Source organism: Chelatococcus daeguensis, assembly GCF_001887265.1.
GTDB classification, from domain to species: Bacteria; Pseudomonadota; Alphaproteobacteria; order Rhizobiales; family Beijerinckiaceae; genus Chelatococcus_A; species Chelatococcus_A sambhunathii.
In genome coordinates this window covers 1567225-1681234 of record NZ_CP018095.1, presented here as the reverse complement: position 1 = coordinate 1681234, position 114010 = coordinate 1567225, and the positions used below count along the sequence as shown (strand labels likewise).

Annotated in this window: 99 protein-coding genes and 1 tRNA gene (2 of these 100 running past the window's edge); 41 read left to right on the top strand and 59 right to left on the bottom strand. The window is 68.1% G+C overall.

From position 1 onward, the window contains the following. On the top strand, positions 1 to 426 hold the 3' portion of the coding sequence (locus BOQ54_RS07995; RefSeq protein WP_071923666.1) for a CvpA family protein. It extends 216 nt beyond the left edge of the window; 426 of the gene's 642 nt are visible here — the last part of the coding sequence; its start codon lies beyond the left edge, outside the window; it ends in the stop codon at positions 424 to 426. A 136-nt stretch (positions 427 to 562) separates the two neighbouring features. Then, the gene (purF, locus tag BOQ54_RS07990) at positions 563 to 2011 is read left to right on the top strand and encodes an amidophosphoribosyltransferase (RefSeq protein ID WP_055460644.1); all 1449 of its coding nucleotides are present in this window, start codon (positions 563 to 565) and stop codon (positions 2009 to 2011) included. A 227-nt stretch (positions 2012 to 2238) separates the two neighbouring features. Here purF and BOQ54_RS07985 read toward each other — a convergent pair whose 3' ends face one another. Further along, the gene (locus tag BOQ54_RS07985; RefSeq protein ID WP_055460553.1) at positions 2239 to 2847 is read right to left on the bottom strand and encodes a L,D-transpeptidase; all 609 of its coding nucleotides are present in this window, start codon (positions 2845 to 2847) and stop codon (positions 2239 to 2241) included. Positions 2848 to 3006: 159 nt separating this feature from the next. Next, entirely contained in the window at positions 3007 to 3438 is a 432-nt protein-coding gene (locus tag BOQ54_RS07980; protein ID WP_145979743.1) for a hypothetical protein, read from the bottom strand. 176 nt (positions 3439 to 3614) lie between these two features. Here BOQ54_RS07980 and BOQ54_RS07975 point away from each other — a divergent pair, with 176 nt between their 5' ends. Further along, positions 3615 to 4355 (top strand): SDR family NAD(P)-dependent oxidoreductase, encoded by a 741-nt coding sequence (locus BOQ54_RS07975; RefSeq protein WP_055460551.1) that lies wholly within the window; start codon positions 3615 to 3617, stop codon positions 4353 to 4355. Between the two features lie 40 nt (positions 4356 to 4395). On the opposite strand, the gene der is transcribed toward BOQ54_RS07975, so the two are convergent. The 3 genes from der to BOQ54_RS07960 all read right to left on the bottom strand — a co-directional run bounded on the left by der (position 4396) and on the right by BOQ54_RS07960 (position 7472). Continuing rightward, positions 4396 to 5757, bottom strand: coding sequence for a ribosome biogenesis GTPase Der (der, locus tag BOQ54_RS07970; RefSeq protein ID WP_055460550.1), 1362 nt, complete (start codon positions 5755 to 5757; stop codon positions 4396 to 4398). Between the two features lie 19 nt (positions 5758 to 5776). Then, entirely contained in the window at positions 5777 to 6439 is a 663-nt protein-coding gene (locus BOQ54_RS07965) for a tetratricopeptide repeat protein (RefSeq protein WP_055460549.1), read from the bottom strand. A gap of 124 nt (positions 6440 to 6563) precedes the next feature. Then, the gene (locus BOQ54_RS07960; protein WP_071923664.1) at positions 6564 to 7472 is read right to left on the bottom strand and encodes a DMT family transporter; all 909 of its coding nucleotides are present in this window, start codon (positions 7470 to 7472) and stop codon (positions 6564 to 6566) included. 153 nt (positions 7473 to 7625) lie between these two features. Here BOQ54_RS07960 and BOQ54_RS07955 point away from each other — a divergent pair, with 153 nt between their 5' ends. After that, complete coding sequence (locus BOQ54_RS07955) at positions 7626 to 8063, top strand: Lrp/AsnC family transcriptional regulator (RefSeq protein WP_055460547.1); 438 nt, start codon at positions 7626 to 7628, stop codon at positions 8061 to 8063. 70 nt (positions 8064 to 8133) lie between these two features. Here BOQ54_RS07955 and BOQ54_RS07950 read toward each other — a convergent pair whose 3' ends face one another. From BOQ54_RS07950 to BOQ54_RS07935, 4 genes are all read right to left on the bottom strand, one after another. Continuing rightward, entirely contained in the window at positions 8134 to 8763 is a 630-nt protein-coding gene (locus BOQ54_RS07950) for a LysE family translocator (RefSeq protein ID WP_348626519.1), read from the bottom strand. 82 nt (positions 8764 to 8845) lie between these two features. Further along, on the bottom strand, positions 8846 to 9718 hold the full coding sequence (panB, locus tag BOQ54_RS07945) for a 3-methyl-2-oxobutanoate hydroxymethyltransferase (protein ID WP_063185967.1): 873 nt from the start codon (positions 9716 to 9718) through the stop codon (positions 8846 to 8848). 19 nt (positions 9719 to 9737) lie between these two features. After that, complete coding sequence (locus BOQ54_RS07940) at positions 9738 to 10313, bottom strand: NnrU family protein (RefSeq protein ID WP_071923662.1); 576 nt, start codon at positions 10311 to 10313, stop codon at positions 9738 to 9740. A gap of 422 nt (positions 10314 to 10735) precedes the next feature. Beyond that, on the bottom strand, positions 10736 to 12199 hold the full coding sequence (locus tag BOQ54_RS07935; protein ID WP_055460543.1) for a catalase: 1464 nt from the start codon (positions 12197 to 12199) through the stop codon (positions 10736 to 10738). Between the two features lie 100 nt (positions 12200 to 12299). Here BOQ54_RS07935 and BOQ54_RS07930 point away from each other — a divergent pair, with 100 nt between their 5' ends. Continuing rightward, positions 12300 to 13232 (top strand): hydrogen peroxide-inducible genes activator, encoded by a 933-nt coding sequence (locus tag BOQ54_RS07930; protein ID WP_055460542.1) that lies wholly within the window; start codon positions 12300 to 12302, stop codon positions 13230 to 13232. Positions 13233 to 13299: 67 nt separating this feature from the next. Here the strand turns inward: BOQ54_RS07930 and uxuA are convergent, their stop codons facing one another. The 4 genes from uxuA to BOQ54_RS07910 form a co-directional block, all read right to left on the bottom strand. Next, the gene (gene uxuA / locus BOQ54_RS07925) at positions 13300 to 14484 is read right to left on the bottom strand and encodes a mannonate dehydratase (RefSeq protein WP_055460541.1); all 1185 of its coding nucleotides are present in this window, start codon (positions 14482 to 14484) and stop codon (positions 13300 to 13302) included. Between the two features lie 11 nt (positions 14485 to 14495). Continuing rightward, complete coding sequence (locus tag BOQ54_RS07920) at positions 14496 to 15773, bottom strand: TRAP transporter large permease (protein ID WP_055460540.1); 1278 nt, start codon at positions 15771 to 15773, stop codon at positions 14496 to 14498. A gap of 6 nt (positions 15774 to 15779) precedes the next feature. Further along, the gene (locus tag BOQ54_RS07915) at positions 15780 to 16310 is read right to left on the bottom strand and encodes a TRAP transporter small permease (protein WP_055460539.1); all 531 of its coding nucleotides are present in this window, start codon (positions 16308 to 16310) and stop codon (positions 15780 to 15782) included. Positions 16311 to 16387: 77 nt separating this feature from the next. Further along, positions 16388 to 17377, bottom strand: coding sequence for a C4-dicarboxylate TRAP transporter substrate-binding protein (locus BOQ54_RS07910; protein WP_055460538.1), 990 nt, complete (start codon positions 17375 to 17377; stop codon positions 16388 to 16390). Positions 17378 to 17490: 113 nt separating this feature from the next. Between BOQ54_RS07910 and BOQ54_RS07905 the strand changes: the two genes are divergently transcribed. After that, positions 17491 to 18234, top strand: coding sequence for a GntR family transcriptional regulator (locus BOQ54_RS07905; RefSeq protein ID WP_082464889.1), 744 nt, complete (start codon positions 17491 to 17493; stop codon positions 18232 to 18234). Positions 18235 to 18238: 4 nt separating this feature from the next. Here the strand turns inward: BOQ54_RS07905 and BOQ54_RS07900 are convergent, their stop codons facing one another. Beyond that, positions 18239 to 18979: an SDR family oxidoreductase gene (locus BOQ54_RS07900; RefSeq protein WP_055460536.1), complete on the bottom strand. Its 741-nt coding sequence runs from the start codon at positions 18977 to 18979 to the stop codon at positions 18239 to 18241. A 104-nt stretch (positions 18980 to 19083) separates the two neighbouring features. On the opposite strand from BOQ54_RS07900, the gene BOQ54_RS07895 reads away from it, so the two are divergent. After that, on the top strand, positions 19084 to 19686 hold the full coding sequence (locus BOQ54_RS07895) for a TetR/AcrR family transcriptional regulator (protein ID WP_063186121.1): 603 nt from the start codon (positions 19084 to 19086) through the stop codon (positions 19684 to 19686). A 171-nt stretch (positions 19687 to 19857) separates the two neighbouring features. Then, a complete protein-coding gene (locus BOQ54_RS07890; RefSeq protein ID WP_071923661.1) occupies positions 19858 to 21663 on the top strand; it encodes a PAS domain S-box protein in 1806 nt (601 codons plus the stop codon). Between the two features lie 65 nt (positions 21664 to 21728). On the opposite strand, the gene BOQ54_RS07885 is transcribed toward BOQ54_RS07890, so the two are convergent. Beyond that, positions 21729 to 23228 carry a CoA-acylating methylmalonate-semialdehyde dehydrogenase gene (locus tag BOQ54_RS07885; protein WP_063185948.1) on the bottom strand — a complete coding sequence of 500 codons (1500 nt, stop codon included), beginning with the start codon at positions 23226 to 23228 and terminating at the stop codon, positions 21729 to 21731. 128 nt (positions 23229 to 23356) lie between these two features. On the opposite strand from BOQ54_RS07885, the gene BOQ54_RS07880 reads away from it, so the two are divergent. Continuing rightward, positions 23357 to 24277, top strand: coding sequence for a LysR family transcriptional regulator (locus BOQ54_RS07880; RefSeq protein ID WP_055460534.1), 921 nt, complete (start codon positions 23357 to 23359; stop codon positions 24275 to 24277). 252 nt (positions 24278 to 24529) lie between these two features. Here the strand turns inward: BOQ54_RS07880 and BOQ54_RS07875 are convergent, their stop codons facing one another. From BOQ54_RS07875 to BOQ54_RS07850, 6 genes are all read right to left on the bottom strand, one after another. Beyond that, positions 24530 to 25507, bottom strand: a complete 978-nt coding sequence (locus BOQ54_RS07875) for a beta-ketoacyl-ACP synthase III (RefSeq protein WP_063185943.1) — start codon at positions 25505 to 25507, stop codon at positions 24530 to 24532. Continuing rightward, the gene (locus BOQ54_RS07870; RefSeq protein ID WP_071923660.1) at positions 25507 to 26796 is read right to left on the bottom strand and encodes an adenosylmethionine--8-amino-7-oxononanoate transaminase; all 1290 of its coding nucleotides are present in this window, start codon (positions 26794 to 26796) and stop codon (positions 25507 to 25509) included. Before BOQ54_RS07870 ends, BOQ54_RS07875 begins: the two co-directional genes overlap by 1 nt. Further along, positions 26796 to 27539 carry an ATP-dependent dethiobiotin synthetase BioD gene (gene bioD / locus BOQ54_RS07865; RefSeq protein ID WP_063185939.1) on the bottom strand — a complete coding sequence of 248 codons (744 nt, stop codon included), beginning with the start codon at positions 27537 to 27539 and terminating at the stop codon, positions 26796 to 26798. The genes BOQ54_RS07870 and bioD overlap by 1 nt, the downstream gene beginning before the upstream one ends. After that, the gene (locus BOQ54_RS07860) at positions 27536 to 28663 is read right to left on the bottom strand and encodes an 8-amino-7-oxononanoate synthase (protein WP_071923659.1); all 1128 of its coding nucleotides are present in this window, start codon (positions 28661 to 28663) and stop codon (positions 27536 to 27538) included. The genes bioD and BOQ54_RS07860 overlap by 4 nt, the downstream gene beginning before the upstream one ends. Then, the gene (gene bioB / locus BOQ54_RS07855) at positions 28650 to 29672 is read right to left on the bottom strand and encodes a biotin synthase BioB (RefSeq protein ID WP_245280606.1); all 1023 of its coding nucleotides are present in this window, start codon (positions 29670 to 29672) and stop codon (positions 28650 to 28652) included. Before bioB ends, BOQ54_RS07860 begins: the two co-directional genes overlap by 14 nt. Positions 29673 to 29760: 88 nt before the next feature. Further along, the gene (locus tag BOQ54_RS07850) at positions 29761 to 30423 is read right to left on the bottom strand and encodes a GntR family transcriptional regulator (RefSeq protein ID WP_071923658.1); all 663 of its coding nucleotides are present in this window, start codon (positions 30421 to 30423) and stop codon (positions 29761 to 29763) included. A 326-nt stretch (positions 30424 to 30749) separates the two neighbouring features. On the opposite strand from BOQ54_RS07850, the gene BOQ54_RS07845 reads away from it, so the two are divergent. Beyond that, positions 30750 to 32867, top strand: a complete 2118-nt coding sequence (locus BOQ54_RS07845) for a hypothetical protein (RefSeq protein ID WP_071923657.1) — start codon at positions 30750 to 30752, stop codon at positions 32865 to 32867. 281 nt (positions 32868 to 33148) lie between these two features. Here the strand turns inward: BOQ54_RS07845 and BOQ54_RS19715 are convergent, their stop codons facing one another. The 5 genes from BOQ54_RS19715 to guaB form a co-directional block, all read right to left on the bottom strand. Continuing rightward, positions 33149 to 33373: a hypothetical protein gene (locus tag BOQ54_RS19715; RefSeq protein WP_145979742.1), complete on the bottom strand. Its 225-nt coding sequence runs from the start codon at positions 33371 to 33373 to the stop codon at positions 33149 to 33151. A 207-nt stretch (positions 33374 to 33580) separates the two neighbouring features. Next, complete coding sequence (guaA, locus tag BOQ54_RS07840; RefSeq protein ID WP_071924436.1) at positions 33581 to 35167, bottom strand: glutamine-hydrolyzing GMP synthase; 1587 nt, start codon at positions 35165 to 35167, stop codon at positions 33581 to 33583. Between the two features lie 91 nt (positions 35168 to 35258). Beyond that, entirely contained in the window at positions 35259 to 36566 is a 1308-nt protein-coding gene (locus tag BOQ54_RS07835) for an RsmB/NOP family class I SAM-dependent RNA methyltransferase (RefSeq protein WP_071923656.1), read from the bottom strand. Next, positions 36563 to 37228 (bottom strand): 5'-methylthioadenosine/S-adenosylhomocysteine nucleosidase, encoded by a 666-nt coding sequence (locus BOQ54_RS07830; protein WP_071923655.1) that lies wholly within the window; start codon positions 37226 to 37228, stop codon positions 36563 to 36565. Before BOQ54_RS07830 ends, BOQ54_RS07835 begins: the two co-directional genes overlap by 4 nt. A 17-nt stretch (positions 37229 to 37245) precedes the next feature. Continuing rightward, on the bottom strand, positions 37246 to 38739 hold the full coding sequence (gene guaB / locus BOQ54_RS07825) for an IMP dehydrogenase (RefSeq protein ID WP_071923654.1): 1494 nt from the start codon (positions 38737 to 38739) through the stop codon (positions 37246 to 37248). 305 nt (positions 38740 to 39044) lie between these two features. Between guaB and BOQ54_RS07820 the strand changes: the two genes are divergently transcribed. Continuing rightward, entirely contained in the window at positions 39045 to 40493 is a 1449-nt protein-coding gene (locus BOQ54_RS07820; protein ID WP_071923653.1) for a DHA2 family efflux MFS transporter permease subunit, read from the top strand. A gap of 4 nt (positions 40494 to 40497) precedes the next feature. Here BOQ54_RS07820 and BOQ54_RS07815 read toward each other — a convergent pair whose 3' ends face one another. The 6 genes from BOQ54_RS07815 to BOQ54_RS07790 form a co-directional block, all read right to left on the bottom strand. Beyond that, positions 40498 to 41145, bottom strand: a complete 648-nt coding sequence (locus BOQ54_RS07815; protein WP_055459984.1) for an HAD-IA family hydrolase — start codon at positions 41143 to 41145, stop codon at positions 40498 to 40500. Between the two features lie 67 nt (positions 41146 to 41212). Continuing rightward, positions 41213 to 42010 (bottom strand): sterol desaturase family protein, encoded by a 798-nt coding sequence (locus tag BOQ54_RS07810; RefSeq protein ID WP_245316322.1) that lies wholly within the window; start codon positions 42008 to 42010, stop codon positions 41213 to 41215. Positions 42011 to 42392: 382 nt separating this feature from the next. Further along, positions 42393 to 43181 (bottom strand): RlmE family RNA methyltransferase, encoded by a 789-nt coding sequence (locus tag BOQ54_RS07805; protein ID WP_425349147.1) that lies wholly within the window; start codon positions 43179 to 43181, stop codon positions 42393 to 42395. Further along, positions 43178 to 44320, bottom strand: a complete 1143-nt coding sequence (locus tag BOQ54_RS07800; protein ID WP_425349151.1) for a Ppx/GppA phosphatase family protein — start codon at positions 44318 to 44320, stop codon at positions 43178 to 43180. Before BOQ54_RS07800 ends, BOQ54_RS07805 begins: the two co-directional genes overlap by 4 nt. A 135-nt stretch (positions 44321 to 44455) precedes the next feature. Continuing rightward, a complete protein-coding gene (locus BOQ54_RS07795; protein ID WP_071923651.1) occupies positions 44456 to 46711 on the bottom strand; it encodes a lysylphosphatidylglycerol synthase transmembrane domain-containing protein in 2256 nt (751 codons plus the stop codon). Positions 46712 to 46941: 230 nt separating this feature from the next. After that, on the bottom strand, positions 46942 to 47163 hold the full coding sequence (locus tag BOQ54_RS07790; protein ID WP_055459987.1) for a hypothetical protein: 222 nt from the start codon (positions 47161 to 47163) through the stop codon (positions 46942 to 46944). 198 nt (positions 47164 to 47361) lie between these two features. On the opposite strand from BOQ54_RS07790, the gene BOQ54_RS20020 reads away from it, so the two are divergent. After that, positions 47362 to 47502 (top strand): hypothetical protein, encoded by a 141-nt coding sequence (locus tag BOQ54_RS20020; protein WP_157672588.1) that lies wholly within the window; start codon positions 47362 to 47364, stop codon positions 47500 to 47502. Positions 47503 to 47639: 137 nt separating this feature from the next. Here BOQ54_RS20020 and BOQ54_RS07785 read toward each other — a convergent pair. Beyond that, positions 47640 to 47713: transfer RNA gene (locus tag BOQ54_RS07785), tRNA-Gln, on the bottom strand. Positions 47714 to 47972: 259 nt separating this feature from the next. After that, on the bottom strand, positions 47973 to 48362 hold the full coding sequence (locus BOQ54_RS07780; protein WP_082464847.1) for a hypothetical protein: 390 nt from the start codon (positions 48360 to 48362) through the stop codon (positions 47973 to 47975). Positions 48363 to 48719: 357 nt separating this feature from the next. On the opposite strand from BOQ54_RS07780, the gene BOQ54_RS07775 reads away from it, so the two are divergent. Further along, positions 48720 to 49694, top strand: a complete 975-nt coding sequence (locus BOQ54_RS07775) for a Fe(3+) ABC transporter substrate-binding protein (protein ID WP_425349152.1) — start codon at positions 48720 to 48722, stop codon at positions 49692 to 49694. 180 nt (positions 49695 to 49874) lie between these two features. After that, positions 49875 to 51614, top strand: a complete 1740-nt coding sequence (locus BOQ54_RS07770; RefSeq protein WP_071923650.1) for an ABC transporter permease — start codon at positions 49875 to 49877, stop codon at positions 51612 to 51614. Between the two features lie 174 nt (positions 51615 to 51788). Here the strand turns inward: BOQ54_RS07770 and BOQ54_RS07765 are convergent, their stop codons facing one another. Beyond that, positions 51789 to 53747 (bottom strand): acetoacetate--CoA ligase, encoded by a 1959-nt coding sequence (locus tag BOQ54_RS07765; protein WP_055459991.1) that lies wholly within the window; start codon positions 53745 to 53747, stop codon positions 51789 to 51791. A 203-nt stretch (positions 53748 to 53950) separates the two neighbouring features. Here BOQ54_RS07765 and BOQ54_RS07760 point away from each other — a divergent pair, with 203 nt between their 5' ends. After that, positions 53951 to 55813, top strand: coding sequence for an AsmA family protein (locus BOQ54_RS07760; RefSeq protein WP_071923649.1), 1863 nt, complete (start codon positions 53951 to 53953; stop codon positions 55811 to 55813). A gap of 3 nt (positions 55814 to 55816) precedes the next feature. Here BOQ54_RS07760 and BOQ54_RS07755 read toward each other — a convergent pair whose 3' ends face one another. From BOQ54_RS07755 to BOQ54_RS07745, 3 genes are read right to left on the bottom strand one after another with little or no spacing between them, the layout of a single operon-like run. Next, positions 55817 to 56608 carry an ABC transporter permease gene (locus tag BOQ54_RS07755; protein ID WP_071923648.1) on the bottom strand — a complete coding sequence of 264 codons (792 nt, stop codon included), beginning with the start codon at positions 56606 to 56608 and terminating at the stop codon, positions 55817 to 55819. After that, complete coding sequence (locus tag BOQ54_RS07750; protein ID WP_432431523.1) at positions 56605 to 57558, bottom strand: ABC transporter permease; 954 nt, start codon at positions 57556 to 57558, stop codon at positions 56605 to 56607. The genes BOQ54_RS07755 and BOQ54_RS07750 overlap by 4 nt, the downstream gene beginning before the upstream one ends. Positions 57559 to 57563: 5 nt before the next feature. Continuing rightward, on the bottom strand, positions 57564 to 58739 hold the full coding sequence (locus BOQ54_RS07745; RefSeq protein ID WP_071924435.1) for an ABC transporter ATP-binding protein: 1176 nt from the start codon (positions 58737 to 58739) through the stop codon (positions 57564 to 57566). A 162-nt stretch (positions 58740 to 58901) separates the two neighbouring features. Here BOQ54_RS07745 and BOQ54_RS07740 point away from each other — a divergent pair, with 162 nt between their 5' ends. Together BOQ54_RS07740 and BOQ54_RS07735 are read left to right on the top strand one after the other, a co-directional pair. Further along, positions 58902 to 60296, top strand: coding sequence for a glutamine synthetase family protein (locus tag BOQ54_RS07740; protein WP_055459995.1), 1395 nt, complete (start codon positions 58902 to 58904; stop codon positions 60294 to 60296). Between the two features lie 27 nt (positions 60297 to 60323). After that, positions 60324 to 61604, top strand: a complete 1281-nt coding sequence (locus BOQ54_RS07735; protein ID WP_055459996.1) for an NAD(P)/FAD-dependent oxidoreductase — start codon at positions 60324 to 60326, stop codon at positions 61602 to 61604. A 66-nt stretch (positions 61605 to 61670) separates the two neighbouring features. On the opposite strand, the gene BOQ54_RS07730 is transcribed toward BOQ54_RS07735, so the two are convergent. The 3 genes from BOQ54_RS07730 to BOQ54_RS07720 form a co-directional block, all read right to left on the bottom strand. Further along, positions 61671 to 62357, bottom strand: coding sequence for a Crp/Fnr family transcriptional regulator (locus tag BOQ54_RS07730; protein ID WP_063185915.1), 687 nt, complete (start codon positions 62355 to 62357; stop codon positions 61671 to 61673). Between the two features lie 163 nt (positions 62358 to 62520). Further along, positions 62521 to 63213, bottom strand: coding sequence for an aquaporin (locus BOQ54_RS07725; RefSeq protein WP_071923646.1), 693 nt, complete (start codon positions 63211 to 63213; stop codon positions 62521 to 62523). A 262-nt stretch (positions 63214 to 63475) separates the two neighbouring features. After that, positions 63476 to 63697, bottom strand: coding sequence for a hypothetical protein (locus BOQ54_RS07720; protein ID WP_141659690.1), 222 nt, complete (start codon positions 63695 to 63697; stop codon positions 63476 to 63478). Positions 63698 to 63861: 164 nt separating this feature from the next. On the opposite strand from BOQ54_RS07720, the gene BOQ54_RS07715 reads away from it, so the two are divergent. Further along, entirely contained in the window at positions 63862 to 65733 is a 1872-nt protein-coding gene (locus BOQ54_RS07715; RefSeq protein WP_071923645.1) for an ABC-F family ATP-binding cassette domain-containing protein, read from the top strand. A gap of 445 nt (positions 65734 to 66178) precedes the next feature. Here BOQ54_RS07715 and BOQ54_RS07710 read toward each other — a convergent pair whose 3' ends face one another. The 4 genes from BOQ54_RS07710 to BOQ54_RS07695 all read right to left on the bottom strand — a co-directional run bounded on the left by BOQ54_RS07710 (position 66179) and on the right by BOQ54_RS07695 (position 70222). Beyond that, positions 66179 to 66547, bottom strand: coding sequence for a hypothetical protein (locus BOQ54_RS07710; RefSeq protein ID WP_055460001.1), 369 nt, complete (start codon positions 66545 to 66547; stop codon positions 66179 to 66181). A 19-nt stretch (positions 66548 to 66566) separates the two neighbouring features. Then, a complete protein-coding gene (locus tag BOQ54_RS07705) occupies positions 66567 to 68135 on the bottom strand; it encodes a S10 family peptidase (RefSeq protein ID WP_245316321.1) in 1569 nt (522 codons plus the stop codon). Positions 68136 to 68256: 121 nt separating this feature from the next. Beyond that, positions 68257 to 68709 (bottom strand): DNA polymerase III subunit chi, encoded by a 453-nt coding sequence (locus tag BOQ54_RS07700; RefSeq protein WP_071923643.1) that lies wholly within the window; start codon positions 68707 to 68709, stop codon positions 68257 to 68259. Positions 68710 to 68719: 10 nt separating this feature from the next. Beyond that, on the bottom strand, positions 68720 to 70222 hold the full coding sequence (locus tag BOQ54_RS07695) for a leucyl aminopeptidase (protein ID WP_071923642.1): 1503 nt from the start codon (positions 70220 to 70222) through the stop codon (positions 68720 to 68722). Positions 70223 to 70441: 219 nt separating this feature from the next. Here BOQ54_RS07695 and lptF point away from each other — a divergent pair, with 219 nt between their 5' ends. From lptF to BOQ54_RS07665, 6 genes are all read left to right on the top strand, one after another. Further along, a complete protein-coding gene (lptF, locus tag BOQ54_RS07690; protein ID WP_063185907.1) occupies positions 70442 to 71602 on the top strand; it encodes an LPS export ABC transporter permease LptF in 1161 nt (386 codons plus the stop codon). 1 nt (position 71603) lies between these two features. Continuing rightward, a complete protein-coding gene (lptG, locus tag BOQ54_RS07685; RefSeq protein WP_055460006.1) occupies positions 71604 to 72695 on the top strand; it encodes an LPS export ABC transporter permease LptG in 1092 nt (363 codons plus the stop codon). After that, complete coding sequence (locus BOQ54_RS07680) at positions 72695 to 75253, top strand: LPS-assembly protein LptD (RefSeq protein ID WP_245316320.1); 2559 nt, start codon at positions 72695 to 72697, stop codon at positions 75251 to 75253. The genes lptG and BOQ54_RS07680 overlap by 1 nt, the downstream gene beginning before the upstream one ends. A gap of 1 nt (position 75254) precedes the next feature. After that, positions 75255 to 76265 (top strand): 4-hydroxythreonine-4-phosphate dehydrogenase PdxA, encoded by a 1011-nt coding sequence (gene pdxA, locus BOQ54_RS07675; protein WP_071923640.1) that lies wholly within the window; start codon positions 75255 to 75257, stop codon positions 76263 to 76265. Next, positions 76262 to 77119, top strand: coding sequence for a 16S rRNA (adenine(1518)-N(6)/adenine(1519)-N(6))-dimethyltransferase RsmA (rsmA, locus tag BOQ54_RS07670; protein ID WP_055460009.1), 858 nt, complete (start codon positions 76262 to 76264; stop codon positions 77117 to 77119). The genes pdxA and rsmA overlap by 4 nt, the downstream gene beginning before the upstream one ends. Positions 77120 to 77275: 156 nt before the next feature. Beyond that, positions 77276 to 78457 carry an acyltransferase family protein gene (locus tag BOQ54_RS07665; protein WP_083585927.1) on the top strand — a complete coding sequence of 394 codons (1182 nt, stop codon included), beginning with the start codon at positions 77276 to 77278 and terminating at the stop codon, positions 78455 to 78457. Here BOQ54_RS07665 and gmk read toward each other — a convergent pair. From gmk to BOQ54_RS07625, 8 genes are all read right to left on the bottom strand, one after another. Further along, complete coding sequence (gene gmk, locus BOQ54_RS07660; RefSeq protein ID WP_055460011.1) at positions 78426 to 79097, bottom strand: guanylate kinase; 672 nt, start codon at positions 79095 to 79097, stop codon at positions 78426 to 78428. The two genes, BOQ54_RS07665 and gmk, sit on opposite strands and share 32 nt — an antisense overlap. After that, a complete protein-coding gene (locus BOQ54_RS07655; protein WP_063185889.1) occupies positions 79094 to 79981 on the bottom strand; it encodes a YicC/YloC family endoribonuclease in 888 nt (295 codons plus the stop codon). Before BOQ54_RS07655 ends, gmk begins: the two co-directional genes overlap by 4 nt. A gap of 97 nt (positions 79982 to 80078) precedes the next feature. Further along, complete coding sequence (gene mltG / locus BOQ54_RS07650) at positions 80079 to 81428, bottom strand: endolytic transglycosylase MltG (RefSeq protein ID WP_071923639.1); 1350 nt, start codon at positions 81426 to 81428, stop codon at positions 80079 to 80081. 89 nt (positions 81429 to 81517) lie between these two features. Beyond that, complete coding sequence (fabF, locus tag BOQ54_RS07645; protein WP_055460014.1) at positions 81518 to 82777, bottom strand: beta-ketoacyl-ACP synthase II; 1260 nt, start codon at positions 82775 to 82777, stop codon at positions 81518 to 81520. A gap of 72 nt (positions 82778 to 82849) precedes the next feature. After that, positions 82850 to 83089 carry an acyl carrier protein gene (locus BOQ54_RS07640; RefSeq protein ID WP_019401507.1) on the bottom strand — a complete coding sequence of 80 codons (240 nt, stop codon included), beginning with the start codon at positions 83087 to 83089 and terminating at the stop codon, positions 82850 to 82852. A 258-nt stretch (positions 83090 to 83347) separates the two neighbouring features. Continuing rightward, positions 83348 to 84085 carry a 3-oxoacyl-[acyl-carrier-protein] reductase gene (gene fabG, locus BOQ54_RS07635; protein ID WP_055460015.1) on the bottom strand — a complete coding sequence of 246 codons (738 nt, stop codon included), beginning with the start codon at positions 84083 to 84085 and terminating at the stop codon, positions 83348 to 83350. A gap of 14 nt (positions 84086 to 84099) precedes the next feature. Then, positions 84100 to 85047 carry an ACP S-malonyltransferase gene (fabD, locus tag BOQ54_RS07630; protein ID WP_071924433.1) on the bottom strand — a complete coding sequence of 316 codons (948 nt, stop codon included), beginning with the start codon at positions 85045 to 85047 and terminating at the stop codon, positions 84100 to 84102. 52 nt (positions 85048 to 85099) lie between these two features. Then, positions 85100 to 87190: a methyl-accepting chemotaxis protein gene (locus BOQ54_RS07625; RefSeq protein ID WP_145979741.1), complete on the bottom strand. Its 2091-nt coding sequence runs from the start codon at positions 87188 to 87190 to the stop codon at positions 85100 to 85102. 207 nt (positions 87191 to 87397) lie between these two features. Here BOQ54_RS07625 and BOQ54_RS07620 point away from each other — a divergent pair, with 207 nt between their 5' ends. From BOQ54_RS07620 to BOQ54_RS07580, 9 genes are all read left to right on the top strand, one after another. After that, positions 87398 to 89083: an acyl-CoA dehydrogenase family protein gene (locus BOQ54_RS07620; protein ID WP_071923637.1), complete on the top strand. Its 1686-nt coding sequence runs from the start codon at positions 87398 to 87400 to the stop codon at positions 89081 to 89083. Between the two features lie 130 nt (positions 89084 to 89213). Further along, positions 89214 to 91550, top strand: coding sequence for a ribonuclease R (gene rnr, locus BOQ54_RS07615; RefSeq protein WP_071923636.1), 2337 nt, complete (start codon positions 89214 to 89216; stop codon positions 91548 to 91550). After that, positions 91550 to 91969: a DUF983 domain-containing protein gene (locus tag BOQ54_RS07610; protein WP_083585926.1), complete on the top strand. Its 420-nt coding sequence runs from the start codon at positions 91550 to 91552 to the stop codon at positions 91967 to 91969. The genes rnr and BOQ54_RS07610 overlap by 1 nt, the downstream gene beginning before the upstream one ends. A gap of 25 nt (positions 91970 to 91994) precedes the next feature. Further along, complete coding sequence (locus BOQ54_RS07605; RefSeq protein ID WP_071924432.1) at positions 91995 to 92726, top strand: NUDIX hydrolase; 732 nt, start codon at positions 91995 to 91997, stop codon at positions 92724 to 92726. 4 nt (positions 92727 to 92730) lie between these two features. Further along, complete coding sequence (locus tag BOQ54_RS07600; RefSeq protein ID WP_063185879.1) at positions 92731 to 93075, top strand: MmcQ/YjbR family DNA-binding protein; 345 nt, start codon at positions 92731 to 92733, stop codon at positions 93073 to 93075. A gap of 310 nt (positions 93076 to 93385) precedes the next feature. Further along, positions 93386 to 93769 carry a DNA-directed RNA polymerase subunit omega gene (rpoZ, locus tag BOQ54_RS07595; protein ID WP_055460021.1) on the top strand — a complete coding sequence of 128 codons (384 nt, stop codon included), beginning with the start codon at positions 93386 to 93388 and terminating at the stop codon, positions 93767 to 93769. Positions 93770 to 93939: 170 nt separating this feature from the next. Beyond that, entirely contained in the window at positions 93940 to 96147 is a 2208-nt protein-coding gene (locus tag BOQ54_RS07590) for a RelA/SpoT family protein (RefSeq protein ID WP_055460022.1), read from the top strand. 477 nt (positions 96148 to 96624) lie between these two features. Then, positions 96625 to 97275, top strand: a complete 651-nt coding sequence (locus BOQ54_RS07585) for an NYN domain-containing protein (RefSeq protein WP_055460023.1) — start codon at positions 96625 to 96627, stop codon at positions 97273 to 97275. Continuing rightward, a complete protein-coding gene (locus BOQ54_RS07580; RefSeq protein ID WP_055460024.1) occupies positions 97253 to 97921 on the top strand; it encodes a uracil-DNA glycosylase in 669 nt (222 codons plus the stop codon). Before BOQ54_RS07585 ends, BOQ54_RS07580 begins: the two co-directional genes overlap by 23 nt. Positions 97922 to 97927: 6 nt before the next feature. Here the strand turns inward: BOQ54_RS07580 and BOQ54_RS07575 are convergent, their stop codons facing one another. After that, positions 97928 to 98782, bottom strand: a complete 855-nt coding sequence (locus BOQ54_RS07575; RefSeq protein WP_063185877.1) for a LysR substrate-binding domain-containing protein — start codon at positions 98780 to 98782, stop codon at positions 97928 to 97930. 101 nt (positions 98783 to 98883) lie between these two features. Between BOQ54_RS07575 and BOQ54_RS07570 the strand changes: the two genes are divergently transcribed. Next, complete coding sequence (locus BOQ54_RS07570) at positions 98884 to 99879, top strand: bile acid:sodium symporter family protein (protein ID WP_055460092.1); 996 nt, start codon at positions 98884 to 98886, stop codon at positions 99877 to 99879. Between the two features lie 9 nt (positions 99880 to 99888). Here BOQ54_RS07570 and BOQ54_RS07565 read toward each other — a convergent pair whose 3' ends face one another. Genes BOQ54_RS07565 through dapA form a run of 3 tightly spaced genes read right to left on the bottom strand, consistent with a single transcriptional unit; the run spans position 99889 to position 101732 of the window. Further along, on the bottom strand, positions 99889 to 100272 hold the full coding sequence (locus BOQ54_RS07565; protein ID WP_055460026.1) for a VOC family protein: 384 nt from the start codon (positions 100270 to 100272) through the stop codon (positions 99889 to 99891). A 28-nt stretch (positions 100273 to 100300) separates the two neighbouring features. Beyond that, the gene (gene smpB / locus BOQ54_RS07560) at positions 100301 to 100789 is read right to left on the bottom strand and encodes an SsrA-binding protein SmpB (protein ID WP_055460027.1); all 489 of its coding nucleotides are present in this window, start codon (positions 100787 to 100789) and stop codon (positions 100301 to 100303) included. A gap of 49 nt (positions 100790 to 100838) precedes the next feature. After that, a complete protein-coding gene (gene dapA, locus BOQ54_RS07555; protein ID WP_071923634.1) occupies positions 100839 to 101732 on the bottom strand; it encodes a 4-hydroxy-tetrahydrodipicolinate synthase in 894 nt (297 codons plus the stop codon). A 218-nt stretch (positions 101733 to 101950) separates the two neighbouring features. On the opposite strand from dapA, the gene BOQ54_RS07550 reads away from it, so the two are divergent. Together BOQ54_RS07550 and BOQ54_RS07545 are read left to right on the top strand one after the other, a co-directional pair. Then, positions 101951 to 104044: a lytic transglycosylase domain-containing protein gene (locus tag BOQ54_RS07550; RefSeq protein WP_071923633.1), complete on the top strand. Its 2094-nt coding sequence runs from the start codon at positions 101951 to 101953 to the stop codon at positions 104042 to 104044. 64 nt (positions 104045 to 104108) lie between these two features. After that, positions 104109 to 104999, top strand: a complete 891-nt coding sequence (locus BOQ54_RS07545; RefSeq protein ID WP_071923632.1) for an alpha/beta fold hydrolase — start codon at positions 104109 to 104111, stop codon at positions 104997 to 104999. 486 nt (positions 105000 to 105485) lie between these two features. Here the strand turns inward: BOQ54_RS07545 and BOQ54_RS07540 are convergent, their stop codons facing one another. Beyond that, complete coding sequence (locus tag BOQ54_RS07540; RefSeq protein WP_071923631.1) at positions 105486 to 106886, bottom strand: porin; 1401 nt, start codon at positions 106884 to 106886, stop codon at positions 105486 to 105488. Between the two features lie 975 nt (positions 106887 to 107861). Then, positions 107862 to 108620: an SDR family NAD(P)-dependent oxidoreductase gene (locus BOQ54_RS07535; protein WP_071923630.1), complete on the bottom strand. Its 759-nt coding sequence runs from the start codon at positions 108618 to 108620 to the stop codon at positions 107862 to 107864. 265 nt (positions 108621 to 108885) lie between these two features. Here BOQ54_RS07535 and BOQ54_RS07530 point away from each other — a divergent pair, with 265 nt between their 5' ends. The 5 genes from BOQ54_RS07530 to BOQ54_RS07510 form a co-directional block, all read left to right on the top strand. After that, positions 108886 to 109626: an ATP-binding cassette domain-containing protein gene (locus tag BOQ54_RS07530; protein WP_055460034.1), complete on the top strand. Its 741-nt coding sequence runs from the start codon at positions 108886 to 108888 to the stop codon at positions 109624 to 109626. Then, complete coding sequence (locus BOQ54_RS07525; RefSeq protein WP_063185867.1) at positions 109626 to 110681, top strand: ABC transporter permease; 1056 nt, start codon at positions 109626 to 109628, stop codon at positions 110679 to 110681. The genes BOQ54_RS07530 and BOQ54_RS07525 overlap by 1 nt, the downstream gene beginning before the upstream one ends. Positions 110682 to 110853: 172 nt before the next feature. Continuing rightward, on the top strand, positions 110854 to 111786 hold the full coding sequence (locus tag BOQ54_RS07520; RefSeq protein ID WP_055460036.1) for a sugar-binding protein: 933 nt from the start codon (positions 110854 to 110856) through the stop codon (positions 111784 to 111786). Positions 111787 to 111902: 116 nt separating this feature from the next. Then, entirely contained in the window at positions 111903 to 112985 is a 1083-nt protein-coding gene (locus tag BOQ54_RS07515) for a substrate-binding domain-containing protein (RefSeq protein WP_055460093.1), read from the top strand. Positions 112986 to 113138: 153 nt separating this feature from the next. After that, on the top strand, positions 113139 to 114010 hold the beginning of the coding sequence (locus BOQ54_RS07510; RefSeq protein WP_245316318.1) for an ABC transporter permease. 1372 nt of this gene lie beyond the right edge of the window; the window shows 872 of its 2244 coding nt (coding positions 1-872); its start codon is at positions 113139 to 113141; its stop codon lies beyond the right edge, outside the window.

Here is a 114010-nt window from a genome sequence, read left to right as displayed (position 1 = left end):
TTCCTCGTCACGCTGATCATCGTGTCCTTCATCACGGTGCAGCTGTCGGACCTGGTGCTCGATTCGCGTATCGGCGCGCTCGACCGTTCGCTAGGTTTCATCTTCGGCGCGGCCCGCGGCTTCCTGATCTGCGCCGTCGCCTTCCTCTTCTTCAACTGGCTGGTCACACCCGAGATGCAGCCGGAATGGGCGCGGGACGCCAAAACGCGCGGCATCCTGCAATCCACCGGCAACAGCCTGATGGCGCTTCTGCCGGATGATCCGGAAACCGCCATCCTGCAACGTCTCAAGCAGCCGAAGCCCGAAGGCGAGACCGGGGAACCGCCGGCCGAAGCGGTACCGGAGCAGCGCACCCAGCAGATGCCCGGCAGCTACGAACAGGGCGACCGGCAGGGCATTCGCGCCCTCGTGGGGGGAAACAACTGAGGCAACCCGCGCTTTTCGCACATGCGGCATGACGCGAGTGCGGATTGCAACGACAATGGTTTGACACGACATGAGGCGTGACCGCCCGTTTCCATGATCCCATGGTCGGCGGGCTACCGTGCATGCGGTGGACGACATGATGGACAGCGACTTCGACGGGGATACCCTGCACGAGGAGTGCGGGGTGTTTGGCATTTTCGGACATCCTGACGCGGCGGCGGTCACTGCGCTCGGCCTGCACGCACTGCAGCACCGCGGGCAGGAGGCGGTCGGCATCGTCTCCTACGACGGCGCCAAGTTCCATGCGGAGAAGGGCCTCGGTCTCGTCGGCGACAACTTCTCCGACGCGGCGGTGATTGCCCGCCTGCCCGGTGCGGCCGCCATCGGCCACGTGCGCTATGCGACGACGGGCGAGACGGCGCTGCGCAACGTGCAGCCCCTCTTTGCCGAGTTGCACGGCGGCGGCTTCGCCGTGGCACATAACGGCAATCTGACCAACGCGCTCACCCTGCGCCGTCAGCTGGTGCAGGAAGGCGCTATCTGCCAGTCGACCAGCGACACCGAAGTTATCCTGCATCTCGTCGCGCGCAGCCGCCGCGGACGCTTCATCGACCGGTTCATCGACGCGCTGCAGCGCCTAGAGGGAGCCTATTCCTTCGTCGGGCTCACCAACAAGAAGCTCATCGGCGCCCGCGACCCGCTCGGCATTCGACCGCTGGTGCTGGGGCAGCTCGACGGGCGCTACATCCTTGCCTCCGAAACCTGCGCGCTCGACATCATCGGCGCGAGATTCGTGCGCGACATCGAAAACGGCGAGGTCGTCGTCATCTCCGAAGAAGGCATCGAATCGATCAAGCCGTTCCCGGACCAGCCGATGCGCCCCTGCATCTTCGAGTACATCTACTTCGCCCGGCCCGATTCCATCGTGCACGGGCGCAATGTCTACGAGGTTCGCAAGCGCATGGGCGAACAGCTGGCGCGCGAGGCGCCGGCCTCGGCCGACGTCGTCGTGCCGGTGCCCGATTCTGGCGTGCCGGCGGCCATCGGTTATGCCCAGGCCTGCAACATTCCCTACGAGCTCGGCATCATCCGCAACCACTACGTCGGGCGCACCTTCATCCAGCCGACCCAGTCGGTGCGGGAGATCGGTGTGCGCATGAAGCACTCGGCTAACCGCGGCGTGGTGGCGGGCCGGCGCATCGTGCTCGTCGATGATTCCATCGTGCGTGGCACCACGTCAGTGAAGATCGTGCAGATGATGCGTGATGCCGGGGCGACCGAGGTGCACTTCCGCATCGCGAGCCCGCCGATCGCCCATCCGGACTACTATGGCATCGACACGCCGGAGCGCGACAAGCTGCTGGCAGCGACCCATTCGCTGGAGGAAATGCGGGCTTATATCGGTGCCGACTCGCTCGCCTTCCTGTCGGTCGACGGCATCTACCGCGCCGTCGGCTACGAAGGCCGCGACACTGCGCGCCCGCAATTCACCGACCATTGCTTCACCGGCGATTATCCGACGCCGCTCACCGACATCTCCGGTGAAGCGCCGCGTCAGCTCTCGATGCTGGCCGAAGCGGGCTGAATCACCGCGTCCTTCCGATGAAAAACCCGCCTTCGTGAGAAGGCGGGTTTTTTCTTGCCAGCCCTGAAACCTTCAGGCCGGCCCTCTCTGCATCATGCCCGCGCTCGTCGCGGGCATCCACGCCCGCCGGCCTGTGCAACGTCGGGGCGTGGATGGCCGGGACAAGCCCGGCCAGGACGCTCCAAGCCGACCGCGTCTCAGGCAACTGACGACCGCACAACTACAGGTCAGATCACGATCACCCGTGTTCCTGTCGGCACGCGCTGGTGGAGGTCGATGATATCGTCGTTCATCAGCCGCACGCAGCCGGAGGAGACCGCCTGGCCCATGGTCCAGGCTTCGGTCGTGCCGTGGATGCGGTAGAGTGTGTCGACTCCATTCTGGTAGAGGTAGAGTGCGCGGGCGCCGAGCGGGTTCTTGATGCCGCCGGCCATCATCACCGGCAGCTCCGGCTGGCGCTTGCGCATCTCGGGCGGCGGATACCAGGCGGGCCAGACGGCCTTGCGCGCCACGGTCGCCTCGCCCGACCAGGAGAAGCCGTCGCGGCCGATGCCGCAGCCGTAGCGCAGCGCCTCACCATTTGACAGCACGAGATAGACGAAGCGCGTCTTGGTGCGCACGACGATCGTGCCTGGGCGGCCGGGACCCTCGTAGGGCACGATCTGGCGCATGTAGATGGGGTCGATGACGAAATCCTGCGGTGGGCCGGCAAGGTTATCAGGCGCCTGCTGGGCGGAGGCCCCGACGCCGGTCATGGCCGCGGCCGGCAAGCCCGCGAGCGAACAGGCGGCGGCGCTGAGACCGATGGAGAGAAAATTGCGACGATTCATGGACATGTCTTCTTCCTCGGGAGGGGCGGACGCCGCCGGCAGCGGCACGGCCCGAGGCTGGCCTCCAGGCACCCGCCGCGACCGCCGGGACATCGCGTGCCCGGCGGATTAATCCTGCCGTGCGGGCGATGCCCTCGGGGCGTCATGAACGAAAACGGAGATGGTTCAGATGACGAGAAGCCGCGGCGGGCCGAGCGGCGGCGGCATCTCGTGCGTCGGCGGCATGCGGCTCTGCTCGCAGGCAGCAAGCCCCGAAAAGCCTCGCAACGGCACCGCAACCGCGGCTGTCGGCAGGATGCCCGGCTGGCAAGGCGTCTTGGTCTCGCCGGCTGGCACGGCCTGACCGTCGATGGCCGATGCCGCATCAAGCGACAGGACGGCAAGCTCGCTGAGGCTCGACGCCGCGAAGGTGGCGGCGAGGCGCTCGGCCGCATTGCGTGCATGGGCCATCCGCCCGGCAACCATGGCAACTGCCACGGCAACAACGAGCGCCAGACCGGCGCCGCGCACGAAGCGCCGCCACCCGACACGTCCATCGATGCTCGCTGATATCAGCACGATTGCCCCGCCAAAGCTGCGGTTTCCGCCTGCCGCCATGTACACCGGTCAGATGCTGCCGCATTGCGGCAAAACTGGGCAAATCACAGGCCGGCGAGCTGAGAAGGCAACAGTGTTGCACAAACTCCACAACTGCGTTCCCAGCCTCGCCCAGCGGCGCAAATGGTGCTAGGGACGGGCCAGATCAGACTCGCGCCTCAACTGCAGGATCGTCCATGTCCAGCCCCCTCGCCGACCGCATCGCCCTCGTCACCGGCGCCTCGCGCGGCATCGGCCGTGCCGTCGCGCTCGAACTGGCGCGCGCCGGCGCTCATGTGATCGCCCTTGCCCGTACCAGCGGTGCGCTCGAGGACCTCGACGACGAGATCCGCGCCCTCGGCGGCTCGGCAACTCTGGTGCCGGTCGACCTCAAGGATTACGATGCGCTCGACCGGCTCGGCGCCGCCATCCACGAGCGCTGGGGCAAGCTTGATGTGCTCGTCGCCAATGCCGGGCTGCTCGGCGCGCTCTCGCCACTCGGTCATATCGAGCCGAAGGTGTGGGACGACGTGATGGCTGTGAACGTCACCGCCAACTGGCGCCTCATCCGCTCGCTCGATCCGCTGCTGCGTGCCTCCGATGCCGGCCGGGCGGTGTTCGTCTCCTCCGGCGCGGCGCACAAGGGCACCGCCTATTGGGGCGTCTATGCGGTCTCGAAGGCGGCGCTCGAGATGCTGGCGCGGACCTATGCGGCCGAAACCGCCAGCACGCCGGTGAAGGTAATGCTCGCCAATCCGGGCCCGCTGCGCACGGCCATGCGCCGGGCGGCCATGCCGGGCGAGGACCCGCAGACCCTGCGCACGCCGGAGGATTTCGCGCCGCACCTCGTCAAGCTGGTGCTGCCGGAGTGGCAGGAGAGCGGGCTCATCTACGATTTTCGCGAGGATCGGCTGCTGAAGCCGCAGATGCCTGCCTAAGGCGAGGCATTAGGCAGTCGTTGATCCGACTGCCGATTGCCTATTGCCGACTGCCCTTCTCGTACGGGTTCTTGCCCGTGCGTAGTGAGAGGCGGATCGGCACGCCCGGCAGGTCGAAGGCCTCGCGCAGGCCGTTGACAAGATAGCGCGTGTAGGACCTCGGCAGTTCCTGCAGTTGGTTGCCGAAGATGGCAAAGTGCGGCGGGCGCGCCTTCACCTGGGTCATGTAGCGGATCTTGATGCGCCGGCCGGCCACCGCCGGCGGCGGGTGGCTCGCCAGCATGTCGCCGAGCCAGCGGTTGAGCTGAGCGGTCGATACGCGGCGGTTCCACACGTCGTGCGCCGCGAAGACCGCCTTCATCAGCACATCGATACCCTCGCCAGCGAGGCCGGACAGCGGCACGACCGGCACGCCCTTGACCTGGGCGAGCAGGCGCGAGGCCTCTTCCTTCAATTCCTTCAGCAGGCCCGGCCGGTCGGCGACGAGGTCCCACTTGTTGAGGCCGATGACGAGCGCCCTGCCCTCGCGCTCGACGAGGTCGACGATGGTGAGGTCCTGCTTCTCGAAGGGGATGGTCGCATCGAGCAGCACGACGACGACGTCGGCGAAGCGCACGGCGCGCAGGCCGTCGGCCACGGATAGCTTCTCGAGCTTGTCCTCGACGCGGGCGCGCTTGCGCATGCCGGCGGTGTCGAACAGCTTCACCCGCCGGCCGCGCCAGTCCCAGTCGAGCGAGATGGTGTCGCGCGTGATGCCGGCTTCCGGGCCGGTGAGCAGCCGCTCCTCGCCCAGCATGCGGTTGACGAGGGTGGACTTGCCGGCATTGGGGCGGCCGACGATGGCGACGCGGACGGGCCGGTCGGCCTCCTCAACCTCCTCAACCTCGTCCTCATCCTCCTCCGGCTCGCGCGGCAGCAGGGCCTCGAGCGCGTCGTAGAGCTCGCCAAGGCCCTCGCCGTGCTCGGCCGAGATCGGCACGGGATCGCCGAGGCCGAGGCCGAAGGCCTCATAGGCGCCCTCGATTCCCTTGCCACCCTCCGCCTTGTTGGCGAGCAGCACCACGGGCTTGCCGGAGCGGCGCACCACGTCGGCGAAGGCGCGGTCGGTCGGTGTCAAGCCGGCCCGCACGTCAACGACGAAAAGGATGACGTCGGCATCGGCGATCGCCGCTTCGGTCTGCGCACGCATGCGCCCGGCGAGGGAGGCCTCGTCCGCCTCCTCAAGGCCGGCCGTGTCGACGATGTTGAAGGTGAGGTCGCCGAGCCGTGCCTCGCCCTCGCGCCGGTCGCGCGTAACGCCCGGCCGGTCGTCGACCAGCGCGAGCTTCTTGCCGACGAGGCGGTTGAACAACGTCGACTTGCCGACGTTGGGCCGGCCGACGATGGCGACTGTGCCAGCCATGGCTTCGTACCTCGTGAACTCAGCCGGCCTTGCCGACGGGGCCGCTGCGCACGAGTTCGAGATAGATGTTGACGCGCTGGCGCAAGGCCGGCGGCGCCTCGCGGTCGGCGGCAATCTGATCGAACCAGCGGCCCGCCGCCTCGTAGTCGCCGGCCTTGAGCGCCGCGAGGCCGAGGAGTTCGCGCGCGCTGTGGCGCCACACGGCGGCAGGCGTGGCGAGCGGCTCGAGCTTCGCCGTCACGGTCGGGGCGTCCATCTGGTCGAAGCCCGCGACGACGGCGCGCAGGCGCGCGAGATCGCGCAGGCCGGCCGGCACGGTCGCGTCGGCCGCGATCGCCTCGTAGGCCTCGACGCCCCGGGCCGGATCCGAGCGTGCGGTCTCCGCCGCCAGGCGCAGGCGCGCCACGAGGCGGTACCCGGTCGACCCGTCGTTCTCGATCTCGCGCAGCAGCGCCGCGGCCTCGTCGCCCCGGTTCGCACCGAGAAGCTCGAGCGCCTGCTCGTAGCGGGCGCCGGTCGCCTCCGCCTGGCTGCGCTGCTGGTGCTGGTAGAATCGCCAGCCGCCAATGGCCGCGACGAACACGACCGCCAGGACGATGACCTTGGTGCCGTGCTTCTTCCAGAAGGCGAGCGCCTTGTCGCGCCGCAGTTCCTCTTCGATCTCGTGAAAGATATCAGCCATCGAGCCCGTAGACCGCTGGCCCGCGCGAGGCGCGGGCAAATTTCATCCAGCCGGTCGCCTAGCACAGTCACCGGCCAAAGGCGAGCGCCATGGACGAGCGCGCGCCGGCCGAGCCGCCGCGCGTTCAATCGCAGGCTCGCGCCGGCGCGATCCGGCGGAGCGGACGGCCGGGAAGCGACCATCCGAGGTTCATCGCCGCCGCGGCGAAAAGCACGCCGACGGCGCCGGCGATCTGCAGCCCCTGCAGGGGATGGCCGAAGACCAGAAGATCGACCAGCACCGCGGCGATCGGATAGATGAAGGACAGGGCCCCGGCGAGATGAGTCGGCAGCCGCTGAAGAGCGCCGTAGAGCAGGATGTACATGAGCCCAGTGTGCACGATGCCGACGGTCGCGAGCAGCGTCCACTGCCTTGCGCCGGACGGCGGATGCGCCAGATCGGCGAAGGGCGCCAGCATCAGGATGCCGACGCAGACCTGCACGAGGGCGATGAGGTGCGGCGGCGTGCCGGCGAGCCTGCGCGCGACGATGGCGGCGAGCGCATAGAAGAAGGCCGCGGCAAGCGCCAGGAGAATGCCGCCGAGATAATCGCCGCTGGCTGTGGCCGCAGCGGGTTTTCCCTCGACGATCAGCAGCATGCCGGCGAAGGCGAGCGCGAGCCAGACGAGCTGCGCGCCGGTCACCCGCTCGCGCAGAAGGAGCGCCCCGAGCCCCACCAGCATGAAGGGCTGCGTGTTGTAGACCACCGTGGCGACACCTATGGACGCCCGCGAATAGGCGGCGAAGAGCAGCAGCCAGTTGAGCACGATCGCCGCGCCCCCGAGCGCGGCAAGGCCGAGGATGCGAAGCGGCCATGTTCCCCGCAGGAGGCCCATGGCCGCGCAGACGACGAGCAGCGTCGCCGCCCCGAAGACGCAGCGCCAGAACACCACGTCGAGTACAGGCCGGCCGGACATGACGACGAACCAGCCGATGGTGCCGGAGATGACCATCGCCGCCGTCATCTCCGCCGTGCCCCGCAACCTCTCGCTCATGATCCGTCCTCCGCGGCCGCTGCCGCCGGTACCATTGCCATCGCTGACGATGATGATGCGGCGCCCGGGCGCATTCCATGCGTTCTGGAAGGCAGGTTTTCAAATCTTCCTAATTATGCAAGGCTGAAGGCTCAATCTGCCGATGAGGCCGCCATGCTGGACGATATCGACCGACGTCTCCTCGCCGTCCTCGTGGAGGATGCGCGTCTCTCCCTCAAGGAGCTCGCAGCCCGTGTGGGCCTGTCGTCGCCGAGCGTGTCGGAGCGGTTGCGGCGGCTGGAGGAACGGGGCGTGGTGCGCGCCTATACGGTGGATATCGCCCCCCAGGCGCTCGGCTATCAGTTGCAGGCGATCGTCCGCATCCGCCCGATGCCAGGTAGATTGCATGTCGTGCAGAAGCTCATCGAGGAGACCGAGGCCTTCTGCGAATGCGACAAGGTGACGGGCGACGATTGCTTCATCGCCCGTCTCTTCGTGCGCTCCATCGAGGAACTCGACCGCATCCTCGACCGCATCGCCGACAAGGCCGAGACGAGCACCGCCATCGTCAAGTCGCAGCCGATCCGCCGGCGGCCGCCTCCGCTGGCCTGATCTCACCCTTCCGTCGCCCCTGCCTGGAACATCGCGCCGGAAAGGTTGAAGGCGCACCCCGAAGCATCGCTCACAGTAGCGGCGCGATGAGGGAGGCGACAAGCAGCAGGGCAAGCGTGACATTGGTCAGCCGCGCCCCAAGCGGATCATGGAGGAGGCGGGAGAGACCGGTGCCCGCCAGCAACCAGGCGAGATGGATAATGACGATCATGGCCGCGAGGACGGCCGTCTTGATGGCTGCGTCCTTCCAGTCGGCGCTGCTCACGACGCTCGTGCTGGTGAAAACGGCGGTGATGGCGAGCCAGGCCTTGGGATTGGCGAGCGCCAGCAGGAAGCCGCCGATGAAGGAGGGCGCGGCTGCTTCGCCACGACCGCGGCCGCCGCGGTCGAGCGGCGGCGCTGTCGCGATGTCGAAGGCAAGGTAGAGGATATAGAGGCCGGCCGCCGCCGCGAGAACTGGCACAACGCCGGGCAAGGCGCCCAGCAGCGTGGCCATGCCGAGGGCGATGGCGAAGAGCACCGTCGTCGTGCCCGCCACGAGGCCCGCGGCATAGCCGAGAGACCTCCGGAATCCGAAGGCCGCGCCGACCGCGGCGAGGCTGATCGTCGAGGGGCCGGGACTGCCCATGACGACAACCGCCGCGAGCACGAATGGCACGAGTGCACGCCAGTCCTCCAGCCACGACAAGGCCAGCGCCATCATCGGCTTTCCCCACACTTTCGCCAGTCGGTACGAGGATGACCGTGGGGTACGGGCGTGTCTTGGATGCGCGTGCGGATCGCTATTTCGTTGCAGCGCTCGGCTCGTCGTCCGAAGGAGCGATGTCCGGCGCCTCGAAGCCGGGTTCAGCATAGGTGTTCTCGACGCCGGGGAAGGCCCGGTTGCGGACGTCGCGCGCATAGCGGGCGATGGCGTCGGAAGCGATGGCCCCGACCTCCGCATAGCGCCGGACAAACTTCGGCACGCGCGGCATGAGACCGAGCATGTCCTCGGCAACGAGGATCTGACCATCGCAGACGACAGAGGCGCCGATGCCGATGGTCGGCACGGGCATGGCGCGTGTCAGGGCCGCCGCGACACGCACCGGGACGGCCTCCACCACCAGCGCGAAGGCGCCGGCAGAGACGACCGCTTCGGCATCGGCGGCGATCGCCTCGCTCTCCACGTCGTCGCGCCCGCGCGGGCGGAAGGAGCCGAAGCTGTTGATGGACTGCGGCGTCAGGCCGACATGTCCCATCACGGGAATGCCGCGCTCCACGAGATAGCCGACGGTCGCCGCCATGTGGCAGCCGCCCTCCAGCTTCACCGCACCGCAGCCGGTCTCCTTCATGACACGCGAGGCGGCCCGGAAGGCAGCCTGCGGGCCGTCCTCGTAGGAGCCGAAGGGGAGATCGACGACGACGAGGGCATGGCGGGAAGCCCGCACGACGGCGGCACCGTGCGCGATCATCATGTCGAGCGTCACGGGCACGGTCGTGTCGTAGCCGTAGAGGACCATGCCGAGGGAATCGCCGACCAGGAGGAAGTCGCAATGCTCGTCGGCAAGGCGCGCTCCGGGGGCATGGTAGGCAGTGAGCCCGACGACCGGCGCTCCGCCTTTGCGCGCGCGAATGTCCGGCGCCGTCAGCCGGCGTACGCCACCCACAACCGACATGCTTTATTCCTTTCCCCGTTCAGGCCGGCAATACCGGTACCCCGATCAATAGCGGATGCAGCCAGAACAAAAAAGCAACATAGACGATAGTACCAGCGACGACCGCCACCACGTCGTTGCGGGGAGAGCCGACCGGAACGGCCGCATCGCTGCCGGGACGCCGCTTCACGGCGATGCGGTCCACCACCGCCCAGACGAGGAAAGAGCCGAACAGGAGCAGGGAACCGAGATCGCCGTTGGCGAGAAGGTGCGCGAAGGCCCAGATCTTCACCGCCGCCAGCATGGGATGGCGGACCTTGCGCTTGATCGCACCGGGCGCATAGGCCGCGACGAGCAGAACGAAGACGGGCCACATCAACGCCAGCGCCAGGTGCCGCCCCCACAGTGGCGGGTCCCAAAGGGGAATGTAGCCCTCCGCCCGATAGCGCCCGAAGCCCCAGACGATCAGCATGAGACCGATCAGGGACACCAGCGAATAGAGCGTCTTGTAGCCCCCCTCGCCCAGCCTCGCGACAGCGACAGCGCGGAGACCGCGATACATCGTGAAGACATGGGCAGCGAAAAAGATCGCAAGGCCGATGATCAGCAGAGTCATGCCAGCGTCTCGACAGCAACGAGGGCCGCACAGTGCTTCATGCCGCAGGGTGATGCAAGTGCGCTTATTCCATGCAGAGCCGGCACCGCGCGCGCGGCACCAGCCCCGCGCAAGCAGGGCCGGCGGTCGCTGCGCGGCACCGGCACAATGCCCTCTTGCATGCCGGGACCGTTTCTGGTTCTAATCACCTATGGTTGTATATAGCATTATGCATAACTATTGATTGTGGACTTTCCGGATCTGCCGACGTCCGCAACGAACGGGCTGTTCGTGCGTCAAATGCGTCGTCACGCCGCGCAGGATCGTCTGCAGGCGCCACAGAGGAGGTCGTCATGCACATCGTCGGGCGGCGAACGGAGGCCTTCGAGCGGCCCTGCCGCGAGCACGCCCGCGGCAGGTGGATGCCCATCGGCGGCGGCAGCCTATTCCGCGGCCGTCGCAAGCGAGCCGACGTCGACGCCCATGCGGCGGGCGACGCCGGCGCCATAGGCCGGGTCGGCCCGGTGGAAGTGCACGATCTGCCGGCGCACGATCTCCTCGGGTACGCCGTCCATGGCGGCGGCGATGTTGTCCATCAGCCGCTCCTGCGCGTCGGCGGGCATCAGGCGGAAGAGGTTGCCGGGCTGGGTGTAGTCATCGTTGCCCGCGCGATGGTCGTAGCGCGCCGCATCGCCCGAGATCTTCAGCGGCGGCTCCGCATAGTCCGGGTTCTGGGCCGGGCCGCCGAAGCTGTTCGGCTCGTAATAGGCGTTCGCATTGGCGTGGCCTGCGAGGCGCATGGCGCCATCGGCGTGGTAGGTGTGCACCGGGCAACGCGGCTGGTTCACCGGGATCTGGTGGTGGTTGATGCCGAGCCGGTAGCGATGCGCATCCGCGTAGGAGAAGATGCGCGCCTGCAGCATCTTGTCGGGCGAGAAGCCGACGCCCGGCACCACGTTGGCGGGCGTCAGGCCGGCCTGCTCGACCTCCGCGAAGTAGTTCTGCGGGTTGCGGTTGAGCTCGAGGATGCCGACCTCGATGAGCGGATAGTCGGCGTGCGGCCACACCTTGGTGAGGTCGAAGGGATTGTACGGCGTCTTTTCGGCGTCGAGCTCCGGCATCACCTGGATACAGAAGCGCCAGCGTGGATAGTTGCCCTTCTCGATCGACTCAAAGAGGTCCCGCTGGGCCGATTCACGGTCCTTGCCGATCACCTGCTCGGCCTCGGCATTGGTCCAGGTCGCGATGCCTTGCATCGACTTGAAGTGGAACTTCACCCAGAAGCGCTCGCCCGCGGCATTGACGAAGGAATAGGTGTGCGAGCCGAAGCCGTGCATTTGCCGGTAGTTTTGCGGCAGTCCGCGGTCGGACATCAGGATTGTCACCTGGTGCAGACTCTCCGGCGACAGGGACCAGAAGTCCCACATGGCGGTGTTCGAGCGCAGGTTGGTGACGGGGTGGCGCTTCTGGGTATGGATGAAGTCGGGGAACTTCAGCGGGTCGCGCACGAAGAAGACCGGCGTGTTGTTGCCGACGATGTCCCAGTTGCCCTCTTCCGTGTAGAAGCGCAGGGCAAAGCCGCGCACGTCCCGCTCGGCATCGGCGGCGCCGCGCTCGCCCGCCACGGTCGAGAAGCGGAGGAAGGCTTCTGTCTGCTTGCCGATCTGCGAGAAGATCTTTGCGCGGGAGTAGCGGCTGATGTCGTTGGTAATGGTCAGCGTCCCGTAGGCACCCGAGCCCTTGGCGTGGACCGTGCGCTCGGGAATGCGTTCGCGGTTCTGATGCGCCAGCTTCTCGAGAAGATGGAAATCCTGCATCAGGAGCGGGCCGCGGGGTCCGGCGCTAAGGCTGTTCTGGTTGTCCGCCACAGGCGCGCCACTGGCCGTCGTCATCGTCGATTTCGACATCGAACCTCTCCTTTCACGTTTCTGAACGCGACATTGAGGATAGTTCCGTATCAGGTCCAATTGTTTTACCTTACTCAGTTGATAAGAAAGACTGATTGCCATGATCACTCTGCGCCATCTCAGATATTTCGAGGCCCTGTCCCGCCATCGTCATTTCCGCCGCGCGGCGGAAGAATGCTCGGTCACCCAGCCGGCGCTATCGATGCAGATGCAGGAATTCGAGGCCTTGCTCGGCACGGTCCTCATCGAGCGGCGTAGGGGCGACGTCCAGCTGACGGAGATGGGCCACGAGGTGGCCCGGCGCGCCCGGGAGATCCTCGTGGCAGCGCGCGATCTCATGGAATATGCGCGCACCCGTCAGGAGGTGCTGTCCGGGCCGCTGCAGCTCGGCATCATTCCCTCGATCGCGCCCTATGTCCTGCCACGCATCCTGCCCGAGATCACCGAGGCCTATCCCGCGCTGTCGCTCAACATCCGCGAGACGCTCACGGCCCAGCTCCTCGACGAGCTGGTGGCCGGGCGGGTGGACGTCGTCCTGATGTCGCTGCCCATCGACCATCCGGATATCGAGGCCGTGCCGCTGTTCGACGACAATTTCCTGCTCGCCATGCCCGCGGCGGAGGACATGCCGGCCCATCAGCGGCCTCAGCCGGAGACGCTCGATCTCAAGCGTCTCCTCCTCCTCGAGGAGGGGCATTGCCTGCGCGAGCAGGCGTTGACCTTCTGCGGCATGCCGGGAGCGACGCAGCGACAGCAGTTCGGGGCTTCCAGCCTGGCGACGATCGTCCAACTCGTCGCCAACGGCTATGGCCTGACCCTCGTGCCGGAGATCGCCGTGCCCGTGGAGGTCGGACAAGATGCCCGCATCCGGCTCGTGCGCTTCGCCGATCCCGAGCCCTATCGCACCATCGGCCTTGCCTGGCGACGTAGTTCCTCCCGCCGCAGGGATTTCGAGGCGCTCGCCGCCATCGTCCGGCAGGTGGCGGGCCAGATCCTCACGGACGTCAAGCAGCGCGAGCGGGAGGCCGCTTGAAGCGACAACGCGCCGGGACGAAGGCCCCGGCGCGTTGCCGAATTCTGCGAAAGCCGGTCAGGCCCGCTCAGGTGAGCGCGGCCACCGCCTTCATCACGCCGCGCAGTTCGGCGAGTCCCCGCAGCCGGCCGACGAGCGGATAGCCCGGATGCGTCTTGCGCGAACCGTCGTCGAGCAGCACCTGCCCATGGTCGGGGCGCATGGGTATCTGCCGATCCGCCCGGCCCTCGCGCGCGCGGCGCTGCTCTTCCGCATGCAGCGCGACGATGACGGCCACCATGTCGACGTCGCCGTCGAGATGCTCGCTCTCCATGAAGCTGCTGTCCGCGTCGCGCTTCACATTGCGCAGATGTGCAAAATGGATGTGGGCTGCGAAGCGGCGCGCGATCGTCGGAAGATCATTATCGGCCCTGGCGCCGAGCGAGCCTGTGCACAGCGTAATGCCATTCGCGGGCGATGGCGCGGCCGCGACGATATAGGCAAGATCCTCTGCATTCGAGACGATGCGCGGCAGGCCGAAGAGCGGTCGCGGCGGATCGTCCGGATGCACACACAGGCGCACGCCCGCCTCCTCCGCCGTCGGCACCACCTCCTCGAGGAAGCGCTTAAGGTTGGCGCGCAGGTCCGCGACGCCGAAGCCGTCGTAGCGCGCGAGCACGGCCTTCAGGCCCGGCACGTCGTAGCGCGTGTAGGCGCCCGGCAGGCCGGCCATGATCGTGTCGAGCAGGCGCTGTCGGTCGGCCTCGGTCGAGGCGTCGAACCACGCCCTCGCGCGGGCCAGCACCTCCGGCGAAAACTCCGCCGCAGCACCCGGCCGCTCCAGCATAAAGCAGTCGAAGGCCGCATGGAGATGGGCGTCGAAACGAAGCGCGAGCGCGCCGCCAGGCTGGGGATAGGCAAGATCCGTCCGCATCCAGTCGAGCAGCGGCATAAAATTGTAGCAGACGGTGGTGACGCCCGCGGCGGCGAGATTGCGCAGCGAGGTGCGGTAGTTGTCGAAGAGGGGACGCAGATCCCCCTCCCCGAGCTTGATGTTCTCGTGCACCGGCAGGCTCTCGACGACGCTCCAGCGCAGGCCGAGGCTCCGATCGGCCTCGATCAGGCGCCTGCGTTCCATGATCGCCTCGAGGGGCCAGACTTCGCCATAGGGGATGTCGTGCAACGCCGTGACGATGCCACGCGCGCCGGTCTGCCGGATTTCGTTCAGCCGCACTGGGTCCGCCGGACCGAACCATCGGAACGTTTCTTCCATGAGAGAGCGCCTCAGCCGACGATATTGGGAAGGAACAGGACGACGCCCGGCAGCAGGGCGAGCGCGAGGATGACGAGGATGATCGCGGCGAGGAACGGCAGCGATTCCCGGAAATACTCCTCGACCGGGCAGCGCAGGATGCCGCAGACCGTGTACATCGCGACGCCTACCGGCGGGGTCATGCCGCCGAGGGTGATGACCGACATCATCAGGATGCCGAAGTGCACGGGATCGACCCCGAGCCGCGTGACGAGCGGCACGAAGATCGGCGTCAGCATGAGGACGAGCACGGTCGATTCGACGAAGAGCCCGGCGATGAACAGGAAGAGGAGGATGAGCAGGATGACGAGCACCGGCTCCTGCGTCAGCCCGAGCATCGCCGCAGCGATCGTCTGCGGCGCCTGTTCGAAGATGATGGCGTAACCGACCATGCCCGACATCAGGATGATGAGCATGATGACGCCGACGTCGAGCACTGCTTCGCCGAGCGCCTCGACGAGGCCGGACCAGGTCAGCTCCCGGTGCAGCAGCACGCCGACGAGCATGGCATAGACAACCGCGAAGGCCCCGACCTCGGAGGCTGTGAAGATACCGCCGCGAATGGCGACGAGCAGGATGACGGGGAAGAGCAGCGCCCATTTGGCATCGCGGATCGCGCGCCACACGTCGCGCGCCGTCGGCAGTTCGGCGCCCTCCGCCTGGTAGCCGCGCTTGCGGGCGACGAGCCAGGCCGTGAACATCATCGCCGCCATCATGACGAGGCCGGGGATGACGCCGGCGAGGAACAGCTTGCCGATGGAGACGTTGCCGACGAAGCCATAGAGGATGAGGCCGAGGCTCGGCGGGATGGTCGCCGTGATCAGCGAGCCGACGGCGATGACCGCGCCGGTGAAGCCGCGCGAATAGCCGCGCCGGATCATGTCCGGCCCGAGGATGCGCGCCTCCATGGCGGCATCGGCGACGGCCGAGCCGGAGACGCCCCCCATCAGGGTCGACAGCACGATGCAGACCTGGGCGAGGCCGCCGGCCATCCACGAGACGAGCACATTGGAGCAGGCGATGAGCCGGGTCGTGATGCCCGTGCGGTTCATCATGTGGCCGGCGAGCACGAAGAAGGGCACCGCGAGCAGCGGGAAGCTCTGCGAGGCCGTGGCCACCTGCTGCACGCCGATGGACACCGGGATCGAGCCGGCACCGAGAAAGAAGCTGAAGCCCGCGATGCCGATGGCAAAAGCGATCGGCAGGCCGGCGAACATCAGGACGAAGAAGATCGCACCGAGAAGCAGCATCGCCTGTCACTCCGCGGCGTGGCTGGCGCCGGCCATGTCCTCGTCGGGCCGCGCGAAAACGAGGTTCGGGCCGAGGGAGCCGCCGGTGAAGGCGCCGGCGAGGCTGCGCACGAGGTGGACGGTGAGCGTGAGGGCGAGCAGCAGGCAACCGGCCGGTACCGCGCCCGTCACCCAGCCGTAGGAGATGCCGCTGTCGCCATAGACGCGCTCGAGGTTGAGCATCGTCAGACGCGCGCCCTGCCAGGCCATGGTGAGAAGGAAGGCGAGCGTCATGAGCCCCAAGAGGATCTCGAGGCCGTGGCGCAGCCTGACGGGCAGCTTGCGCACGAAGAAATCGACGCCGACATGCGCCTTGATGCGCAGCGCCTTGTTGGCCCCGAGCATGGCGAGCCAGACGAAGAAGAGCTGGGCGAGGTCCACGGACCAGATCAGCGGATGGCCGAAAGTGCGGGCCATGGCCGCCAGAAAGACGAGGAGGACGATCGCGCCGAGCAGGAGCTTGGCGAGCGCATCCTCCAGCGCGAGCAAGAAGCGCATGGAGCGTCTCCGAATGGAAACGGGCCGCCACCAAAGCAGCGGCCCGGGCGGGGGCCTGGCAAGGCGGCCCGTCGTGATTACTTCAACATCTCGTCGATGGTCTTCTTGAGCTCAGCATAGCCGAGCTTGCCGTAGACGTCCGCCGTCGCCTCGCGGAAGGGGGTAACGTCGATCTCGGTGATCGTCACGCCCTTGGCGGCCATGTCCTTCTCGTAGGTACCGATGGCCTCCTCGGTCGTGCGGGAGGCGAAGTCGCCGGCGGCCAGGGCCTCTTCCTTCAGCGCGGTCTGCATGTCGGCGGGCAGGCCGTCGAACCAGCCGGCGCTGGTGACGAGGCCGGTAATGAGATTGATGTGGCCCGTCTTGGTCATGTGCTTGGTGACCTCGTAGAGACGGGCGCCGTAAGCGGCCGGCGTCTGCGCCTCCACGGCGTCGATGGCCTGCTGCTGCAGTGCCGGATAGACCTCAGCCCAGGCCATGGGCGTCGGCGTCGCGCCCATCGCGCGGATGGTCTCGATCCAGACCGGCGCGCCGGGGGTGCGCATGCGGACGCCGGCGAGGTCCGCCGGCTTCGACACCGGCTTGTTGGTGAGCAGATGCCGCTCACCCTGCCACCAGTTGAAGGACAGCACCTCGTGGCCGGAGGCCTTGCGCAGCTTCTGCGCCCATGCGTCGAAGAGCGGCGACGTCACGACCTTGCGCACGCCGTCGTAGCCGCTGGCGAGAAAGGGGCCGCCAAGGACACCGAATTCAGGCACGAAGACGGCGAGACGGCCGCCGTCGACGACGACCGCGACATTGGCGCCGGCGCGCGCCTGCTCGAGCACGTCCTCGTCCTTGCCGAGCTGCGAGCCGGAGAAGATACGGATCTCGAACTCGCCGTTGCTGCGCTCCTTCATACGGTCGCGCAAGCGCTCGAGCCCCTTGTAGATGGGGTCGTCCGTCGTCAGCGCCGTGTTGATGTTCAATTGATACTTGGCCGCAAGCGCGGCGCTCGACATGGTGGTGGCGGCGGCAAGCGCCGCAAGGCCCGCGCAGGCGGACAGGACGACTCGATGGATGAACATCAGCAATCTCCCAGAGGTTTCCCCGGCGAACGAGCCTTATGCCTATCCCGCTCGCTTAACTGGTATGGTAGTATGGTTATAGCAAAATGCAAGACGCCCGGGAGGAAAGCTGCGTGAGAAACGAAGTCGATCCTGCGGCGGCCATCGCGCCGCAGATCTATCGCCTGCTCAGGCAGGCGATCGTGACGCTGGAATATCTGCCGGGGCAGCGTTTGTCGGAGCAGGAGATCGGCGCCCGCTTCGGGGTCAGCCGCCAGCCGGTACGCGAGGCCTTCATCAAGCTGAGCGAGGCGGGGCTCGTGCGCATCCTGCCGCAGCGCGGCACCTTCGTGGTGAGAATCTCCATGAGGGACGTCGCCAATGCGCGATTCGTGCGCGAGGCGGTCGAGGTGGCTGTGGCGACGACAGCCTGCGCGGTGGCGCCCCCCGAGGCACTCGACCGGCTCGGCGAACTCATCGCGCTGCAGAAGGAGGCGGCGGCCAGCGACGACCAGCGCCTCTTCCTGCGCTACGACGAGGCCTTCCACCGCACCCTGGCCGAGGCGGTGGAATGCGCGAGCGCCTGGCCGTTCATCGAGGACGTGAAGGCGCAGATGGACCGGGTACGCTACCTCAGCCTGCCGGCAGCCTCGCCCATGTCGCTGCTGATCGACCAGCACGCGGAGATCGTCCGGGCGATCGCCTGTCGCGACGCGCAGCGGGCGGGCGATGCCATGCGCCTGCACCTGCGCGAGATCCTGAACTCCCTGCCCCGCCTCGCCCGGGCGCATCCGGAGCTGTTCGAGGACGACGAGATGCCTGCCCACGCCCGCGAGGCGGCGAGCGCTACCTTCGGCCGCGACGCGGCGCCGGCCTGAGGCCTCAGGCGTTGGCGCCGCCGTCGATGGTGAATTCGGCGCCCGTGACGGAAGCCGCGGTCGGCCCGACGAGCCAAGCCACGAGATCGGCGACGTCCTCCGGTCGGCCATAGCGCGCGATGGCCATAAGGCCGCGCTGCAGATCGGCGCTCTCGCCGTCGGCCGGGTTCATGTCGGTGTCGGTGGAGCCGGGATGGACGATATTGGCCGTGATGCCCCGCGGGCCGAGATCCCGCGCCATGCCTTTCGTCAAGCCGACGAGCGCCGCCTTCGTCATGGCGTAGAGGCTGATGCCGGGCCACGGAACGCGCACGGCGAGCGTGCTGCCGATGGTGACGATGCGCCCGCCCTCTCCCATCGCCCGGGCCGCCCGGCTCGATGCCAGAAAGACGGCACGCAGGTTGACGTCGACCATGCGGTTGAAGTGCTCGGCCGTCAGGTCCACAATCTCGCCCGTCTCGAAGATGCCGGCGTTGTTGACAAGGATATCGATCCTTCCCTTCGGGGCGGCGACGGCGTCGACGGCCGCCGTTACCGCTCCGGGATCGCGGTTGTCGGCCCGGATTGCCCGCGCCTTGCCGCCGGCCGCTTCAATGTCGGCGACGACGCGTGCCGCCTTGTCCTGCGCATGCGCATAGGTGATCGCAACCTCTGCCCCCCGGGCGGCGAGGCGGCGCGCGATCGCCGCACCGATACCGCGGCTGCCACCGGTGACGAGCGCGACTTTGTCCTGAAGAACGGCCATGGCTGGTCCTTTGTGTAACGAACGATACACAAAAGCTATGCGCTTGCCGCCAGCCGTCAAGGGCTTTATTTTATCAATCGATACATAAAATGGTGACGAGCCCGATGGCCCAGCGTGGACGCCCCCGCAGCTTCGACCGCACGGCGGCCCTTCGCCAGGCGATGGAGGTCTTCTGGCAGAAGGGCTACGACAATGCCTCGATGGCGGATCTGACCGCTGCCATGGGGCTGAACCCGCCCAGCCTCTACGCCGCTTTCGGTAGCAAGGAAGGCCTCTTTCGCGAAGCGGTTGCATTCTATGCCGAGACCGAAGGCAAAGGCATCTGGGAAGAGATCGCTAAGGCGCCGACCGCACGGGAGGCGGTGGCACATCTGCTCGAAGCGACCGCCCTTGCCTATACGAGCGGGCCCGAACCGCGCGGCTGCCTGATCGTGCTCGGGGCGCCCCAACCCGAATGCGCCAGCCCCGCCATCCGCGACGACCTAAAGAAGCGTCGGCTGGACGGTGTCCGCATCCTCGAGGAGCGGCTGGAGCGGGCGGTCACCGACGGCGAGATCCCGAACCATGCCGATTGCGCCGCCATCGCGAATTTCTATGCCACCGTGCAGCACGGCCTGTCCATCAGGGCGCGCGACGGGGCATCGCGCGAGACGCTGCTTTCCGTGGCCGGCTGCGCCATGGCGGCATGGGACAAGCTGACCACCTGAAGCCGGCGAACGACCCTCCCCACCGCCGTCTTCCCCCCGCCGTTCGCAGCGCAGCGACGAATATGCTTGCATTTCCGAGAGTGACCACCAACAACTAGCGGCCATGGCACTTCGACGGAGCAAGATTGTCGGCCGCCGGGCATCACGCAGTGTCTATCGCATAGGTTGCCGATGAGCAGCTCCGACGTTACCTCTTTGCCGCTGTCACAAGTGGAACGCGAGCCCACCGACAGTTGGCTGGACATCGAGCGCCTGCTCGACCTCTTCCCGGGCGCATTCTATATCTGCGACCACGAAGGGCGTATCGTCCGCTACAACCAGGGTGCGGCTGATCTGTGGGGTCGCAGGCCGAGACTCAACGACCCGAGCGAGCGGTTCGGCGGTGCTGTTCGTCTTTATCGTCCGGATGGCTCGCTCCTGCCCCACGGGCAGCACCCCATGGCGGAAACCTTGCGGACAGGCGCGCCTGTTCGCAACGCGGAGATCGTGATCGAGCGGCCGGACAGGACGCGCATTCTGGCTCTCGTCAACATCAACCCGCTGTTCAACGCCGCCGGCGCGATCACGGGGGCGATCAACTGCTTCCGCGACATCACGGAACACCGGCAGCAACAGGAGCAGGTCTATAACGAGGCCCTGCGCTCGCACGAGCTGTTGAGCCTCCTGCCGGCCGCGATCTACATGACGGACGCGCAGGGGCGGATCACTTTCTACAACGAGGCGGCGGTAAACCTCTGGGGCTGCCGCCCGGAACTGGGCAAGAGCGAGTTCTGCGGCTCGTGGAAGCTCTTCTGGCCCGACGGAACGCCATTGCCGCACGACGAATGCCCGATGGCCATGGCGCTCAAGGAAAAGCGACCAATCCGCGGCCTCGACGCGGTGGCCGAACGGCCGGACGGCACCAGGGTGCCGTTTCTCCCCTATCCGACACCGCTCTTCGACGCATCGGGCCATCTCGTCGGCGCCGTCAACGTCCTCGTCGATATGACGGAACGGCTGCACGCCGAAGAAGCTGCCCGCCGGCTCGCCCTGATCGTCGAGTCGAGTGACGATGCCATCATCAGCACCGACCTCGACGGCATCGTGACAAGCTGGAACGGAGGCGCCGAGCGCCTCTATGGCTATACGGCGGCCGAAGCCATCGGCCGACCGGTCATGATCCTGATCCCCGACGACCGGCCGGACGAGGAGCCCTCCATTCTCGAACGCATCCGCCGGGGCGAACGCGTCGACCATTACGAGACCGTGCGTCGCTGCAAGGACGGCAGGCTCGTCGATGTCTCGCTCACCGTCTCGCCCATTCATGACGGCGCGGGACGGATCATCGGGGCCTCGAAGATCGCCCGCAATATCACGGACCGGCGGCAGGCCGAGGAGCAGCAGGCATTGTTGCTGCGGGAGATGAACCACCGGATCAAGAATCTCTTCGCCCTCGCGATCGGCATCGTCAGCCTCAGCGGCCGTGCGGCCGGTGCGGAAACGGTGACCGACGCGATCCGCGAGCGACTCGCCGCACTCGCCCGGGCGCACGAACTGACGCTGCATGCTGCAGCCGGCGACGGCATGCGCAGCACGACGCTCAGGGCGCTCATCGAAGCCATCCTCGAACCGTATCGCGAGGCGTCGGCGCCCGGTCGCCTTGCGCTCGACGGCACCGACCTGCCCATCGGCGGCCCGGCACTCACTGGCATCGCGCTTCTGATGCACGAGTTCGCGACCAACGCCGCCAAGTACGGTGCCCTTTCCAGCCCGACAGGACGGGTCACGATCCGCTGGGCGCTGGATGGCGACCGGGTGACGATCCTCTGGCGGGAGCACGGCGGACCGCCCATCCAGCATCCGCCGGCGGAGGAAGGCTTCGGCAGCTCGCTCGCGCGCTCGACGGTGCGGCAACTGGGCGGCGCGCTGGCGCGCGAGTGGTCACGCGAGGGCCTCGTCATGCGGCTCAGCATCCCGGCCGAGCGCCTCGGCGCCTGACTTCACACGATTGAGGCCGCCCCCGGGATCCGGCGACGGCCTTCGCCACAGCAAGCCGGGACGCGTCAACGCATCGTCGGCATGACGAAGTCGGCCCCGGCACGGATGCCGGTTGGCCAGCGGCTGGTGATGGTCTTCAGCCGCGTATAGAAGCGTACGCCTTCCGGCCCGTGCATGTGGTGGTCGCCGAAGAGCGACGCCTTCCAGCCGCCGAAGGAGTGGAAGGCCATCGGCACCGGGATCGGGACGTTGATGCCGATCATGCCCACCTGGATCTGGTGCGCGAACTCGCGCGCGGCGTCGCCGTCACGCGTGAAGATGGCGGTGCCGTTGCCGAACTCGTGCTCGTTGATCATGCGGGCGGCCGTCTCGTAGGAATCGGCGCGGGCGACGGCGAGCACGGGGCCGAAGATCTCCTCCTTGTAGATCGTCATGTCGGTCGTAACGTTGTCGAACAGCGTGCCGCCGATGAAATAGCCGTTCTCGTAGCCCTGCATCCGGAAGCCACGGCCGTCGACGACGAGCTTTGCGCCTTCCGCCACGCCGGTATCGACATAGCCGCGCACGCGCTCGAGATGCTGCTTGGTGACGAGCGGGCCCATCTCGGCGTCGGGATCGGTGCCGGGGCCGATCTTGAGGGCGCGCACGCGCGGCTCAAGCTTGGCAATGAGCGCATCCGCCGTCTTCTCGCCGATCGGCACCGCGACCGAGATCGCCATGCAGCGCTCGCCGGCCGAGCCGTAGGCGGCGCCCATCAGCGCGTCGACCGCCTGGTCCATGTCGGCGTCGGGCATGATGATCATGTGGTTCTTGGCGCCGCCGAGCGCCTGGCAGCGCTTGCCGGTGCGGGCCGCTGTCTCGTAGATGTAGCGGGCGATCGGGGTGGAGCCGACGAAGCTGACGGCGGAGATGTCGGGGTCGAAGAGGATGGCGTCGACTGCCTCCTTGTCGCCGTGCACGACGTTGAAGACGCCATCCGGCACGCCGGCCTCCTTCAGCCAGGCGGCGAGCAGCAGCGAGGCGGAGGGATCGCGCTCCGACGGCTTCAGAATGAAGCAGTTGCCGCAGGCGAGCGCCACCGGAAACATCCACATCGGCACCATGGCCGGGAAGTTGAAGGGCGTGATGCCGGCGACGATGCCGAGCGGCTGGCGCAGCGAGTGGCTGTCGACGCGCGTGCCGACGTTCTCCGTCACTTCGCCCTTGAGGAGCTGCGGCGCCGCGGTGGCGAATTCCACCACCTCCATGCCGCGCTGGATCTCGCCCCTGGCGTCGGACAGCACCTTGCCGTGCTCGGCGGTGATGACGGCGGCGAGTTCGTCCGTGCGCTCCTCGAGGATGCGCAAGAAGCGGTTGAGGATGCGCGCGCGGCGCAGCGGCGTCGTGCCAGCCCATTCGGGAAGGGCCTTCTTCGCCGCGGCGACGGCCTCGCGCACCTCGTCCGTGCTTGCGAGCGCCACGACGCCCGTCTCTTCGCCCGTGGCCGGATTGAAGACGGCGGCGGTGCGGCCGCTGCGGCCGGCAACGCGGCGACCGCCGATGAAATGGGGAATGTCGGTCGGCATGGCAGATCCTCCCAGAAGACTCGGACCGGAGCGTCGGGCCGATTGAACCGCCCCCCTTATCGTTTCCAGAGATTTGCACATCAATGGCCGATATTGCGGCTCTGATGTGCAAAAACTATAGTCGTCTGATGGACTGGGACCGCATCCGCATCTTTCTCGCCGTGGCCCGTACCGGGCAGATCCTCGGCGCCGCCCGGCGCCTCGGGCTCAACCACGCCACGGTGGGGCGCCAGCTCACGGCCCTCGAGGAGGAACTCGCCACGAAGCTTGTCGAGCGCCAGACCAACGGCTGCGCCCTGACGCCCGCGGGCGAGGCGCTGATGGCCGCGGCAGAGCGGGCCGAATCCGAGTTCCTCAAGGTGGAGGCGCAACTGTCCGGCACCGCCGAGGCGATCGGCGGCACCGTGCGTGTCGGCGCCCCGGACGGGCTCGGCAACTATTTTCTCTCGCGCGCGCTCGGCGCGCTCGCCGCCGAACATCCCGACCTCGTCATCCAGCTCGTGCCTTTGCCGCGCACCTTCTCCCTGTCGCGGCGCGAGGCCGATCTTGTCATCACGCTCGACCGGCCGAAGCAGGGCCGCGTCATCGTGAAGAAGCTCACGGATTATACGCTCAGCGTCTATGCAGCGGAGAGCTACCTCACCCGCAGCGGTGCCATCACGCGCGAGGAGGACCTCGCCGGCCACCTCTTCGTCACCTACGTGGAGGACTTCGTCTACAGCCGCGCGCTCGACTATGCGGCGACCCTCGGCCGGCTGATGCACCGGCGCTTCGAATGCGGCAGCGTCGTCGGCCAGATGGAGGCGGTGCGGGCCGGTCACGGCGTCGGCATCCTGCACGACTATGCCGCCATGCAATATCCCGAGCTCAAGCGGCTCCTGCCTCACATCCGCTTCATGCGGAGCTACTGGCTGATCGCCCATCCCGACACGCACGACACGCGCCGCGTCGCCGCCGTGGCGCGCCGCATCACGGCGAGCGTGCGCGAGGCGCGCGACGCATTCGTCGTCGCAGGTGCGGATGACGCGCTCGGGAATACAGAGCGATAGCGATCCCGGTCCTGCGGACCGGAACCGAAGCGGCGAAGCCTCGTTGGCGGCAGATGATGCCTTCAAGCTCGCAATCAAAGGAAATGAGGAATGGCGCAACCGGCTGTCGGTCGAGCTCGCCGCTCATCTCGGCGCGGAGCTGCCGCTTCTGGTGCGCAGCGCCTGCTGCGATCAGCACTGCTCCGAGAGGCAGCAACCCCGACCGCGACGCGGTCATCGCCGAGCCGACGCAGCACTGACCTGATCCGCCTGCTACAGGCGGTAGATGGCCGCTCCCCCGGCAAGGCCCGCGCCCGCCGCGGCGAGGAGCAGCAGGTCGCCTTGACCGAGCCTGCGCGCGCCTTTTGCCTGGGACAGGGAAAAGGGAATGGTCGCCGCGGACGTGTTGCCGAATTCGGCGAGGGTGGACAGCGTTCGCTCCGGCCCGATCGCCAGCTTGTCGGCCACCGCCGCGATCATGCGGCCATTGGCCTGATGCGGCGCGAAACAGGCGATTTCGTCCGCCGCGATCGCCGCTTCCGCGAACACCTGCCGGCAGGAAGAGACCATCATCTCCACCGCCGCGGCGAAGACGGCGCGCCCGTCACGCATCACCATGCGGCCGTCGCGTGCGGGCGTGTCCGCCGTCAGCGCACGGCGGCTGCCGCCGGCGCGGATCTGGATGAGGTCGTAGCCGGTGCCATCACTCGCGAGCGCCGAGGCGAGAAGCCCGGCCTCGCGGCGCCCATCAGGCGCGAGGACGAGCGCCCCGGCGGCATCGGCGAAGAGCGCCGCCGTCACGCGATCATCCGGATCGATGCGCCGGGACAGGATGTTGGCCGCGATCACGAGCACCGCCCGCCCCGTCGCGCGCACGAACCCCTCCGCCAGCACGAAGGCATAGAGGAAGCCGGCGCAGGCGCCCGTGAGGTCCACCGCCCCGCAGGAGAGGCCGAGCCGCTGCGCGACGAGCGGCGCGGTCGGCGGCAACAGGTGGTCGGGTGTGCTGGTGGCGAGGAGGACGAGGCCGAAGGCATCGGGCGCCATGCCTGCTTCGGCGAGCGCCATCGCCGCCGCCGGCACGGCAAGGTCGCTCACCGCCTCGTCCGCAGCCGCCCAGCGCCGCTCGCGGATGCCGGTGCGCCGGGCGATCCAGCCCTCGTCGAGACCGAGCCTTGCCTCGATCTCGGCATTCGCCACGACGCGCGCCGGGGCATGATGGCCGAGGCCGGCGATGCGGGTCCCGCCCATCAAGCCCGCCCGAACCGCTCCGCCGCCGCAGCGACGGCGGCGTAGATGCGGTCGAGGTCCTCGGCGGTCACGCAATAGGGCGGCATGACGTAGACGGTGTTGCCGAGCGGGCGCAGCAGGAGGCCCCTTTCGCGGAAGAAGGCCGCGAGCTGCGGGCCGATGCCGGCGAGATAACCGGGATCGTCGACGGTGAGGTCGAGCGCCGCGACGGTGCCGAGGCGCCGCACCCAGGCGAAGCGCGCATCGTCGCGGAAGCGCGCCAGCCGCTCCTCTTGCAAGGCGCCCAGAGCGGCGATGCGCTCGCCGACCGGCTCCGCGTCCCAGATGTCGAGATTGGCGTTGGCCGCGGCGCAGGCGATGGGATTGGCCGTGAACGAGCTCGAATGGAAGAAGGTGCGTCGGCGGTCCTCGGAATAATGGGCGTCGAAGATCTCGCGGCGGCAGAGCGTGACGGCAAGCGGTAGCGCGCCGCCGGTGAGGCCCTTGGCGCAGCACAGGATATCCGGCGCGATGGCGGCGTGCTCGCAGGCGAAGAGCCGGCCCGTGCGGCCGAAACCGGTCATCACCTCGTCGGCGATGAGGAGCACGCCGTGGCGCTCGCAGATGCGGCGCATCTCGGCGAGCACCCAGGCCGGATAGACCAGCATGCCGCCGGCGCCGAGGACGAGCGGCTCGACGAGCAGCGCGGCGCAGGGCGCTTCCCGGCACGTGGCCTCGAGCGCGGTGAGCGTCGCCTCCTCGCGGCCCTCAGCCGGGAACGGCAGGCGGGCGACATCGAAGAGCAGTGGCTCGTAGGCAACGTTGTAGATGCCGCGCGCGCCCGCCGACATCGTGCCGATGGTGTCGCCGTGATAGCCGTGCTCAAGTGCGAGGATGCGGCTGCGCGGCTCGCCGATGTTGCGCCAGTAGCCGACCGCCATCTTCAGCGCGACCTCGACGGCGGTGGAGCCGCTGTCGGAGAAGAAGACATGGGCGAGCCCCTCCGGCGCCCGCGCCACCAGCCGGCGCGCCAGCGCCTCGGCCGCCGGATGCGTATGGCCGGCGAAGATGACCTGGTCGAGGTCCCCGGCCTGTTCGCGGATCGCCGCCACGATGCGCGGATGGCAATGGCCGTGGGTGATGACCCACCAGGAGGAGATGGCGTCGAGAATGCGCTCGCCCGTCGCCGTCGTCAGCCACGCGCCCTCACCGCGCAGGACGAGCGGCGGCTCGGGCGCGAGCGCGTGCTGGGTAAAGGGATGCCAGACCGGAGACGGGCCGGCGAAGGTCGTGCGATAATTCATGGTCATCACCGAAAGTCGGCCGGATCGAAACCGGCGGCGAAGGCCGAAGCGAGCGTTTCCCGCGTCAGCAGCGGCAGAAGCGGCAGGCGACCGAGGCGACGCACGACGCCGAACTCGGCGATGATGGCCTCGCTGTCCTCGTTCGGCTCGCCGATGAAGGCGACGCCGTGGACGGGAATGTGCCGCCGCTTCAGGGCCTCGAGGGCGAGCAGCGTGTGGTTGATGGTGCCGAGGCGCGTCGCGGCGCAGAGGATGACCGGCAGGCCCCAGGCAGCGAAGACATCGATGAACAGCGTGCCCCGCGTCAGCGGCACCATCGGCCCGCCGGCGCCCTCGACGACGAGCGGGCCGGCGACGGCGGGCAGGGTGAGCGCGCCCAGATCGCGCAAAGAGGCCACTGAGCCGGGAGCGCCCGGATCCCCCTCCTCCCGCCTGCGGGGGGGCGAGGGAGCGATGGTGCTCTCGCGCCCTATGGTGTGCGTCGGGGGGCGCGATCCCACATCGATCACAACGCCTTCCGCCTCCGCGGCGCGGTGGGGCGAGGCCGGCAAGGCGAGACGGTACGCCTCGAGCAGGACATGGCTATCCTGCAGGCCGGAGAGGCGGCGCACTGTCTCCGAATCCGTCTCTCCGTCAAGGCCGGCCTGCACTGGCTTCCAGTAGAATCCGCCGAGCGCGCCGACGAGCGCGGCGCAGAAGACGGTCTTGCCGATGCCGGTATCGGTGCCGGTGACGATGAAGCCGCTCAAGACGTCCTCCCCTTCATGGCGCGGCCGAGCGCCGCCATGAGCGCGCCGATCGCCGCCTCGTCCACGTGCAGCGTCAGCGCAATGCGCAGGCGCGCCGTGCCGGGCGGTACCGTCGGCGGGCGGATGGCACGCACGTCGAACCCCTCTTCCTGCAAGGCGGCCGCGACGGCGCTCGCCCGGCGGTCCGCACCGAGGATGACGGGCTGGATGTGCGTCGCCGTCGCGGGCAGGCCGCAGCGGGCGAGACCTGCTCGCGCGTGAGCGACGAGCGCTGCGAGGCGCTGCCGGCGGTCGTCGGCCGCAGAAGCGAGGCCGAGCGCCGCGCGCACCATGGCGGCAACGAGGGGCGACGGAGCGGTGGCATAGATGAAGCCGCGCGCGCGGTTGATCATGTAGTCGCGCAAAGAGCGCGGCAGGCAGACGAGCGCGCCCATGACGCCGAGCGCCTTGCCGCAGGTGTGCAGCGTTACGACATTCGCCTGCCCCTCGAGCGCGGCGGCGAGGCCCCGCCCGCCGGGCCCGCAGATGCCGGTGGCATGGGCCTCGTCGAGGAGCAGCATGGCCTCGTGCCGGTCAGCGATCGCCGCAAGATCGGCGAGCGGGGCGACGTCGCCGTCCATGCCATAGAGCGTCTCGGCGGCGATCCACACACGGCCGCGCCCGCCCGCCGCCCTGAAGCGGCGGATCGCATCGGCGACGGCATCGGCATCGTTGTGCGGCACCGCGACGGCCTCGGCCGGCGAGGCAGCGAGCCCCTCGTGCACGCTGGCGTGGATCAGCGCATCGTGGACGACGAGATCGCCGCGGCGCGGCAAGGTGGCGACGAGGGCGGCATTGGCGGCAAAGCCGCCCGCGAAGAAGAGCGTGCTCTCGGCGCCGAAGAAGGCCGCCGCCGCCGCCTCCAGCGCCTCGTGCTCGGCGTGGTTGCCGCGCAGCAGGCGCGAGCCGCCCGCCCCCGCCGGCACGCCGCGGGCGAGCGCGGCGGCCGCAGCCTCGCGCAGCGCCTCGCTCCCGCTGAGGCCGAGATAGTCGTTGGACGTGAAGTCGATGCCGCAGCGCGGCGCCAGCGCGCGCAGCCGCCCGCGTCGGCCGAGCGCCGCAAGGGCCGCCTCATGCGTCGGCATCGACACCCTCGCCGGCCGGCATCGCGGTGAGGCCAAGGCGTGCGAAGAGCGCCGCATCCCGCTCCTCGCTCGCGTTGCGGGTCGTCAGCAGCGTCTCGCCGAGGAAGAGCGAATTGGCCCCTGCGAAGAAGCACAGGGCCTGCGCCTCGTCGCTCATGTACTGCCGGCCGGCCGACAGGCGCAGCACGCTTTGCGGCATCATGATGCGCGCCACCGCGACGAGACGTGCGAAGGCGATGGCGTCCGGCCGCTCCGCCCGCGCGGCGACGGGTACGCCCGCCACCTCGTTCCACAGGTTGAGCGGTACGCTTTCGGGCGCGGGGTCGAGATTGGCGAGCAGGACCAGCATGGCGAGCCGGTCGTCGAGCGTCTCTCCGAGGCCGACAATGCCACCGCAGCACAGCTTGAGGCCCGCCTCGCGCGCGTTGGCCAGTGTCGCGAGCCGGTCTTCCAGGGTGCGCGTCGAAATGATCTCGCCGTAGAAGCCGGGCGAGGTGTCGACATTGTGGTTGTAGTAGTCGAGCCCGGCGGCGCGCAACGCCCCGGCTTCCTCCCCGGTCAGCATGCCGAGCGTGGCGCAGGTTTCGAGTCCAAGGGCCTTCACGGCCTCGACCATGGCGGCGACGCGGGCGAGGTCGCGCGGCTTCGGACTGCGCCAGGCCGCCCCCATGCAGAAGCGCGTCGCGCCCTCCGCCTTCGCGCGGCGGGCGGCGGCGACGACCTCCTCGAGCGCCATCAACCGGGTCGCCTTGACGCCCGTGTCGTAGCGGGCGCTCTGCGAGCAATAGCCGCAATCCTCCGGGCAGCCGCCCGTCTTGATGCTCAGGAGACGGCTGAGCTGGATGGCATTGGGGTCGAAATGGCGCCGGTGCACCGCATGGGCGCCATGGATGAGATCGTTGAACGGCAGCCCGTGGAGCGCCTGCGCCTGCTGCAATGTCCAGAAACCCGCCTGCCCGGTGCCAGCCTGCCCTGTCGCCTCGGCCTCTCCGGTCGGTGTCTCGAGCATCGGCCACTCCATTTTATAGATAAAATAGCGAATCCAGTTACCTATGGATTCCATACGATCTATAAAATGGCAACCCGATCTCTAGCCGTCAGCCGAAGAGCGGATATCCGCCCTGCTCCACCCGCGCCCGCCGCGGCAGGGGACCGATGCGCTTGACGTGGCGGGCGAGCGTCGCGCAGGCAGCATCAGCGTCGCCTCTACGCAGGGCGGCAAGAATGGCCCGATGCTCGACATCGACGCGCGGCTCCCACGCCGCCGCCGAGCCTCCGAAGAGAAAGCGCGCGCTCGCCGCATGCAGGTCGTCAATCGTCCGCAGCAGCCGCGACATGCCGCAAGGCGCAAGGAGGAGCCGGTGAAAGCGACGGTTCGCCGCCTCCCAGGAACGGATATCGCGGCAGCGATCCGCCGCGTCAGCCGCCCGTTCCGCCTCGGCGAGGATGGCCGGCGTCAGATGCGGCACGGCATGGCGCAGCGCCAGCGCCTCGAGGGCCGAGCGCATCTCGGCCACCTCACGCATCTCGGCAGGATCGAAGGCAGCGACGCGCACGCCGCGCCGCGGCTCACTGACGGCGAGCCCCTGCGCCTCCAGCCGGCGGAAGGCTTCCCGCACAGGCACGTGGCTCGCGCCGAACTCGGCAGCGATATGGTCCTGCCGCAGCTTCTCCCCGGGCGCCAACGCCCCCGATACGATCCGCTCGGCGAGGATGCGGGTGATCTTGGACGCAACCGTCTCTTCAGGCTCTCGTGTCATGATTTTATAGATAAAACACTCACGCCCGGCTGTCGACAGAGAGCGGACGGCGTTGCCGGTCCAGCCACAGCGGGCAAGCGCCACACGACGGGCGCGCCCACCCTGACCGCCACGGAAATACAGCATTCATTGAGCGCTATACTTGCGTTTTCCGCCGATCTACCGCTACCTCTATAAACAGATTACAATAACGTGACTACACGCCGCCTATAAAGAAAAATTAAAATACAATATCTAAAATATATTCAACAACATCTCAGAAAAAGCTGTCCGAACCCACCTTCGGACCATCAAGCCTGCAACGAGTCGATTGAAAGGAGGCCGATGTGCCATCCCTCTCACAGCTTCTGCCGTTTTCCTCACGCCCGGCCTTCCGCATCGAAAACGCCAGCGACAGGAATGCGTTCAAGGCCCCCTTCGTCGCCGCCTACGAGAATCTGCGGTCGGTCGACGGGATCGACGATTTCGCCTCGCTGCTCGGCATGTCCCTGCCGCAGCTGCAGCAGGCCATCGCCACGCTTGCCATCCTTGGCGTCGCGACGCCCTTCGTCGCCGTGGGCGCCAAGGGCACCATCGACGAGTGCCTCGAGCGCTTCAGGCAGGATTTCCCCCTGCTGCTGCAGAAGCTGCACGAGCGCGAGGAGGCGATCATCGACCTGCTGGAGCGATCCGGCACGTCACCGGCCGATGTCGAGCGAATCAAGGGAATGTTCAGGGAATCGCAGGGCCTTCTCTCCGCCTGCGCCGGCAGGACCGTGGCGCCCCAGGACATTGCGGAAGCGGTGATGGACCTCGCGCGGAAGACCGCGGCAGCGCGACCGGAAGCCGGCGGAAACGGCGAACAGCCGAACGCGACCCTCGCCTATCAGGCCGCCCGCTATGCACGGGACAGATCGACGGCCACCTCCGAGAAGATCGACCGCAACTTCAGCATCCCAACGGCGGCGGCGATGACGGGCATGACGGCCGGCATGGTGCTGTCGATGGCAGATTCGATAGCCGGCATCGTCGAGGGCGCTGCACCGGCCGGCTCGGCGGCAAGCCAAGGAGCCACGACCGCTGCGGCCGTGCTCGGCACGGCCGCGACGGCCGCGTTCCTGCCCTCGCAGCTCGCCATGGCCGCGGTCGGCGCGTCGAAATGCGTGACGGGCGTGATGCGCCACCGGCAGTTGAAGGGAGACAGGCTGGCACTGCGGGGCGTCCGCGACCTCCTCGACCCCGCAGTCTTCCGGGCGGTCGACCAGGGGCTCAAGCGGCTCGGCTATTACAACAGGCACCATTCCATCGTCCATGGCGCGGGCATGGCGGCCGGGCAGAGCCTGATGGCGGCCGGCAGCATCGCCTCGCTCACCGGCGTCGCCGGCCTCGTCGGCGTCCTGCTCGCGGCCGTCGGCGCGCCGCTGACGGTCGGCGCCGCGGTGGAGAAGATCGTCTACGAGAAGAAGGAGGCGCGCTTCCGCGGAGAGGGCGCATCGGAATTGGCGCATGCCGCCGCCGAGGCGTCCGCGCCGGATGAACTGGTGCGGACCGCCGGCTCCGACGGCGCGCTCGCCGTCCTCGCCGGCCATTATGCAGATGCCCAGCGACGCACCGTCGTAGCCAAGCTGCACGGCCTGATCGATCAGGTGCTCGCGGAGGAAGACCCGGCCGCCCCCGCCGACGCGCTGAGCCGACGGGAGAAGGTCGCGAAACGTGTGGCGGACCTCACGTCGGGCCACCGCACGGGGCTTCTCCCTGCGGATGTGATGCGACTGACGGAACTCTTCCACAAGGATTATCCCCCGCAGTCCTTTGCGGGCACGGCCGGCGATGTGCGCACTCGCCTGAAGGAGAGGATGGACAACGATCCGCGGACGCGGCTCCTCGCCGCCTCCGGCCCGGTTCAAAAGGCCATCTTCGAGAAAACGATGCACCGCGTCATCAAGGACGGGGCAATTGACATCGCAGGCCATCTCAACCTCGCTGGCCGTGGCCCGCATCTCATGAAGCCGGAACACCTCGCCGCGCTCAGGGCCGCCGATCCACGCGCCGAGGATCATTATCTGCGCAGCAGCCTGAAGGTCCTCAGCAAGCAGGAGAAGAAGGACGGCAAGCTGGCGCGCGACAGGGTTGCCCAAGACATCGTCGCCGTCGCCCGTGGGGCGCAGCTCGCCGCCGCCCTCGTGCCGGAAGTCGCATCCCGAACGCCGGCGCCGGCGCAGCCCGAGCGGTCCTCTTTACCCCCACCGCGCCCCGCAACGCCGGAGGTTGCAGCGGCCGCGCCGGCCGCCTCCGTGGAGGAGGCTGCTTTCCTGGCGCGCGCCCGGGCCGGCATCGCGCTCAACCGCTACGGCGAAGACGCCGCCTACATCGCCCATGCGCAGCGGGGCATCGACCTGAGGCAGGAAGCCCTGCAAAAAGCGCCGGACCGCGAAGGGCCGCGCGAGGGTTTGCTCGCAGGCTGACGCAAGGCAGAAGCGGTCCCGGCCGCTCGTGGCGGGGACCGACAGGGCGCGCATGTTTCTCCGCGCCGCGGCGGACGGTTCAGTGGCCCGCGCCCCGCGCGATCATCGTTGCGGGCGTTTCGGGCGACGTTTTCTCGACCGGCTCCGATGCACAACCCGCTCCTGCCGTCGCGCGGAGGACGGCCACGCCGTCGGCAATCACACCACGCAGTCTCGACGGTGTTGAACGGGACCAGCCCGTCGTTTTCCGACCGCCCTGCCGCCAAGCGAACTGTCTTTGATCATGTGGAGCAGTGCTCGGAGCGCTTTGCGTTCAGCGCCACGACAGTTGGCGAATGCCGCTTGTTCCGGTGACAATACGCTGCTCGGCACTCCTCGCCGCACGGGCGGGTAAAATCAATCAACCAATCGAGCAGGCTCCAACGAATATCGCCTTGCTGACAGCCGGCCGTGATCTGGTTTTCCGTCAGGTCACCGGCTAGCTGTCTGTCGACGAGATTGGCCATCTTTCGGAGAGGCCCCTCCCCGTCACGCCGGCCTTTCTACCACGTTCGGCCGCCACTTGATCAAGCGCTTCTCGGCCACGTCGAGAACACTGTCGATCAGGAGCACGAAGGTAGACGCCGGATGTTAATCCGTTCTGTTTATATACTATTTAATTATATCATGACGAAATCGCCGGATACTGCGGGATACCCTGGGCGGGCCCTGAATCATTCCCACTCGATTGTTCCCGGCGGCTTCGAGGTCACGTCGTAGGTGACGCGGTTGATGCCGCGCACCTCGTTGATGATGCGGGTGGCGACGCGGCCGAGGAAGGCCATATCGAAGGGGTAGAAGTCGGCCGTCATGCCGTCGACGGAGGTGACGGCGCGCAGCGCGCAGACGTAGTCGTAGGTGCGGTAGTCGCCCATCACGCCCACGGTGCGCACCGGCAGGAGCACGGCGAAGGCCTGCCAGATGGCGTCGTAGAGGCCGGCGCGGCGGATCTCCTCGAGGTAGATGGCGTCGGCCTGTCGCAGGATCGCGAGCTTCTCCCGCGTGATCTCGCCGGGGCAGCGGATGGCGAGGCCCGGCCCCGGGAAGGGGTGGCGGCCGACGAAGCCTTCGGGCAGGCCGAGCTCGCGGCCGAGCGCCCTCACCTCGTCCTTGAACAATTCGCGCAGCGGCTCCACGAGCTTCATGTTCATGCGCTCGGGCAGGCCGCCGACATTGTGATGGCTCTTGATGGTCACCGACGGGCCGCCGGTGAAGGAAACGCTCTCGATCACATCGGGATAGAGCGTGCCCTGGGCGAGGAAATCGGCCCCGCCGATCTTCTTGGCCTCAGCCTCGAAGACGTCGATGAACAGGCGGCCGATGGTCTTGCGCTTGACCTCCGGGTCGGTGACGCCCTCGAGCTCTTTCAGGAAGAGCTCCTCCGCCTCCACATGCACGAGCGGGATGTTGTAGCTGTCGCGAAAGAGGGTCACCACACGCTCGGCCTCGCCGAGGCGCAGGAGGCCGTGGTCGACGAAGACGCAGGTCAACTGGTCGCCGATCGCCTCGTGGATCAGCACCGCCGCGACGGCGGAATCGACGCCGCCCGAGAGACCGCAGATGACCCGGCCGGAGCCCACCTGGGCGCGGATCTTCGCGATCGCCTCGGCCCGATAGGCGGCCATCGTCCAGTCGGGCGTGCAGCCGCAGATGTCGACGACGAAGTTGCGCAGCAGCCTGCCGCCATCGGGTGTGTGCACCACCTCGGGGTGGAACATCGTCGAATAGAAGCGCCGCGCCTCGTCCGAGGCGACCGCGAAGGGCGCGTTCTCGGACGTCGCCTTGACGGAAAAGCCGGCCGGCAGCTCTGTGACCCGGTCGCCGTGGCTCATCCACACAGGATAGCGGCCGCCCTTGTCCCAGATGCCCTCGAACAGCGCCGAGGGAGCGACGATCTCCACATCGGCACGGCCGAACTCGGCGGCATGGCCGCCCTCGACGCGCCCGCCGAGCTGGTGCGCCATTGTCTGCTGGCCGTAGCAGATGCCGAGCAGCGGAATGCCGGCCGAGAAAACCTCCTGAGGCGCCCGGGGCGAGCCTTCGTCCGGCACGGAAGCCGGCCCGCCGGAGAAGATGATGCCCTTCGGCCGCATGCGAGCGAAGGCCTCCGCTGCGGACTGGAAAGGCGCGATCTCGCAATAGACGCCGATTTCGCGCACGCGGCGCGCGATGAGCTGCGTGACCTGACTGCCGAAATCGATGATCAGGATCTTGTCGTGATCGGCGGTCGGGGCGGAGGAGGTGTCGTGAGGAGCCGTCATGGACATGGCGTTAATGGATCAGGGGGCCGGGCGCAACGGGCGCGGCCGGGAATAACACATGCGCGTGCGGCGGGGCAGTCCCGCAGGAGGGTCACGACCGCCGCAGCACGGTAACGAAGAAGCCGTCCGTCCCGGTCACGCGCGGCGTCAGCAGGATGCCGCCGGTAGCCGTTTCGCGATGCGGCAGCAACGGAAGGCCGGCGGCGGCGAGCACGTCGGCAACCGGGGCGACGGCGAAGCCTGCGTGCCGGCCCATGAAGGCGGTGACGGCGCTGTTGTTCTCCTCCGGCAGCAGCGAACAGGTGATGTAGGCGATGCGCCCGCCCGGGCGGACGAGCCGGGCGGCGCGATCGAGGACGACAGCCTGGTCCTTCACGCGCTCGGCGAGCGCGCCGGGCCTGAGGCGCCACTTGGCGTCCGGGTTGCGCCGCCACGTGCCCGTGCCGGTGCAGGGAGCGTCGACGACGACGCAGTCGATGCTGCCGGCAAGGTCGGCAAGCGGGTCAGGCCGCGCCGGGTCGTAACGTCCCTTGGGCGAGCGCACCTCCACATGGCTCGCGCCGCTGCGGGCGACGCGCCCGTGCAGCGGCACGAGGCGGCGGGTGTCGACATCGGTCGCGAACAGCGCGCCGCCGTTCCGCATCAGGGCCGCAAGGGCCAGCGTCTTGCCGCCGGCACCGGCGCAGAGGTCGACGACGCGCTCGCCGGGCTGCGCCAGGGTGAGGCGCGCGGCGAGCTGCGAGCCCTCGTCCTGGATCTCGAACTGGCCGTCGAGAAAGCTCGGCTCGCTCTGCAGCGAAGGACCACGGCCGTCCTCGCCCACTGTGAAGCGCAGGCCGTCGATGGAATGGGGCGTTCGCAGCGGACTGAAGTGTTCGAGTTCGCCGGCGAGGGCTTCTCGCGTCACCTTGAGCGTGTTGACGCGGATGTCGAGCGGCGCACGCGCCACCATGGCCTGCATCTCATCGACGGCGACCTCGCCGAAGGCAGCGGCGAAAGAGGGCGCGAGCCATTCGGGAAAATCGCCGGCGACATGCGCCGGCGCATCGGCGAGCGAGGGCGGGGCCACAAGGCGTGCCGCCTCCCCCTGCGTCAGCGGCGCGGGCGCGTGACGCTCGCCGGAGAACAGGCCGGCGATGGCCGCGGCATCGAGATTGCGCAGGCGGGCAAGCATGCCGATGACGACAGCACGGGGCGTGTCGGCGCCCATGAGGAAGGCGGCGGAGGCGCGGCAGCGCAGGGCATCGTAGACGAGACTCGCCACGGCCGCCCTGTCCTTCGAGCCGGCGAAGCGGCGGGCGAGGCCCCAGTCCTTCAGCGCGTCGGGGGCCGGGCGGCGGCGCGCCTCGATGTCGGCGAGCACCTCGATGGCGGCGGCGATACGGGCGGCAGGCGTCATGACGCTTTCTTGTCGAGCGTGAAGGTGCCGGCCCGCACGGCCTCGGCGAAAATGTCGAGCGCGGCGGCGAGGCGCTCGTCGATGATATGGAGGTACTCCGTCCAGTCCTCGAATTTCGTCAGTTCGGAGCGGCCATCGCTGATGCCGCGCAGGCCAACGATGGGCAGGCCGAAGCGCCGCGCGGCGCGCAGTACGGCGAAGGTCTCCATCTCGACCATATCGGCCGCGATGGCGTCATAGCCGGCGCCCGAGACGATGTTGCCGCCGGTGGAAACGCTGGCCGCGGGAATGCCGGGGATGCGGTGGGGGATGGGGATGACCGCCGGCTCGTCCACGAAGGGCGTGCGCCCCTTCTCGAAGCCGAGGGGGGACACGTCCATGTCGCGATAGGAGACGCTCGCCACCTGGTAGACGCCGGCATGGTCGAGCGTGCGCGAACCGGCCGAGCCGAGAGTGAAGACGAGGTCGGGCAGCAGCCCGTGGTGCGCGAGCGAGGCGAGCGCCGCCGCCACGGCGACGCCGGCCTCGACCGGGCCGACGCCGGTGACGAGCGGGTCGATCTTCTCCCTGAGGTGCACGCCATATTCCTGCTCCGTCGCCATGACGAAGAGCACCTCGAGCCCGCCGACGGCGGCGATATGGCGACGCGGATCGTCCTGCACGGCCCTGCCCCCGCCGCTCAGCCGCGCGTCGAGTAGTTGGGGCTCTCGCGCGTAATGGTGACGTCGTGCACGTGGCTCTCGCGCAGGCCCGCGCCGGTGATGCGCACGAAGGTCGCCTTCTCGCGGAACTCGGCAAGGTCCTTCGCGCCGACATAGCCCATCGCCGCCCGAAGGCCGCCGGAGAGCTGGTGCAGCACGCTCGAGACCGGGCCCTTGTAGGCCACCTGCCCCTCGACACCCTCGGGCACCAGCTTCAGCGTGTCCTTGATGTCCTGCTGGAAGTAGCGGTCGGCCGAGCCGCGCGCCATGGCGCCGACCGAGCCCATGCCGCGGTAGGCCTTGTAGGAGCGGCCCTGCCAGAGGAAGACCTCGCCCGGCGTCTCGTCCGTGCCGGCGAGGAGCGAGCCCACCATGACGCATTCGGCCCCGGCGGCGAGCGCCTTGGCGAGGTCGCCCGAGGCCTTGATGCCGCCGTCGGCGATGATCGGAACGTCCTGCGCCGCGGCGACGCTCGCCGCGTCCATGATGGCGGTGAGCTGGGGCACGCCGACGCCGGCCACGATGCGTGTGGTGCAGATGGACCCCGGGCCGATGCCGACCTTGATGGCGTCGGCGCCGGCGTCGATCAGTGCCCGGGTGCCGTCCGCGGTCGCGACATTGCCGGCTACCACCTGCACGGCGTTGGAGAGCTTCTTCACGCGGGTGACGGCGTCCAGCACCTTCTGCGAATGGCCGTGCGCGGTGTCGACGACGACGACATCGACGCCGGCGTCGATGAGCATCTCGGCGCGCAGGAAGCCTTCCTCGCCGGTCGTCGTGGCGGCGGCGACACGCAGGCGGCCCTGGTCGTCCTTGGCGGCATTCGGATAGGTGACCTGCTTCTCCATATCCTTGACGGTGATGAGGCCGATGCAGCGGTAGTGATCGTCGACGACGAGCAGCTTCTCGATGCGGAACTGGTGCAGCAGGCGCCGCGCCTCGTCCTGGCTCACGCCCTCGCGGACCGTGATGAGACGGTCCTTGGTCATCAGCTCCGAGACCTTCTGGTTCGGATTGTCGGCAAAGCGCACGTCGCGGTTGGTGAGGATGCCGACGAGCTTGCCGTTGTGGCCGCCCGGCCCGCGCTCGACCACCGGAATGCCGGAGATGCCGTGGTTCTTCATCAGCGCCAGCGCCTCGGCGAGCGTCGCCTCGGGGTGGATGGTGACCGGGTTCACCACCATGCCGGATTCGAACTTCTTGACGAGGCGCACCTCGTCCGCCTGCTGCTCGGGCGTGAGGTTGCGGTGGATGACGCCCATGCCGCCGTTCTGCGCCATGGCGATAGCCATGCGCGCCTCGGTCACCGTGTCCATCGCCGAGGCGAGGATCGGCAGGTTGAGGGAAATGGAGCGCGTCAGCCGCGTGCCGACAGCGACCTGGCTGGGCAGGACATCCGAATGACCCGGCTGCAGCAGGACGTCGTCGAAGGTGAGCGCTTCGCGGAAGGAACCGTCGCGGATGACCGGCATCGCCAACCCTTTCATGGCCGTTTCGGCAGCCCGCTGCGGGACTCATCGGGCTCGGGCTGCGTCGTTGAGTTGGCAGCGGCCTGTAACACGCCTGTGGCCGGCGCGTCGAGTGGCATGTTGCGGTGCCGCGTGAAAAGTGTGCCGTCTGCTCTACCGCTTGCCCGCACCGCGGCGAGCGATCGCTTGCCTGCAGCGGTTGCATAGGTCGCCGGCGACCTGCCCGGTGGTCGCGGTACCGGCGCTGGGGGGCTGTGCTAAGAGGAACCACCCACCGCAACGGGCCGTTGGTCTGCTGCTCCCGCCCGATGGGTCCTGCCGTGTCACGCAACGTCCTCGTCCCGCTGATCGTCGCCTGCGCCCTGTTCATGGAGAACATGGACTCGACGGTGCTGGCGACGAGCCTGCCCGTGATCGCCCGCGACCTCGCCGTCGATCCCATCGCGCTCAAGCTGGCCCTCACCTCCTATCTCGTCAGCCTCGCCGTCTTCATTCCCGTCAGCGGCTGGATGGCCGACCGCTTCGGCGCGCGCACCATCTTCCGCGCCGCCATCCTCATCTTCATGGCTGGCTCGCTGCTCTGCGCGCTCGCCAATTCGCTCGCATGGTTCGTCTTCGCCCGCTTCGTCCAGGGCATGGGCGGGGCGATGATGGTGCCGGTCGGCCGCCTCGTCATCCTGCGTACGGTGCCGAAGGCCGAGATGGTGCAGGCCCTCGCCTATCTCACCATTCCGGCGATGATCGGCCCGGTCGTCGGCCCGCCGCTCGGCGGCTTCATCTCCACCTTCTTCGACTGGCGCTGGATCTTCTTCATCAACATCCCCATCGGCCTCGTCGGCATCGTCCTCGCCAGCGTCTTCATCGAGAACGTGCGCGAGGAGGACGTGCCGCCGCTCGATCTCGCCGGCTTCGCCATGACCGCCATCGGGCTCTCGGCGCTCATGATGGGCTTCGCCACCGGCGGGCGGCATCTCGTCTCGGAGGAGGTGTCGGTGCTGCTCGTCGCCGCCGGCGCGGTCATGCTCTTCTTCTACTGGCGTCACGCCAGGCGCGCGGCGCATCCGGTGCTCGATCTCGCGCTCCTGCGCATTGCGACCTTCCGGGCCGGTGTCGTCGGCGGGTCGCTGTTCCGCATCGGCGTTGGCGCCGTGCCCTTTCTGCTGCCGCTGATGCTGCAGCTCGGGTTCGGGCTCAACGCCTTGCAGTCGGGCCTCCTGACCTTCGCCGCGGCGGCCGGCGCCATGTTCATGAAGACGCTCGCCGCCCGCATTCTGCGCATGTTCGGCTTCCGCCGCACGCTCGTCGTCAATTGCGTGATCGCCTGCGCCTTCCTCGCGGCAACGGGCCTCTTCACGCCCGAGACGCCGCACGTCGTCATCATCACGGTGCTGCTCATCGGCGGGTTCTTCCGCTCGCTGCAGTTCACCAGCATCAATGCCGTCGGCTATGCGGACGTGACGAGCCGCGACATGAGCCTCGCCACGAGCTTCGCCAGCGTGTCGCAGCAGATCTCGCTCTCCATGGGCGTCGCCATCGGGGCGCTGGCGCTGGAGGCGACCGGCTACGTGCGCGGCACCGACGGCCTGACGGCCGGCGATTTCGCGCCGGCCTTCCTCATTGTCACGCTCGTCTCCCTCACCTCGCTCGCCTACTGGCTGCGCCTCGCGCCCGATGCGGGGGCCGAGGTTTCCGGGCACGCGCGCACCTCGCGGCAGATCACGGCCGAGGCGGTGCAGGACAACATGCCGGGCCGCTGAGGCCTCAGGCCGGCGCGAAGAGACCGGCGATGGCGTCCGGCAGCTCGCCGGGCGCCGCGCAGATGTGGCGCGCGCCCGCCTCGGTCAGCTCGGCATGGCTGCCGTAGCCCCAGGCGACACCGATGCAGGGCACGCCATTGCGGGCGGCGCCGAGCACGTCGTGCTCGCGGTCGCCGATCATCAGCGTCTCGGCCGCGGTGAGCCCTTCGGTCGCGAGAATGTAGCTGATGAGTTCGCCCTTGTTATCGTGCGTGCCGTCGAGCTCCGCGCCGTGGATGGTGATGAAGCGGCTGTCGAGGCCGAAGTGGGCGAGCACGCGCCGCGCGTAGAAGTGCGGTTTGGAGGTGGCGACGAAGAGGCGGTAGCCGTCCGTGGCGAGCCTGTCGAGCGTCTCCGGCATGCCGGGAATGACGAGTGCGTCCTTGTAGCCGGTCGCGCCGTATTGCTCGCGGTAAAGGCCGATCGCCGGCTCGACCAGCGCCTCGCCGAGCAAGGTCCGGAACGTGTCGCGCAGCGGCGGGCCGATGACCCAGGCGAGATCGTCCTCGGCCGGCGCGGGCTTGCCGAGCGCCGCGAGCGCATAGCGTACGGCACCTGTGATACCGGGCTTGGGGTCGGTGATGGTGCCGTCGAGGTCGAAAAGCAGGTTCATGAGCGCCCTCCCGTCGAAGCTGCAGCCCGGATAAGGGCTGGAACCGGCAGGAGCAAGGACGCTGCGCTCAACCCTGGTCCCCGTTGCGCAGGGGCTGGGTGACGAGGCGATCGAGCCAGCGCTCGCGCGGGTCGCGGAACTCATCGAGCCCGAGCGTCATGGCCTCGTGCCCCTTTTCCGGCTCGGCGCGATAGGTGCCGAACAGCCTATCCCACCACGGCAGGTTGAAGCCGAAGTTGCTATCCGTCTCGCGGCGCAGGATGGAATGGTGCACCCGGTGCATGTCCGGCGTCACCACGAGCCAGCGCAGCATCGGCTCGAGCCTCGGCGGGATGCGAATGTTGGCGTGGTTGAACATGGAGGTGGCATTGAGCAGCACCTCGAAGGCGAGCACGGCCACCGCCGGCGCGCCGAGGACGAGGATGGCCACACCCTTGATGGCGAGCGACAGGAGGATCTCGCCGGGATGGAAGCGCCCGCCCGACGACACGTCGATCACCGTATCGGCATGGTGCATGCGGTGCAGGCGCCAGAGCAGCGGAACATGATGAAAGACAACATGTTGCGCGTAGATGACGAGATCGAGAATCACGACGCTCAGGAGGACGGCGAGCCAATAGGGCGCGCCGAGAAGCGGCAGCAGCCCCCAGCCCTTCGCCTCGACGGCGAGCGCGATGCCGACCGCTGAGGCTGGCGCGACGAGGCGCACGACGAGCGCGTCAACGAGCAGGATGCCGAGGTTGTTCGTCCAGCGCACCGGCCGGTCGGCGAGATCGTGCCGGCGCGGCGCCAGCACCTCCCACAGCGCCATGGCCGCAAAGACGGCGACAAAGGCGCCGAGCCTGATCGCGACTTCGCCGGTCACAATTCATCACTCCCCTGCGTGCCGTCTCCGTCAGACACCAATGCGGTGCCGGACGCAATCGTCGACGGGTCTGTGATGGCCACGGCAGCGCACAAGTTCTCGCGATCACCGCGCGACCGGCAACCGCGGGTGCAGCCGTCCGCAACGCCATTCGCCCGATAAGCTCGGCCGGAACGTCACGGTCATCAAGGCCGGTCACGTTCCAGGATGGCGTAGCGGTCGAGGAGCGCGGATTATCGCCCGCGACAAAGGATCCGGCCATGTGGCCCTTCGCGCCGGCTTGCCGCGCGCGCGATTGCAGATCGGGCCGCACCTTAAAAACCGATTCAACTTCCTGAGCAATCGATTCAGGCTGTTCAGAAACTGATTCAACCAGCGCCGATCAGCGAGTCTCTTCAGAATCTTGCGGTTCATCCTTCGCGCGTCGCCTGAAGCCGGTCGCGAGCACGTAGAGCTCGGCAGAATCGGCGCGGCTCGCAGCGGGCTTCACATGGCGGACGGTGGCGAAGTCGCGCTTCAGATCCGCAAGGAGGGAACTCTCCGTGCCACCCTGCAGCACCTTGGCGAGGAAGATCCCGCCCGGCGCCAGCACCTGGCGGGCGAAGTCGATCGCCGTCTCGGCGAGGCCCATGATCTTGAGGTGATCGGTCTTCTTGTGGCCGGTGGCGTTGGCCGCCATGTCGGACATGACGACATCGGCCGGCCCGCCGAGCATGGCGACGAGCCGTTCCGGCGCTTCGGGGCTCAGGAAGTCGAGCTGTTCGAAGACGACGCCCGGGATGGGCTCGATGTCGAGCAGATCGATGCCGACGACGCGCCCGCGCCCGGCCTCGACGCCCACCTTGCGCGCCGCAACCTGCGACCAGCCGCCGGGAGCCGCCCCGAGGTCGACCACGCGCTGGCCGGGCTTGAAGAGCTTGTACTTGTCGTCGATCTCGATGAGCTTGTAGGCGGCGCGCGAGCGGTAGCCCTCGCGCTTGGCGCGGGCGACGTAAGGGTCGTTGAGCTGGCGCTCCAGCCAGCGTGTGGAGGCGACGGAGCGCTTGCCGGCCGTCTTGACGCGCACCTTCAGGCCATGCGGGCCCTCGCGCCCGCCGCCGGCCTTCGCGCCGCCCGCCTTTGCGCCCCCTGCCTTGCGCCCGGACTTGCCGCCGGAACCCGCATCACTCACCGTGCCGCACCCTTCTGCCAGACGCCATCCTCGCCCATCAGGCCCATGAGGATGCCTTCCCGCAAACCTCTGTCGGCGATTCGCAGCCGCTCGCAAGGGAAGGCGCGGCGGATGGCCTCGAGAATGGCGCAGCCGGCGAGCACGAGGTCGGCCCGTTCGCGGCCGATGCAGGGATTGGCGGCGCGCTCGCCGTATTCGGCGGCGATGAGCCGCTCGATGACACGGGTAGCATCGACATTGGCCATCCACAGGCCGTCGACGCGGCGCCGGTCGTAACGCGGCAGGTCGAGGTGGACGCCGGCGATCGTTGTGACCGTGCCGGAGGTGCCGAGCAGATGGAAGTGGCGCCCGCGGCTCGCCCCGTGCGCCCGCTCCGCGAAACCGGCGAGCAACCCGGAGACCTCGTCCACCATGGCCTCGAAGATGTCGCGCGTCACGTCGATGCCGCCGTGCCGCTCCGCCAGGGTGACGACGCCGGTCGGCAATGATTCCCACGCTTGCACGTGGCTGCCGGGATCCTCGTCGAGGCCGCCGGCAAAGCCCGATACCCAGACAATCTCAGTCGAGCCGCCGCCAATGTCGAAGACGATGGCACCGTCCGCCTGCGGATCGAGCAGGCTGGCGCAGCCGCGCACGGCGAGGAAGGCCTCGGTCCGCCGGTCGACGACCTCGAGGGTCAGCCCTGTTTCGCGGGCGACACGGGTGACGAAGGCAGGCCCGTTGCTGGCTGAGCGGCAGGCTTCCGTCGCGATGAGACGTGCGCGGGTGACGCCACGCGCCTCCATCTTGGCCCGGCAGATCTTCAGCGCCTCGATGGCGCGGCCGATGGCCGGCTCGCCGAGGACATTGGCCGTGCCGAGCCCCTCCCCCAGGCGCACGATGCGCGAGAAGGCATCGATCACGCGAAAGCCGCCGCGCGTCGGTTCCGCCACGAGGAGGCGGCAGTTGTTGGTGCCGAGATCGAGCGCCGCATAGGCCGGCCCGCGGCCGTCCCGGTTGCGCAAACGGCGGCGCGGCCCGCGCCGATGCGGCCGCCCATGCGAGTCGGTGCCTTCGCGCAGCGCCTCCGCCCCTCGCGTCTGGCGCGTCTCGAAGGGCGGAACCGGCGATGCGCCTTCAAAGGCGCCGAGGTCGTCGATGACCGTCACGGTCGGAATTTCCCGGTCAAGCGCTGCATGCCATGCGGCCGCCTGCGCGATCCATTCGCAATCAGACTACATAGAGGGGCAGCCTGTGCCAAGCGCGCAGGCCGGCCTGATCCCGCAAAGGGTCGGTCAGGTCGGCCTCGGAGCAGGAACGCCGACCGCCGGCTGGCGGGGAGCGCTGCAGGCCAGCGGCACCATCAGCCCGAGCACGAACCAGAACAGGCGCTGGTAGAAAAAATCCTGCGTCAGGCCGCCGAGGCAGAAGGCGGCGAGGCAGATGAGCGCCGCATTGACGGGCAGCGCCGCGCCGGGCGCCGTGCGCTGGAGGACGAGGCCGCGGACGAAGAGCAGCAGGGCCGCGGCGAACATCACGAAGCCGACGAGCCCCATCTCCGCCAGCACCCAGACGGGAACGTTGTGGATGACCTGGCTCGACTTGCCCTGCACGAGACGGTCGTGGATGAAGCCGCCGAGCCCATGGCCGAAGACCGGCGCCTCCCGCCACAGCTCGAGCCCGCGCCAGACGGTCTCCCAGCGCTCGCTGTCGGCGTAGCCGCGCTGCATGCCCTGTGCGAAGGTCTGCACGAGCGCGCCTCCCGCGTCGCCGCCCCCGCCGCCCGCACCGCTTACGCCGCCCGTCGACGCAAGCAGCGACATGGCCGCCGTGACGATCATCTCGACGAGAGGGATGGCCGCGATGAAAGCGAGCCCCGTCACGATCGACAGGGCCAGTTCCCGGCGCACCGCCGGCATCCAGAAGGCGGTGAGAACGACCGCGGTGCCCATCAGGACCCAGCCGGTGCGCGACTGGGCAAGCACGACGGCCGCAACGAGAACGGCGGGTGCGAGGTGAATGCCCATCCTGTGCCCGCTGACGGCGGCCATAGCCCTGAGGCAGAAGAAGGCGATGAAGGCGATGACGCACTGGAAGGCGAAGGCATTGCTGTCCGCCAGATAGCCTTCGAGCCGCACCAGATTGATGCCGGCCGGCACGAGTGCCGTATAGCTGCCGGCGAGATAGAGCACGATCTGAAGTGCGGCGACGATGCTGACCGCGCTCACGGCCAGATGGACGGCGCGCAAGAGACGCGCCCGGCCGCTGTGCGCCCACAGCAGGAAGCCGACGCCGAAATAGGACAGGATGACGAACCAGCCCATGGTGCGATTGACGAAGGCCCACGACAGGAAGCCGTGGTTGACATAGCCGATCGTGAGCGACAGGCCGATGGCGGCGGAGAGAAGCGCGAGCGGTGGCACGACCCAGCGGGCCGGGCTTATCAGCGGGCGCGTCCAGCCCCAGGTCAGCGCCAGCACCGCAGAGGCCGACACGGCAAGGAGATCGGCGAGGTTCACGTTCAGCCAGTGGCTCGGCATCGGCACCCTGAGCTGGAACACCACGGCCACGGGCAGCAGGAAAGCGGCAAGCGCAGCAAAGAGCCGATCGATGTCGTTGCGGCTGGCCACGATCTGTGGCGCCGGCGCGCTGGCCGTCACCGGTTTCGGCCGGATCGTCATGAACGGCACGGCGATCAGGCAGCCGATGACGAGAACGAGCGAAAGGAGCCCGATGGCGACCCCGACCGCGGCGCCCACCGCCGCAGGCACGCCAAGCGCGCCGAGCACATGCGCCGCGCTCAGTTCACGGATGCCCCAGCCCGCAAAGCTGATGGGCAATGCGGCAAGGAACATGACCACCGACAGGGCGGCAAGCGCCGCAACAGTCGGCACGGGCTCGCCATAGGCCGAGAACTGCGCATAGAAGGCACCCAGCATGGCGCAATGGGCAACCACGGAGAGAAGGAAGCAGCCTGCGAGCACTGGCCAAGCCAATTGCCCCGACAGCTGGGCGAGGAGCCGCCTGAGCTGGCGCCGGTTGGCGAGGCCGTACAACAGCACGACGGCGATCAGCGAAAGAACGAAATAGGCAAGGTACCCCCCGCCCCCTTCAACGTCGAACATGATGCGGCCGAGGGTATAGGCGCCCCCGGCCAGCGCGAAGAGGAGGAGAGAGCCGAGCGCGATCATGCGCTCGAGAAAGCTGAGGAAGGTGATCGCCGAAGGAGAGACGCCGGCCCCGGCGAGAACCGCAGAGCGTCCGACCGCCTGGCCAACGACGCTGAAGATGAGTTGGTTGCCGAGATGGCCGAGCACGAAGGCACGCGCTGCCTGGCCTCCCGGCACCCCGATGCCGAGCGCCCTGAAGGAATAGCGAAAGCGCACGAAGGACAGGTAGAAATTCAATAATATACAGAAGAAAGCGAAGATCGTCTCGCGTCCGAAGCCGCGCTCCATCGCAGCCAGCAGGCCCGACAGATCAACCTGCATCGCGACAGCGATCGCCGCAAGCAGTGTAATGACGACCGTCAGCCCCCGGTGAATACGCATGCCATCAGCCCCTCCCTCGAATCGGGCAGCGTCTCTTAGCCATGACAACTTTGGAATATCGCCAATTTGTGGGCAGTCTTGCCGCAATTCGGACTTTTTTGCGGCGAGGCTGGCGGCAGCAACGCCGGCCGCGATGACGGCCCGGGCGCGCCAAAAACGACGCCGCTTCGCTGCCATCGGCTTCGAGACACGTGCCTGGCGTCGGACACTCGCTGGCGCCCTTTGCGGCCTCAACGACCGCGCAGCAACCCTTCGAGAAGCATCCGCATGCGCCGGACGGGCCTTGGCGCGGCACTCGCCTGCACGAGTTGGTCCCGTTCCCGGGCGAGCGCCCGGAGCATCTTGGCGGCGGTCACCATGCGTTCGCGTGACGACAGGCGCGTGGCCGAGGCGCTTTCCTGCATGAGCCGCTGCGCAAGTCGCTCGACTTCCTCGGTTGACGTTCCGACCATGCCCGCTCCGACGCACACAACTGACGGGGAGTTATCACATGTCGGGTCACTCGAACACAAATCGGCCTCGTCAGCGGACCGTTGATGACGTGCGCGATGGCGGCTTTGCCGTCGGCATTCGGCCCGTACCGTGCATAATCCGCAACCGCGGCGCACCTGCGGACGTGTGACGCGCATTCTCGCAGTTGGGAGATGGCCATGGCCAACGGGCCGGAACAGGAGCCGCCGGACGACGTTCGTGAGATGCGACCGAGCGGCTGCCTCATCATCCTTGCCGTGATGCTGCTCGCCGTCTTGCTTGCGCTGGTCATCAACTGGCTGCGCGGCGGCCTGCCCTGAAGCACGCGGCCCGCGCAGCGTGACCTCGTTGGTCACAAGGCGTCCCCGTGGCGGGCCAGACGACGACGCCTGCAAAAAACGTCGGGACGGCCCTGCCGGCCGTTCCTCATCAGGACGAATTGTTCTTGAATTTCAGATGGCTGGGGGACGTGGATTCGAACCACGACTAACGGAGTCAGAGTCCGCTGTTCTACCGTTAAACTATCCCCCAACAGGGCGTTGATTTGCCTAAACCATTCCGATCACGACAGAACCGTGCCGGTCGATTGCGGTCACCGCCGTAGGTGGGCTGCATATAGAGTGCGTTTTGGCCACGGTCAACCACCCTCATGGCCAAGATGCAGTGGAAGAGGGGACGTTACGGTGGATAGTTGCGCCGGGGCCCGTACCACGGCGCCCATGAAGCCGTACCTGCGGGCGGCAAGCCGAATACTGCGGGCCACGGCTGAAGGGCGCGCCCGTTCCGGCCCTCAACCGACATCCTCGACGGTCACGACGCGGAACGTGTGCATCTCGCCTTCATCATCACGGATCGAGACATATTCGCCCGGCACCCAGACATGGTCGCCGAGACGGAAACCGGCCTCGTCATCGTCGCCCGCAGCGGCGTCATAATCGAACACCCAGGTCGAGCCGCCCATGCCGCCGGCGCGATGAACGAGATGACCGAGCTCCGTCCGCTCGCCGGCCCAGAAGCGGCGCACCCGACAGGCCTCCCTGTGCTTGCGCCATACATCCACATCGAGATGGTTCTCCGCATCGAGCGGGGCAACGATCTCATAGCCATGTCGGGCCGACCCCTGTGGGAACTCCCGCGAGCGCGCCAGGTGCAGCGTGATGCGCTTGAAGCCATCGGGCATTGCCATGATCGTCTCCCCCAGCCTTGCGACGCCACCGCGGCATGCCATTGCACGGCCACGCCGGCCGGTAAGCATGATCGCGCCGGCGCCGCGAGGAACGCAAGCGCAACCGATGCCGCAGGGCATCGAGGAGCGGCCGGCGGGAGTCGATTTCTGACCGGTCGCTCTTTAGAGAGATTATAAATTATTGATTTGATTGGTTATTTTGTTGACGCGCCGTGCCCGTGGCGGCATACGCCTCTGCTCATACGCAAGTTGCGATCGAGGCTGGGGCCCCGTCCCGGACCGAGGGAGGCTACAATCATGCAACGCTATGCTCGCACGCTCATCGGCGCCGCTTCTTTCCTTGCTGCTGGGATGGGCGCTGGCGCGGTGCTCGCCCAGGAAGTCAACCTCTACACGACGCGCGAGCCCGGCCTCATCAAGCCGCTGCTCGATGCCTTCACCGAGAAGACTGGCGTCAAGGTCAACACCGTCTTCGTCAAGGACGGGCTCGGCGAGCGTGTAGCCGCCGAGGGCCAGAACTCGCCAGCCGACGTGTTGATGGTCGTCGATTTCGGCAACCTCATCGATCTCGTCGACCGCAACGTCACCCAGCCGGTCCAGTCGAAGGTGCTTGAGGAGGCGATTCCCGCCAACCTGCGCGACAAGGACGGCAACTGGTTCGCCCTGACGCTGCGGGCCCGCGTGCTCTACGCCTCGAAGGAGCGCACCAACATCGATGCCTTCACTTATGAAGAGCTGGCCGATCCCAAGTGGAAGGGCAAGGTCTGCATCCGCTCGGGCCAGCATCCCTACAACACCGCCCTCTTTGCCACCGTCATCGCCAAGGACGGCGCCGAGAAGGCCGAAGCGTGGCTGAAGGGCGTCAAGGCCAATCTCGCCCGCAAGGCCGGCGGCGGTGACCGTGAGGTGGCGCGCGACATCCTCGGCGGCATCTGCGACATCGGCATCGGCAATTCCTACTATGTCGGTCTGATGCGCTCCGGCAAGGGCGGTCCCGACCAGGAGAAGTGGGGCGAGGCCATCAAGGTCGTGCTGCCGACCTTCGCCAATGGCGGCACGCATGTGAACGTCTCCGGCGCGGCCATCGCCAAGAACGCGCCGAATAAGGACGAGGCCGTCAAGCTGCTCGAGTTCCTCGTGTCGGACGAGGGGCAGGAGCTCTACGCGAAGGCGAACTTCGAATATCCGGTGAAGGCCGGCGTGAAGGCCGACCCGATCATCGCGAGCTTCGGCGAGCTGAAGGTCGATCCCGCCCTGCTGACCGACATCGCCGAGCACCGCAAGGCGGCGAGCGAGCTCGCCGACAAGGTCGGCTTCGACAACTGAGCGGCAGCGAGGCAGGCGAAGCTCCTTCGCCTGCCTTCCGCACGAGGTTTCGATGACCAGCCCCAAGCGGACGCTTCCCCGTCCCGGTGCGCTCCTTGAGCGCTCCGGGATTGTTCGTTTCCGTTCCATGCCGGCGGAGGCCGGTCTCCCGTCGGAACGGCGCAACGGGACAGCCGGCCGATGACCATTGCCGCCGCCGGCGAGGGACGCGCCGGAGCACCACGGCGCCTCACCCTGCCTCCGCTCTCCGGCTGGCTCGTCGCTGCGGGCGTGATCGCGCTCGGCGTCGTCGCGCCCATCGCGGCGCTCGCCTGGTTCGCGGCGCAGGGCTCCGGGGATCTCTGGCCGCATCTCGTCGACACGGTGCTGCCGCAGGCGATCCGCGACACGGCGATCCTTCTCTTCGGTGTCGGCGCGCTCGTCATCGTCCTCGGCACGGGAACGGCCTGGCTGGTGACGGCCTACGACTTCCCGGGACGATCGGTGCTCGACTGGGCGCTGCTGCTGCCCCTCGCCATCCCGACCTACATCGTCGCCTATACGTATCTCGACGTGCTGCACCCGATCGGCCCGGTGCAGACGGCCATCCGGGCGCTGTTCGCGATCAGCAACCCGCGCGACCTGCCGTTTCCCGACGTCAGGTCGATGTGGGGCTGCATTCTCCTGCTCAGCCTCGTGCTCTACCCTTACGTCTACCTGTCGACGCGGGCGATGTTCCTGATGCAGGCGGCGAGCCTCGTCGAGGTGGCGCGCACACTCGGCCACGGGCGCCGGCGCGTCTTCTTCCACGTGGCACTGCCGCTCGCCCGTCCCGCCATCGTGGTCGGCACCAGCCTTGCGCTGATGGAAGCGCTCAACGACATCGGCGCCTCCGAGTTCCTCGGCGTGCGCACGCTCACGGTGTCGATCTACGCCACGTGGATCAACCGCTCCAGCCTGCCGGGCGCGGCGCAGATCGCCCTCGTCATGCTGGCGCTCGTCATCTCCCTCATCCTCATCGAGCGCTGGGCGCGGCGCCGCCAGCGCTACGCGGCGGCCGCGCAGCAGGCGCGGCGGCTCGTGCCGCAGCGGCTCGCGGGCGCGCGCGGGCTTGGCGCGCTGGCCGTCGGCTTCCTGCCCGTCCTGTTCGGCTTCTGCGTGCCGGCGCTGCACCTCGCCCACGAGGCCTACAAGCGCGTGTCCTTCGCCGGCATCTCCCCCGGCATTCTCGAGGAGACGATCAACACGGTGACGATGGCGGCCGTCGCCACAGCCGTCACCATCGCGCTCGGTCTCGTCGTCGCCTATACGGCGCGCATCGTGCAGCGGCGGGAGGCCAATGTCCTGGCACGGCTCGCCAGCGTCGGCTATGCCATTCCCGGCACGGTGCTCGCCATCGGCCTGCTGACGCCCCTCGCCGCCTTCGACAATGCGGTCGACGGGGCGATGCGCAGCCTTTTCGGCATTTCGACGGGCCTCATCCTCTCGGGCTCGGGCGTGGCGCTCGTCTATGCCTATGTCGTGCGCTTCCTCGCCATCGCCAATGGCGGCATCGAGGCGGGGCTCTCCAAGGTCCCGCACTCGCTCGACCATGCGGCGCGGGCGCTGGGACAGGGCCGGCTCGGCACCATGTTCGGCGTGCACCTGCCGCTGGTGCGCCCCGCCCTTCTCGGCGCGGCCCTGCTCGTCTTCGTCGATTGCATGAAGGAGCTGCCGGCGACGCTGCTGCTGCGGCCGCTCAACTTCGAGACGCTGGCGACCCACCTCTATGCCGAGGCCTCGCGCGGCACCTACGAGGACGGCGCGGTGGCCGCCCTGCTCATCGTCGTCTTCGGCCTCGTGCCCGTGATCCTGCTCGCCCGCATGAGCCGTGGGCGCTACGCCGTCTCGCTGCGCGCCTCGAGTTCCGAGGTCGACCGGCCGGCCTCGTTCCGGCCGTGAGCGGCACGGAGGCGGCACGGTCCCTTTTCGTCATGGCCGAGCTTGTCCCGGCCATCCACGCCGTCAGGCCTTGCGCAACGCCAAGGCATGGTTGCCTGCGATGAGCGCGGGACGGAAAGGTTGCGTCCCAAGGCCCCGGCGCCGGCGCGCACAGTGCAAGCCGGACAGGCGCAATCACTTCTTGAGCTCGGGCAGATCCCTGTAGAGATCGAGGGCCTCGGGATTGGCCAGCGCCTCCTTGTTCTTGACCTCGCGGCCGTGCACCACGTCGCGCACGGCGAGCTCCGTGATCTTGCCGGATTTGGTGCGCGGAATGTCCGCCACCTGCACGATGCGGGCCGGCACGTGGCGCGGGCTCGCACCCGAGCGCACCTCGCGGCGGATGCGGTCCTGCAGGGCCTCGTCAAGCACCGCGCCCTCCCGCAGCCGGACGAAGAGGATGACGCGCACGTCGTTGTCCCATTCCTGGCCGATGGCGAGCGCCTCCACGACTTCGGGAATGCGCTCGACCTGGGCGTAGATCTCGGCCGTGCCGATGCGCACCCCGCCCGGGTTGAGCGTGGCGTCCGAGCGGCCGTGGATGATGATGCCGCCGTGCTCGGTCCATTCGGCGAAGTCGCCGTGGCACCAGATGCCGTCGAAACGTTCGAAATAGGCGGCGTGGTACTTCTTGCCGCCCGGATCGTTCCAGAACATCACCGGCATGCAGGGAAAGGCGCGGGTGCAGACGAGTTCCCCCTTGCCGGAGCTTATCGGCCTGCCCGCCTCGTCCCACACCTCGACCGCCATGCCGAGGCCGGCGGCCTGGATCTCGCCCTTGTAGACGGGCGAGATCGGGCTGCCGCCGACGAAGCAGGAGACGATGTCGGTGCCGCCGGAGATCGAGGCCAGATGCACATCCTGCTTGATGGCCTCGTAGACATAATCGAAGCTCTCGGGCGCGAGCGGCGAGCCAGTCGACGTGATGAGCCGGACGCTGGAAAGATCGTGCGTGCGGGCGGGCGCGAGTCCGGCCTTCTTGCAGGCGTCGATATATTTCGCCGAGGTCCCGAAAAGCGTGATGCGTTCCCTTTCGGCGAGATCGAAAAGCACCGATGGTTCGGGATGGAAGGGCGAGCCGTCGAAGAGGATGAGCGTCGCGTCGCTGGCAAGGCCCGAAGCCAGCCAGTTCCACATCATCCAGCCGCAGGTGGTGAAGTAGAAGAAGCGGTCGCCGGCCCTGACGTCGCACTGCAGGCGGTGCTCCTTGAGGTGCTGCAGCAGGGTGCCGCCGGCGCCATGGACGATGCACTTGGGCACGCCCGTCGTGCCGGAGGAGAAGAGGATGCACAACGGGTGGTTGAACGGCAGCCGCTCGTAGGTCACCGGCTTGGCTGCATACTCGGCTGTGAGCGCCGGCAGCGCCGTCGCCTTGTCGCCGACGCTCGCCGCCACCTCGTCGGCGATGCCGACATAGGGCACGACGAGCACGGCCGCCAGGCTCGGCAGGCGCGCGACCACATCGCGCACCTTGTCGGTCAGGTCGAGGCGCTTGCCGGCGTAGAAATAGCCGTCGATGGCGATGAAGACCTTCGGCTCGATCTGCCCGAAGCGGTCGATGACGCCCTGCACGCCGAAGTCCGGCGAGCAGGAGGACCAGGTAGCTCCGAGGGAGGCGGTCGCCAGCATGGCGGCGATGGTCTCGGGCCGGTTCGGCATCATGGCCGCGACGCGGTCGCCGACGCCGACGCCCTGGGCGGCAAGCCATTGCTGCAGACGCGAGACGAGGGCATTGAGCTCAGCCCAGGTGAGGCGCAGGGAAGAGCCGTCCTCACCGGCAAAGACCATGGCCTCGCTGCCGTCGTTACGGCGCAGGAGATTCTCGGCGAAGTTGAGGCGCGCATCGGGGAAGAACTTCGCCCCCGGCATGCGGTCGTCAACGAGGATGCGCTCGCCCTTCTCGCCGATCACGCCGCAGAAGTCCCACAGGGCCGACCAGAACGCCTCCCGCTCGGCGATGGAGAAGGCGTGGATGTCGGCGTAATCGGCAAAGCGCCGTCCGGCACGCTCGCCGAGAAAGTCCATGAACCGCCGCAGGGTCGTTCCCGCCACGCGCTCGGGCGAAGGGGTCCACAAAGGTGCGGCAGGGGTCATCGTCACTATCCTCCCTCGATCATCGCCCGCGGTGATAGCGCGGCTCGCAATGTCCATAAAGCGCCAATATCAGGGAGCAAAGGAGGGCAACTGGACGAGAATCCTATGCGAGACGTCTGAATCGGCGTAAACGGATCAGACTGCCTGATGGTTGAGTTGCGCCATTGGCCCGGAGCCAGGGCCAATGCCGGACGCGAGTGGCGATGACAAGGTCCAAGCTCTTTCTCGTGACGGCCGCCGTCCTTGCGGCCTGCGTCATGGCCGTGATGCCGTGGACGCTGGCCACGAAGCCGCTCGCCGAATCCATCGGCGAGGAGATGCGGCGCACGACCGGTCTCGGGCTCGCCACCGAAGGGCGGGCCACCTTCGCGCTCCTGCCCGTGCCGCGCGTCAAGCTGGAGAACGTCAGCCTGCAGACGCCGCAAGGCGAGGAAGTGGCGCGCGCCCGCCAGCTGCGCGGCGAACTGCGGCTGCTGCCCCTTCTGCTCGGCCGCATGGAACTCGTCGAGGTCACGCTCGTGCAGCCGCGGCTTGACCTCAGCCGTGTCGGGACGCTGCGCGAATTGTGGGCCATGCTCAACGCGCATACCGGACGCGAGATCGAGAGCCGGCGGAACGGCACGGCCCGCGGCCGGCATGTCGGGCGGCTCATCATCATCGACGGGCTCGTGCTGACGCGCGCAAAGGACGAGGCCCCCGCGCTCGCCAACCAGGTCAACCTCGTCGTCTACTGGCCCTCGCTCACCGGACCGCTCGCCGTAGCGGGCACCACGCAGTGGCATGGCGAACCGGTAGACATCCGCCTCGATTCCCTCTCACCGGCCGCGATCGTCGACGGGCGCGCCTCTCCCCTCGCCATCCAGCTGCAGAGCCCGTTCGGCGACCTCGCCTTCAAAGGCGATGTGCGCGGGGCCGAAGATCCCCAGCTCAACGGCGACCTGCGCGTCGCGACGCGGTCCCTGCGCTGGGCCGACAGCCAGTTCGGCGGCATCGTGCCGCTCGGTCATCTCGTCGAGACCTTCTCGCTCGCCGGCTCGGTGTCCATGTCGTCGCGCGGACTGTCACTGCCGCAGGCGAGCATCGAGATCGACCGGCGCCGCATCGACGGTGCGCTCACGGCGCGCTTCGAGCAGGCGCGGCTCGCCGTCTCGGGCACTCTGGCAGCCGAAGAGCTGCAGCTCGAGCGTTTCCTGCGCCCCCTCCTGCCGAGGCGCGGCGCCGACGGCGGCTGGAGCCGCGATCAACTGGGCACGCGTGGCCTCGATCAGGCGGACCTCGACCTGCGGCTGTCGATCAACAAGGCCTATTTCGGGCGCATGCCGATCGACAGTCTCGCAGGCTCCATGCAGATCAGGAACGGGCGGCTTGAAATCGCGCTGGGACGGGCCGGCCTTTACGGCGGCACCCTCAAGGGGCGCCTCACGGCCTCGCCCTCGCCCGCCGGCTACGATGTGCGGCTCTCCGGCCAGGCGGACAAGGTGGACCTGCTCGGCCTCCTCAACGACGCCGGCAACATCACCCGTCTCTCTGGAAGCGGCACCGCCCAGTTCCAGATGGAAGCCTCCGGCGCCTCCTTTGCCGAACTCGCGCATGGCCTTCGCGGCCAAGGCCAGTTCGACATTTCGGCGGGATCCATCGCTGGCGTTAACCTGCCTGAGCTCGCCCGGCGCGCGGAAGTGCGCCCGCTCGCCGCTGCGCTCGAATGGCGCGGCGGGCGCACGCCCTTCGAGAGCATCACGGGCCAGGTAACGATCAGCGGCGGCATCGCCGACGTCGGCACGATGGAGATGACGACGCCAGGTGTGCGGGGCCTCATGACCGGGCACGTCCTTGTCGGCGATCGGCGGCTGCTGCTCGACGCGACCGTCACGCCGCCAAAGGCCGCGGCATCGGCCGTGCCATCTGGCTTTCCGCTCAAGATCCGCGGCAGCTGGGACGACCCTGCCGTCCTGCCCGATGTCGATGCGCTCATCCAGCGCTCGAGCGCGGCGGCTCCCTTCTTCATCACTCCGCCACCGCAGGTGCCGCCGGCAGATCTTTCTTCGGCAGGCGGCACGCTGCAGTAGGCACTACTGGCGCGCGACGGCCGAGCGCTTCGTCGCGAGCGAGGCGATGATCACGCCGATGGTGACGAGCGCCACGAGAATGGTGCAGACCGCGTTGATCTCGGGCGTCACGCCGAGGCGCACCTGGCTGTAGATGCGCATGGGCAGGGTTGTGGCGCCCGGCCCCGACGTGAAGCTTGCGATCACGAGGTCGTCGAGCGACAGCGTGAAGGCGAGCAGGAACCCAGCGAGCACCGACGGCGCGATGAGCGGCAGCGTGATGGTGAAGAAGGTCTTCAGCGGCGGGCAGCCGAGATCCATCGCCGCCTCCTCGAGGCTGCGATCGAAATCGACGAGGCGCGCCTGCACCACGACCGTGACGAAGCACATGGTGAAGGTCGTGTGGGCGAGGACCACCGTCCAGAAGCCACGGTCGAAGTCCACGGCGACGAAGAGCAGCAGCAGCGACAGGCCGGTGATCACCTCCGGCATCACGAGCGGAGCATAGACCATGCCCGTGAACAGCGTGCGGCCCGGATAGCGCCCGTAGCGCACGAGCGCGAGCGCCGCGAGCGTGCCGAGCACCGTCGCCGCCGCCGCCGAGAGGAAGGCGACGCGCAGCGAGATCCAGGCCGCCTGCAGCAGTTGCTCGTTCTGCAGCAGCGAAACGTACCATTGCGTGGAGAACCCGCCCCAGACCGTGACCAGCCGCGAGGCGTTGAACGAATAGACGACGAGGATGAGGATGGGCAGGTAGAGGAAGGCGAAGCCCAGCGTCAGCGCCGTCGCGTCGAAAAAGCCGAAACGCCGGTTCATTTCGCCTTCTCCCAGCGCCGCGCCTCGATGTCGCGATAGGCGACGATGGGGCCGACGAGGAGCACGAGCAGCACGACGGCGACCGCCGAGGCGAGCGGCCAGTCGCGGTTGGAGAAGAACTCGCTCCACAACGTGCGCCCGATCATCAGTGTCTCGGAGCCCCCGAGGAGGTCCGGGATGACGAACTCGCCGACGACGGGGATGAAGCACAGGAGGCAGCCGGCGAGAATGCCCGGCATGGCGAGCGGCACGGTGATGCGCCAGAAGGCGCGCAGCGGCGGGCAGCCGAGATCCTCGGCCGCCTCCAGCAGGTTGTAGTCGAACTTCTCCAGCGTCGCGTAGAGCGGCAAGACCATGAAGGGCAGGTAGGAATAGACGATGCCGATGAAGACCGCCGTGTCGGTGTTCATGATCTGCAGCGGCTCGCCGATGAGCCCCAGATTGATGAGAAGCGTGCTGAGCAGCCCTTCGGGCTTCAGGATGCCGATCCAGGCATAGACACGGATGAGGAAGCTCGTCCAGAAGGGCAGGATGACGAGCATGAGCAGCGTCGGCCGCCAGCGCTCCGGCGCCTTTGCCATGGCATAGGCGATGGGGAAGCCGATGGCGAGCAGAAGGACAGTCGAAACCGCCGCAATACGCAGCGAGGAGATGAAGGACGAGAAATAGAGGCTGTCTTCGAAGAGCAGCGAGAAATTGTAGAAGCTGAGCTGCGAGAGGGCTTCGCTGAGGCCCTCGAGACCGAAGGACAGGTCGAAGACCGGCCGGTAGGGCGGCTGCGCGGTCGCGGGCTCCGACAGCGCGATCTTGAAGACGATAACGAAGGGAATGAGGAAGAAGAAGGTCAGCCAGAGGAAGGGCACGGCCGGGACGAGCGCGCCAAGCGCCCGGCCGAAAGCGCCCCGGTCGGGCGGGCGCGGGGCCACATCCATTCTTTCTTGATCGCTCATCGTCTTCACCGCGTCAGGACGACGCCCGCCTCGGGCGCGAAGTGAACGAAGACCTCATCGTCCCAGCTCAGCGGCCGCTCGACGAAGCGGGTGGCATTGGCGCGCGACACCCGCAACGTCCTGCCACTCGCCAGGCGCACCAGGTAGATCGTCCAGTCACCGAGATAGCCGATGTCCCAGACCGTGCCGGCAAAGACGTTCGGCGTCCCCGCAGGCGGTGCCTCGTGGGTCAGCACGAGCTTCTCGGGACGCAGGGCGAGCGCCACCTCCTGGCCGGGCTTTAGCGGCTCGGCGACGCCCGCGACCGAAACCGGGGCCGGCGCGTCGGCGACTGCGAGCGTGCAGCGCCCCTCCCCGGCTTCGCTCACCTTGCCTTCGAGGATGTTCACGTCGCCGATGAACTCCGCCACATAGCGGCTCGCCGGCTGCTCATAGATCTCGCCCGGGGTCGCGACCTGGACGATGCGGCCGTGATCCATGACCGCGATGCGGTCAGCCATGGTCATCGCCTCCTCCTGGTCGTGCGTGACAACGAGGAAGGTCATGCCGAGCTTCACCTGCAGGTCCATCAGCTCGAACTGGGTTTCCTCGCGCAGTTTCTTGTCGAGCGCGCCGAGCGGCTCGTCGAGCAGCAGCACCTTGGGGCGCTTGGCGAGGGCACGGGCGAGCGCCACGCGCTGGCGCTGACCGCCCGAGAGCTGGGCCGGGCGGCGGCGGGCAAAGGGCTCAAGCTGCACGAGGCGCAGCATCTCGACGACCCGCTCCGTGATCTCGGCCTTCGGCAGCCTGTCCTGCTCGAGGCCGAAGGCGATGTTGCGCTCCACGCTCATGTGCGGGAAGAGCGCGTAGGACTGGAACATCATGTTGACCGGGCGCCGGTAGGGCGGCACGCCGGAGAGGTCCTGGCCGGCGAGCACGATGCGCCCCTCGCTCGCCGCCTCGAAGCCCGCCAGCATGCGCATCAGCGTGGTCTTGCCGCAGCCCGAGGGCCCCAGCAGGCAGAAGAACTCGCGCTCGAAGATGTCGAGCGACAGGTCGGCCACCGCTGCGACGTCGCCATAGCGCTTGGTCACCCGCTCGAAGCGGATGAAGGGCGTCGCCGCAGGGTCGGCCCAGGGGGCGAAATCGCGGCGCACGGCGCCGATTGCCAGCGACCCGCGCCTGCGCCCGTCGACAGCCATGGACATTCCGGCACTACCTCCCAAACCGGACCATTGCGGGCGCGCACGTTAGTCGCAGCCGGGCCCGGCGACAACAGCGAGAGCGATGCTCTCGGCGCGGGTGGGCAGTTGACAGGCCGGGGGGCCGCACCGTTACCTCTCCCGGCATATCAGGCGGATGACATGGCGAAGAAAAGAGCGCACCAGAACAAGGTATCCCACACCCGCGGCGCCGCTTCCATCGAGGAGGCCCGCGCCTTCGTCTCCAAGCGCAACATCGAGGAGATCGAGTGCGTGGTGCCGAATCAGGCCGGGGTCGCGCGCGGCAAGGTGATGCCGGCGGAAAAGTTCTTCGGCGGGCCGACCATGAGCCTGCCCGGCGCGATCTTCTACCAGACGATCGCCGGCGACTATCCGCACGAGGTGCTCGACAAGGACGCCCCGGCGGATGGCGATCTCGTGCTGGAGCCCGACTTTTCGACCATCGCTCTCGTGCCATGGGCGAATGACCCTACGGCGCAGATCATCCACGAGGCCTTCTATCGCGACGGCCGCCCCGTTGAGCACGCTCCGCGCCAGGTGCTGAAGCGGGTGATCGAGCTCTATCGCCGTCGTGGCTGGCAGCCCATCGTGGCACCCGAGATCGAATTCTACCTCGTTAAGAAGAACCTTGATCCCGACTATCCGCTGGAGCCTCCGATCGGCCGCTCGGGCCGGGCGGAGATCGGCCGACAGGCCTATTCCATCGCCGCCGTCAACGAGTTCGACGACCTGTTCGAGCTCATCTACGACTACTCGGAGGCGCAGGGGCTGGAGATCGACACCCTGATCCACGAGGAAGGCGCCGGCCAGATGGAGATCAACCTGCGCCACGGCGACCCGCTCGACCTCGCCGATCAAGTCTTCCTCTTCAAGCGCACCATCCGCGAGGCAGCTCTGAAGCACGACATGTATGCGACGTTCATGGCCAAGCCGATCGCGCATCAGCCGGGCTCGGCCATGCACATCCACATGTCCGTGACCGACATCGAGAGCGGCCACAACATCTTCTCAGACAAGGACGGCAAGCCGACGGACGAGTTCTTCTCCTTCCTCGCCGGGCTGCAGACGCACCTGCCGGCGGCCATGTCGATGCTCGCGCCCTATGTCAATTCCTACCGCAGGCTGACACGCTATTCGGTGGCGCCGATCAATGTCGCCTGGGGCTACGACAACCGCACCACGGGCCTGCGCATCCCGCCGTCGGACCCCTCCGGGCGGCGCGTCGAGAACCGGGTGCCCTCCTCCGACGCCAATCCCTATCTCGCCATCGCCGCCTCTCTCGCCTGCGGGCTGCTGGGTCTAGAGGCCGGGCTCAAGCCGAGCGATCCGGTCGTCGGCTCCGCCTATTCGCTCGACTACGACCTGCCGCGCGGCATCCTCGAGGCGGCGGCCGCGCTCGAGGAGAGCGAGGCGCTCACCGGCCTCTTCGGCGACAGCTTCGTGCGCACCTATACGGCCGTGAAGCGGGCCGAGTTCGAGACCTTCATGGAGGTGATCAGCCCGTGGGAGCGCGAGTTCCTGCTGCTGAACGTGTGACCGGCGAGCCCGCCGAAGGACGAGCCCGTGCAGAAACCCTCCGCCGGCGGCAATCTCTACGAAACGACCGCGCCGCCGCTCGCGCCGCAGCCGGCGCTCGACGGGCCCGCGCGGGCAGACGTCGCCATCGTCGGCGCCGGGCTGACCGGTGTCGGCGCGGCGCTGACGCTGGCACGGGCCGGCCATGACGTCATCGTCGTGGAGAGGGGCCGCGTCGGCGCCGGCGCCTCCGGCATCAACGGCGGACAGATCCATCCCGGCCAAAGGCGCGACCAGCGCTGGCTGGAGGAGAAAGTCGGCAAGATGCGCGCCCGCGCCCTGTGGGACTATGCCGCCGAGGCGCACCGCTGGCTGTTTGAAGTCATTGAGCAGGAGGAGATCGCCTGCGCGCTGCAGCGCGGCCTCATCACGCTGGCGCACCGCCCCGCCCTCTTCCGCGATCTCGCCGCCGACGCCGAGCATCTCGCGCGGCATTACGGCGCGAGCCATCTCACGGTGGTCGAACAGGCGGACCTGCCGCGCTACACGGGCGCCGAGGGCTATCACGGCGCCGTCTTCGATGCCGAGGGCGGCCATCTCGACCCGCTGGCGCTGACGCGCGGGCTCGCCGCGGCCGCCCTTGCGGCTGGAGCCCGCATCGCCGAGGACACGCCGGCGACGGCCCTTGCGAGGACGGGGGCGGGATGGCGCCTCGCGACGCCGCGGGGCGACATCGACGCGGCTTCGGTCATCGTCACCGGCGACGGCAACAACGGCCGGCTCGTGCCGACGGTGGCCGACCACGTCATGCCGCTCGTCAATTTCATGATCGCCACCGAGCCGCTCGGGCCATTGGCGGATGCGGTCTTCACCGGGCCCTATGCGGGCGCGGACACGCGCTTCGTGGTCAATTACTTCCGCCGCACGGCGGACGGGCGGCTCGTCTTCGGTGGGGGCGAAAGCTATGGCGCCACGCTGCCACCGAACTTCGCCGAGCGTGTGCGCCGGCGCATGCTGCCCATCTTCCCCATGCTGGCCGACGCCCGCATCACCCATGGCTGGGGCGGCGCGCTCGGCATCACCGCGCCGCGCCTGCCCTTCGTGCGCCAGATCGAGCCCGGCCTCCACGTCGCTTCCGGCTACAGCGGCCAGGGCGTCATGCTCGCCCCCTTCACCGGGCGGGCCATCGCCGAAGCCATCCTCGGCGACGACCGCCGCCTGTCGGTGATGACGGATCTTCCCGTGCCGAAACTGCCCGGCGGGCGCCTGCTGCGCCGGCCGCTGCTGATTGCAGCGATGCTCGGTTTCGGCCTGCTCGACAGATTGTAAGGGTAGCGCGCGGGCCTGCCCCTCTCCTCTTCCCACCGAAGGGTAGCCGCTCGGCCCTTGTCGCGCCTAAAGATCCTCGCGCAGCGCCTCGGCGACACGGGCCTCCAGCACCTCCGGTTTCTTGAGCACGAGGGCGCCGCGCGTGCGCTCCACGAGGTCCTCGCTCGACAAAGCGGTGAACTCGCGCGTGACCTGTTCGCGCCGGCAGCCGATGCGGGCCGCAAGCACATGGTGATAGGGCGGCGGTGTGACCACGCGCTCGCCGGGATGGCCGGCGCGCGGCTGGGACAGGCGCAGCAGCTCCGAATAGAGCCGGTGCCGCAGGTCGAGGACCGAATGTTCCATGAGACGGGCGTTGAGCTCCCGCACGCGGCCGGCGAGCAGGCGCAGAACCTTGTCGCAGACGACCTTGGAGGCGAAGACAATCTCGCGGAACACCGCGGCCGGCATAATGCACACCTCACCGCGCGTCAGCGCCGTCACATTGGCCGAGCGCTTAACCCCGTCGATGGCGGCAAGCTCGCCGAAATACTGGCCGCCGCGCATCTCGCCGAGGATGACCTCCTTGCCCGACTGCGTGCGCACCAGGATGCGGACGTCGCCGGCGACGAGGAAATAGACATCCGTCGAGGCGTCCTCGAAGTCGACGAGCACCTCATCCTCGTCGAAACGGCGCCAGTTGCAGCGTGTTTCAAAGGGGCCGAGATCGATATCGATGTCCTTGAAAAAGGCGACCCGCGCAAGCGATGCCATGGTTCCTCCCCCCTGCGGCCGAAGCACGAAACGGACACGCCGCGACGGCGCCGCGCGTCAGCCCGAACCGGCCGGCACACCGCTCCCTGGCGGCGTGCCAGCGCTGCGCATCGTTCTTTCCCCGGGCCGCAAGGTCAAGACCGCGGCGGGGGCAGCGTCGTCCTCAGGCCTCGAGCGCCCGCGAGCGGAAGGCGAGCCCGGCGCACAGCCCGCCGAGGATGGGCGTGACGATGAACAGCCACAGCTGCGCCAGCGCCTGCCCGCCGACGAAGACGGCCGGGCCGAGCGAACGGGCCGGATTGACCGACACGCCGGTGACGTTGATGAAGACGATGTGGATGACGACCAGTGTCAGGCCGATGGCAAGGCCGGCCGCCGGTGTCGCTCCGGCCCTGGACGTTGCGCCGAGGATGACCGTCGTGAAGAGGAAGGTGGCGACAAACTCCGCCACGGCGGCGGATACGGTGCCGTAGGCGCCGAGATAGCCCTCCCCCCAGCCGTTCTGCCCGAGGCCACCGGTCGCGACGTCATAGCCACCGGCCCGGCCGCTGGCGATGAACAGGAGGACCGCCGCCCCGACGATGCCGCCGAGACACTGGGCGATGATGTAGCCGGGAACGTCGGAAGTCGGCATGCGCCCGGCCGACCAGACGGCGATCGTCACGGCCGGATTGATGTGACAGCCCGACACCGGGCCGATGCCATAGGCCATGGCCGTGACGGCAAGGCCGAAGGCAAACGCGACGGGCAGCATGCCGAGCGGAAACGTAGCCCCATAGCCGCCGAGAACGACAGACCCGCAACCAAACAGCACGAGACAAGCGGTGCCAAGCAATTCAGCCAGATATTTCTTCATGTCTGCCCCCTGAGCCTGTTCGCTCTTCGGACAGCCGGCCATCAGGAATCAGGCCGGCGAACAGACCAAAGTGGACCATCAATCGCCGATCGCATAAATCACAATATCTGCAAATAGATTTGGATTAAGAACAATTGCAGGGACCGCCGGTCGGAAGATTAGGCAGTGGCATTGCAGATCTTCCAATCGGCGATTGCAACGGGCGAAGCGCGCGCCGTCACCTCAAACCGGAAATCTGCCGTCTCGCGCCTCCGCGTCGTGGTCAGGACAGGCGCACCAGCGCCTGCCCCTGCGCCACGTGACGGCCGGGGTCCTCGCCCATCGGCGCATGCGGGTTCTGCCGCACTGGAGCGGCGGCGGGCGCGGGCGGCAGGCGCCGGTCCCAGGCGCTCTCGAGCACCAAGACGATGCCGACGGCCAGCGCGAGGACGGCAAGCACGAGAGCGCCGAAAGAATGCTGGGTATCGGAACGGCGACGCAACATGGCGCGAATCACAAGCTGTTCACAGGTCATCAACAGGCTCTGGGTGACTTATCCACAGGGCGGCTTCGCGGCGGCATTGTGGCATCAGCATGACGGCGCGGCACGAAGTCCGCGGGGCTCGAGCCGGGGCTTGCCCCCCGGGGCGCGGCGCGCGACAAGACGCCATGCTGCACGTCAATGATCTCACCTACCGGCTCGGCGCCCGCGTTATCCTCGACGGCGCCACCGCGGCCTTGCCGCCGAACGCCCGCATCGGCCTCGTCGGCCGCAACGGCGCCGGCAAGACCACGCTGTTCCGCATCCTGCTCGGCGAGATCGCACCGGAGAGCGGCTCCATCTCGATTCCGCGCAACCTGCGCATCGGCGCGGTCGCGCAGGAGGCGCCGGGGGGGCCGGAGCGGCTCATCGACATCGTGCTCGCCGGGGACAAGGAGCGCACGGCCCTCCTCGCCGAGGCCGAGACGACGAGCGATCCCATGCGGCGCGCCGAGATCGAGACCCGGCTCGTCGACATCGACGCTCATTCCGCCCCTGCCCGCGCGGCCGCCATCCTGCACGGCCTCGGCTTCGATGCCGACGCGCAGCAGCGGCCCTGCTCGGACTTCTCCGGCGGCTGGCGCATGCGCGTCGCGCTCGCGGCCATCCTCTTCTCGGAACCGGACCTGCTCCTGCTCGACGAGCCGACCAACTATCTCGACATCGAGGGCACGCTCTGGCTCTACGACTATCTCGGGCGCTATCCGCACACGGTGCTCGTCATCAGCCACGACCGCGAGTTGCTCGACACGGCCGTCGACCACATCCTGCACCTCGACCAGGGCAGGCTGACGCTCTACCGCGGCGGCTACACCTCCTTCGACCGGCAGCAGCGCGAGAAGATGGCCCTGCAGGCGAAGGCGCGCGTGAAGCAGGAGGCCGAGCGCAAGCACCTGATGGCTTTCGTCGACCGCTTCCGCGCCAAGGCGTCGAAGGCGCGGCAGGCGCAATCGCGCCTCAAACGGCTGGAGAAGATGGAGCCGATCGCCCCCGTCGCCGAGGAAGAGGCCCTGCCCTTCGACCTGCCCGGCCCCGCGCGGCCGCTGTCCCCACCCCTCGTCGCCATGGAAGGGGTCGGTGTCGGCTATGACGGGCGCCTCGTGCTTGACCGGCTCAACCTCACCATCCTGCCAGATGATCGCATCGCGTTGCTCGGCCCCAACGGCAATGGCAAGTCGACCTTCGCCAAGCTGCTGTCCGGCCGCCTGAAGCCTGTGAAGGGTAAAGTGCGCCATTCGCCGAAGCTCACGACGGCGTATTTCGCGCAGCACCAGCTCGACGAACTCGTGCCGCAGGAAACGCCTGTCGACCACGTGGCCAGGCTGATGCCGGACGCGCCCGAGCCGCGCCAGCGCTCGCGCGCCGCACGCATGGGCTTTCCCGGCGCCAAGGCGGATACGCCCGTCGCCAATCTCTCGGGCGGCGAGAAGGCGCGGCTGCTGATGGGCCTTGCCGCCTTCGCGGGGCCGCATCTGCTCATCCTCGACGAGCCAACCAACCACCTCGACATCGACAGCCGCCAGATGCTGATGGAGGCCATCAACGACTACGACGGGGCGGTGCTGCTCATCAGCCACGACCGCTTCCTGGTCGAGGCCTGTGCCGACCGGCTATGGCTCGTCGCGAACGGTACGGTAAAGCCCTACGACGGCGATCTCGACGACTACCGCCGCATGGTGCTTTCCGGCCCCGACAACGGCGGACGCGGCGAAGGCACTGGCGGCGAGAAGGCGGAGCGGCGGCGCGAGGCGGCGCAGAAGCGCATCGCGCTCGGGCCGCTCAAGAAGCGCGTAGAGGCGCTGGAGATGCGGATGGAAAAGCTCTCGACCGCCATCGCCAAGGTCGATGCGGCGCTCTCGGAACCGGATACGTTCAAGAAGAACCCGGAGAAGGCGGCCGAGCTGTCGCGCATGCGCGCCGAGGCGGCCGATGCCCTGGCGAAGGCAGAGGAGGAATGGCTCGCGGCCTCCGCCGAGATCGAGGCAGCGACGGCGGCGTGATCTGTTCAGAGGCACCCGTCGCGGGAGGATGGGGGTGGGGTCCCTGAAAAGGGATTTTCTGCCCCACCCATTCCGGTCTTATAGCACCGGAGGCCCTTCCCGAGGGTGGGAAGGGTCTGAAGTGGATCACCCTTCGCAGGCGTCCACTTAATTAAGATTAACGCCATCGGCCGGGAATTAAAAGAGTTTTCCACAGGACGGCAGGACGGCCGGCTGCGCACAAGGGTGCGGCGGCGGAGGGCCTCCCTATGCCTCCCACGCTGCCAGTTACCCGCCAACGACCAGACGCTCCCGCCAGCACCGAGCCTACCACGCGCCGTCATGGCCGGGCTGTCCCGGCCATCCACGCCTTTCAGCCTTGCGCAACGGCCAGGCGTGGATGCCCGCGACGAGCGCGGGCATGACGGCGAGGACGTTTGCCGGCCTAACTTTCCACGATCCGGGCCTATTCGACGACCCGGGTCAGGCGGTTGTCGGTGAAGAGGTAGAGCTTCTTGCCCGACGGCTCCTGATAGAGCACCTGCACCTCACGCTGGCCCTTGCCGCTCTCGCCGATGAGCACGTCGGTGGGCTGGCCCTTGAGGCCGACGAGCGCGCATTCGGTCATGCCGAGCGCGATGCCAGCCGGCCCGCCCGTCGCCGGATTGAGGCTCGCGTCCGCCGTGCAGCGTCCGTCGGGGCCGAGCACCGGCTCGCTGGTGCCGGCATGCACGGTCACGGACCGGTCGTTGACAAATGCCGTGCCGCCCACGTCGGCGCTGCAGGCGCCGAGCAGAAGGGCCGTGGCGCAGGCGAGCGCGTTCTTCACCATCATCGTGCTGTCATCCCATCTTTCACTTGATCTCTTCGTAGAGTGGACGCACGGCGTCCGTCAGGGCGCGGCGCGAGACGTCGCGCGTATAGAACATATGGCCGCCCGGCAGCACCGCGAGCTCGACCCGCCCGCCGTCGCTGCCGAGCGCCGGCAACTGGTCGAGCGCGAGCTTTGAGGCGAAATAGGGCGTCACCAGATCGGTGAAGCCGTGCACGACGAGCGCCCTGGCCCGCCCGTCGAGCGCCAGCGCGTCGGCGAGGTCGCCGAGCGCCTGCGGCTGGCGGCGGCCGGAGCCCCAGTTCCAGCGGCCGCTCACCTGCCGATTGAGCAGGTGATAGCGGCCGTCGACCCGGTAACCCAGTTCTCGCGCCAGATAGTCGACGCTCGCACTGGTGAGGGGCGCGACGGAGCCGTCGAGCACGGGATCGTCGAAATCCGACCGGGCGGCGAAGGGGTCCGGGTCGAGCCCGGTGACGGCGCCGTCGTAATAGCTGCCGACCCGCTCGCGATCCCTGTGCAGTTCGCGTACGAAGCTGCGCATGTCGACCCGGCCGGCGAGCCGGCGCACGAAGGCCTCGTCGAGGCCGGTGAAGCGGGTTACTTCGGCGACGAAACGTTCTGTCGCCTCCCGGTCGCGCGGCCCGCGCAGGAAATCGGCAAGGAACGGCCCTCCGGCATAGCGCTCGGCCTCGGCCAGCTCCGCGCGGCTGGTGATGGTCCGGCCTCCCCTCTCCAGCGCCGTCGCCGCAAAGGACGGCAGCCGCGCCGCCTTGGCGAGCGGCGATACTGCCCCGTCCTCGATAAGGCTGAAATCGAGGACCGGCGAGATCATGACGAGCGTGCCGACACCGATGCCGAAGTGTGTCTGCAGCGCGCGGGCGAGCTTCGGCACGCGGAAGCCGCCGTAGCTCTCGCCGACGAGCCCCTTGGGCGACGCGAGGCGATCGTAGCGGTTGAGGAACTGCCATACGAAGCTGCCGAGCGCCGAGATGTCGCCATCCACGGACCAGTAGCGGCGGCGCACCTCGCCGTCGCTCGTCAGGAAGCGGCTGAAGCCGGTGCCGACCGGATCGACGAAGACGAGATCGGTGAAGGGCAGCCAGCTCTCCGCATTGTCGCTCAGCACGGGCGGGCTCGACGGCACCTCGCCCTCGTTGCCGAAGGACAGGCGCCGCGGACCGAGCGCACCAATGTGCAGATAGGCGGAGGCCGCGCCCGGCCCGCCGTTGAACGCGAAAGTGATCGGCCGCCGCTGCGGATCGGCGCCCTTCCTGAAATAGGCGACGAAAGCGATGTCGGCTTCCTCGCGGCCGTTCGCGCCCTCGAGCACGATGCTGCCGGCGATGGCCTGGTACTCGATCGTCTCGCCGCCGATCGCGATCTGGTGCTCGGTGGCGACGGCCGGCGGCAGGCGCCGGGATTCGGGGCGCTCGCGGCGGGCGTCGCTCCGCGGCTCGCCGCCGTGGTCATCCGCCTGCGCCGCGGCGGCGGGGGCGCCCTCGCCTTCCTCCTGCGCGACGAGTGGAGCGGCGAGGCCGAGCGGAAGAAGCAGCGCAAGCAGAAGCAGGAGAGAGGCGCGTTTCAGCATGGGTCCGTCCGGCTGGCGCATTGGGAAGGCATGTTCCGCGTGCGATGGGGTTGTACCGACAAGAGGCCGGAAACGGCCGAGCGGCAGTGGTGCGTCGGACCCGTGGCAGGAAAAAGGCTGTTCAAGCCTTCTTGATCCAGCGGCCCGCCTCGTCCTGCTGCCAGTAGGTGGCGGCAAGGCCCAGTTGGCGCGCCCGCTTCCACTCTCCACGCGCGGCGGCGAGCGCGTCCTCGTCGTTACCATCGAACATCAGCACGATGCGCTCGTAGCCGTCGACGGCCTCCGGCAGCCGCGCGGCGGCGGCGAGGAAGCGCACCTGCGCGCCATTGGGGTTGTGCGCCCCGGTGGTGAGGAGAACGGGCTGGCTCGCCGCATCCGCCTCCTTCTCGGTGCCATGAGGCAGGAAGCTCTCCTCCGAGAATGTCCAGAGGTGATCGTCGAGCGCGCCGAGACGCTCCTCGTCCGGCACCTCTATGATGACGCGCCAGCCGCGCTCGAGGCTCCTCGTGACGAGCACCGGCAGCACCGCCTCGAGCGGCTGGCGCTGCAGATGGTAGAACAGCACCTCGGCCATGGCGTTCCGGTCAGCTCTCGTAGTGGTCCCTGACCAGCCGGTCGAGCAGCCGCACGCCCCAGCCCGAGCCCCAGCTCTGGTTGATGTCGCTTGCCGGCGAGGACATGCCGGTGCCGGCGATGTCGAGATGCGCCCATGGCGTGTTGTTGACGAAGCGCTGCAGGAACTGCGCGGCCGTAATCGAGCCGCCGTTGCGCCCGCCGGTGTTCTTCATATCGGCGAACTTGGAATCGATGAGCTTGTCGTATTCGGGCGCGAGCGGCAGGCGCCAAACCTTCTCGCCCGTGGCGCTGCCGGCAGCGGCGATCCGCTCGGCGAGTTCGTCGTCGTTGGAGAAGAGGCCGGCGTGCTCGGTGCCGAGCGCCACGAGGATGGCACCGGTCAGCGTGGCGAGATCGACCATGAAGGCAGGACCATACTTGTCCTGCACGTGCCAGAGCACGTCGGCGAGCACGAGGCGCCCCTCGGCGTCAGTGTTGATAATCTCGATCGTCTGGCCCGACATGGACCTGACGATGTCGCCCGGACGCTGGGCCTTGCCGTCCGGCATGTTCTCGACAAGGCCGATGGCGCCGATGGCATTGACCTTCGCCTTGCGGGCGGCGAGCACGTGCATGAGGCCGACGACGCAGGCGGCGCCCGCCATGTCGCCCTTCATGTCCTCCATGTTCTGCGAGGGCTTGATGGAAATGCCCCCCGTGTCGAAGGTGACGCCCTTGCCGACGAAGGCGACGGGCTTCACGTCATCCCGGGTGTCGTTCCAGCGCATGAGGACGACGCGGCTCTCGTTGTGCGAACCTTGGCCAACGCCGAGCAGGGCCCGCATGCCGAGCTTCTTCAGGGCCTTCTCGTCGAGCACCTCGATGTCGACCCCGAGCTTGGCGAGTTCCGCCGCGCGGTCGGCAAAGGCGGCCGGGAAAAGCACATTCGGCGGCTCGTTGACGAGATCGCGGGCGAGGAAGACGCCATCGGCAACCGCCGCGCGAGGCTTCCAGGCGCGCTTGGCGGCCGCCGGATCGGCGACATGCAAGGTGACCCGCGCCGGCGCGCCGCCGTTGTCGTCGTCCTTCTTCTTCGTCTTGTAGCGGTCGAAGCGGTAGGAACGCAGGAGGAGGCCGAGTGCGAAATCGGCCGCGGCCTCGGCCGAAAGGGGCGCTTCGCCCGGCGCCTCGAAGACGACGCGCGCATGGCCACCGGCCGAGAGCTTCGCGCAGACGGCCCCACCCAGGGCAGCCCAGTCGAGCTTGGCCCGCTCCTCGCCCTCGCCGAGCCCGGCGACGATCAGCCGGTCGGCGGCAAGGCCATTCGGCGCCGTCAGAACGAGCAGGCTCTTGGCCTTGCCCTTGAAACGCTCGAGATCGGCGGCGCGCGCGATCGTCTCATCGAGCCCCGCCCCGACGAGGCCGGCAGCGGCGCGCGCGCTCTTGCGATCAGCGCCCACGAAGACGACGACGTCGCCCCCGTCCGTCAGCTTGTCGTAAGGCTTGAACTCGAGCTTCACGTTCTGCGCCATGTCGTCGTCCCCGTTGCCGTTCGGCGCGCGGCCCGGCAGTTGCTGCCGCGAATCCGGCCCGTCGTCCGTGGCACATATAACATGCACGGTTGCCTTGGGCAGGCCGGCCCGGCAATGACAAGACAGCGAGGCGGCACGTCTTGCCTCTTGCCGAAGCCGCTGAGGGGGATTAGCTCCAAACGCACGAGCGACGGGACGGGACGCCACCAGGCGAGATAGATGGGCCAGATCGAGCGATACATCATGCGCAATGCGGCCGTCGCCTTCGTGGCCTGCCTCGTGGCGCTCACGCTCGTCATCTGGGTCACGCAGATCCTCCGGGAGCTCGACCTCGTCACCGGCAAGGGACAGACCTTCGCCATCTTCCTCACGGTGACGATGCTTTCGCTGCCGGCGCTCATCACCATCATCGCGCCGGTCGCCCTGTTCATTGCCACGCTCTATGCGCTCAACAAGCTCAACGGCGATTCGGAGCTCATCGTCATGAGCGCGGCCGGCATGGCGCCGGCGCGGCTGCTTCGGCCATTCGCAGCCATCATGCTCGTGGTGAGCATCGTCGTCGCTGCCATGACGATCCATCTCATGCCGGCGAGCTTTGCCGCCCTGCGCGATCTCATCACCCAGATCCGCGCGGATTTCGTCGCAACGATCGTCAAGGAAGGCCAGTTCACCACGCTCGAATCCGGCCTGACCTTCCATTTCCGCCAGCGCTCCGGCGACGCGCTGCTAGGCATCTTCATGCAGGATCGCCGCGATCCGGAAAGGACGACGATCTACCTCGCCGAGCGCGGCCAGACGGTCGACGTCGACGGCCAGAGCTATCTCATCCTCGAGAAGGGCTCGGTGCAGCGGCAGGAGCCGAACAGCCGCGATTCCGCCATCGTCACCTTCGAGCGCTACGCCATCGACCTGTCGAGCTTCGGCCAGGATGGCGGCGAGATCGTCTACAAACCGCGCGAGCGTTCCACGATGGAGCTTCTCTTCCCCGACAAGGAGGAGAACTACTACAAGATGCAGGAGGGGCGCTTCCGTGCCGAACTGCACGAGCGCTTCGCGGCCCCGCTCTATGCCATCGCCTTTACGCTGATCGCCTTTGCCGCGCTCGGCGAGCCGCGCACCACACGCCAGGGCCGCGGCTCGGCCATGGCGGCGGCGCTCATCGCCGTCGTGTTGGTGCGCATCGCCGGCTTCGCGGCCTCGAGCGCACTGGTGCGGACCCCGGCCGCAGTCGTCGGCGTCTATGGGGCGCCGATCCTGGGCAGTCTCGGCGCGCTCTTCCTCATCTTCGGCGGGCACGGCGTCAAGCGCCGCATATCGCGCCTCGCCGATGCCGCAGCCGCGCAACTTGCTGCCTTCCTGCCGCGGGTGCGGAGGGCTTGACATGCAGCTCATCGGCCCGACGCTGACGCGCTATTTCTCCGCCCGCTTCCTCGTCATGATCGCGGGCGTCTTCGGCACGGTCTTCGCCCTCATCTACACGCTCGATTTCGTCGAGCTGATGCGCCGCGCCGGCGATGCCCAGGGCGCCTCGAGCGGGCTGATGGCCACGCTGTCGCTGCTGCGCACGCCGGCGGTGGCGGAGCAGGTGCTGCCCTTCGCCATGCTTTTCGGAGCCATGGCTGCTCTGCTCAACCTCAGCCGGCGGCTTGAGCTCGTGGTGGCGCGTGCCGCCGGCATCTCGGTCTGGCAGTTCCTGCAACCCGGGCTGCTCGTGGCGCTCGGCATCGGCCTTGCCTCTGTCATGCTCTACAACCCGCTGTCGGCCCTGATGAAACAGCAGGCGAGTGCGATCGAGGGGCGTATTTTCGCGAGCGCCACCCGTTCCTCCGCCGGGCAGGAACTGTGGCTGCGTCAGAGCAGCGTCGACGGTCAGGCCATCATCCGCGCCGATGTCGCGGTGGAGAACTCGACCACGCTCGCCCGCGTCACCGTCTTCCTGTTCGCGCCTGACGGCTCCTTCCGCGAACGCATCGAGGCGAGTCAGGCCGAGCTGAAAGAAGGCTACTGGGACCTGAAGGATGTCCGCATCCTCTCCGTCGATGCGGAGCCGCGCAGCCACGACAGCTATCACCTGGCCACGACGCTGGATCCCGCCCAGGTCAGGCAGAGCTTCACCTCGCCCGACGCCGTGCCGTTCTGGAGCCTGTCCGGCGTCATCGAGCGTACGGAGCGGGCGGGGCTCGACGCCACCCGCTATCGCCTGCAGCGCGACATGCTGCTGGCGCGGCCCTTGCTGTTCATCGCCATGGTGCTCGTGGCCGCATCTTTTTCCTTAAGGTTTTTCCGATTTGGTGGTGTAGCGCGGATGGTTCTTGGTGGCGTCGTCGCAGGCTTCGTGCTTTATGTTGCGACCGAAGTCATGAAGGACCTCGGCGCGTCGGGCCTCGTCAGTCCGCCGGTCGCGGCGTGGTTTCCGGCAGTTGTTGGCAGCTTGCTCGGGGTGCTCGCCCTCCTCTATCAGGAGGATGGCTGATGCGTCTTTGGCCAGGCAGGAACCGGCAGGGTGTGGGTATGCGCTCGAGTTACGGCACGGTCGCAGGGCTGGCGATCGCGGCGGCGCTATGCGTCGGCGCGTCGGAGCCGGCGAGCGCGCAGGGCACGCTCAACGACCGCCTTGCCGCGACCGCGCAGCAGAGTGGCAACCAGGACCAGCGGCTTGTCGTCGAGGCGCGCGAGATCGTCTACAACAACGACAAGAACACGGTTTCGGCCGTCGGCGACGTGCACCTCTACTACCAGGGGCGCGTGCTCGAGGCCGACAGAGTCACCTATGACCGCAATACCCGCCGCGTGCATGCCGAGGGCAATGCCCGGCTGACCGAGACCGATGGAACCGTCGCCACCGGCGAGCGCTTCGAACTCACGGACGACTTCCGCGACGGCTTCATCGATTCGCTGCGCGTCGAGACAACCGACAAGACCCGCTTCTCCGCGCCGCGCGCCGAGCGTACCAGCGGCGAATCCACCGTCTTCGAGAAGGGCACCTACACTGCCTGCGAGGCCTGCAAGAAGGATCCTACGCGCCCGCCGCTGTGGCAGGTCAAGGCCGCCAAGATCATCCACAACAACAGCGAGCAGATGATCTATTACGAGGACGCCACCATCGAGTTCTGGGGCGTGCCTCTCCTCTATGTGCCGTATTTTTCGACGCCCGACCCGACGGTGAAGCGCAAGACGGGCTTCCTCGCCCCGCGTTTCGTGAACTCCACGTCCCTCGGCTACGGCGCTTCGCTGCCGTTCTTCTGGAATCTGGCGCCCAACTACGACCTCACCATCACGCCGACCATTCTCAGCCGCCAGGGCCTCCTCGGCCAGGTGGAATGGCGGCACCGGCTGATGAACGGCTCTTACAACATTCGTGCGGCCGGCATCTTCCAGCAGGATCAGGACGCCTTTCTTCAGCCACCGTTCGGAGCGGGTGACAAGACGTTCCGCGGCTCGGTCGAATCGACCGGCCGCTTCGACATCAACCAGCAATGGAAGTGGGGCTGGGATGTCGCCGTCCTCTCGGACAAGTGGTTCCTGCAGAACTACAAGATCAAGAGCGAGAGCGTCACCTCAACCTACTTCAGGGAATCGACATCGACGGTCTACTTGACGGGCCGCAGCGACACCGGCTTCTTCGACCTGCGCGGCTACTACTTCCGCACGCTGACCTACGAGGACTGGCAGAAGCAGCAGCCGATCGTGCATCCGGTGCTCGACTACAACAAGCGCCTGCCGGGCCCGGGCTTCCTCGGCGGCGAGGTCACGATCGACGCCAACGTCACCAGCCTGACGCGCGACGCGGCCCAGTACGCGGGCGTGCCCAACGCGCTGTCGACGCCGCTGTTCAGCTTCTCGAACGGATCGATCTACTACACCTGCTCCACCTTCACCTCGGCAGACTGCCTGGTGCGCGGCGTCGGCGGCACGACGACGCGCGCCTCCGTCGGCCTGTCCTGGCGGCGCAGCTTCATCGACCCGCTCGGCCAGGTGTGGACGCCGTTTGCCGGCGTCCGCGTCGACGCCTATGCGCTCGATATCAATACGACACGCTACCAGAATAGCGAGATCTCGAACTTCCTCGACCCGAGCGAGAACTTCCTTGCGCGGGCCATGCCTACCGTCGGCCTCGAATACCGCTACCCGCTCATCGCCGCCACCAATGGCCTCGGTACGCACACCATCGAGCCGATTGGCCAGATCGTGGTCCGGCCGCGGGAAACGAGGATCGGGCAATTGCCGAACGAGGATGCGCAAAGCCTCGTCTTCGACGACACCAACCTCTTCGAGTGGAACAAATTCTCGGGCTACGACCGGGTCGAGGGCGGCGTCAGGGCCAATGTCGGCCTGAAATACGCGCTGGCCATGGACAATGGCGGCTATGCCGACGTACTCTTCGGCCAGTCCTACCAGCTCGCCGGCACGAACTCCTTTGCCGCGGGCGACATCGCCCACGTGGGCCTCAATTCAGGCCTCGAGACGAAGCGCTCGGACTATGTCGGCCGCGTCCATCTCGCGCCGAGCTCGAAGCTCTCCTTCACCGGCCGCGGGCGCTTCGACGAGGAGGATTTCGGGCTGCGCCGCCTCGAGCTGCAGGCCAATGCGGTCCTCGGCCCGGTCACGACCAGCGTGATGTATGCGCGCTACGCCGCCCAGCCCGAGCTCGGCTATCCCACGCGGCGCGAGGGCCTGCTGACGAGCGCCAACCTCAAGCTGTCCGAGAACTGGTCACTGAACGGCTCGATCCTGCTCGACCTCGACCGCTATCTGCAGGATCGCCAGCGCTACATCGAGAACCCGAGCCTGCCCTACAACAAGTCCAATCCCTGGACCGTGGCGGGCGTCTCGCTCGGCGCCGTCTATCAGGACGAATGCACGCTGTTCGGCATCACCTATTCGTCGAGCTACAAGGACGCGGCGACAGGCACGAAAGACCGCGACCAGACGGTCATGTTCCGGCTCGAGCTCAGGACGATCGGCGAGGTCAGCTACCAGTACCAAATCGACAGCGGTTCCTCGGTCACGGACGGGGTGAGCAGCAACTGACATGGCTCGCGGCAAGGTCTTTGCGCTGACACAGGGCGATCCCGCAGGCATCGGCCCCGAGATCGCACTCAGGGCTTGGCTGCGGCGCCGCGAGGAGGCCCTGCCGCCCTTCGCGCTCATCGGCTCCGCCTCGTTCATGACCGGCCTGGCTGAACGCCTGTCTCTCGACGTCGCGATAGCGAAGACGACGCCGGACACCGCCGCCGCGCTGTTCGATACGGCCCTGCCCGTCATCGACATCGGGCACGCCGTCGATGCCGTTCCGGGCGTCCCCTCGTCGCGCTGGGCGGCCGGCACCATCGCCGCCATCGACCTTGCCGTGCGCCTGATCCAGGAGGGCCGCTGCACGGCCGTCGTCACCAATCCGATCGCCAAGCACGTCCTCTACGAGGCGGGCTTTGCCCATCCGGGCCACACGGAATATCTCGCCGTGCTCGCCGCCGGCCCCGGCGAGCCCGCGCCACATCCGGTCATGATGCTGTGGAGCGAGGAGCTCGCGGTCGTGCCGGTCACCGTCCACATCCCCCTCGCCGCCGTTCCGGCGGCGCTGACGCGCGAGCTGATCGTGGAGACCGGGCGCATCGTGGCGCGCGACCTCAAGGAGCGCTTCGGCATTGCCCGGCCGCGGCTCGCGGTCGCCGGCCTCAATCCGCATGCCGGCGAGAAGGGGGCGCTCGGATCGGAGGACGAGGCCGTCATCGCCCCGGCGGTCGCGGCCCTGCGCGCGGAGGGCGTCGAGGCCGGCGGCCCCTACCCTGCCGACACCATGTTCCATGCCCGGGCGCGGCGCAGCTATGATGCGGCGCTGTGCATGTATCACGACCAGGCGCTCATTCCGATCAAGGCACTCGCCTTCGACGAGGCGGTCAACGTAACGCTCGGCCTGCCCTTCATCCGCACGTCGCCGGACCACGGCACCGCCTTCGACATTGCCGGCAAGGGCGTGGCGCGGGCGGACAGCCTGTGCGCGGCGATCAGGCTCGCAGGCCGGCTCGCGGCGGCCGAGGCATGAGCGCCATCGACGACCTTCCGCCGCTGCGCGAGGTGGTACAGCGGCATGGGCTGATGCCGAAGAAGTCACTCGGCCAGAACTTCCTGTTCGATCTCAACCTGACCATGCGCATCGCGCGCGCTTCCGGCCCGCTCGACGGCGTCAACGTGGTCGAGGTCGGACCGGGACCGGGAGGGCTGACGCGCGCCCTTCTTGCCGGCGGCGCCCGGCACGTACTCGCCATCGAGCGCGACGAGCGCTGCCTGCCGGCGCTTGCCGAGATCGCCGAGCGCTATCCCGGCCGCCTCACGGTGATCAATGCGGATGCGCTTGAGCTCGACCCCACGGCCCATTTGCCGCCCGGGCCGGCGCGCATCGTCGCCAACCTGCCCTACAATGTCGGTACCGCACTGCTCATCGGCTGGCTCACGGCCGAGCCGTGGCCGCCGTGGTGGGAATCGCTCACGCTGATGTTCCAGCGCGAGGTCGCCGAACGCATCGTCGCCGACGAACGGCACCCAAAGGACTACGGCCGCCTCGGCGTACTGACGGGCTGGCGCGCACAGGCCTCCATCGCCTTCGACGTCTCCCCCTCCGCCTTCGTGCCGCCGCCGAAGGTCGTCTCTTCGGTGGTGCGCATCCTGCCACGGGCGGTGCCCGATCCGTGCCGACTCGGCGCCCTCGAGGCTGTCAGCCAGGCCGCCTTCGGACAGAGGCGCAAGATGCTGCGGCAGAGCCTGAAGGGAATCGCCGGCGGCGATGCCACGCGCCTCATCGAGGCTGCCGGCCTTGCCCCCACCGCGCGCGCGGAGGAGATTCCCGTGGCGGGCTACCTCGCGCTGGCACGGGCGCTCGATCGGCAACTACACCTTTGAGCCATTGGTCCCCTCTCTGGCGGCGTGGTAAAAATCCATAAAATTGTTCGCATCAGCGGAAGCTGACATGAGGGAAGCTGCCGAGGCCATTCTGCGTTGCGGCGTGCGGGTCCTTCACGGTTCGCACCGGCAGCGCCTACCATCCAGCGATCAGCGATGACGGCCGCGGCGCCTCCCTCCAAGGAGGGGTGGAGCAAGCGTGCGGCCGCCACAGGCCAACGAAGCGGCGCGCACCTCCTCGCCGTTCAGGTGCTGCGCGCCTTTGCGGCCTTGGCCGTCGTGATCTACCACGCCGAGTATGATGCGGAAGCCGTCGCGGCACGGGCGGGGCTGACGTTCGAGCACAGCGAACTGCTGCCGTGGATGGCCGGGGTCGATGTCTTCTTCGTCATCTCCGGCTTCATCATGGTGCATGCGAGCGAAGAGCTCTTCGGCATGTCCGGTGCGGCAGGGCTCTTCCTGACCCGGCGCCTGATCCGCATCGTGCCGCTGTACTGGGCAGCCACCCTCCTGTTCCTCGCCAGTCTCGTGCTCCTGCCGAACGCGCTCAACAAGGCAGCGCCGAATCTCTGGCAGATCGTGGCATCCTTCCTCTTCGTTCCGGTCGCACGCAGCGATGGGCTCATTCGCCCGGTCTTCTCGCTCGGCTGGACGCTGAACTACGAGATGTTCTTCTACGCGCTGTTCGCCACGGCGCTCGTGCTGCGGCGTGCCGCGGCGGTAGCGACGGTCACGGCGACCCTCGTCCTTCTCGTCATCATGGGCGAAGCCGTGCACAGGACCGGCATTGCGGCACCGGCCGTCCTCGCGTTCTGGAGCGATCCCATCGTGCTCGAATTCGCCTTGGGCATGGGCCTTGCCCTGTTACGGGCCGAAGGCATTCGGCTGACCTTGCTGGCGCGCACCAGCCTCGCCGCCGCGGGCGTGCTGCTGCTGCACCTCGACCTCGCACAGCCGGATAGGGTCGTCGTCCTGCCGCCGCTCGTGGCCTACGGCGGACCGGCGGCACTCCTTGTCGCGGCAGCCGCCCTTGGACACGGCGCAACGGCCGGACAGCGCCTCGAGCGCCTGATGGCAGCGCTGGGCGACGCCTCGTACGCGCTCTATCTGGTGCACCCTTTCATCATCCGCCCCCTACGCCTTGCCGTCATCGCGGCCGGCTTTGCGGGCATCGGCGCAGCCTGGGGCTACGTGGCGCTGGTCCTCGTCGCGTCCGTGCTCGCCGCGCTCCTCGTCCATCGCCGATTCGAGCGGCCGATGATGCGCCGGCTGCGCCGATGGGCCGTGCGCGCCGCTCCGGCAACGATCAGCGGGGCGACCGGCCCTTCTCCTCGCTGAGCAGCTTGTCGACGAAGGCCTGAAGCCCGATGCGACGCTCGCGCTTCAGCCGCTCGGCCGTGAGGATCGCGACGAGCTCGTTGAAGGCCCGGCCGAGGTCATCATTGATGAGGACATAATCGTAGAGCGGCCAGCGGGCGATCTCGTCGCGGGCGTTCTGCAATCGCTTGGCGATGACGTCCTCGGCATCCTCGGCGCGGCGATCCAGCCGCGCCTTCAGCTCTGCCATCGACGGCGGCAGGATGAAGCAGGTGACCACGTCCGCGCGCATCCTGTCGACGATCTGCTGCGTGCCCTGCCAGTCGATGTCGAAGACCATGTCCTGGCCGGCGGCCAGCGCCTCCTCCACCGGTCGACGCGGCGTACCATAGAAATTCCCGTGCACCTCCGCCCATTCGATCAGGTCGCCCCGGTCGCGCATGAAAAGGAATTGATCCTTCTCGATGAAATGGTAGTGCACGCCGTCGATCTCGGACGGGCGGCGCTGGCGCGTAGTGACAGAGATGGAGAGGCGCAGCCCGAGCTCCGCCTTCTCGATCATGTTGCGCGTGAGCGTCGTCTTGCCTGCTCCGGAGGGAGAGGACAGGATGAGGACGAGCCCGCGACGCTCAATCGCCGGGCCGGAAGAAGGCTTGCTCATTCGACGTTCTGGACCTGCTCGCGGAACTGCTCCACCACCGTCTTGAGGTCAAGACCGATGGCCGTCAAGGAGGCATCGCCGGCCTTGGCGCACAGCGTGTTCGCCTCGCGCGACAGCTCCTGGGCAAGGAAGTCGAGCCGCCGGCCGATGACGCCGCCCTCGGCGAGCAGCGCGCGCACGCTCTCCACGTGACTCTTCAGGCGGTCGATCTCCTCCCGGATATCGGCCTTGGCCGCGATGAGCACCGCCTCCTGATGCAGCCGCGTCTCGTCGAGGCGCCGGTCACTGTCGATGAGGGCCGCCACCTGCGCGGCAAGGCGGGCCTTGATCGCCTCCGGCTGGCGCGCCGGGCACGTCTCGGCGGCGGCGGCGAGTTCCGCGATGCGGTCGATCTGGGCCGACAGGATGGCGGCGAGCGCCTCGCCTTCCGCGGTCCGCGTGCCGACGAGCGCTGCGAGCGCCCGGGTCAGGCCGGCCTCGACATCGGCCGCAAGGCGCGCCAAGAGCGCCTCGTCGTCGGCCTCGTCGATGATCTCGACGACGCCACGCACCGAGAGGAGCCCGTCGAGCGTCGCCGGCGCGATACCTGGCGGCAGGGCGAGGCCTTTGACGGTGTCAATGAGCCCGTTCAGCATCGCCGTGTTGATGCGGGCGACCGGCGTCTGCTCGGCGCGGGCGAGCGTGAGATTGGCGTGACACGTGCCGCGGCCCAACATCTTGCCGATCAATTGCCGGGCCGTCTCACCCATCCCTTCGTGGCCGGGCGGCAGGCGCAGGCGCAGGTCGAGCCCACGGCCGTTGACGGTCTTGATCTCCCAGGCCCAGCGATAGGGGCCCGTGTCGCCCGCCTCGCGGGCGAAGCCGGTCATGCTGCGAAGGGTCATGTTGCCTCGTGCATTGAGAAAGCGGGCCGCCCCCACGGCCCGTGAACGCCGGCGCCCTCCCTTCGGCCGTGACGGCAAAGACGCGGGCCGACGGCACCTATTCCGTCAGTGTACTGACGTCCGGCACCACCTTGGGCGAGGTAAGATCGAAGGTCTTGTTTCGCAGCGGATCTTTCGGCGTCCCTTCCGAGGCGTCGTAGATCTTGGGCCCGCGGGAGCCTGCCGCGCCCTGCCGCTGCGGCTCGTCGACAGGTTTTGCGCCGTCGGCTCCATCGTCCTCGGGATCGACCCGATCCACCTCGGGGGCGGCACCGGCCGGCGCGCGCTCAGCCTCGATCCGGCGCCACTGCCGCACATTGCGGTTGTGCTGGTCGAGGGTTTCCGAAAAGGCGTGGCCACCGCTGCCGTCAGCGACGAAATAGAGATCGTTCGTATTGCTCGGCCGCGCCGCTGCCTGCAGCGCATCCCGGCCGGGGTTAGCGATCGGCCCCGGCGGGAGGCCGGGGATGACATAGGTGTTGTACGGCGTCGCCTGGTTGATCTCGCTACGCCGGATGCCGCGGCCGAGCGTGCCCTTGCCGCCGACGAGGCCGTAGACGATCGTCGGGTCGGACTGCAGCTTCATGCCCTTGCGCAAGCGATTGACGAACACGGCCGCGACCCGCGGCCGCTCCTCCGCCACCCCCGTCTCCTTCTCGACGATGGAGGCGAGCACGATGAGTTCCTCAGGGCTCTTCAGCGGCAAGTCCGGATCGCGGTTGGCCCAGATCTCCTGCACCATGCGCTTGTGGTCCGCCTTCATGCGGTCGATCAGGACCTGGCGCGGCGTGCCGCGCGCGACCTTGTAGGTCTCGGGCAGCAGCGTGCCTTCGGCCGGCACCTCGGCGATCTGTCCGGTGAGCAGGTCATTCTCCATCAACCGCGCGACGATCTGCTCGCTCGTCAGGCCCTCCGGCAGGGTGATGGGGTGCAGGAGCGTCCGGCCCGAGGCGATGAGGTCCATGACCTCGCGCAGGCTGGCCTCGCGCTTGAAGAGATACTCGCCTGCCTTGAGCTCATCGTTCTTGCCCGTGGCATAGAGGCCGAGCACGAAGAGCAGCGGATAATCGATGACGCCTTCGCGGCGCAGCGTCTCGGCAACCGTCTGCCCGCCGCCGCGCACGACCACCGCCTTATCCTCCGTGAGCGGCCCGGGCGCATCGAACTGCCGCTGGCCCAGATAGACGGCCGCGCCGAAGGCCAAGACCGCGATCATGATGAAGGTGAAGAAGGCGCTGAGCGCGGACAGCAGACCGCCACGACGGCGGCGGCGGGACTCACGCGGCGGTGGGGGTGGTGCTACCATTGGCTTGATCGCCTCGCTCGGACTGCGTGGGGCGACGCGCGGCGCCGGGTCCACATTGCGCGCCGGATCCTGCGCCGACGATGCGTGCTCGTTGTCGCCCATCGGAATCAGGCTGGCCCTCCCCGCGAAGAACTTGCCTTCGCCTCCAACACTAGGATCGATTATGGCGAAAGCACGCCGCCCGACACAACTCAGGCGTCCACCCTGCGAAAGGCAAGTGATGCGTTCGTCCCTCCGAAGCCGAAGGAATTCGACAGCACCACGTCGATCTCGCGCTGCCGCGCCTTGTGCGGCACGAGGTCGATCGGCGTGTCCACCGACGGGTTGTCGAGGTTCAGCGTCGGCGGTGCCACCTGGTCGCGGATCGCGAGGATGGAGAAGATCGCCTCAACCGCGCCGGCCGCGCCGAGCAGATGCCCTATGGCCGACTTCGTCGATGACATGCTGATGTTGGCCGCGGCGTTGCCGACGAGCCGCTCGACGGCGCGCAACTCGATCTCGTCGGCCATGGTCGAAGTGCCATGGGCGTTGACGTAGTCGAGATCCGCAGCAGTGATCCCCGCCCGCTTGAGGGCGGCCTGCATGCAGCGGAACGCTCCGTCGCCATCCTCTGACGGAGCGGTGATGTGATAGGCATCGCCCGACATGCCATAGCCGACAACCTCGGCATAGATGCGCGCGCCACGGGCCCTGGCGTGCTCATATTCCTCCAATACGACGATGCCCGCTCCCTCGCCCATGACGAAGCCGTCACGGTCGCGATCATAGGGCCGCGAGCCCCGGGTCGGATCCTCGTTGAAGGCGGTACACAGCGCCCGGCAGGCCGCAAATCCGGCCAGCGACAGGCGGTTGATGGGCGATTCGGTACCACCGGCAACCATGACGTCGGCATCGCCCAGCGCAATGATGCGGGCCGCATCGCCGATGGCGTGCGCCCCTGTCGAGCAGGCGGTGACGACGGAATGGTTCGGGCCCTTGAGCCCATGCTCGATCGACACATAGCCCGAGGCGAGATTGATCAGCCGCCCGGGAATGAAGAAGGGAGAGATGCGACGGGGCCCGCGCTCGTCCAGCAGCAGGGAGGCGTCATGGATGCCACCAATGCCGCCAATGCCGGAGCCGATGAGCACGCCGCTGACGATCTGATCCTCGTAGGACGAGGGATGCCAGTCGGCGTCATCGAGCGCCTGCTTGGCCGCCGCCATCGCATAGACGATGAACGGGTCGACCTTGCGCTGCTCCTTCGGCTCCATCCAGGCGTCGGCGTCAAACTCGCCCTCGCCGGTGCCACGCGGAATGGAGCAGGCGATCTGGCAGGGCAGGTCCGACACCTCGAATGCCTCGACGCGCGACGCACCGCTCTCGCCGGCCAGCAGCCGACGCCAGGTCACGTCCACGCCGCTGCCGAGCGGCGTAACCATCCCGAGGCCGGTGACGACGACACGTCTCATGCAATCACTCTGTCAGCAAGCCACAAGGCCGGCGCGGCGCAGAGGCGCCGCACGCCGGTCGACAAGGCCTGTTCAGGCCGCGACGTTCTTCTCGAGGAACTTGATGGCGTCGCCGACGGTGACGATCGTCTCGGCGGCATCGTCCGGGATCTCGACGCTGAACTCTTCCTCGAACGCCATGACGAGCTCGACCGTGTCGAGGCTGTCGGCACCGAGATCGTCAATGAAATTGGCGCTGTCCGTCACCTTCTCGGCGTCGACGCCAAGGTGCTCGACGACGATCTTCTTCACGCGCTCGGCGATATCACTCATCGGTTTGTCCTCAGTTCCACTTGTCGAAGGCCCGGGAGCATCACTCTCACTCGCGGACCCGGGAAAACACAACTTCCAGCTTGAGGCCAAGGCGGAGCGGGCTCTCCTGCCCCCTCCCGCACCCGGCCAGCCAGCACGAAACCCATGGGTATCGGCGGGCACGGACAGGGTTAGAACGGCTTGTTAACACACTCGGATCGTGAAGGCGAGAGGCCTTGCCGGCCCGGTGAAACGATTCCGGATTCCGCCCTAACTCATTCAGAACATTGCCATTCCGCCGTTCACATGCAAGGTCTGTCCGGTGACGTAAGCGGCTTCGTCGGAGGCGAGATAGACGACCGCCGCGGCCACTTCCTCACCCGTTCCGAGCCGGCCGGCCGGCACGTTGCCGAGGATCGATTCCCGCTGCTTGTCGTTGAGCGCATCGGTCATCGGCGTCTCGATGAAGCCGGGGGCGACGCAATTGACGGTGATGCCGCGGCTCGCGACCTCGGCCGCGAGGGCCTTGGTCATGCCGACGAGGCCGGCCTTGGCGGCGGCGTAGTTGCCCTGGCCCGGATTGCCCGTGGCGCCGACGATGGAGCCGATGCCGACGATGCGGCCGAAGCGACGGCGCATCATGCCCTTCACCGCCGCGCGTGACAGGCGGAAGGCGGAGGTCAGGTTGACGGCGATGACCGCGTCCCACTCCTCGTCCTTCATGCGCATGAAGAGGTTGTCGCGCGTGATGCCGGCGTTGTTGACGAGGACGTCGAGCCCGCCGAGGGCCTGCTCGGCCGCCGGCACCAGCGCCTCCACTTCGGCCGTGTCGGCGAGGTTGGCGGGCACCACGTGCACCCGCTCGCCGAGCTCGCCGGCGAGCTTTTCCAAAGCCTCGCGGCGCGTGCCGGAGAGCGCCACCTCGGCACCGCGCGCGTGCAGCGCCCGCGCGATGGCGCCACCGATGCCGCCTGTCGCGCCCGTGACGAGCGCCTTGCGACCCTTGAGTTCGAACATGCGACCCTCCGCTGTCAGAGCCCGCGCGACGCCTTGTAGGCGGCGACGTCTTCGGGCGCGCCCACGGCCTGGGCCGAGGCCCCGGCGACGATGCGTTTGGCAAGGCCCGTCAACACCTTGCCGGAGCCAAGCTCATAGAATGAATCAACCCCTTCGCCGGCCATGAAGGCGACGCACTCGCGCCAGCGCACAGTTCCGGTTACCTGACGCACGAGACCATCGCGGATCACCTGCGGATCGGTCACGGCGCGCGCATGGACGTTGGCGACGAGCGGCGCCTTTGGCGCCGCGATCGCGACCGTCGACAGCGCCTCCGCCATCACGTCGGCCGCTGGCTGCATCAACGAACAATGGAACGGGGCGGACACCGGGAGCAGCATGGCGCGCTTGGCACCGCGCTGCGGGGCGAGCGCGACCGCCCGCTCGACCGCCGCCCTGTGGCCGGACACGACCACCTGCCCGCCGCCGTTGTCGTTGGCGGCCTCGCAGACCTCTCCCTCGGCCGCCTCAGCCGCGACCCTGGCTGCGTCCTCGAAATCCATGCCGAGGATGGCGGCCATGGCGCCCTCGCCAGCCGGTACAGCCTTCTGCATGGCGTCGCCACGGATGCGCAGCAGTCGCGCCGTATCCGCCACGGAGAGGCTGCCCGCCGCGGCGAGGGCCGAATATTCGCCGAGCGAGTGGCCAGCGACGAAGGCGACATCGCGCGCGATGTCGAGGTCGGCCTCGCTCTCCAGCACGCGCACCACGGCGAGGCTGGCGGCCATGAGAGCGGGCTGGGCGTTTGCAGTCAGCGTCAGCATATCCTGCGGCCCCTCCCACATCACCTGCGAGAGCTTCTGGCCGAGGGCCTCGTCGACCTCCTCGAAGACGGCGCGGGCGACCGGAAAGGCCTCGGCGAGAGCCTTGCCCATCCCGACGGCCTGGCTGCCCTGGCCCGGAAAGGTGAAAGCGACTGGCATGCGGCACTCCAAGAAAACGTCGGCGGGCAGTGCCATTGGTTTTGCCGCGCTGTCAAGCCGCGCCAGCTTCTCCTTGTGGACCGGAGGCCGTGTCGTCCTCCGCTTCCGCCGCCTCGACGCCCGCGAGAAAGGCGCGGACGCTCGCCTCCAGGGCATCGGCCTGCTGCGACAGCCGTGACGACCATTCGCTGACGGCGGCGGCGGCGGCGCCGGCGCGCACCACCTCGTTCTCGACGCTGCGCATGGACAGCGCGCCGGCGCGCGCCTCGGCCGCGACGGCCTGGGTCTTGGCCGCCATGCGGGCGACGATGCCGTGCTGCTCGCGCGCCGCTTCCGCAACGCCGGTCGCCACGCCCGACACTTCCGCCACGAGGCCGTCCATGGCGCCGACGGAGTGCTCCGCCGCTGCAGACGCCTCCTGGATCTCCTTGATCTTGGCCGCGATCTCGCTGGCGAACGCGGCCGTCTGGCCGGCGAGCCCCTTCACCTCCTGCGCCACGACCGCAAAGCCGCGGCCGGCATCCCCGGCCCGGGCCGCCTCGATGGCGGCATTGAGCGAAAGGAGGTTCACCTGGTCGGCGATGGCGTGGATGATGTCCGTCACCTCCTCGATGCGGGCCGCGCGCTCTGCCAGGCTGCGGATCGTCTCCACGGTGTGGCCAATGGCGACGACCGCCTGTTCGGCGACGGCATCGGATTGGGCCGCGCGGTTAGCGATGCCTTCCGTCGATGACGTGAGATGATCCACGCCGGCCGCGACCGAAGCCACGTTGTCCGACACGCCCGTGACGGCAACCTCGGCCTCTCTAGCCTTGTGCGACACGCCGGCCGACATGTTCATGAGGTCCGCAGCCATGCCGTCGAGCAGGCGCACGCCATCGCGCACGCTGGCCAGCGTGCGGGAGATGTCCGCCTCGAAACGGGTGACGAGGGCCTCCAGCCGCTCCGCACGCCGCTGCGTGACCATGGCATTCCTGTTCGCATCGGCGATGAGCGCGTCGCGCTGGCGGGCGTGGTCGCGGAACATGGCGACGGCCTGCGCCATCTCGCCGATCTCGTCGTGCCGGCCTTCGCCCATCACGGCCACGTCCCGCTCACCGGCGCGCAGCCGCCGCATGGCGACGATCATGCTCTGCAGAGGCCGCGACAAGCCGCGCGCCATGAGATAGGCGGCGGCGCCGGACAGGACGACGGTGATGACGAGGGCGAGGACCTGCACGTGCCGCAGCACCGAACTCGTCGCGCCCATAGCCTCGAGAGTCGCCGCTTCGTGCTGGGCGGCAAGGCCGACCATGCGCCGGGCCACCGCGATGCCGTCGCGCAGATGCTCCGTGAAGGCGGCCTCCGCGGAGCGCCGCGCCGCCGTGTCAGCGATGTGGCGGTCGAAGGCCGCGCGATAGACGCCGACATACGGCGTCACCTGCTCGGCCAGCCAGCGCTGATCCGCCGGTACGGCCGCCAGCTCCTGCTCGAGCGCCTGCAGGGCCTGCCGGTGCTGCCCCAGCGCCTGCTGGGTGCCGGCGATCATGTAGTCCTTCTCGTAGCGCCGTACCATCAGCAGGGCGTTCATGGCTCGCAGGCGCCACACGGTAGCCTCCTGCGGCGCACGCGGGACGAGCCGCCGCTCCGCCTCGCCCGCCGCCTCGCGGAAGGTGCCGCGCAACCCCTCGTCGAGCGTGAAGCCGATGCGGTCCTGCGCCGCAACGAGGTCGGCGAACCGCTCGCGCATGCGGGCGAGCGCTCCCTGGATGGCGCCGACCTCGCCGCGCAGCACAGCCTCCGCGTCGAGAGCCGTCAGGCGCGCGAGAAGGCTCTCCGCCTGCCCGATGTGGCTCTCCACATGAGCGAGGCTCACCTCGCCCTGGCCGAGCAGGAGTTGCTCGACCGACAGATCGATCTCGCGCAGCTCGGACTGCATGACGAGTGCCGTCTGCTCGAGCTGCGAGGCGCGCGCGGCGCCCTCCTGGGCGCTCTCTATGGCGGCAAGGCCGAAGAGCGAGATGGCGGTGACGCCGAGCATGCCCAGAAAAGGCACCCCCGCCAGCAGCATGAGCCGCAGGCGCAGCGATACGCCTGATCGTCGCCACATGAGCTCCCTCACCTTCGCATGGTCGGCCATGTCCGGCTTTTGACGAGATTTCACGCACGGCTCTTAAAAATGTCGGAAAGTCGATCATTAATTTTGCAAATACTCGCTCCGTAGAGAGCCGCACGGTGGCAAGCGCACGTCGGGCTTGCATTGTTTGCCAATGATGCCATGCCTCGATGGTGAGAGTTGCAAGTGGTCCGATTCGCTTGCGCATGGCGCGATCTTGTGGCGCGATCTTGCCGCCCGATCTCGAGGAAGAACGTGACCGATACGGCCTCCACGCATGATGTCTTCAACCAGACGCCCCCCTTCACCGACGTCAACCTGGCCGCGCTCGACCAGGCGCTTCTCGACGCGCTGAAGAGCGCCGGCGTCGACGCCATCGGCAATGGGCTCCTGTCCTTCGGCGAAAGCTGCGGCACGGCCGAGCGGCTGGACCTCGGCCGCCTCGCCAACGAGAACCCGCCGCGCCTGCGCACCCACGACGCCCAAGGCCGGCGCATCGACACCATCGAGTTCCACCCGGCCTATCACGCGCTGATGGAGGCCGGTGTCGAGGCAGGCCTGCACGCCTCGACCTGGGACGCGGGCAGCAACGGCCGTGCCCATCCGTCGATGAACGGCTCCTCGCACATCGGCTCTGCTGCCGGCTCCCATGTCGCCCGCGCCGCGCGGCTCTTCATCACGGCGCAGGTGGAGAGCGGCCACGTCTGCCCCCTCACCATGACGCACGCGTCGCTCGCCGCGATCGGGGCCTCGCCGGAGCGGCTGCGCGACTGGCTGCCCATGGTCCGCTCGCGCCACTACGACCCGCGCTTCGTCCCCTTCTGGGAGAAGCGCGGCGTCACCGTCGGCATGGGCATGACGGAGAAGCAGGGCGGCACGGACGTCAGGGCCAACACCACTCGCGCGGTGCCTGCAAGCGGCGACGAGTACGAGATCACCGGGCACAAGTGGTTCATGTCGGCGCCGATGTGCGACGCCTTCCTGGTGCTGGCACAGGCGCCGGGCGGCCTCACCTGCTTTCTTCTGCCGCGCTTCCGGCCGGATGGCAATGTCAATGCGCTCCACCTGCAGCGGCTCAAGGACAAGCTCGGCAATCGCTCCAACGCCTCCTCGGAGGCGGAGTTCCACAAGGCCTTCGCCTGGCGCATCGGCGAGGAGGGCAAGGGTGTGCGCACCATCATCGAGATGGTGCAACTGACCCGGCTCGACTGCGTCGTCGCCTCGGCCGGCCTGATGCGCATGGGCCTCGCGCTCGCCATGCACCACGCCCGCCACCGCTCGGTCATGCAGCGCAAGCTCGTCGACCAGCCGGTGATGGCGGCCGTCCTCGCCGACCTTGCCCTCGAAAGCGAGGCGACGACGGCGCTCGCCCTGCGCCTCGCCGCGAGCTTCGAGCATGCCGCCGAGAACCCGCGCGAGGCGGCCCGGGCGCGCATCCTGACGCCGGCGGCGAAATTCCTCGTGTGCAAGGCGGCGCCGGCCTTCCTCTACGAGACGATGGAATGCCTCGGCGGCAATGGCTATGTCGAGGAAAGCCCGATGCCCCGCCTCTACCGCGAGGCGCCGGTCAACGCCATCTGGGAGGGTTCCGGCAACGTCATGGCGCTCGACGTGCTGCGTGCCGCCGAGCGCGACGCCGAGGCGATGGCCTCCGTGCTCGTCACCCTTGGCGAGGATGTCGCTGACCTGCCGGGCGCCCGGCACGCACTGGCAGATGTCGAGGCGATGCTCGCCGGCAGCGAGCGGGAGCCGAACGCGCGCCGCATCGCCGAGACGCTGGCGCTCGTGGCCGCTGCGGGGGCGCTTGCGTGTTCCGCGCCGTCGCCGATTGCCGAGGCCTTCGCCCGCACACGCCTCGCCACGCCGCGACGCGGCTTCGGCGCCAACGACCTCGCCGACTCGGGCGGCCTACTGCTCGGCCGGGCGCTGCCGCTGCTGTGAGGCCGGGTGGCCTTCCGTCACGGCTCATGCGAGAACAGACCCGACGACCGATTGGACAAGAACCTTGGCCCGACGCCTGAAGCCCCCGAAAGCCGCCCACCACCACAGCCCCGTCCGCGGCGATGCGCACATGCCGACGAAGGAGGCCATCGCCGCCTTCATCGCCGAATCGCCCGGCAAGGTCGGCAAGCGCGAGATCGCGCGCGCCTTCGGCATCGGCGGCGGCGAGCGCATCTGGCTGAAGCGCATGCTGCGCGAACTGGAGGACGAGGGCGTCATCGACCGGCGGCGCAAGGTGCTGCACAAGGCCGGGCGCCTGCCGCCCGTCGTGCTCGCCGACATCACCGGCCGCGACACCGACGGCGAGCTCGTTGCCGAGCCGGCGGAGTGGAGCACGGAGGAAGACGGCAAGGCGCCGCGCATCATCATTGCTCCGTCCCGTCGGCAGCGCGCCGGGGAGCCGGCGCCAGGCGTCGGCGACCGCGCGCTCATCCGCGTCGAGCCGGCCGGGGAAGAAGGCCCGCAGGTCTATACCGGGCGCATCATCAAGCTCATCGCCAGGATCAAGGCCCAGGTGCTCGGCGTCTATCGGGCCAACCGCGAGCGTGGTGGCGGCTATCTCGTGCCCGTCGACAAGAAGTCGCTCGGGCGGGAGATCATCATCCCAGCCGGCGCCGAGGGCGAGGCGGAGGACGGCGATCTCGTCAGCGTCTCCGTGGCGCGCGGCACGCGCCTCGGCCCGCCACAGGCCAAGGTGCGCGAGCGTCTCGGCTCCCTCAAGTCCGAGCGCGCCATCAGCCTCGTCGCCATCCACGCCCATGGCATCCCGCACGTGTTCCCACCGGCGGTGCTGCGCGAGGCGGAGGCGGCGAAGCCCGCGACGCTTGCGGGACGCGAGGACTGGCGCGCGCTGCCGCTCGTCACCATCGATCCCGCCGACGCCAAGGACCACGACGACGCCGTCCATGCCGAGCCGGACGAGGACCCGGACAATCCGGGCGGCCATGTCCTCCGCGTCGCCATCGCCGATGTCGCCGCCTATGTGACGCCGGGCTCGGCGCTCGACCGGGAGGCGCTGGAGCGCGGCAACTCGGTCTATTTCCCCGACCGGGTCGTGCCCATGCTGCCCGAGCGCATCTCGAACGACCTGTGCTCGCTGCGCCCGGGCGAGGATCGGCCGGCGCTCGCCGTGCGCATCGTCATCGACGCGAGCGGCCGCAAGAAGCGCCACAGCTTCCACCGCGTGCTCATGCGCTCGGCCGCCAAGCTCGCCTATCCGCAGGCGCAGAAGGCCATCGACGGCAGGCCGGACGAGGTGACCGACACACTCGTCGAGCCCGTTCTGAGACCGCTGTGGGCCGCCTATCACGCGCTCGCCCGCGCCCGCGACGCACGCGAGCCGCTGGCGCTCGACCTGCCGGAGCGCAAGCTCCTCCTCAAGGAGGATGGCACGGTCGACCACGTGCTCATTCCCGAGCGGCTCGACGCGCACCGGCTGATCGAGGAATTCATGATCCTCGCCAATGTCTGCGCCGCCGAGACCCTTGAGAAGAGCGACCTCCCCTTCACCTACCGCGTTCACGACGAGCCCTCGCTCGAGAAAATGCGCGTCCTCGGCGAGGTGCTTGCCTCCATCGGCCTCAAGCTGCCGAAGGGTGGCGCGCTGCACCCCTCCCTCTTCAACCGCATCCTCGCCTCGGTGGACAAGACGCCGCACCGGGCCTTCATCAACGAGATCGTGCTGCGCTCGCAGGCGCAGGCCGAATATTCGACGGACAATTACGGCCACTTCGGCCTGGCGCTGCGCCGCTACGCCCACTTCACCTCGCCCATCCGCCGCTATGCCGATCTCGTCGTGCACCGCTCCCTCATCCGCCACCTGAAGCTCGGCGATGGCGGCCTGCCCGCCTCGACGACGCGGGAGGAGATGGCGGAGGTCGCGGCGCGCATCTCGGCGGCGGAGCGGCGCGCCATGGCGGCCGAGCGCGAGACCATCGACCGGCTCATCGCCCACTACATGGCCGACCACGTCGGCGCGACCTTCGAGGGGCAGATTGCGGGCGTGACCGGCGCCGGGCTCTTCGTGAAGCTCGACCACACCGGCGCCGACGGATTCATCCCGGCAGCGACGCTGGGTGCCGACTATTTCCGCTTCGACGAGCGGCAGCACGCTCTCGTCGGCTCGCGCTCGGGCGAGGTCTTCCGCCTCGGCGACCGGGTGACGGTGCGCCTCGTCGAAGCCGCGCCCGTGGCCGGCGCCCTGCGCTTCGAGATGCTCAGCGACGGCAAGGCCGGCGCGCGACAGAGCGCCCAGTTGCGCGCGCGCAGCCGCAATGCCAAATCCTTCCGGCCCGGCAAGAGCGCCAAGGCGGCCGAGCGGACAGCCGCTCGCAAGGCGGCCCGGCAGAAAGGCGCGCGCAACAAGCGGGCGGAACAGGATACGACATGGCCCCGACGGGACGATTGATGAATGCCTTCGAGGAGCGGCGCGACTGGCAGGGCGCGATCAAGCGCGGCCTTGCCTGCCGCTGCCCGGCCTGCGGCCGCGGCCGCCTGTTCTCGGGCTTCCTCAAGGTCAGGCCGCAGTGCGAGGCCTGCGGCGAGGACCTGTCGCACCACCGGTCCGACGACCTGCCGCCCTATATCGTCATCACCATCGTCGGCCACGTCGTCGTGGGCGCCAACCTCGCCATCGAGAGCGCGGCCGAGTGGCCGCTGTGGACGCACATGGTGCTGTGGCCCCTGCTCGCTCTCGGCCTGTGCCTTGCGCTGCTGCAGCCGGTGAAGGGCGGGGTCGTCGGCTACCAGTGGGCGCTGCGCATGCACGGCTTCGGCGACAATGCCGATGAGGAAGCGCCGCTGCGCATGAGCGGCCATGAAGGATAACGCCGTGAGTGACCACGCCCGGCACCTGACGACGACCGAACTCCTGACGAACGCGCCGCGGGAGCGGCGCTGGGACAACCAGAGGCCGCGGGATGCGGCGACGCTCATCATCATCGACCGGCGCAGCCGCACACCGAAGGTGCTGATGGGTCGGCGACACCAGGGCCACAAGTTCATGCCCGGCAAGTTCGTCTTCCCGGGCGGTAGCATCGAGGCCGGTGACCGGACGATGCCGGTGGCCGGCATGCTCAACCCGGCGTCCGAGATGCGCCTCGTCTCCCGCGTCACGCGCCCCAGCCTCGTGCGCGCCCGGGCGCTTGCACTCGCCGCGGTGCGAGAGACCTTCGAGGAGACCGGGCTCATCATCGGCTCACGCGAGTACGGGCCACCGGAGAGCGCGCCGGAAGGGCCGTGGCGCGCCTTCCTGGAACACGGAATCTTTCCCGATCTGGAGGCGCTGCAGTTCGTCGCCCGCGCCATCACGCCGCCGCGCCGGCCCAAGCGCTTCGACACGCGCTTCTTCGCCGTGGACGCGACCGCCATCGCCGCCACCGTTCCGGACATCGTCGGGCCGCAGTCGGAACTGACGGAACTCGCCTGGGTGTCGCTACGCGATGCCAAGCGCCTCGACCTGCCCACGATCACGCACGTGATCATCGAGGAACTGGAGGCACGCATCGCCGGCGGCTTCGCGCCGGAGCTGCCCGTGCCGTTTTATTACGAACGCCGCGGACGCTTCGTGCGCGAGGAGCTGTGACGGCGTGACCGGCGAACCGCTCGACCTGCTGCGCCGCATCTGCCTTGCGCTGCCGGAGACCGAGGAGCGGCAGACCTGGGGTGATCCGACCTTTCGTATCCGCAACAAGATCTTCGCCATGGCGAAGAGCGGCGAAAGCCGTCTGTCCCTGTGGTGCAAGGCGCCGCCCGGCAGCCAGATGGTGCTCGTCGGCGCCGATTCCGCGCGCTTCTTCGTGCCGCCTTATGTCGGCCACAAGGGCTGGATCGGGGTGCGACTCGACGACGGAACCGACTGGGCGGAGGTCGAGGCCATCGTGCGCCGCAGCTACCGCATGACGGCGCCGAAACGGCTCGCGGCGGGAGTGTGAGGGATCAAGCGGCAGTCGGCAGTCGAAGGGGATGGCAGACCGCGGCAGCCGGAAGCAACCTCGTTTCCCGGACGCATGCAGCGAAGCGGAATGCGACCCGGGAACCAGCGCGAGAATCCGCCGCAGGCGCTGCTTGATAGGCCCCGGCTCAGCACCGCATCATTTCATGCTGCGGTGCGTCCGGGGCACGAGCGTGTGCCCAGGCCCTTCCGCCGCCCGCCGCGTCTTGCCGCCCCTTGCGCTCGCGGGCCCGCGGGTGTAGGTAGCGCGTTCGATCCGTAACATTTTGTCGCTTGAGAGGGAGCCCAGCATGGCTCGCGTTACCGTCGAGGATTGCATCGACAAGGTCGACAACCGCTTCGACCTCGTGCTCCTCGCTGGCCATCGTGCCCGCATGATCTCCGCCGGCGCTCCGCTGACAGTCGACCGCGACCGTGACAAGAACCCGGTGGTGGCCCTGCGCGAGATCGCGGACGAGACCGTCTCGCCGGAAGATCTGAAGGAAGACCTCATCCATTCGATGCAGCGCTATGTCGAGGTCGACGAGCCGGAGGCGGATGCCGTGCCGCTGATCGGCACGCCGTCGTCGAGTGGCGACGACAGCGACGTGCAGTTCGATCGCATGAGCGAGGAAGACCTGCTGCGCGGTCTCGAGGGTCTCGTGCCGCCAGCCGACAGCAACGACGACGACTGACCGGCACGCTGTGACAACAGCGGCTGGCTGGAAAGCCCGGCATCCAGCCGGGCTTTTTTCGTTGGCGGACGCATGCTGCGGCGCCGGAGGCGCGGCGCCAGCCCTTGCGCGGCCGGCCTATCTTCATGATATTTTTTGAAAAATCGAGAACTTATCCCGGTCACCGGCCCATGATGCGGCAGTACGAGCTCGTCGAGCGTGTGAAGCGTTATCATCCGGATGCGGACGAGGCCCTGCTCGACCGGGCCTATGTCTATGCCATGCGGGCGCACGGCCAGCAGAAGCGCGCTTCGGGCGATCTGTTCTTCTCCCATCCCCTCGAGGTTGCGGCCATCCTGACGGACCTGAGGCTCGACGATTCAACCATCGTCGCCGCCGTGCTGCACGACACGATCGAGGATACAGACGCCACGCGCGAAGAGATCGACCATATGTTCGGTCAGGAGATCGGCGCGCTGGTGGAGGGGCTCACCAAGATCAAGAAGCTCGACTTCGTGTCGAAGAAGGCCAAGCAGGGCGAGAACTTCCGCAAGCTCCTGCTGGCTATCGCCGCAGACGTGCGCGTGCTGCTCGTCAAGCTGGCTGACCGACTGCACAACATGCGTACCCTGCATTACGTCGCCCCCGAGAAGCGTCTGCGCGTCGCCGAGGAGACGCTGGAGATCTATGCGCCGCTCGCCGGGCGCATGGGCATCCAGGAGATGCGCGACGAACTGGAGGATCTCTCCTTCCGCTATCTGAAGCCGGAAGCCTACGAGACGATCACGCGCCGGCTCGAGGAAGTGGCCCAGCGCAACGGCCCGCTGATCGATACCATCGAGAGGGATCTGGCAACCCGGCTCGCCGAGCGGGGCATCGCGGCGAAAGTCACGGGCCGGCGCAAGCGGCCCTATTCCATCTGGCGCAAGATGGAGCGCAAGTCCGTTGCCTTCGAGCAACTCTCGGACATCTTCGGCTTCCGCGTCCTCGTCGACAGCATCGATGACTGCTACAGGGCGCTCGGCGTGGTGCACACCACCTGGCCGATGGTACCCGGACGCTACAAGGACTACATCTCGACGCCGAAGCAGAACGACTACCGCTCCATCCACACGACGGTGATCGGGCCGGGGCACCAGCGCGTCGAACTGCAGATCCGCACCGCAGAGATGCACGAGATCGCCGAATACGGCATCGCGGCCCACGCGCTCTACAAGGACGGGCGTACCGGCGCCGGCGGCACGCTGATGAACGAAAGCCGAGCCTATCAGTGGCTGCGGCGCACCGTCGATCTCCTGGCCGAAGGCGACAGCCCTGAGGAATTCCTCGAACATACCAAGCTCGAACTCTTCCACGATCAGGTCTTCTGCTTCACGCCCAAGGGGCGGCTCATCGCCCTGCCTCGCGGCGCAACGCCCATCGACTTCGCCTATGCCGTGCATACGGACGTCGGCAATACGGCGGTCGGCGCGAAGATCAACGGCCGAATCGCGCCGCTCCTGTCGGAATTGCAGAACGGCGACGAGGTCGAGATCGTCCGCGCGGAGGGACAGGTGCCGCCGGCCGCCTGGGAATCGCTCGTCGTCACCGGCAAGGCACGCGCCGCCATCCGCCGCGCCACACGCAGCGCCGTGCGGCGGCAATATGCGGGCCTCGGCCGCCAGATCCTGGAGCGAGCCTTCGAGCGCGCCGGCAAGGCCTTCTCCGACGACAAGCTGAAGGCGGCGCTGCCACGGCTCGCGCGGCAATCGATCGACGACGTGCTCGCGGCGGTCGGACGCGGCGAGATGTTCTCGGGCGATGTGGTGCAGGCCATCTACCCGGAATACCGCGAGGACAGGAGGCCCAGCAGCGATAGCACCAACGGCGTCGGCTGGTTCGACATCAAGGGCGGCGACAACCTGCGCTTCAAGGTTCCCGGCACCGGCGGGGAGGAAGGCCCGAGTTGCGCCATCCCCATCCGCGGCCTCAACGGCGACCTGCCGGTGCGCTTTGCGCCGGAGGGCGGTGCCGTGCCGGGCGACCGCATCGTCGGCATCCTGACGCCGGGCGAGGGCATCACGATCTATCCCATCCAGTCGCCCTCCCTCGCCGCCTTCGAGGATGCGCCCGACCGCTGGCTCGACGTGCGCTGGGCGGTGGAAGACGGCAACCGGCAGCGCTTTCCGGCCCGGATCGCGCTCAACTCCATCAACGAACCGGGCACGCTCGCCACCGTGGCACAGGTGATCGCCGAGCACGACGGCAATATCGACAATGTCATCATGCGCCGCAGGACACCGGATTTCACCGATCTGACAATCGACGTGTCCGTCTGGGACCTGAAACACCTCAACGCCATCATCAGCGAACTTCGCGCAAAGCGGGTGGTGAGCAAGGTAACTCGCGTCACGGGCTGAAAATTCTGCATGCGGTGTGGCACGCAGCGCATGACAAGCCCCCGCAACTCGTCTAGTACAGATAGACAAGTTCAAATCTGCGGCTGACGGCTGGCCGGTTCCTCAGGGGAGTGTGCCCGAAGTTACCGGAAATCGCAGTAGCGGCGCTCGGCAGGAGTGAACGAGGATCTCCATAAAGCCTGCCCGCGCCGGCGAGCCGGACGCGACAAGGCAGGGCATTGTTACGGTGCGGCGCCGGAAAAGAGCCGCCCTTTGTTGACCAACAAGCGCGGAATGGTAGAAATAACAGAATAATATTTACGATGCCCTTACGTTTAATCACTCTACCTTGCCCAGAAATGCTGGATAAGCCGAATGGGGTCGCAGAAACTCCAAAGGCGTCGATCCTTCCATCACGCGCCGCGGACGCACGAATCGAGACGTAGAACAGAAACGCCAGCGCCCCATCAGAAACCAAAAGACCCCCGAGTACAATCCATGAGCAGCAAGCAGCGTATCGCACTATTTATCGACGGCGCCAATCTTTACGCAACAACAAAGACACTTGGATTTGACATAGACTACAAACGGCTCTTGAAGGAATTTCAGGACCGGGGGCGTTTGGTTAGAGCTTTCTATTATACAGCAATGATCGAGGACCAGGAGTATTCCTCGATTCGGCCGCTGATCGACTGGCTGGATTACAACGGCTACCGTGTGGTGACAAAACCGACGAAGGAGTTCGTGGATTCCTCCGGTCGCCGCAAGGTCAAGGGCAACATGGACATCGAGCTCGCCATCGATGCGCTCGAGCTTGCGCCCTTTATCGACGAGATGGTGCTATTCTCCGGTGATGGCGACTTCCGCTCGCTCGTCGAGGCTATGCAGCGGCGCGGCGTGCGCGTGTCGGTGGTTTCCACCATCTCGACCCAGCCGCCGATGATCGCGGATGAGCTGCGCCGCCAGGCCGACGAGTTCATCGAGATCATGCAGCTCGAGCCGCGCATCGGCCGCGACCCGGCCGAGCGTATGCAGCGCATGCAGCACGGCGGCTTCGAGGACAGCCCGCGCGGTCGCGGCCTCGAGCGGCGCTATGGCATCCGCCAGACGCCGCCGCCGGAGAGGGATGACGGCAGCAGCGAGGGCTGATACCTCTCCCGGCATGATCGAGCCTTCGTCCGACTGCCCGCAATGCCCCCGGCTCGTCGCCTTCCGCGACGAATGGCGCGCGCGTGAGCCGCTCTGGCACAATGCCCCCGTTCCCTCGTTCGGCGACATGGGTGCGCGCCTCCTCGTCGTGGGCCTTGCACCCGGCCTGCGGGGGGCCAACCGCACCGGCCGACCGTTCACCGGCGATTATGCGGGCGATCTCCTCTACGAGACGCTGTCGGACTTCGGCTTCTCGTCCGGCGTCTTCGCTGCGCGGCCGGACGACGGCCTGCAGCTCAAGGGAGCGCTGCTGACGAACGCCGTGCGCTGCGTGCCGCCGGAGAACAAGCCGACCGCCCCCGAGATCAAGACCTGCCGCAGCTATCTGGCGGCCACCATCGCCTCGTTGCCGGAACTCAGGGCGATCTTGGCGCTCGGCCGCATCGCCCACGAGAGCACGGTGCGCGCGCTCGGCGCCTCGCCCGGCAAAGTGCCCTTCGCGCATCAGGCGGCCCACGACATCGGCCGCGTCCGCCTCTTCGACAGCTATCACTGCTCGCGCTACAACACGAACACCGGCCGCCTCACGCGCGACATGTTCCGTGCCGTCTTCACCGACATGAAGGCCTATCTCGACGCCCGGTGAGGCGCCTCACATGGACAGGCGGGCGTTGCCGGCGAGGATGTCCGCCGCGAGTTCCCGTGCCGGCCCCGTGAACTCCCGGCCGGCAGCGGCAAGGACGAACTCCACTTCCTCCAGCCCCGGCAGATGACGCCCGGCGCGCAGCTCCACGAGCCCGGCGGGCAGCATGCTGCGCGGCTGCACCAGGACGCCGAGACCGGCCACGGCCGCCGCGCGCAGGCCGCTCAGACTACCGGAGGTGCAGACGATCCGCCACGGCACATTGGCCCGTTCCAGGGCCTCGATGGCCACCGCGCGCGTGATGCTGGGCGGCGGGAAGGCGATGAGCGGCACCGGCCGGTCCGGCACCACCAGGGCCGGATTGGCCGCGGCCCAGACCAGCGCCTCGCGGCGCACGAGCGTGCCCTGCTCCTGGCCGATGCGCCGCTTGGCGAGCACGAGGTCGAGATCGCCCGCCTGCAGCATCTCGTTGAGAATGCCGCTGAGCGCCACCGTGATTTCGAGATCGACGGAAGGATTGCGCCGGGCAAAATCGCCGAGCACCTCGGCGAGGCGCGACAGGACGAAATCCTCCGAGGCGCCGAAGCGCAGCTTGCCGCGCAGTTCCGCCCCCTCGAAATAGCGCTCGACACGGCGGTTCATCTCCAGGATGTTGCGCGCGAAGCCCAGCATCGCCTCACCATCCGGCGTCAGCGTCACGGAATGGGTATCGCGCGCGACGAGGCGCCGGCCGACTGCCTCCTCGAGCCTGCGCACGTGCTGGCTCACCGTGGACTGGCCGATGGCGAGAAGACGCCCGGCGCCGGTGAAGCTGCGCGCCTCGGCGACGGCCGCGAAGGTGCGCAGGAGCACGGGATCGTACATGGCTATCTCGTTTCGCGATGACTGATATCCACATCAACACAATTCCAAATAATCCAGCCGGAGGCTAGATGTGCCCCGAGGCTCTCAACCGAGGTGGCATCATGTTGCGGCTCCTGGCGGACAGGTTTCTTCTCGCGCTCCTTGGCATCGTCGCGCTGTCGAGCGTCCTGCCGGTGCGCGGGGCGCTGGTGGAGCCGTTTAGCATCGCCACCGACATTGCCATCGCGCTCGTCTTCTTCCTGCAGGGCGCCCGCCTGTCGCGGGCGACCGTTGTCGCTGGGTTCACGCACTGGCGGCTCCATCTCATGGTATTCGCGGCCACCTTCGTGCTCTTCCCGCTTCTCGGCCTGGCAGCCGGTCTCCTCGTGCCGACGCTGCTCAGCCCGGCGCTCTATGCGGGCATCCTTTTCCTGTGCGTCCTGCCGTCGACGATCCAGTCGTCGATCGCCTTCACCTCGATCGCGCACGGCAACGTCTCGGCGGCCGTCTGCTCGGCCTCCGCCTCCAACATCCTCGGCATGTTCCTAACGCCGCTGCTCGTCGGGCTGCTGTTCAGCGCGCGCGGCAGCGGGCCGTCGCTGGAGGCCGTCGGCAGCATCCTCGTCCAGCTGCTCCTGCCCTTCGTCGTCGGGCAGGTCCTGCAGCCCAGGATCGGCAAGTGGGTGATCGAGAACGGCCGCATCCTCGGCCTCGTCGACCGCGGCTCCATTCTGCTCGTCGTCTACATTGCCTTCAGCCACGCGGTGGTGGATGGGCTGTGGCACAAGCTCTCGGCGCTCGACCTTGCGGTCATGGTAGGGGTCGACGTGGTGCTCCTCGCCCTCGTGCTCGCCGTCACGACCGCGTCCGCGCGGCTCCTCGGCTTCAGCCGCGAGGACGAGATCACCATCGTCTTCTGCGGCTCCAAGAAGAGCCTCGCGAGCGGCGTGCCGATGGCGAAGGTCATCTTCGCCGGGCAGGACACGGGAACCATCCTGCTGCCGCTGATGCTCTTCCACCAGATCCAGCTGATGGCCTGCGCGGTGCTCGCGCGGCATTACGCCGACCGGCGGCTCAAGGAGATGGATGCGGAGGAGCCGCTGCCGGCACAGGCCTGACGGCGCGCCTCAGCCGTAGGCGATGAACTCGAGCAGCGAGCCGTCGGGGTCGCGGAAATAAACGCTGGTGCCGTGGCCGCGCGCGCCGAAGCGCTCCACCGGGCCGAGTTCGACAGGGACGTGATGGGCGGCGAGATGGGCAAGCGCCTCCTCGATCGTGCCGTGCCATTCGAAGCACAGGTCGCTGTTGCCCGGCATCACCGGCAGGCGCGCCCGCGGCTCGCCGAGCTGGCCGGGGCCGTGGCAATTGAGCTGCATGGCGCCGAAACGAAAGGCGAAGCCGTTGCGCACCGGCACCGCCTCGGCGCCGAGCACGTCGCAATAGAACTTGCGCGACGCCGACCAGTCGGACACGTGGATCACGCAATGGTCGAACGAGATATGCTTCGTCAAAGGCTCCTCCCCCGCCGCTGACCGGACCTCAGCCGCGCTCGCGCAGCACGCGCGCCTTCTCGCGCTCCCAGGTGCGCTGCTTCTCGGTCTCGCGCTTGTCGTGCAGCTTCTTGCCGCGGGCGAGGCCGAGCTCCACCTTGGCGCGGCCACGCTCGTTGAAATAGACGCGCAGCGGAATGACCGTGAAGCCCTCGCGTTGGGTGGCGCCGAGCAGCTTGTTGATCTGGCGTCGGTGCAGCAGCAGCCGGCGCGGGCGCCGCGTCTCGTGATTGAAACGGTTGGCCTGCAGATATTCCGGGATGTAGGCGTTGAACAGGAAGAACTCGTTGCCCGATGGCCCGGCATAGGCCTCGCCGATCGTAGCCTTGCCCTCGCGCAGCGACTTCACCTCCGTGCCCGTCAGCGCGATGCCGGCCTCGATGTTCTCGAGGATCTCGTAGTTGAACCGCGCCTTGCGGTTGTCCGCCACCACGCGCGGCCCGGGCGTCTTGCTGTTCTTCGCTGACACGTCACCCATCCCCGTTCGCCGCAGCGGCTCTCGCCGCCGCGGCGGACATGGTCATTTCTCAAGCGTTGATCAAGCCGGCGTGCACCATGGCGGCACGCATCTGGCGCCTCGTGGCTTCCGTCACCGGCACGAGCGGCAGTCGTGTCTCCTCGCTCATGCGGCCGAGGATGGACAGGCCATATTTCGCCGGCGACGGATTGGTCTCGACGAAGAGCGCCGTGTGCAACGGCATCAGCCGGTCCTGAATGGCGAGGGCCGTCTTGTAGTCGCCTCTGAGGCACGCCTCCTGGAATTCCGAGCACAGCTTCGGTGCGACATTCGCCGTCACCGAGATGCAGCCGTGGCCACCGTGCGCCATGAAGCCGAGCGCCGTCGCATCCTCTCCCGAGAGCTGGTTGAACTCCGGCCCCATCGCTTCGCGCTGCAGGCTGACGCGCGCCACATTGGCCGTCGCGTCCTTGACGCCGGTGATGTTCCTCAGCTCCGAGAGGCGCTTCATGGTGTCGACACTCATGTCGATCACCGACCGGCCGGGAATGTTGTAGATGAGGATCGGGATGCCGACGGCATCGTTGATCGCCTTGAAGTGCTGATAGAGCCCTTCCTGGGTTGGCTTGTTGTAGTAGGGCGTGACGACGAGCAGTCCGTCGGCGCCGGCGTCCTCCGCGTGACGCGCGAGGTCGATGGCCTCGGCCGTGTTGTTAGAGCCCGCCCCGGCGACGACGGGCACCCTGCCCCCCGCCTCCGCGATGCACCACGCCACCACCTGCTTGTGCTCGTCGTGCGTCAGCGTCGGGCTCTCGCCCGTCGTGCCTACAGGCACGAGGCCGTGCGTACCGTTCTCGATCTGCCACGCGACATGCCCGCGGAAGGCCGCCTCATCCAGTTTCCCGTCCCTGAACGGCGTCACGAGCGCGGTCAGTGAACCGGTGAAGAGGCGATGCGTCGTCATTACTGTCGCTCCAAAACGCAGCTGCGTTCGTTGTCCTTGCGGGAATGGCGCATGGTCGGACGGCCATACGTCTGCCGCAGTCATACCGCTCATTGAGATGGAGGCAAAGGGGCGCCATTCCGTTTCAGCGTCCGAACAACGTTAGCATTTCCTCAACGGAGGGCTGGGAAAATCCATACCTGCGTGATCGAGGCCGTCATCTTCGCGACGAGGGCGCGATGAAGCCGTTCACACGTTTTGTCGCCGCGAGCACGGCGCTCGGGCTCGTCGGCGCCGTCGTCCTCACTGCAGCCATGCAGCGGCCGAGCGGTGCGGCCGTGCTGCCGCCGCCGCGCCCGGAAAGCACGGCCACCTCCGTCTCCCTGCCTGCTCCCCCTGCCCGACCCGAGAACGAGGCGGCGCAAAGCCCCGCTCCTTCGCCGCTGCTGACGCTCGACGAGACCATCAAGCTCTATCGCGCCGGCCGCATCAGCGACGGCGATGCGCTGGCCCGCTCCCTCGAAACGCCAGCCGCGCGCTCGCTCGCCGAATGGGTGGCACTGCGCCACAATGCCAGCGCGGTGCCCTTCGAGCGGATCAACACCTTCCTCAACCGGCATCCCGGCTGGCCGGGCGAGGAGGGTCTGCAGAAGAGGGCGGAACAGGCCCTGCTCGAAGAGGCGAAGCCCGCCCGCGTCGTGCGCGGCTTCTTCGCGACCCGCGAGCCCGTAAGCCCCGAAGGGCAGATCGCCCTCGCCGAGATGCTGGCCGCCGAGGGCCACGACAGCGACGCCGCTGAGATCGCCCGGCGGGTCTGGCGCCGCGAGGCGATGAGCGACGCCCTGGAGAAGCGGATCAATGCCCGCTTCGGCTCCGAATTGCTGCGCTCCGACCACGAGCGGCGGCTCGAGCGCCTCTTGTTCGCCGAACGACTCGTCGAGGCCCTGCCCGAGGCCAAGGCGCTGGGCCCCGGTCACGAGGCACTGCTCAAGGCTTTCGGCGCCGCCATGAAGAACCCGGCGAGCGCCGGCAAGCTGCTCGACGCCGTGCCCGCCGCCCTGCGCAGCACGCCGGCCTATGTCTTCGCGCGGGCTCGCATGCTGCGCCGGCAGGACAAGCTTCACGAGGCGGCCGAGGCGCTTGAGGATGCCCCGCGCGTCGTCGCCGCGCTCGCCGACGGCGACAGCTGGGCGCTGGAGCGGCGCATTCTCGCCCGTGGCCTGCTCGATGCCGGGGATGCGCACACTGCCTATGCGGTAGCGCGCATCAACGAGGCCGAGAGCGAGACGGCAAAGATCGAGAATGCCTTCTTCGCCGGCTTCATCGCCCTGCGCTTCCTCAACGAGCCGGAGCGCGCGGCGGCGCATTTCGCCGAGGCGGCGCCCGCCGCCACCCTGCCCATCTCCGTCTCCCGCGTCGCCTACTGGCGCGCCCGCGCCGCCGAGGCGGCCGGGCGAGGCGAGGAGGCGCGGCGCTTCTACCAGGAGGCGGCGCGGCACGGCACCGCCTATTACGGCCAGCTGGCGCGACACAGGCTCGGTGCGGCCGAAGTGCCGGCACGGGCGGAGGCCCTGCCCGACCCCGCCGCCCGGGCCCGCGCGGAGGCCGAGCCGCTCGTTGGCGCCCTGCGCCTCGCCTATCGCCTCGGCGACGCGAGCCTCAGCGTGCCGCTGCTGGCCCAGGCCGCGCGCACGGCGCGCGATGCGGAGGCCTTCGCCCTTCTTGCGGAGCTCGCCGCCGAGGCAAACGACACGCGCGGACGCCTCCTCGTCGGCAAGCGGGCGCTCCATGCGGGGCACCTCCTCCACGCCGAGGCCTTCCCGACCGACGGGGTGCCGCCGGTGGACGACGCCGGCGCCGTCGAGCGCGCCATGGTGCTCGCCATCGCCCGGCAGGAGAGCGCATTCGAGCCAGGCGCCATCTCGCCCGCCGGCGCGCGCGGCCTGATGCAGCTCATGCCGGCGACGGCGCGCGAGACGGCGAAGCGCGCCGGCCTCGCCTTCGACCTCAACCGGCTGACGGCGGACCCTGCCTACAACGCCACGCTCGGCACCGCCCATCTCGGCGAGCTCGTCGGCTACTGGCGCGGCTCGTACATCCTGACCTTCGCCGCCTACAACGCCGGGCCCGGCAACGTGCGCCGCTGGATCGCGGCCTATGGCGACCCGCGCAGCCCGGGCGTCGACCCGGTGGACTGGGTGGAGCGCATCCCCTTTAACGAGACGCGCAACTACGTGCAGCGGGTGATGGAAAACCTGCAGGTCTACCGCGAGCGCGTGGACGGCCGCACGGCCCTCCTGATCGACGAGGACTTGCGCCGCGGCGCCAACTAGACCAGCTTGCGGGTAGCCGACCAAGCGCCGGCCCGATCCCCGCCGATCTTCACGGACTGCCGCCTTGCACGCCGGAACCGACCCCTACGAGAGCCGTTTCGTGACCGCGCGCGACGGCCTGCGCCTGCACGTGCGCGACTATATACCGACTGCCCCCGCCCGGGCCCTGCCCGTGGTCTGCCTGCCGGGGCTCGCCCGGACGGCGGCGGATTTCCATGCGCTTGCGCTCGACCTGGTCGCCGACGAAAAGCGCCCGCGCCGGGTGCTCGCGGTGGACTATCGCGGGCGTGGCGCCTCCGAGCGCGACCGCGACTGGCGCAACTACGACGTGCGCGTCGAGCTCGACGATCTCATGCAGGCGCTCGCCGCCCTCGGCGTGGAGCGCGCGATCTTCATCGGCACCTCGCGCGGCGGCCTCATCACCATGGCCCTGTCCGCCGCCCGCCCGGCGGCGATCGCCGCCGCCGTGCTCAACGACATCGGCCCGATCATCGAGGCGCGCGGCCTCATGCGCATCCGCGGCTATGTCGGCAAGCTGCCGAGCCCGCGCACCATCGAGGAGGCCGTCGACATCCTGCGGCGCCTGCAGGACGCGCAGTTCCCGGCCCTGAGCGATGCCGAATGGCGGGAGATGGCGGCGACGACCTGGCGCCAGGACGCAGACGGGCACCTTCTTCCGGACTACGACCCCGCGCTGCTCAAGACACTCGAGATGCTCGACCTCGAATCCAAGCTGCCGGAGCTGTGGCCCCTGTTCGGCGGCCTCGCCGACGTGCCCGTGCTCGCACTGCGCGGCGCCAATTCGGATATCCTGTCGCCCGACACGCTGGCACGCATGCGTGCTGCCCACGAGCGGCTGGAGGCCGTGGAAATCCCGGCCCAGGGCCACGCACCGCTGACGAGCCACAAGGACGTCAGGCGCCCCATCCTCTCCTTCATCCGCCATCTCGGCTGAGGCTGCCGGCGGGATCGGAAGAACGAAAGCCCTCGCGAATGTCCTGCGTGGACTTCGCCTTATCCCGGTGGTGAGGATCAGGGCCAGCGCTGCAGCCGCAGGCGCGTTTCGCGAATTCTTCCAAGCCGTTGAGAAAGACCAACGCCAGGTCGCCGTCGACGGCGCGCAGCTGGCAGACGATCAAGGCCGAGGTCGAAATTGAGACCGGCCACCACGTCTCTGCCGCCGCTACAGACCTCGAAATCCTGCTGCAGCGTCACTGCCGATTCGTCGAGCGACCTGTCGCGCCCAACAGGGATGGCTAGCGAGGGCGTCCAGTACTGGAGGGAGGCGGCGTCACGGCCCCACCTTTCGTCTTCAGTTGCCGCCGTTGACGATACCGCTTTGCCGACGACGCCCGCGCCGATGTCCGCGCCGCCCTCGGCACAAAAGAAAAACCCCGGCGCTGACGCGCCGGGGTCTCGATATCACCCTTGCGGGATGAGATCAGAAGTCGCGCTGGAAGCGAAGGCGAGCTTCCCACACGTCCACGTCGGCCTTGGACGAGCCGTTCGGGAAGATGAAGCGGCCCTTCGGGTCGAGCTTCTGGTAGAGCACCTCGACGCCGATGTCGAAGGCCTTGACCGGCGACCAGATCACGTTCGTGCCGACCGTCCAGATCTTGAAGTCGTTGATGGTCGCGAAACCACCAGGCGTCGAGTAGGCAGCGATGGCCGACCCGGAGTAGTCGACAGCCGTGTAGTTACCGAACACGGCCTGACGGATCGACGGCGTCCAGTAGTGCAGGAACGCAGCCGTCACACCCCAGCCCTTCGTGCGCTTGATGCTGCCGTTGAGCTCAACACCATCGACGGCCACACCATAAAGGGTGCCGAAGGTGGTCAGGTTGCCGAGGCCGAGGCGGCCGAGGGCGCCGTCAGCGTAAGCAGCCTGCAGCCACAGGGCGTCGCCGGCGGCGAGCATGGGCACGTTGAACTTCACGCCAGCCTGGATCGCGTAGCCGTATTCGGTGTCGATACGGCCGCCGAGCCGATCAAGCGCAGACGAGTTGAGCTGCTGCACGACACCCGACAGCTGAGCCGAACCCCAGCCCTGGTCGACGCGGAGGTTACCGACGATGCTCGGCATGCGCTGGCCGCCGAGAATGTTGTTGGTCCCACCGAGAACGTTGGCCGTGCTCGCAACGTTACGGACGACCGCGCTACGATCCTCAAGGGCGAGGGTCGCGGAGAAGCCGTTGCCGAAGGTCGCCGTGTAGGCAAGGGTGTTGACCGAGCCGTTATCCGAGCCCAGCGACGCCATGTAGCCCGAGCCGAAGTTGATGGCCGAGGCGTAGAAGTCGAAGAACGAGCTGATACGACCAGCCGTGATGCCAGCCCACTGGATGTAGGCCTTGTCGAGGGCGACGCTCGTCGTATCGGTACCCGGACCGAAGCCGTTGCGGCCGGCGCTCAGGTAGTTGCCGGTGTCGGCGGTCACGTCGACCTGAATAAAGGTGCGCAGCGTGCCCCACTCGGTGGCGGTACGGGCATCGACGTTGATACGGCCGCGAGCGCGGAAGCCGGTGGCGTCGGAACGACGGCCCGGGTTGTAGACAGGAGTGGTAACCGAAGTCACCGCACCACCGCCGGCAGGCGCCACGAGCGTGCTCGTCGTGCCCCAGCTGCCGGTCGGCTCGAGGTAGCGGTACTCAGCGCGGACACGACCACCGATCTTGATGCAGGTGTCCGAGCCCGGGATGTAGAAGAAGCCGGCGCCGTGCACCGAGCAAACACGAACGTACTCGACAGGCGCAGCCTTCCGCATGGGAAGATCGGCGGCCTGAGCCCCAGCGGCCGCGGCGAGGCCGGCAACCGATCCGAGGAGAAGGCTCTTGGCGAGCTTCATAGTGACCTCCAAAGTTTCGAGACCCTTCGGGAGCGGTTCTTTTTCCTCAGCCGGCGGAGCCGCCCCTCGGAAAGTCCCCTTTTCCCCCAACCTGTCGAGCCTGCCGTCATCCTCGGCATTGCGGCTGAGCATAGCGCCAGGCTCGAATCTGCGGCCGGGTCGCCCCCGAACGCAGAGCCAACATGTCCGACAGCCTCTTTTGGATCAACCTAAACGAGGGCCGGTTGTGGCGTTTTCGAGGCGCTGTTGCAGAAACGCCACTTTCCCGGGTGTCGCCGCGCAAGTCGTTCTGTTTACACATTTTTAACGATTGTCGCGACGCGCTCCAGGGCCCGACGGAGCCCTCCGATGCGCGCCGACGGCGGCCACGCACCTCCATTGCACTCGCCAATGCGGGCCCTGCCGCGCGCCCGGCGGAGGAAAATGGCATCGGGAATCACTTGATTGGGCCGATCCGGACTGGGTCGAATCCGTTCGCCTGCTGCGATGCCGGCTCGTATACGGCCCCAGCGCACTCCATCGTCCATCGACCAGGAAAGGCTACAGCCGATCATCGGCCGGGAGAGAGCCCCGACAGCGCCGGCTTCAGGCTGTCCGCCCTCCAGCGCCCCGACGGGCTCGCATGACACGTTGGACCCATCCGCCTGCGAGGCTTTGAAGAGACGCACCGCGCGAGCGCGTGCCATCCACGTCTTGAACGCACCGAGCCTTCAGGAGGTGGATGTCGCGACGGCCGCGGGCCTGACGGGACGGCAGGGAACAGGCGCAGGGCCGATGCGCACGCGCTCGTTCCATCCAAACGACGCCTTCGGAAGTTCTGTGCTCGAATCCCCGGAGGCGCACGCCGCTTCGCCCGGTGCGACGGGTATCGACGTTGCGCCTCAAGGCGCATGGCCGGGGTCCAATTGCCCGCAACAGCCAAGGGCGGGATTGCCGGCCGTCAGCCGGCAACCCTCACTGTGGACGACCCTCGCCTCACACCCAGCCGCCGTCGACGACGTAATGCTGGTTGGTGCAGGCGGAAGCCTCCTCCGAGGCGAAGAAGACGGCGACGCGGGCGACGTCGTCGGGCACCAGCTTGCGCTTCAGGCACTGGCGCTGCATCAGCTCCGCCTCGCCCTCGGGTGTCAGCCATTTTTCGATCTGCCGCTGCGTCATGATCCAGCCCGGCGCGATGGCGTTCACGCGGATGTTGTCCGGTCCATAGTCGCGCGCGAGCGAGCGCGTGAGGCCGAGCACGGCGGATTTGGCCGCGGTATAGGCCGCCATGCCGCCCTGCCCGACCATCCAGGACACCGAGCCGAAGTTGATGATGGCGCCGCCGCCGGCTGCCTTCATGTCCGGCAGCACAGCCTGGGCGGCGAAGAACTGATGCTTGAGATTCACGGCGATACGATCGTCCCAGTATTCCGGCGTGACCTCCTCCGTCGGATGGCGCTCATCGTGCGCCGCGTTGTTGACGAGCACGGCCACGGGACCGAGCGCGGCACGGATGCGCGCGACGGCCGCGCGCAGAGCGGCGATGTCGGTCAGGTCCGCCTCCTCGAAATGCACCTGCGCGCCCGAGCGCGCGAGTTCGGCGACAAGGGCGCGCGATTCGTCGCCCTTGATGTCGATGAAGCCGACCTTCGCCTTCTGCTGCGCGAAACGGCGCACGATCGCCTCGCCGATGCCTGAGCCGCCGCCGGTGACCAGCACCACCTTGCCGGCAAGATCCGGATAGATCGCCCCCATGACCATGTCTCCCTGAGCCGAGCGCCTGGAAGCGGCTGCGCGCCCCACGCGAGCCGCGGCCGCCACCTTTCGATGCCCGCACACTAGCGCCATGCGACGAATGTTCAACGATAATGACATGCGCACCTCAGAATTTTTGAGGTGCACCGCAAAAATGAGTTGCGCACCGTCATCCGATTGGGCATCGTCAGCCCCAGGGAGCCGCCATGAAGAGCGGCCTGCCGGATCATCCGTGGACCGGCCAAGACCAGGGGAGGAATGACATTTGGCGCTTCTCGAACTGAGGGGAGTGGGCAAGGAGTTTGGCGCCATCCGGGCGCTGGGCGACGTCGATCTTGCCATCGAGCCGGGCGAAGCCGTCGGCCTGATGGGGGACAACGGCGCGGGCAAGTCCACGCTTGTCAAGATCATCGCCGGCAATTTCGCGCCGACCAGCGGCAGCATCGCCTTCGACGGGCAGCCGGTTCATTTCACGCGGCCGGTGGATGCGCGCGACGTCGGCATCGAGGTCGTCTACCAGGACCTCGCGCTCGCCGACAACCTGACCGCCGCCGCCAACGTGTTCCTGGGCCGCGAGCTCCGGCGCCGCGTGGGCCCCTTCAGCTTCCTCGATCACGGGGCGATGAACCGGCGGGCGGGCGAGCTCTTTGCGGAGCTGAAGTCCGAGACGCGCGCCAACGACGTGGTGCGTGCCATGTCGGGCGGCCAGCGCCAGGCGGTGGCCATCGCCCGCACGCGCCTGTCGGACGCCAAGCTCGTGCTCATGGACGAGCCGACAGCCGCCATCTCCGTGCGCCAGGTGGCGGAGGTGCTGGACCTCATCCGCCGCCTCAAGGACCATGGCGTCGCCGTCATCCTCATCTCCCACCGCATGCCGGACGTCTTCAGCGTCTGCGACCGGGTGGTCGTGCTACGGCGCGGCCGCAAGGTGGCCGACAAGGCCATCGCCCAGTCCAGCCCCGAGGAAGTTACGGCCCTCATCACCGGCGCCAAGGAGGCCGCATGATGGCGAGCGAGACCTCATCTGCGTCCGCGGGCGCCATCAAGACGGGCGACTTTGCCAATGTCGGACGCGCGGCCTGGTGGCAGCGCGGTTTCTTCGCCAGCCAGACCGCCTATGTGGCGGCGGCGCTCTTGGCCATCGTCATCGTCATGGCCCTGATGAGCCCGGCTTTTCTCTCGGCTGGCAACGTTGCCAATGTCGCCAAGAACTTCTCCTTCATCGGCATCGTGACGCTCGGCATGACGCTCGTCATCGTCACCGGTGGCATCGACCTGTCGGTCGGCTCGGTCATGGCGCTGTCGGCCATCGCCTGCGCCATGGCGATGCAGGCCCTCGCGGGCACCGGCCTCGGCAGCGTGCCGTTCGCCACCATGACGCTCGCGATCGCGGCGGGGCTCGGCGTCGCCGTCCTCGTCGGGCTCACCAACGGGCTCCTCGTGGCGCGCGTCGGGCTGTCGCCCTTCGTGACCACGCTCGGCATGCTGTCGATCGCGCGCGGCCTCGCCTATGCGGTGACAGAGGGGCGAGGCCAGACGCCGGCGGGGCCGGACATCGATGCCTTCTACGCCTTTACCGACGGGACGATCCTCGGCGTGCCGATGGCGGTCGTCTATCTGCTCGGCCTCGCTGCGATCCTCGGCGTCGTGCTGCACCACACGGCCTTCGGCCGGCACGTCTTCGCGCTCGGCGGCAACGAGAAGGCAGCGGCGCTCACCGGCATCTCGGTCGAGCGGGTCAAGGTCTCGGTCTATGTGCTGTGCTCGCTCTCGGCCGGCTTCGCCGGCATCCTGATGACGGGCTGGCTCGGCTCTGCACCGGCCAATCTCGCAACGGGTTACGAGCTCACCATCATTGCGGCGGCTGTCATCGGCGGGGCGAACCTCGCCGGCGGCATGGGCGGGCCGGCGGGTGCCGTCATCGGCGCGCTGCTCATCGAGGTCATCCGCAACGGCCTGGTGCTCGCGGGCATCAATGCCTACTGGCAGATCGTGCTCGTCGGCATGATCATCATTCTCGCCGTGCTCGTGGACCGCCTGCGCAGCGGCCGCGCGGCCTGAGGATGCGCCCCGGCGAGCCGGGGCGAACACCCGTCATCCGGCGCGGGGCCTTGCCCCGCTCCCGATACTGCCCGATTGCCGGGCCAAGAAGCACAAGCTGAAGCGCGACAGACACGACAGGCCATGACCCTTCGCCAACGAGGGGCGCCCATCACCGAGGAGGAGGAAACCCATGCGAAAGATGCTTCTGGCGGCGGTGGCACTCGCCGCTCTCACCCTGCCTGCCACGGCGCAAACCTACCGCTTCGCCGTCGTTCCCAAGGCGATGAACAACCCGTTCTTCGACCTTGCCCGCGACGGCTGCGTCAAACGCGCCAAGGAGCTCGGCAACGTCGAGTGCATCTATAAGGGCCCGGTTGAACACGAGCCGGCGAGCCAGGCGCAGATCATCCAGGATCTCATCGCCCAGAAGGTCGACGGTCTCGCGATCTCGGTTTCGGACGTGGCCGCCGCCACACGCTCGATCAAGGCGGCGGTCGATGCGGGCATTCCCGTCATCACCTTCGATGCCGATGCGCCGGGCTCGGCGCGCACCGCCTATATCGGCACCAACAACAAGGACTTCGGCCGCGCGCTCGGCGAGATGCTGCTGCAGATGCGCCCCGAGGGCGGCAAGTTCGCCATGATTTCCGGCGGTCCGGCGGCCAAGAACCTCGCCGAGCGCGTCGAGGGCGTGCGCGAGGTGCTGAAGGGCTCGAAGTGGGAGGAGATCTCGGGTTCGCCCCTGTTCTGCAACGACGACATCGCGCTCGCCGTGCAGCAGATGCAGGACCTCAAGACGGCGAACCCCGATCTTGCGGCCATCGTGCCGGTTGGTGGCTGGCCAATGTTCGCGCCCGAGGGCTTCAGGAGCTTCGCCTCGAAGTACAAGAAGGACCTGGAGAGCGGCAAGTTCACGCTGGTGGTCGCCGACACGCTGAAGGTGCAGCTCGAGCTGCTCAAGGACGGCTTTGCCAACGGCCTCGTCGGCCAGCGCCCCTTCGAGATGGGCGAGAAATCCATGGATGCGCTGCTGGCACTCAAGAAGGGTGAGAAAGTCGAGGAGCTCATCTTTACGGGCCTCGACCGCGTGACGCCGGCCAATGTCGGGGAGATGCTGAAGTAACCAGCGGCCGGCCCCGCAACGTCTCCGGCGCTCGCCGCGCCGGAGACGCGCAGGAAGACAACGAACGAACCGGGGAGGTTCAAACCATGAAGCGCTTTTCGATGACGCGCGCTACCATGACGCGCTGCTTCGCCACTGCCGCACTGGCCGCGGGCGTATCGCTGCTGTCGGTTGCAGCGCATGCCCAGTCGGGCGCGCTCGAACGGGCGGTGGGCGGCTATTCCTTCGACGACGCGGCCAAGGAGGCGCCGGGGACGAAGGACTTCAACTCCAAGGACGGCAAGCTCACCTTTGCCATCGTCACCCACACGGCTGGCAACGGCTTCTTCGACCCGACCTATGTCGGCGCCAAGGTGGCGGCCAACGCCTTCGGCATCAACCTGCTGATGCTCGGCTCGGAAGCGCCGGTCGACGACATCCCGCGCGAGATCCAGATCCTCAACCAGATCATCAACGATCCGACCATCGACGGCGTCATCATGACGACGCCGCAGTCGGGCGCCTACGACGACATCGTCAAGAAGCTCATGGAGCGCGGCATCCCCGTCGCCACGACCAATTCGCACGACCCCAACCTCCTCAACCGCTCGCAGATTTCGCACACGGGGCAGGACGCCTCGGCGGCCGCCATCGGCGGCGAGGCCCTCGTCAAGTGCCTCGTCGACAAGGGGGTGAAGGGCGGCTCGATCATCTTTCCCTCCACCACGACGCTCGGCAACGTCGAGGTGAACAACCGCATCAAGTCGGCCTTCGAGGCCACGGTCAAAGCCCTCAACGCCGCCGGCAAGCTGAAGGACTTCAAGGTCGACGCCGGTCCCGAGAACATCGGCATCGACGTGGACGCCAACAATATCGTCGGCTCGGTGGTGACGCTCATCGAGAGCCGCAAGGACGTGGTGGGCGCCTTCGCCGCCAACGGTTTCGTGACGCCGGCCCTGGGCGATGCCATCAGCCAGTTGAAGCTCAACGACAAGGTCTGCGCCTTCGGTTTCGATCTCGGCCCCAAGCAGCAGGAACAGATCCGCACCGGCGCGCTCACCGGCTCGCTGGGCCAGCAGCCGTTCCTGCAGGGCTTCTGGCCCGTCGCGCAGCTGTACCTGCAGATCGACCGCGGGATCGCGGCGGCCAACCTCGACACGCGCGCCCAGCTCGTGACCAAGGAGACCGTCGACACGGTCGGCAAGCGTTTCGAGAACTGAACCGTCTGCCCGCCGGCGCCCCTGCGGCACCGGCGGGCCGGCCAAGGCGACGCGGCGCGAAGCCGCGCAACGGACGACACAAGGAACATCGGGATGGCAATTGCGGCGACAGCCGGTCGGCCGGAAACACCTCGTTCGCCCCAGCACCTTCCGATGCAGCTCGTCGGCGGCTGGGAAGCGGGCCTCCTTGCCTTCATGGCCCTGCTCTATCTCGTCGGGGTCCTTCTCAACCCGACCTTCTTCGGCTCGACGGACGCGATCTCGGCGGTCCTGCGGGATACGGCCCGCTACGGCGTGATGGCCGTCGGCATGACCTTCGTCATCGTCAACCGCGACCTCGACCTGTCCGTGGGCTCGACGCTCGGGCTCACCGCCGTCGCCTTCTCGATCTTCTTCTCGCCGACGCATTACGGCCTGGACGCGGTGCCCGCCGCCCTCCTCTGCCTCGGGCTCGGCCTCGCCATCGGCCTCGTCAACGGCGTGCTCGTCGCCATCCTGCGCGTGCCGCCGTTCATCGCCACGCTGACGATGCTCTTCATCGGCCGCGGCCTCGTGCTCGGCCTCACCGGCGGCAAGACCATCGGCTTCGACCTCAAGGCGCAGGGCTACTGGCTTTTCGCCATGGGCGAGACCAATGCGCTCGGCTTCAACAACCAGATCCTCATCTTTCTCGTTTTCGCCGTCGTTGGCGCCTTGGTCCTCGCCAAGACGCGCGTCGGCTATGAGACCTATGCGGTGGGCGGCAACGAACAGGCGGCGCAATATGCCGGCATCGCGACCAAGGCCGTGCGCATCCGCGGCTTCATGATCTCGTCCTTCTGCGCCGCGGTCGCCGGGCTGATGAACGTCACGCAGGACAAGGGCGTCACCTCGCAATACGGCCAGGGGGCGGAGCTCATCGTCATCGCCGCCGTCATCGTCGGCGGGGCCGCGATCGCCGGCGGGCGCGGACGTGTCATCGGCGCATGCCTCGGCGCGGCCCTCGTCGTGCTCATCGACAAGGTGTTGCGCGAGGGCATTCCCGT

Excerpts from the sequence above, each read along its gene's own strand:
- guaB (WP_071923654.1), bottom strand. The coding sequence starts at position 38,739 with ATGCCGGTCATCCGCGACGGTTCCTTCCGCGAAGCGCTCACCTTCGAC.
- BOQ54_RS07780 (WP_082464847.1), bottom strand. The coding sequence starts at position 48,362 with ATGCCCGATGGCTTCAAGCGCATCACGCTGCACCTGGCGCGCTCGCGG.
- bioB (WP_245280606.1), bottom strand. The coding sequence starts at position 29,672 with ATGCTCGAGACACCGACCGGAGAGGCCGAGGCGACAGGGCAGGCTGGC.
- guaA (WP_071924436.1), bottom strand. The coding sequence starts at position 35,167 with ATGACGGCTCCTCACGACACCTCCTCCGCCCCGACCGCCGATCACGAC.
- panB (WP_063185967.1), bottom strand. The coding sequence starts at position 9,718 with ATGTCGGTTGTGGGTGGCGTACGCCGGCTGACGGCGCCGGACATTCGC.
- rnr (WP_071923636.1), top strand. The coding sequence starts at position 89,214 with ATGCCGACGAAGGAGGCCATCGCCGCCTTCATCGCCGAATCGCCCGGC.
- BOQ54_RS07730 (WP_063185915.1), bottom strand. The coding sequence starts at position 62,357 with ATGGCATCGCTTGCGCGGGTCGCCTTTTTCAAGGACATCGATATCGAT.
- BOQ54_RS07985 (WP_055460553.1), bottom strand. The coding sequence starts at position 2,847 with ATGTCCATGAATCGTCGCAATTTTCTCTCCATCGGTCTCAGCGCCGCC.
- BOQ54_RS07965 (WP_055460549.1), bottom strand. The coding sequence starts at position 6,439 with ATGGCTGATATCTTTCACGAGATCGAAGAGGAACTGCGGCGCGACAAG.
- fabF (WP_055460014.1), bottom strand. The coding sequence starts at position 82,777 with ATGAGACGTGTCGTCGTCACCGGCCTCGGGATGGTTACGCCGCTCGGC.
- BOQ54_RS07880 (WP_055460534.1), top strand. The coding sequence starts at position 23,357 with ATGGACTGGGACCGCATCCGCATCTTTCTCGCCGTGGCCCGTACCGGG.
- BOQ54_RS07520 (WP_055460036.1), top strand. The coding sequence starts at position 110,854 with ATGCGAAAGATGCTTCTGGCGGCGGTGGCACTCGCCGCTCTCACCCTG.
- BOQ54_RS07680 (WP_245316320.1), top strand. The coding sequence starts at position 72,695 with ATGCGTCTTTGGCCAGGCAGGAACCGGCAGGGTGTGGGTATGCGCTCG.
- BOQ54_RS07900 (WP_055460536.1), bottom strand. The coding sequence starts at position 18,979 with ATGGCCGTTCTTCAGGACAAAGTCGCGCTCGTCACCGGTGGCAGCCGC.
- BOQ54_RS07795 (WP_071923651.1), bottom strand. The coding sequence starts at position 46,711 with ATGCGTATTCACCGGGGGCTGACGGTCGTCATTACACTGCTTGCGGCG.
- BOQ54_RS07550 (WP_071923633.1), top strand. The coding sequence starts at position 101,951 with ATGAAGCCGTTCACACGTTTTGTCGCCGCGAGCACGGCGCTCGGGCTC.
- mltG (WP_071923639.1), bottom strand. The coding sequence starts at position 81,428 with ATGGGCGACAACGAGCACGCATCGTCGGCGCAGGATCCGGCGCGCAAT.
- BOQ54_RS07975 (WP_055460551.1), top strand. The coding sequence starts at position 3,615 with ATGTCCAGCCCCCTCGCCGACCGCATCGCCCTCGTCACCGGCGCCTCG.
- lptF (WP_063185907.1), top strand. The coding sequence starts at position 70,442 with ATGGGCCAGATCGAGCGATACATCATGCGCAATGCGGCCGTCGCCTTC.
- BOQ54_RS07725 (WP_071923646.1), bottom strand. The coding sequence starts at position 63,213 with ATGAAGAAATATCTGGCTGAATTGCTTGGCACCGCTTGTCTCGTGCTG.
- BOQ54_RS07815 (WP_055459984.1), bottom strand. The coding sequence starts at position 41,145 with ATGAACCTGCTTTTCGACCTCGACGGCACCATCACCGACCCCAAGCCC.
- BOQ54_RS07610 (WP_083585926.1), top strand. The coding sequence starts at position 91,550 with ATGAATGCCTTCGAGGAGCGGCGCGACTGGCAGGGCGCGATCAAGCGC.
- BOQ54_RS07695 (WP_071923642.1), bottom strand. The coding sequence starts at position 70,222 with ATGGCGCAGAACGTGAAGCTCGAGTTCAAGCCTTACGACAAGCTGACG.
- BOQ54_RS07915 (WP_055460539.1), bottom strand. The coding sequence starts at position 16,310 with ATGCGCTTCTTGCTCGCGCTGGAGGATGCGCTCGCCAAGCTCCTGCTC.
- lptG (WP_055460006.1), top strand. The coding sequence starts at position 71,604 with ATGCAGCTCATCGGCCCGACGCTGACGCGCTATTTCTCCGCCCGCTTC.
- BOQ54_RS07590 (WP_055460022.1), top strand. The coding sequence starts at position 93,940 with ATGATGCGGCAGTACGAGCTCGTCGAGCGTGTGAAGCGTTATCATCCG.
- BOQ54_RS07940 (WP_071923662.1), bottom strand. The coding sequence starts at position 10,313 with ATGACTCTGCTGATCATCGGCCTTGCGATCTTTTTCGCTGCCCATGTC.
- gmk (WP_055460011.1), bottom strand. The coding sequence starts at position 79,097 with ATGAGCAAGCCTTCTTCCGGCCCGGCGATTGAGCGTCGCGGGCTCGTC.
- BOQ54_RS07720 (WP_141659690.1), bottom strand. The coding sequence starts at position 63,697 with ATGTTGCGTCGCCGTTCCGATACCCAGCATTCTTTCGGCGCTCTCGTG.
- BOQ54_RS07920 (WP_055460540.1), bottom strand. The coding sequence starts at position 15,773 with ATGCTGCTTCTCGGTGCGATCTTCTTCGTCCTGATGTTCGCCGGCCTG.
- BOQ54_RS07585 (WP_055460023.1), top strand. The coding sequence starts at position 96,625 with ATGAGCAGCAAGCAGCGTATCGCACTATTTATCGACGGCGCCAATCTT.
- BOQ54_RS07710 (WP_055460001.1), bottom strand. The coding sequence starts at position 66,547 with ATGATGGTGAAGAACGCGCTCGCCTGCGCCACGGCCCTTCTGCTCGGC.
- BOQ54_RS07950 (WP_348626519.1), bottom strand. The coding sequence starts at position 8,763 with ATGGCGCTGGCCTTGTCGTGGCTGGAGGACTGGCGTGCACTCGTGCCA.
- BOQ54_RS07980 (WP_145979743.1), bottom strand. The coding sequence starts at position 3,438 with ATGGCGGCAGGCGGAAACCGCAGCTTTGGCGGGGCAATCGTGCTGATA.
- BOQ54_RS07575 (WP_063185877.1), bottom strand. The coding sequence starts at position 98,782 with ATGTACGATCCCGTGCTCCTGCGCACCTTCGCGGCCGTCGCCGAGGCG.
- BOQ54_RS07885 (WP_063185948.1), bottom strand. The coding sequence starts at position 23,228 with ATGCCGACCGACATTCCCCATTTCATCGGCGGTCGCCGCGTTGCCGGC.
- fabG (WP_055460015.1), bottom strand. The coding sequence starts at position 84,085 with ATGTTCGAACTCAAGGGTCGCAAGGCGCTCGTCACGGGCGCGACAGGC.
- BOQ54_RS07525 (WP_063185867.1), top strand. The coding sequence starts at position 109,626 with ATGGCGAGCGAGACCTCATCTGCGTCCGCGGGCGCCATCAAGACGGGC.
- BOQ54_RS07655 (WP_063185889.1), bottom strand. The coding sequence starts at position 79,981 with ATGACCCTTCGCAGCATGACCGGCTTCGCCCGCGAGGCGGGCGACACG.
- BOQ54_RS19715 (WP_145979742.1), bottom strand. The coding sequence starts at position 33,373 with ATGGCCAATCTCGTCGACAGACAGCTAGCCGGTGACCTGACGGAAAAC.
- BOQ54_RS07960 (WP_071923664.1), bottom strand. The coding sequence starts at position 7,472 with ATGAGCGAGAGGTTGCGGGGCACGGCGGAGATGACGGCGGCGATGGTC.
- BOQ54_RS07715 (WP_071923645.1), top strand. The coding sequence starts at position 63,862 with ATGCTGCACGTCAATGATCTCACCTACCGGCTCGGCGCCCGCGTTATC.
- BOQ54_RS07665 (WP_083585927.1), top strand. The coding sequence starts at position 77,276 with ATGACGGCCGCGGCGCCTCCCTCCAAGGAGGGGTGGAGCAAGCGTGCG.
- pdxA (WP_071923640.1), top strand. The coding sequence starts at position 75,255 with ATGGCTCGCGGCAAGGTCTTTGCGCTGACACAGGGCGATCCCGCAGGC.
- rpoZ (WP_055460021.1), top strand. The coding sequence starts at position 93,386 with ATGGCTCGCGTTACCGTCGAGGATTGCATCGACAAGGTCGACAACCGC.
- BOQ54_RS07860 (WP_071923659.1), bottom strand. The coding sequence starts at position 28,663 with ATGCCGACGCATGAGGCGGCCCTTGCGGCGCTCGGCCGACGCGGGCGG.
- BOQ54_RS07930 (WP_055460542.1), top strand. The coding sequence starts at position 12,300 with ATGATCACTCTGCGCCATCTCAGATATTTCGAGGCCCTGTCCCGCCAT.
- BOQ54_RS07790 (WP_055459987.1), bottom strand. The coding sequence starts at position 47,163 with ATGGTCGGAACGTCAACCGAGGAAGTCGAGCGACTTGCGCAGCGGCTC.
- rsmA (WP_055460009.1), top strand. The coding sequence starts at position 76,262 with ATGAGCGCCATCGACGACCTTCCGCCGCTGCGCGAGGTGGTACAGCGG.
- dapA (WP_071923634.1), bottom strand. The coding sequence starts at position 101,732 with ATGACGACGCATCGCCTCTTCACCGGTTCACTGACCGCGCTCGTGACG.
- BOQ54_RS07765 (WP_055459991.1), bottom strand. The coding sequence starts at position 53,747 with ATGACCCCTGCCGCACCTTTGTGGACCCCTTCGCCCGAGCGCGTGGCG.
- BOQ54_RS07515 (WP_055460093.1), top strand. The coding sequence starts at position 111,903 with ATGACGCGCTGCTTCGCCACTGCCGCACTGGCCGCGGGCGTATCGCTG.
- fabD (WP_071924433.1), bottom strand. The coding sequence starts at position 85,047 with ATGCCAGTCGCTTTCACCTTTCCGGGCCAGGGCAGCCAGGCCGTCGGG.
- BOQ54_RS07775 (WP_425349152.1), top strand. The coding sequence starts at position 48,720 with ATGGGCGCTGGCGCGGTGCTCGCCCAGGAAGTCAACCTCTACACGACG.
- BOQ54_RS20020 (WP_157672588.1), top strand. The coding sequence starts at position 47,362 with ATGGCCAACGGGCCGGAACAGGAGCCGCCGGACGACGTTCGTGAGATG.
- purF (WP_055460644.1), top strand. The coding sequence starts at position 563 with ATGATGGACAGCGACTTCGACGGGGATACCCTGCACGAGGAGTGCGGG.
- BOQ54_RS07955 (WP_055460547.1), top strand. The coding sequence starts at position 7,626 with ATGCTGGACGATATCGACCGACGTCTCCTCGCCGTCCTCGTGGAGGAT.
- BOQ54_RS07910 (WP_055460538.1), bottom strand. The coding sequence starts at position 17,377 with ATGTTCATCCATCGAGTCGTCCTGTCCGCCTGCGCGGGCCTTGCGGCG.
- BOQ54_RS07760 (WP_071923649.1), top strand. The coding sequence starts at position 53,951 with ATGACAAGGTCCAAGCTCTTTCTCGTGACGGCCGCCGTCCTTGCGGCC.
- BOQ54_RS07700 (WP_071923643.1), bottom strand. The coding sequence starts at position 68,709 with ATGGCCGAGGTGCTGTTCTACCATCTGCAGCGCCAGCCGCTCGAGGCG.
- BOQ54_RS07740 (WP_055459995.1), top strand. The coding sequence starts at position 58,902 with ATGGCGAAGAAAAGAGCGCACCAGAACAAGGTATCCCACACCCGCGGC.
- BOQ54_RS07755 (WP_071923648.1), bottom strand. The coding sequence starts at position 56,608 with ATGAACCGGCGTTTCGGCTTTTTCGACGCGACGGCGCTGACGCTGGGC.
- BOQ54_RS07850 (WP_071923658.1), bottom strand. The coding sequence starts at position 30,423 with ATGACACGAGAGCCTGAAGAGACGGTTGCGTCCAAGATCACCCGCATC.
- uxuA (WP_055460541.1), bottom strand. The coding sequence starts at position 14,484 with ATGGAAGAAACGTTCCGATGGTTCGGTCCGGCGGACCCAGTGCGGCTG.
- BOQ54_RS07535 (WP_071923630.1), bottom strand. The coding sequence starts at position 108,620 with ATGGGGGCGATCTATCCGGATCTTGCCGGCAAGGTGGTGCTGGTCACC.
- BOQ54_RS07580 (WP_055460024.1), top strand. The coding sequence starts at position 97,253 with ATGACGGCAGCAGCGAGGGCTGATACCTCTCCCGGCATGATCGAGCCT.
- der (WP_055460550.1), bottom strand. The coding sequence starts at position 5,757 with ATGGCTGGCACAGTCGCCATCGTCGGCCGGCCCAACGTCGGCAAGTCG.
- BOQ54_RS07870 (WP_071923660.1), bottom strand. The coding sequence starts at position 26,796 with ATGACCATGAATTATCGCACGACCTTCGCCGGCCCGTCTCCGGTCTGG.
- BOQ54_RS07820 (WP_071923653.1), top strand. The coding sequence starts at position 39,045 with ATGGGTCCTGCCGTGTCACGCAACGTCCTCGTCCCGCTGATCGTCGCC.
- BOQ54_RS07835 (WP_071923656.1), bottom strand. The coding sequence starts at position 36,566 with ATGACGCCTGCCGCCCGTATCGCCGCCGCCATCGAGGTGCTCGCCGAC.
- BOQ54_RS07640 (WP_019401507.1), bottom strand. The coding sequence starts at position 83,089 with ATGAGTGATATCGCCGAGCGCGTGAAGAAGATCGTCGTCGAGCACCTT.
- BOQ54_RS07770 (WP_071923650.1), top strand. The coding sequence starts at position 49,875 with ATGACCATTGCCGCCGCCGGCGAGGGACGCGCCGGAGCACCACGGCGC.
- BOQ54_RS07890 (WP_071923661.1), top strand. The coding sequence starts at position 19,858 with ATGAGCAGCTCCGACGTTACCTCTTTGCCGCTGTCACAAGTGGAACGC.
- BOQ54_RS07875 (WP_063185943.1), bottom strand. The coding sequence starts at position 25,507 with ATGGGCGGGACCCGCATCGCCGGCCTCGGCCATCATGCCCCGGCGCGC.
- smpB (WP_055460027.1), bottom strand. The coding sequence starts at position 100,789 with ATGGGTGACGTGTCAGCGAAGAACAGCAAGACGCCCGGGCCGCGCGTG.
- BOQ54_RS07935 (WP_055460543.1), bottom strand. The coding sequence starts at position 12,199 with ATGTCGAAATCGACGATGACGACGGCCAGTGGCGCGCCTGTGGCGGAC.
- BOQ54_RS07750 (WP_432431523.1), bottom strand. The coding sequence starts at position 57,558 with ATGAGCGATCAAGAAAGAATGGATGTGGCCCCGCGCCCGCCCGACCGG.
- BOQ54_RS07745 (WP_071924435.1), bottom strand. The coding sequence starts at position 58,739 with ATGGCTGTCGACGGGCGCAGGCGCGGGTCGCTGGCAATCGGCGCCGTG.
- BOQ54_RS07540 (WP_071923631.1), bottom strand. The coding sequence starts at position 106,886 with ATGAAGCTCGCCAAGAGCCTTCTCCTCGGATCGGTTGCCGGCCTCGCC.
- BOQ54_RS07895 (WP_063186121.1), top strand. The coding sequence starts at position 19,084 with ATGGCCCAGCGTGGACGCCCCCGCAGCTTCGACCGCACGGCGGCCCTT.
- BOQ54_RS07570 (WP_055460092.1), top strand. The coding sequence starts at position 98,884 with ATGTTGCGGCTCCTGGCGGACAGGTTTCTTCTCGCGCTCCTTGGCATC.
- BOQ54_RS07705 (WP_245316321.1), bottom strand. The coding sequence starts at position 68,135 with ATGCTGAAACGCGCCTCTCTCCTGCTTCTGCTTGCGCTGCTTCTTCCG.